Source organism: Pseudonocardia yuanmonensis (genome assembly GCF_039542425.1).
GTDB classification, from domain to species: Bacteria; Actinomycetota; Actinomycetes; order Mycobacteriales; family Pseudonocardiaceae; genus Pseudonocardia; species Pseudonocardia yuanmonensis.
In genome coordinates this window covers 1-113854 of record NZ_BAABIC010000018.1, presented here as the reverse complement: position 1 = coordinate 113854, position 113854 = coordinate 1, and the positions used below count along the sequence as shown (strand labels likewise).

The window sequence follows — 113854 nt, the reverse complement described above, 5'->3', positions numbered from 1 at the left end:
GCGCATCCTCGGCAAGGCGCTGGCGGAGACCGGCGGGACGGACGACGTGGTCGTCGCCACCAAGATCTTCCCGGTGCTGCCCACGGCGGCGGTGGTGCAGCAGCGCGGGGTGGCGAGCGCACAGCGGCTGGGCGTGCGGACCCTCGACCTCTACCAGGTGCACCAGCCGAACCCCGTGGTCGGCGACGGCACCACCATGCGTGGCATGCAGGCGCTGCGGGACGTCGGCGTGGTCCGGGACGTCGGCGTGTCGAACTACAAGCTCGCCCGCTGGAAGTCCGCGGAGGCCCGGCTCGGGTCGACGCTCCTGTCCAACCAGGTGCAGTTCAGCCTGGTGCAGCGCGCCCCGCTGGCCGAGATGCTGCCCTGGGCGCAGCGCACCGGGCACGTGGTCATCGGCTACAGCCCGCTGGCGCAGGGCCTGCTCTCCGGCCGGTACGACCGCGACCACCGCCCCACCAACGGTGTGCGCGCGGCCAACGCGATGTTCCTCCCCGAGAACCTCGACGCCGCGAAGCCGCTGCTGGACACCCTGCGGGACGTCGCCTCGGCACACGACGCCACCCCGTCGCAGATCGCCCTGGCCTGGGTGGTGCACCCGCCGAACGTCGTCGCGATCCCGGGGGCGTCGAGTGTGGAGCAGGTGGAGAGCAACGTCGCCGCCGCGGAGATCCGCCTGACGGACGACGAGTACGCGGGACTCACCGCCGCGGGCGAGGCCTACCAGCCGCTGACCGGCATCCCGGCGCTGCCGAAGCTCGTCGCGTCCCGCCGGCGCGGGTGATCGGTCCGTTTCGCCGCGCTTGTGCGCCGGTCGAGTGACGGAGTAGGCCGCGTAAGGCCCTGACGGCGGCGCGTTCCGGCGTTAGCGTGGCCGCGTGAGCACGGTCGAGCGGGTGGGGGCGGGTCCGGCGTCCGATTCGGGGGATCCGGCCGCGGGTCCGGCCGCGGGTTCGGGGGCGGCGTCGGAGGCACGGCGGCGGCACGACGCCACCGTCGACGAGCTCGTCCGCGCCTACCGCGCGGTCCCGGCCGGCACTCCCGTGCGGCTCGGCAAGCGGACGTCGAACCTCTTCCGGTTCGGTACGCCCGCCCCGGATCCGGTGCTGTTGGACACCTCCGGGCTCGCGGGCGTGATCGAGGTGGACCGGGCGGCCCGCACCGCGGACGTGCAGGGCATGTGCTCCTACGAGGACCTCGTCGCGGCGACCCTGCCGCACGGGCTGATGCCGCTGGTCGTGCCGCAGCTGAAGACGATCACCCTCGGCGGCGCGGTGACCGGGCTGGGCATCGAGTCGACCTCCTTCCGGCACGGCCTGCCGCACGAGTCGGTGCTGGAGATGGACGTCCTCACGCCCGCGGGCGAGCTGGTGACCGCCGCGCCGGACACCGAGCACGCGGACCTCTACGCCGCCTTCGCCAACTCGTACGGCACGCTCGGCTACGCACTGCGGCTGCGCATCGAGCTGCAGCCGGTGAAGCCCTACGTCCGGCTCACCCACCACCGCTTCCGTACCGCCGAGGAGGCCACGGCCGCGCTGGCGGCGTTCGCCCGGCCGGACGGACCCGCGGACTTCGTCGACGGCACCGTGTTCTCCGACCGCGAGCACTACGTGAGCGTCGGGCGGTTCGTCGACGTCCCCACGCCGGGCGCGCAGGTCTCCGACTACACCGGCATGGACGTGTTCTACCGGTCCCTGCAGCGGCGGCCGGTCGACCACCTCACCGTGCACGACTACCTGTGGCGCTGGGACACCGACTGGTTCTGGTGCTCGCGCGCCTTCGGCGTGCAGGTGCCGGCCGTCCGACGCGTGTGGCCGAAGCGGTACCGGCGGTCCGACGTGTACCGCAGGCTCGTCGCGCTCGACCAGCGGTACCAGGCGTCGAACACGGTGCGGCGCGCCCTCGGCCGGCCCGAGGAGGAGATGGTGGTCCAGGACGTCGAGATCCCGACGCCCCGCCTCCCCGAGTTCCTCGCGGCCTTCCACGAGCACGTGGGCATCGCGCCGGTGTGGCTCTGCCCGCTGCAGCTGCGCGGGGACCGCACCTGGCCGCTGTACCCGATGGAACCGCACACGCCGTACGTGAACGTCGGCTTCTGGTCGTCCGTGCCGGTCGGGGCGGACCGCGAGGAGCACAATCGCTTCGTCGAGCGGCTGGTGGCCGATCTGGACGGCCACAAGAGCCTGTACTCGACCGTCCACTACGGCGAGACGGAGTTCTGGGAGCGCTACAACGGCACGGCCTACCGGGCCGTCAAGCAGCGGTACGACCCGGCGGGGCGGGTACCGGATCTGTTCACGAAGGTCGGAGGGGGAGCATGAGCATGCGGGTCGCGGAGGTGTTCGGGCACGTCATCGGGGCGGGCGCGCCCATCCGGCTGATCGCCTACGACGGCAGCAAGTCCGGCCCGGACGACGCCGAGGTGGCGCTGCGGATCGAGTCGCCGCGGGCGCTGGCGCGGTTGGCGTCGGCGCCGGGCACGCTCGGCCTGGCCCGGGCGTACGTGACGGGCGAGATCGAGGTGGAGGGCGACCTCTACACCGCGTTGTCCGCGCTGGCGGACATCACCCTGCACGGGGTCTCCAAGGCGGACTTCGCGAAGCTGCTCGCGACCGTCGGTCCCGTGTGGCTGAAGTACCGGCCCGCGCCCCCGGAGCTGGAGGCGCGGCCCCGTGGGCGGCTGCACTCGAAGTTCCGGGACAGCCAGGCCATCTCGCACCACTACGACGTGTCCAACCGCTTCTACGAGTGGGTGCTCGGGCCGTCCATGACCTACACCTGCGCCGCCTACCCGCGCCCGGACGCGACGCTCGAGGAGGCGCAGGAGGCCAAGTACGACCTGGTGGCGCGCAAGCTCGCGCTCGAGCCCGGGATGCGGCTGCTCGACGTCGGCTGCGGGTGGGGCGGGATGGTCCGCCACGCGGCCCGGATGGGCGTGCACGCGCTGGGCGTGACGCTCTCGAGGAACCAGGCCGAGTGGGCGCAGGCGGCGATCCGGCGCGAGGGCCTCGAGGAGCTCGCCGAGGTCCGGCACCTCGACTACCGGGACGTGCCGGAGAGCGGGTTCGACGCGGTCAGCTCGATCGGGCTCACCGAGCACATCGGCAGGAAGCAGCTCGGCTCCTACTTCGGCTTCCTGTACGGGAAGCTCCGCCCGGAGGGCCGGCTGCTCAACCACTGCATCACGCAGCCGCACACGGTGAACAAGCGCAAGGTCGACCCGTTCATCGGCCGGTACGTGTTCCCGGACGGCCAGCTCGAGTCGCCCGGCCTGCTGATGACCGAGATGAACGACGCGGGCTTCGAGATCCGGCACGAGGAGAACCTGCGCGAGCACTACGCGCTCACCCTGCGGGACTGGGGCGCCAACCTCGAGGAGCACTGGGACGAGGCCGTCGCCGAGGTCGGGATCGGCCGGGCCCGCGTGTGGCGGCTGTACATGGCCGCCTGCCGGCTCGGGTTCGAGCTCGACAACATCCAGCTGCACCAGATGCTGGGCGTGAAGCTGGGCGAGCACGGCGCGTCGGGCATGCCGTTGCGGGGCTGGCGGGCCGAGGGCGTGTGGTGAGCGCGCACTAGGGTTCCTCCCGTGCCCGAGCGCCTGTCGCCCCTGGACGCCTCGTTCCTGTTCATGGAGGAACGCACGACGGCGATGACCGTCGGCGGGGTGATGACCTTCGAGACCGGGGCGGACGGCGCCTTCGACGTCGACGCCTTCGTCCGGCTGATCGGCGAGCGGCTCGCCCTGGTGCCGCGGTACCGGCAGAAGGTGCGCGAGGTGCCGGGGCGGCTCGGGCTGCCGGTCTGGGTCGACGACCCGGACTTCGACCTGAGCTACCACGTCCGGCGCTCGGCGCTGCCCGCGCCGGGCTCGGACGTGGCGCTGCGCGAGCTCGTGGGGCGGCTGCTGTCCCGCCAGCTCGACCGGTCCCGCCCGCTGTGGGAGATCTACCTGGTCGAGGGGTTCGAGGGGCACCGGCTGGCGGTCGTCACCAAGACCCACCACGCCATGGTCGACGGGCTGGCCTCGATGGACATCGGCGCCGTGCTGCTCGACACCACGCCGACGCCGCGCGCGGTCGACGCGGACGACTGGCGGCCCGCCCGCGAGCCGAGCGGCCTCGAGCTGGCCGCCTCGGCGGTCGTGGAGAACATGCTGCGCCCGCGCAGCGCGCTCGACGCCGTCGCCCGGTCGGCTGCGGACGTGCAGCAGGCGGTGTCCTCGGTCCGGCGCTCACTGGGCGGCCTGGCCGACGCCGTGCGGACGGCCCGGCACGGCCGCCCGGTCGGTGCCCTGAACGCGCCCATCGGCGAGCAGCGCCGCTTCGGGATGGCCCGGACCTCGCTGTTCGAGCACCGGGTGATCCGCCGGCGGCACGGCGCGGGCGGCGGCTCGGTCAACGACGTGATCCTCGCCGTGGTGGCGGGGGCGTTGCGGCGCTGGCTGATCAGCCGCGGCGAACCGATCTTCCCCGACTCGGTGGTGCGGGCGATGGTGCCGGTGAGCGTGCGCGGCCGCCGGGGGGCCGCCGTGTCCGGCAACCAGATCTCCGCGGTGTTCGTGGAGCTGCCGGTCGGGATCGAGGACCCGGTCGAGCGGCTGCGGACGATCGCCGCGCAGATGGAGGCGCGCAAGCGGTTCGGCCGCTCGGCGGGCACCACCGCCGTCGTCGGGCTCGCCGGGCTGACCAGCCCGACCGTGCACCAGATGGGCGCGCGGCTGTCCTCCCGGCTGTCCTCGCGGTTGTTCAACGTCGTCGTCACGCACGTGCCCGGGCCGCCGCGCCCCCTCTACGCGATGGGCGCCCGGATGCGGGACATGTACCCGGTCGTCCCGCTGGCCCACGGGCAGGCCGTCGCCATCGGCGTGACCTCCTACGACGGCACCGTCTGCTACGGACTCAACGCGGACCGTGACGCCCTCCCGGACGTCGACACCCTGGCCGCAGCGATCGACGATTCGCTCGCCGAGCTCAAGGAGGCACCGGCCGCCGAGGCGGAGCGCACGTCCGGCTGAACGGGGCACCGCACCCCTTCCCGCGGGGCAGGTACGCGTGCATCGTTCGCGCATGGGTCCACGCACGCCCCACCCGGGGGAGCCCGAGATTCGGCCGCTGGGCGAGCAGGATCTCGACGCCGCGGACCGGATCCAGCGGCGGGCCTTCGCCGCGCTCGTCGGGGGCGACGACCAGCGGGACGCCGAGCTGGTGCGCACCCGCTGGGCCGCCGGGCACGTCGCGGCGCTCGGCGCGTTCGCCGACACCGGCCTGCAGGGGTCCGTGTTCGCGACGCGGTGGGGCAGCGTCGGCTTCGTCGGGCCGCTGTCGGTGGAGCCGGAGCTGTGGGAGCGCGGCGTCGGGTCGCGGCTGTTCGCCGCGGCCGACGGGGTGCTGCGGGAGTGGGGCGTGACCCACCGCGGGCTCTTCACCTTCGCGCACAGCCCCCGCCACCACCGCCTCTACCAGCGCTTCGGGTACTGGCCGCGGTTCCTCACGGCGCTGATGTCCCGCCCGGTCCCCGCGCCGCCGGCGGCGGAATGGATCTGCGGGTCGGCGGTCGACCGGGAGGTCCTGACCGCGGGCGCCGCCCGGCTCGCCGACGCGGTGTACCCCGGCCTCGACGTCGGCGGCGAGATCGCGGGCGTGCTCGAGCAGAAGATCGGCGACGTGGTGCTGGTCGGCCCGGCCGCCGCGCCGGCCGGGCTGGCCGTGGTGCACGACGGGCCGGGGTCCGAGGCGGGGTCGGGCGTGGCGTACGTGAAGGTCGGGCTGGTCCGCCCCGGTGCGCGGGCGGACTTCGCCGCGCTCGTCGACGCCTGTCTGGCCCACGCCTCGCTGATCGGGGCGGAGCGGCTCGTGGTGGGCGTCAACACCGCCCGTCACCGCGCCTACCGGCTCCTGGTCGCGCGGGGCTTCGCCACGGACGTCCCGGGCGTCACCATGCACGCGCCCAACGAGGCCGGCTACGACCGCGAGGACGCGTTCGTGATCGACGACTGGCGGTAGGTCAGGCGCGGAGGGCGGCGTGCGCGGCCGCCATCGCCCGGCTCCCGTACCCGCCGCCGAACAGCACGGTGTGCACCAGCAGCGGGAACAGCTGGTGCAGCGGCACCCGCGCCCGCCAGCCCTCGGCGAGCGGCGCCACCTCGGCGTAGGCCGCCAGCACCCGCCCGAGGTGCGGGAGGCCGAACAGCGCCAGCATCGCGAGGTCGGTCTCGCGGTGCCCGCCGTGCGCCGCGGGGTCGATCAGCCACGCGCCGTCCGTGGACCACAGGACGTTGCCCGACCACAGGTCGCCGTGCAGCCGCGACGGCGGCTCGGGCGGCCCGGCCAGCTCCGGCAGCCGCCCGCACACCTCGTCGAACACCGCGGTGTCCGGCAGGCCGGCGCGCCGCGCGTAGGCCAGGACCCGGTGCTCGGCGTACCACTCCGGCCACGACTCGACCGGCACGTTGCGCATCCCGGTGTCGCCGATCCAGGCGTCCGCCGGGCCGCCGGGCGGGGGAGCGCCGAAGGCGGGCGCCCCGGCGTCGTGCAGCGCGGCCAGCCGCCGGCCGAACTCCTCGGCGGCGGCCGCCGACGCACCCCCGGCCGGGATCTCCCGGGTGACCAGCCACTCCGCGTCGGCGGCGTACACCTCGGGCACGGGCGGCCCGCCGGGCACGGCCAGCCACCGCAGGCCGGCCGCCTCGGCCGCCACGGACGGCCCCCGCTTGACGACGGCGGCCCGCCCGTCCGGCAGGGTCACCCGCCGGACCCCGCTCCCCGGACCGAGGACGCCCGGGTCCAGCCCGACCGCGGCCAGCGCGCCCACGGGCGCCTCAGAGCTCCTTACGGACCCGCTCCAGCAGGCCCGGCACCGCCGCCCGGATCATCCGCAGCACCTCGTCGAAGCCGTCCGGGCCGCCGTAGTACGGGTCCGGGACCTCGGCGTCGTCCGAGGCGTCGGGGTCGAAGGAGCGCAGCATGACCACGCGGTCCGGCTCGGGGACGGAGTCGCGCAGCGCGCGGCGGTGCCCGTGGTCGAGGGCGACGATGACGTCCGCGGAGAGCGTGTGCGAGTCGATCTGGCGGGCGGTGTGGGCGGTGTCGTAGCCGTGCCGCACGAGGACCTCGGCCGCCCGCGGGTCCATCGGCTCGCCGACGTGCCAGCCGCCCGTCCCCGCGCTGGTCACCTCGACACCGGCCGCCAGCCCGGCGTCGTCGAGCGCGGCGCGGAACACCTTCTCCGCCATCGGGGAGCGGCAGATGTTGCCGGTACAGACGAAACTGACATGCACCAGGCCACCGTAGGGTGCCCCGGTATGGAGGGTGTTCCGGAGCCGCCGGAGGAGATCAAGGCCACTGTGTCCGGATCGCGTGTCGTCGCCGCGCGTCCGGACCCGGACACCCTGCGTGATCCCCTGCGCCACCACGGGGACGCCGAGGCCGCGGCAGGGCTCGTCGACTTCGCCGTCAACGTGCAGGGGGACGCCCCGCCGGCCTGGCTGCGCGCCCGCCTCGCGGCCACACTCGACGACCTGGCCCGCTACCCCTCGGCCGGTCACGACCTGCGCGCCCGGGAGGCCGTCGCCCGCCGGCACGGCCGGGAGCCCGACGAGGTGCTGGTGCTCGCGGGCAGCGCGGAGGGGTTCGCGCTGCTCCCGGCCCTGCGGCCGAGCCGGCCCGTCGTCGTGCACCCCGGGTTCACCGAGCCCGAGGCCGCCCTGCGCGGCGCGGGCCTCCCGGTCGGGCACGTGTTCACCGCGGAGGCGGACGGGCACCGCCTCGACCCGGCGGCCGTGCCGGAGGAGGCCGACCTGGTCGTCGTCGGGAACCCGACGAACCCGACGGGCGTGCTGCACCCGGCCGCCGACCTGCGGGCCCTGGCCCGGCCCGGCCGGGTCCTGGTCGTCGACGAGGCGTTCGCCGACGCCGTGCCCGGGGAGCCGGAGTCGTTGGCGGGGGAGCGCCTGCCCGGGCTGCTGGTCATGCGCTCGTTGACCAAGACCTGGGCACTCGCGGGGCTACGGGCGGGGTACGCGCTCGGTGATCCCGCGCTGCTCGCCCGGCTGGCGGCCCCGCGGCCGCACTGGCCCGTCGGCACCCTCGGCCTGGAGGCGGTGATCGCCTGCTCCGAGCCCGCTGCGGTCGCCGAGGCGGCGCGGGCTGCCGGGGAGCTGGCGGAGCACCGCCGCGTGCAGGCGGCGGCCCTGGCCCGGGTCCCCGGCGTCGCGGTGCTGCCCGGCGTGGCGCCCTACCTGCTGCTGCGGCTGCCCGCCGGCCGCGGCGCGGAGGTGCGGGAGCGGCTGCGGGACGACGGGATCGCGGTGCGCCGGTGCGACACCTTCCCCGGCCTGGGGCCCGACCATCTCCGGGTCGCGGTGCGGGAGCCCGGCCGTGCGGCGCTCCTGGTCGAGGCACTGGCCGCCGCCCTGGTAGGTGTAGCGGCGTGAGCGCGCACCCCCCGCCGACGCTGGCCGACGTCACCGCCGCCCTCGAGGCCGCCTACCCGCCCGGCCTCGCGCAGGACTGGGACGCCGTCGGCCTGGTCTGCGGCGACCCGGCCGACCCGGTGCGCCGCGTGCTGGTCGCCGTCGACGCCGTGGCCGAGACGGTCGACGAGGCGCTGGAGACCGACGCGCAGCTGCTGGTCACGCACCATCCGCTGCTGCTTCGCGGGGTGCACGGTGTCGGGGCCGACACGCCCAAGGGCGCGCTGCTGCACCGGCTGATCCGCGGTGGGGTGGGGCTGTTCACCGCGCACACCAACGCCGACTCCGCCGACCCCGGCGTGTCCGACGCGCTGGCCGAGGCGCTGGGCCTGCGGGTGGTGGCCCCGCTGCAGCCGCAGCCGACGGACCCGCTGGACAAGATCGTCGCGTTCGTGCCGACGGGGCCGGCGCTGCGGAGCGTGCACGAGGCGCTGTCGGCGGCCGGCGCGGGCGAGATCGGCGACTACAGCCACTGCTCGTTCGCCACCGCCGGGACCGGCCAGTTCCTGCCGCACACCGGCGCGCACCCGGCGATCGGCGAGGTCGGGAAGCTGGAGCGGGTCGCGGAGACCCGGCTGGAGATGGTCCTGCCGCGGCACCGCCGCCGCGCGGTGGTCGAGGCGCTGCGCGCGGCCCACCCCTACGAGGAGCCCGCCTTCGACGTGTTCGAGCTGGCCGCGCTGCCCTCGGGGCGCGGGCTCGGCCGGGTGGGCGAGCTGCCGGAGGCGGAACCGTTGTCCGCCTTCACCGAGCGGGTGGCGGCGGCCCTGCCGCGCACCGCGTGGGGCGTACGCGCGGCGGGCGACCCGGACCGGCCGGTCCGCCGGGTCGCGGTGTGCGGCGGCGCGGGCGACTCGGCGCTGTCCGCGGCGGTCGCGGCCGGGGTGGACGCCTACGTCACGGCGGACCTGCGCCACCATCCCGCGTCCGAGCACCTGCTGGCGGGGTCGCTGCCCGGGAGTCCGACGCCCGCGCTGGTCGACGTCGCGCACTGGGCGTCCGAGTGGCCCTGGTGCGCGCAGGCGGCGGCCGTCGTCGAGAAGGCGCTGGGGGGTAGCGTCGAGACCCGCGTGTCCCGGCTCCGGACCGATCCCTGGACCCTCGGCGCGTGAGGACCCGACAAGGAGGACGAGGGGCGTGAAGGCCGATCCCGCCGCGCAGCGGCGGCTGCTGGACCTGGCCGAGGTCGACGCCGAGCTCACCCGGCTCGCGCACCGGCGCCGGGCGCTGCCCGAGCACGCGGAGCTGACCGAGGCCGAGACGCGGGTGCGGGCGAGCAAGGACGCCGTGGTCGAGGCCGAGACCGCGGCGGGCGACCTGGACCGCGACATCCGACGGCTGGAGCGGGACGTCGAGGGCGTGCGGGCGCGCACGGAGAAGGACAGGGCGGTGCTCGCGGGCTCGGGTGTGAGCGCCCGGCAGGCGGCCGACCTGCAGCACGAGCTGGAGACCCTCGCCCGCCGGCAGGCCGTCCTCGAGGACGAGCAGCTGGAGGTCATGGAGCAGCGCGAGGCGCTGGGCGGCAACCTCGACCACGCCCGACGGGTGCTGGCCGAGGCCGAGGAGCACCTGCAGGCCGTCACCGCCCGCCGGGACACCGCGCTCGCGGACATCGAGGCCGGCGAGGCCGGTCGCCGCCGGGACCGGGAGGCGATCCTCCCCGACCTGCCTGCCGACCTGCTCGGCGTCTACGAGAAGCGCCGCGAGCAGGGTCGGGCCGGCGCCGGCCTGCTGCGCGAGCGGCGCTGCGGCGCCTGCCGCCTCGAGCTCGACCGCACCTTCCTCGGCCGGGTCAGGGCGGCCGCGGCCGACGACGTCGTTCACTGCGAGGAGTGCGGCGCGATCCTGGTGCGGACGGGGGAGTCCGGGCTGTGAGCGCCTCCTCCGGCACGCCGTCGGGTTCGGCCGCCTGGACCGGGCAGAAGGGCGCACCCACCCGGATACTGCTGCTCCGGCACGGCCAGACGCCGCTGTCGGTGGAGAAGCGCTACTCCGGGCTGGGCGACCCCGCGCTGACCGAGCGGGGCGAGGCGCAGGCGGCGGGCGCGGCCGCGCGGATCGGCGCGCTCGGCGGGGTGGACGCGATCCTCACCTCGCCGCTGCGGCGCGCCCGGCAGACCGCCGAGGCCGTCGCCGCCGCCACCGGGCTGCCGGTGCAGGTGCGGGACGGGCTGATCGAGACGGACTTCGGCGAGTGGGAGGGCCTGACCTTCGTCGAGGCCCGCGAACGCGATCCCGCGATCTTCGCCCGCTGGCTGGGCAACACGGACGTGGCCCCGCCCGGCGGGGAGAGCTTCGACGAGGCCGGGGCCCGGGTCGCCGCCGAGCGGGCCAAGATCGTGGCCGACCACCCCGGGCAGACGGTCGTCGTGGTCAGCCACGTCACGCCGATCAAGCTGATCCTGCAGGAGGCCCTGGCCAGCGGCCGCTCGATCCTCTACCGGCTGCACCTGGACCTCGCGTCGCTCTGCATCGCGGACTTCTTCGCGGACGGCGGTGCGTCGGTCCGGCTGGTCAACGACACCTCGCACGTGCCCGGCGACCCGAGCTAACCGACCAGGCTCCACACCGCCCACAGGGCGGCCGTCGCCGCGGTCAGGGCGACGGGCACGGTCAGCAGGCCGACCGCCGTGAACGTGCGCAGGCGCGGCGTCACGGGCAGGACGCGGCGCCACAGCAACGTGGCGAGGGAGCCCACGTACGTGAGGTTGGGGCCGATGTTCACCCCGAGCAGCAGCGCGAGGACCAGTGCTGGGTGGGGCGCCGGGCCGAGCGCGGCGATCAGCACGAGCGTGGCCGGCAGGTTGTTGACGACGTTGGCCAGCAGGGCCGCCACCGCCGCGACCCCGAGGAGCCCGGGGAAGGTCGGCGCGTCGGGCAGGACCCCGGCGAGCCGGCCCGCCAGCCCGTGCCCGGCCACCGCGGCGACCACCACGCCGAGCGCCAGCACGAACAGGCAGAACAGCGGCGACGTGCCGGCGACCAGGCCGGCGACGCGGATCTCGCGGCGCACGAGCGCCCGGACCGCGAGCACCACGGCGCCCGCCGCCGCGACCCACACCGGCTCCACCCCGAGCGGCGACGACGCGGCGAACCCCGCCAGCGTGAGGGCCAGGACGACCAGGGCGAACCGGGGCGTCCGATCGCCCTCGCCCGACATCGGCACCGGGACGGCCGCGGCGAGGTCGATGCCGAAGAACCGGCGGAGCACCCCGTACTCCACGGCGAGGGTGACCAGCCACGGCAGCAGCATCAGCCCCGCGAAGCCGAGGAACGACAGCCCCGACGCCTCGAACACCAGCAGGTTCGTCAGGTTCGACACCGGCAGCAGCAGCGACCCGGCGTTGGCGAGGTGGAGGCAGGCGTAGGCGTGCGGTCGCTCCGGCAGCCGCAGCCGGGCCGTCGTCGCCAGGACCACGGGGGTCAGCAGCACGACGGTCGCGTCGAGGCTCAGCACCACGGTGACCGCCGTCGCCGCGGCGAAGACCAGCCCGAACAGCCGCGGCGCCCGGCCCCGGGCGGCCCCGGCGAGCCGCCCGCCGAGCCAGGTGAACACGCCCTCGGCGTCCGCCAGCCTGCCGAGCAGCAGGATCGCGGCCAGGAAGCCGACGGTCGGGCCGAGCTCGCCGATCTCCGCCCACGCCGCGTCCCACGGCAGGAGCCCGAACGCCACGACGAGGACCGCCGCCGGGACGGCCGCCACCGCCTCCGGGAGGCCCCGGGGCCGCAGGACGGCGACGGCCAGCACGATCGCGAGGAGCGCGACCGCGAGGGCGAGCCCCATCAGGTGACGAGGAGGTACACACCGACGGCGAGCCCGAGCGCCACCACGCACCAGCGCAGGACGTTCTCCGGCATCCGCCGCGCGATCCGGGCGCCGAGGTAGCCGCCGACCAGGGTGGTGGGCGCGAGGACCGCGACCGCCGTCCAGTCCACGGGGGCGCGGAGCCCGAAGATCACCACGGTGACCGTCGCGGCGACGAGCGAGAGCAGACCCTTGAGGGCGTTGAGCCGGACGAGGGTGTCGTTGGCCAGCAGCGACAGCACCGAGATCAGGAGGACGCCGAGCGCCCCGCCGAAGTAGCCGCCGTACGCACCGGCGAGGAACACCGCCGGGAGCAACCAGGCGGTCCGGTCGGGCGCCTCGGGGTCCGGGGTGCCGATCCACCGCTTCAGGTAGGGGCCGAGCGCCATGAGGACGCTGGCCAGGATGACCAGGGCGGGGACGACGGCGTCGAACACCGAGCCGGGCAGGACCAGCAGCAGGATGCAGCCCACGACCGAGCCGAGGGCGGCCACGAGGCAGGTCAGGACGATGCGGCGGCGCTGTTCGCGCAGCTCCCGCCGGTTGCCGACGACGATCCCGACATAGCCCGGCCACTGGGCGATGGAGTTTGTGACGTTCGCGGCCAGCGGGTTCAGGCCCACGGCCAGCAGTGCGGGGAAGACGAGCAGGGAGCCGCCGCCCGCGACCGCGTTGACCGCACCGGCCACCAGCCCCGCGGCGAGGAGGAAGACCAGCTGACCCGGCGACGCGCCCACCACGGCCGGAACAGTAGACGGGCGCTCGGCGTGCCGCTCGGCCGTCGTCCGTAACGTCCGGATGCCGGAGGTGCGACTACTGCATTGCGCAACGGTCGGGGGTCGGGCGCACCATGGGGGTCCGCGGGATCATCGGTCCCGCGCGGGGGGAGGTCGCGATGTCGCAACGATGGGGCGTGGTGCTGGCGACGGTGCTCATCCTCGCCTGGTGCGTCGTACCGATCTGGATCCTGCTGCAGCGACCCGGGGCCGCGACGCGCGCGGTGCGGGCGGCGGTGGCCGGGGTGGTCGCCGTCGTCGGGCTCGGGGCGCTGCTGGCGGCGTGGGTCGGGACGTCGGCGGGCGAGCACACGCTGCGCACCTTCCTGACCGGCCCGGCGGCGACGACGGCCCGCCCGCCGCTGGCCGCGCCCGCGCCGGGCGTTCCCTCGACGACGTCGACGGACACGACGCTCCCGTCGACCTCGTCCACGGGGAGCACGGTGGCCGCGACCGCGGCGGCTCCGCAGCCGGTCGCCGCTCCGCCGGCCCGGGGCGCGGCGCCGGACACGGAGGAGGCCGGCGACGGGGACGAGGCGGGGGACGAGGCGCAGGACGCCGGGCACGAGGGACGGGTGCTCGCCGAGGCGGCGTCGCAGCCCCGCGGGGCGGCACCGGCCGGTCGCCGCGCGGTGTCCGCGCCCGGTGCCGGCGAGCAGCACGCGCCCGCGGCCGAGGGCGCGCCGGCGTGGCACGAGGCGCTCCCGGTCGCGCCGCCCGCCGGGCAGGGCCCGACCGGTCCTCCTTCCGCAGGTCAGACGGGTCCGACGCCCACCGCGCCGGTGCTGCCGCCGAGCACCGTCCCGACCACCCCGGCGAGCTCACCCCCGACGACCCCGCCGACGACCCCGCCGACGACCCCGCCGACGACCCCCCCGACGACCCCGCCCACGACGGTGACGACGGCGCCCCTGACGCCGTCGCCGACGAAGACCCGCCCGGCCCGGCCCACGGGCACCACCGCGACCGAGGGCGCACCGGCCACGACCGCGCCCACCCGCACCTCGACCGCACGTCCGACGCCGAAGCCCACGCCTCGGCCGACACCGACCACCCTGCCGACCACGCCCGCGGCCGTCAGCCCGACCACGACGACGACCACGCCGCCGACCTCCTGACCGGGTCACACCCGCGCTCCGCCCCCGCCGGTCCCCGCGCTAGCATCGGTCCTGCGGACGAGCTGGCCGGGCGACCGCGTCGGCATCACGCCGCCGAGGAAAGTCCGGACTCCACAGGGCAGGGTGGTTGTCAACGGCAACCCGGGGCGACCCGCGGGACAGTGCCACAGAGAACAGACCGCCGTGCGCCCCCGGGCGTGCGGTAAGGGTGAAACGGTGGTGTAAGAGACCACCAGCACCCCGGGTGACCGGGGTGGCTCGGTAAACCCCACCCGGAGCAAGGCCAAGAGGCCTCCCCTCGGGGAGGCTGCGCAGGTGTTCGAGGGCGGCCCGTCCGAGCCTGCGGGTAGGCCGCTCGAGCCTGCCGGTGACGGCAGGCCTAGATGGATGGTCGCCGAACGGAGCGCCGCGAGGCGCCCGGGAACAGGATCCGGCTTACAGGCCGGCTCGTCCGCCCCGACCTCGCAGCGCGCGAGGATGCCTTTCCGAATCGCGTGGAGGGCGGGGCGGCGACCGCGGCGGGCTGACTCCGGCTTCGCACCAACCCGCCGGCGGGACCCCGAGCGCCCTGATCGCGACGTCGCGTGTCCGACGCGGCAGGGCTGCCTCGGGCCCGAGTGCGGCGTCTACTCGTCGGTGAAGGTGCCCAGGGTGCGGAAGTTGAGGTAGTCGCGGAGAGTCAGCGCGACCTCGCCGAAGTGCAGAACATCGCCCTCGGTCATCGAGAACGGCTCGGTGTTGGCCAGCTGGACGGTGCCGTCCTCGGCGGGGACGGTTTCGAAGCGGAGCTCGCGGACCCCGTCCGGGGTGAGCAGGTGCGCGGTGCACTCAGCGGGTTGCATCCCCGGGGCGTACCCCCGTCGTCCGACGTCACTCGGCTCACCGCGTGAGGTGGTGCACCACCGGGAGGACCCGGCTCGTGCTGCGTGGGGGCAGCGCGATGTCGAGGCGGTGCGGCCCGTCCGCTCGAGCAGAGTCGCTCAGGTGAGCGGCTCCGCCAACTGCCGGTTGAGCGCGAGGGACAGCTGCATCTCCACGGCCCCGGCCGGTTCCCGCCACCGTGGCCCGCCGAGCACGGCCGTGATCCGCTCCAGCCGCTGGTAGACGGTGTTGACGTGGATCCCGAGCGCCCGGGCGGTGGCGGGCGGGCTCTGACCTGCCGAGAAGTAGGCCTCGACGGTCGCCAGCAGCGTCGACCCGTTCGCGCGGTCGTAGGCCGTCAGCGGCCCCAGGGTGCGCCCGAGGAGCCGCCGGATCTGGTCGGGGTCCGCGTGCTCGAGCACGGTGCCGAGCATGCCCAGCTCGGACAGCGAGGTGCCGTGCCCCTCCCGGCCGAGGGCGAGCAGCAGCCGGTGGCACCGGGCCGCCGAGCGGTGCAGGCCGCGCACGACCCGGGCGGTCGCGCCGGGGCCGGCGGCGCCCGCCGTGACCGGCTGCCCGGCCGCGGTGGACAGCTCGTCGACGGCGAGCCGGGCGGCCTCGTCCGGGTCGAGCCCGGGCACCACCAGGACGACGGTGCCGCCGTGCGCACCGGCCAGCCCGCCGTGGCGCTCCGCGAGGTCGACGGCGGCGCAGACGAGCGGCTGGTCCGGCGCCGGTCCGCGGCCCTGCCTGCTCGCCGCACTGCTGGCCACCACGACCGTGTGCGGCCGCTCGAAGTCCGCGATGCCCGAGCGCACGGCCCGCCGCTGCAGCACCGCCCAGTTCGGCGCGCGGTCCGCAAGAAGGTCCGCCAGGAGCTCGGCCCGCACCTCCCGGGCGACGAGCGCGCTCTGCCTGCTCATCACGAGCAGCAGGGCCGCCGTCTGCGCCGCCCGTTCGAGGGTGCGCTCGTCCGCGGCGGACAGGGGAGCGGCCCGGACTAGCCGCAGGCGCCCCAGCGACTCCTCGCCCACCCGGATCTCGACCTCGTGGCCGTCCGACCGGTCGACGCCGGTGTCCTCGCCGCACTCGGCGAGCACCGTGCCGTCCGCGGCCAGCAGGAGTGCGGTGCCGCCGAGGATGCGGCGGACGGCCCGGACGAGCTCGGACACGTCCGTGCGCTCGAGGGCGAGGGGCATGAGCTGCTCGTGGGCGAAGGCGGCCCGCTCGAGCGCGTGACGCTGGGCCGCGAGCCGGGCGCCCGCCTCCCTGAGTTCCGTGGTGACGGACTGGGTGCGCTCGTAGAGGCGGGCGTTCTCGATCACGACGGACGCGTGGGCGGCGAGCGAGGACAGCAGCGCGAGCTCGGCCTGGTCGAAGTCGCGGCGGACGCGGTTCGCGGCGAAGAGCGCGCCGATCACCGTGGCGCCGGTCTTCATCGGCACGCCCGCGATGCTGACGATGCCGTCGGCCCCGACCGCGGCGGCCACCAGCGGGTCGTGCCGGATGCGCTCGTCGACGAGGTAGTCGGAGGTCGCGAGCGCCTGCGCGGTCTGGATCACGAAGCCGCCGACGCCGTAGCCGGGCCGCTGCCGCACGGCGCGGATGCCGTCCGTCCGCGTGCCGACGGTGACCCGCATGTAGGCGTCGCCGGTGGAGTCGTCGACCAGGGCGATGTACGCGGAGTCCGACCCCAGCAACCGCCGCGCCCGCTCCACGATCGCCCGGAGCACCTCGTCGCTGCTGCGCAGCGAGGTCAGGTCGCGCGCCGTCGCGTAGAGGGCGGCGCCCTCCCGCTCCCGGCGCCGACGCAGGTCGAGCAGGTCCCGCACGGCCAGCGCGTCGGCCGCCGCGCGCACCGCGGCGGGCCCCGCCCGCAGCCCCGACACCACGGCGGTGACGATCTCGGCCGGCGCGTCGTCGGCGAGGAGTTCCACGACGTGGGTGAGGGTGTCGGCGACGCTCGTCGCCGGGGCAGGTCGTTCGGGGGACTTCAGGGGGGACATCCACGGCCCTCCGGTGCTTGACGAACGATCGTTCAGTGAGTGTAGGCGGGTGTGATCGCCCGGGGCAACGGTCCGTGCGGCGTCCGTCGCTCGACCGGGCAGCTCGACGGGCGGCTCGGCCGGATCAGCCGGGGACGAGGTCGTCCAGGGGGATGTGGTCGAGGATCCGGTACAGCTGCAGCGCGACCTGCACGCTCAGCGAGCCCTCCGGTTCGCGCCAGCGCCGGTGGCCCAGCACCCGGTCGATCCGGTCCATCCGCTGGTAGACGGTGTTGGGGTGCAGCTGCAGGGACTTCGCGGCGGCGCGGGGGTTCTGGCCCGCGGCGAAGTAGCCGTCCAGCGTGCGCAGCAGGTCCGTGCCGTGCTCGGAGTCGTAGCGCTGAAGCGGCGTGACCGTCTGCGCGAGCAGGGCGCGGACCTGCGCCCGGGAGGTACCGTCGAGGATCAGCCCCAGCGCGCCGAGCTCGTCCGTGGTGGCGCCCTCGCCCTCCCGGCCCAGGGCGAGAAGCAGGCGGTGGCAGCGGTCCGCCTCCCGGTGCGCGGCCCGCAGCTCGCGCGCCGTGGTGGCGGGGCCGGCGACGCCCGCGGTCACCCGGCCGGCGGTCGCCCGGCTCAGCTGCTCGGGAAGCTGACGGGCCGCGACGGCCGGATCGACCCCGGGCAGCAGCACCACGACGTGCGCCCCGTGCTCCAGCGCGAGGCCGCCGGTGCGGCCGGCCTGCCCGGTCGCCGCCCGCAGCAGCGAACGGCGGCCGGCGTCGTCGGCCGTCACCACGGCGACCGCGTGGGGGCGCCGCAGGTCCAGGCCGCACGACCCCGCCCGGCGGGCCCGGCGCTCGAAGGCGGCCCAGTCCGGTTCGCGCTCGGCCAGCAGCTCCTCGACGAGCTCGCCGCGCAGCCGCTGCTCGGTCACTGACACCTGCCGCTCCATGAGCCGGAGCAGGGCGGCGGTCTGCGCGGCCCGCTCCAGGATGCGGACGTCCGTGCCCGGTACGGGGCCGGCGGCGTCGAGGACCAGATGACCGAACCGCTCGCCGCCGGCCCGGATCGGTGCGGCCCAGGCCGTGGGACCGAGGCGGACCGCTCCGGTCGCGTCCGGGGGGACGTCGTCCGGCGCACCGGGGGGCTCGGCGGCGGGGTCGGCGGGCCGGGCCGCCGCCGCGACGACGGTCCCGTCCGGGTCCACGGCGGCCACACCCGCGTCGAGCATCTCGGCCACGGTCTCGACGAGGTCCGCGAGGTCGGCCCCGCGCAGGGCCATCGGGATGAGCCGCTCGTGGGCGGCGCTCGCGCGCTCGAGTGCCTCGCCGTGTCGAGCGAGCTCGGCGTTCGCCTCGCGCAGGCGGCGGGCCGTGGCCTCGGCGTCGCCGAAGAGCCTCGTGTTCTCGATGACGATGGACGCGTGGTCGGCGAGCGCCGAGAGCAGTGAGATCTCCTCGCGTTCGAAGGTGCGCTCGTGCCGGTTGGCCACGAACAGCGCGCCGATCACGGACCCGCCGAGCCGCATCGGCACCCCGGCCATGCTGACGATGCCGTCCTGGACCACCGCGTCGGCGACCGCCGGATCGCGCGTGATGCGCGGATCGGTGAGGTAGTCGCGGGTCGCGAAGGGTTCGCCGGTCGCCACGATCAGGCCGCCGACCCCGCTGCCCACCGGTTGTCGCACGGACTCGATCGCCCTGGTCACGGTGCCGAGCGTGACCCGCATGTAGACGTCCTCGCGGACCGGGTCGACCAGGGCGAGGTAGGTCGCGTCCGTGCCCAGCAGCTGGCGCGACCGGGCGACGATCGCGTCCAGCGCCTCGTCGGGGTCCCGCAGCGCGGCCAGCCCGCGCGCGGTCTCGAGGAGGGCCTGGGTCTCCTTCTCGCGGCGCTTGCGCCGCTGGAGCCGGGTCCGCACGATCGCGCCCCGGCGCAGCGCGTGCAGCAGGGTCTCGCGCCCGGGCCCGGGTGCGCGGGCCTCGACGAGCTCCGCCAGCCGGTGGAAGGCCTCGTCGGGTGCCTCCGTCGCCAGCAGGCGGAGCAGTCGGGCGAGGGTCTCCTCCACGGTGAGGTCCTCGTCGGGCACGGATCACCTCCGGCTACCGGTCACTGATCGATCGTTCAGTGACCGGTAGCCTACGGAGCGGAACCGGCCGGAGGGATCCCACGAACAGCCCAATCCGGACGACCGGTGCGGCGCGCGCCCGGACCCTCGCCGTCGACCGTCGCCCGGGACCGTCGCCCCGGGACCGTCGCGGTCAGAGCGTCGCAGCCGGGAACTTGGCGGCGACCCGCTCCTGGCTCACCTTCGGGGTCCAGCGGTCCTCCTCGTCCGCCCAGATGTCGCGCAGCTTCGGGATGACCTGGGTGCCGACGAGGTGGTTGTTCTTCGCCGCCACGTCCTCGGCGAGGTTCCCCATGTGCATGCAGGTGATGAGCTGCCCGATGCGCAGGTCGGTGACCAGCTTGCGGACACGCTGCTCGACCCGCTCCGGGGTGCCGGCGATGATGTAGCCGAGCTCGTCGTACTCCCAGAAGGACAGCTCGCCGCGCTGGGCCTTGAGCCGCTCCTCGGCGGAGATCGTCTTCGCCCGGGTCAGGTTCTCCCGGATCGACGCCTGGGAGGTGTAGCCGGGCGGCGTCGCCTGCCAGATCGCCGTCGGGTTCTGCCGGTAGAAGTACTTCACCGCGTCCGCGTACTGCCGCTCCGCCTCCTCGTCGGTGTCCGCGCAGCAGATCACCTGGGTGAAGGCCATCCGGTTCGGGTTCATGTTCCCGCCGGTCGCCTCCGTGTGGTCCCAGAAGCCCTTGACGATCGGCTCGGCGGACTGGCGGCCCGAGAAGGAGAGGTAGCCGTAGCAGTAGTCGAAGGCGTTGACCACGTCCCAGGTCTCGACGCTGCCGCTGCCGGGGATCCACACGGGGATCTCGTCCTGGACGGGCCGCGGCCACGGGTTGACGTAGCGCAGTTTGGTGTACTTGCCGTTGAACGCGAACGGCTCCTCGGTCTTCCACGCCCTGATGATCAGCTCGCGGGCCTCGTGGAACCGCTCACGCAGCTCGACGGGAGGCACGCCGTAGGAGAACGCGCTGTCCATCGGGGTGCCGAACACGATGCCCGCGATGACCCGCCCGCCCGACAGCGCGTCGAGCATCGCGATCTCCTCGGCGACCCGGATCGGCGGGTTGTACAGCGCCAGCGAGTTGCCGCACAGGGCGATCGCGGCGTTCTCGGTGGTCGCGGCCAGGATCGACGCGATGAGGTTGGGCGAGGGCGTCATCGCCAGCGAGGTCTGGTGGTGCTCGTTGAGCAGCAGCGAGTCCCAGCCGAGGCCGTCCGCCTGCTGCATCAGCCGGATGTAGGTGTGGTAGTCCTCGCCGACCTGCCGGGGATCCGCGTAGGCGGCCGGCGGGGTCACCCAGGAGCTCTCGACCGTGTCGCCGTACTCCGGCGGCAGCTTGCTGTAGTACTGCTGGGCGAACCAGTGGAACTTCACTTCTGCGTCTCCAGGGTGCGGTTGGCGGGTGCGGTGGCCATGGCGCCGCCGTCGACCCGGTAGGTCTCGCCGTTGACGAAGGCGGACTCGTCCGACGCCAGGAACAGCACCATGTTGGCGATGTCCTCGGGCTCGCCGACCCGCGGCGAGGCGACCCCCTCCAGGGCCCGCACCGGCAGTTCGGGCACCGCGTCGAGCAGTTGCCGGGTGCGGATCACGCCGGGCGCGATGGCGTTGGACCGCACGCCGTCCTTGCCGTGCTGCGCGGCGACGAACCGGGTCAGGCCCACGACGGCGGCCTTGGTCGTGCCGTAGGCGGTCAGGGCGGGGCTGCCGCGCAACCCGCCGACGGACGCCATGTTGATGATCGACCCGCCGCCGTTGCGGACCATGTGCGGCAGCGCGAACTTGCACATCAGGAAGATGCTGCGGACGTTGGTCGCGAACGCCCGGTCCCACATCTCGAGGCTCGTGTCGATCACGGAGCCGTCGGTGAACCAGGCGTCCGGCCCGACGAGCGCTGCGTTGTTGTGGATGACGTCGACGCGCCCGTGCTTCTCGATCACGGTGCCGACGAGGGCCTCGATGGACCCCGCGTCCGTGGCGTCGAAGTGCACCGCCTCCGCCTCGCCGCCGATCTCGGCGGCCACCTGCTTGGCCCCGTCGAGGTTGATGTCGGCGATCACCACGGTGGCACCCTCGCGCGCGAGCGTTCGGGCCGTCGCGGCCCCGATCCCCGCGGCACCGCCCGTGACCAGCGCGATCTTGCCCTCTACCCGTCCCATGTGGACCCCTCCCTCAGCCGGCCAGGAACGCGGACACGGCGGACACGAACTCGTCCTCCTGCTCGACCATCGGGTAGTGGCCCGCGGCCTCGATGCGGTGCAGTCGCGCGTCCGGGATCAGCCGGACGAACTCCTCGGCGTAGGAGACGGGGAGCAGCCCGTCGGAGGTCCCGTGCACGACCAGTGTGGGGGCGTCGATCAGCGGGAGCCGCCGGCGCAGCCCGCGCTCGGCGATGGGCCACATGAACTTGGTGGCGCAGCCGAGGTTGCGGGCGGAGAACAGGATCGGGGCGTGCGGGTCGTCCGGGTCGGGCACGAAGTTCGTCGGCTCGACCTCGGGCGGGTCCGCGTGCCACTTGGCCGCCTTGACCTGGTCGGCGGGGCCGAAGGGGTCCAGCGTCGGCTCGTCGTCCAGCCAGAGGCCGTAGGCGTTGACCAGCACGAGGCGGCGCACCAGCTGCGGGGCGACCGCGGCGAGCTCGGCGGCGAACATCCCGCCCAGCGAGTGGCCGACGACGTCGACGGACTCCAGGCCCCAGGACTCGACCAGCTCGCGGTAGTAGAGGGCGACGTCCTGGACGTCCGTGAAGTGCTCGAAGCCGGTCGAGTTCCCGTACCCGGGCTGCTCGGGCGCGAGCACCCGGTGGTCGGCGGCGAGCCGCTTGAGGAACCCGGCGCCGCCGGGGTGGCGTTCGTAGCCGTGCAGGTAGAGCAGCGGCGCGCCGGAGCCCTCCTCCCACAGCTCGACGTCGAACGTCCCGATGTTCGGGATCTCCAGCGTGGTCATGTCGCTCCCGGTTCGTGAGCAGGGTCTGGGGTGCAGCAGGTCGGACGTGGTCAGAAGTCGTGGCCCAGGCCGCCGATCGGGGGCATCCCCGAGTGCGCCCACAGGCCGCCGTCCGCGACGAGGTGGGTGCCGGTGACGAAGGAGGCCTCGTCGGAGGCGAGGAACAGCACGGCGTTCGCGATCTCCTCGGCCCGGCCGTAGCGGCCCATCGGGATCGCCTCCCGGATGTCCTCCCAGGTCCGCGGGGCGGCGTCGTGCAGCCGGTCGATGGGCGGGGTGCCGATCGGGCCGGGGCACACCGCGTTGCACCGGATCCCCTTGCGGGCGTACTCGATCGCCGTGACCCGGGACAGGTTGACGACGCCGGCCTTCAGCACGTTGTAGGCGCCGAGCCCGTAGTCGCCCGCGAGGCCGGACACCGAGGCGGTGTTGACGATCGCACCGCGGCCCTGCGCCAGCATCGGCACGAGGGCCACCTTGATCGCGTACCAGTAGGCGACGAGGCTCGCGTCGAGCGATCGCCGGAACCCCTCCAGCGAGAGGTCGCCGACGCGGCCCGGCTCGAAGGCGACGTGGTTGTTGTGCAGCACGTCGAGCGTGCCGTGCCGGTCGAGCGCGAACCCGATCAGGGCGTCGATCTCCTCGGACCGCGAGGCGTCGCAGACCCGCAGGTCGATCGTCCCGCCCGCCTCCCGGACCTCGGCGACGATCTTCTCGCCGGCCGCCTCGTCGATGTCGGCGATCACCACGGCCGCGCCCTCCCGGGCGAAGGCCCGCGCCGTCGCGGCCCCGATCCCCGAACCGCCGCCGGTGATCACGGCGACCTTGCCGTCGAGCCGCATGCGAGGGCCTCCCGTGCTGGTGGGACGGTGTGCGGGGCCGGCCGGTCGACCGGCGCCCCGCCTCCGAGTCTGGGATCGGCGCGGGGGAGGGACAACGGACGGATGCCCACCCCCGGGGCGGGATCCGTGGGTGTTCCTCCACCCGCGCCGGGGCGGCCCGGTGGGGTGTGCCCCTCCCCACCGGGCCCGTCGGCGTCAGCCCGCGGTGACCCCGACGCCGTAGAAGGTCGGTGCGTAGGCGGGCCGGTAGCCCTCCGGGAACACCGCCTTGTCGGTCCACGCCGACGGCGGGTAGTGCGCGTGCAGCGGGAAGCTCTTGAGGATCTTCTTCTCCTCCTCGATCATCCGGTGCATCGCCGGGAGCCGGGCGTCCCGGGTCGCGCCGCTGAGGGCCTCGAGCCACGCCTTCTCGAACTCCGGGGTGGTGGTGTTCCACGGGTTGGCGTACTGGCCCGGCAGGCTCGCCTGGTACACCGTCGTCGGGTCCTGGAAGGGCGCGCCCATGCCCGGGAAGGCGTTGCCCTCCTGCCGGCCGTAGAAGGTCTGCGGCGTGGTCGGCGACTCGATCACCCGGGTCGTCGCGCGCAGCCCGGACTCCGCCAGCATCGGCACCAGCGCCTCGGCCACCGCGCGGTGGTCGTCCAGGCTGGGCACGAGCATCTCGAAGTCGACGCCGTTCGGGTAGCCGGCCTGCGCGAGCAGCTGCCGGGCCTTGGCCGGGTCGTAGCTGTAGTCGGGGTTGGCCGGCGTGACCTTCTGGTCGAAGGCCCAGTAGTCCGGCGGCATGTACTGCGCGACCGGCTTGCCCAGCCCGAAGAACACGCCGTCGACGATCGCCTGGCGGTCCACCGCGTGCTGGAAGGCCTGCCGGACCTCCAGCTTGTCGAAGGGCGGCTTACCGGTGTTCATGTACATCGACATGATCGACAGGCTCTTGGACTCGGCGGTGTTGAGCCCGGCGTTCTTGGCCTGGTCGGCCTGGGACGGGTCCAGGTAGGTGAGCTCGGCCTGGCCGGTCTGCAGCATGTTCAGCCGGGTCGGCGCGGAGGTCTGCACGTAGATCTCGTAGTGCGCGGCCTTCGCGGCCTCCGGGTCCCAGTAGCCCTCGGTGCGGTCGTAGCGGCTGACCTGGCCGGGGATGTACTCGACCAGCCGGGCCATGCCGGAACCGACCGGCTTCTGGTCGAGGTCCGGGTTCTTCATCGCGGCCGGGCTGATCATGCTGCCCGGGGTGCCGCTGAACAGCGCGGGGAGGTTGCCGCCGGGGCCGGACAGGTTGATCCGGACGGTGGTCGGGTCGACGACCTCGGCGCCCGCGACGCGGGCCATCGCGCCCTTCTGCGTGCTGCCGTCCAGGGTCTTCATCCGCTCGATGTTCGCCTTGACCGCCGCGGCGTCGAACTTCGTGCCGTCGGAGAAGGTGACGTCGTCCCGCAGCTTCATGACCAGCGCGGTCTCGTTGTCGACGAACTCCCAGGAGGTGGCGAGCTGCGGCACGAGCTCGCCGTTCTCGTTCTCCCGGATGAGCTGGTCGTAGACCAGCCGGAAGAAGATCATGTCCCACGGGTTGGCGGACTTGTGCGGGTCGAACGTCGACGGGTTCTGCACGAAGACGTAGCGGAAGGTGCCGTTCGGGTCGAGCGTCCCGCCCCCGGACCCGCCGCCCCCGCCGGATCCGCCTCCGCAGGCGGACAGCACCACGGCCAGGACGGCCAGCAGGACCGCCGCCACTCTCGAACGGGTGCGGCGCAGCGTCGTTGCTGTGGTCACACGGGTCTCCTCGTCTGAGCGACCGGGGATGGCGCGGGACACCGGACCACCCGGGTCCGCCCGCGCGCAGGGACGTCCGCCACTGTGACCGCGGGCATCCCGGGGGACAACGGGAGTCCGACCACCAGCGGGCCGCGTCGGATGGGCGGACGCACATCGGGGCGATACACGTGATCTCGCCGGCCCGCGGTCTCGTGATCGTCGTGAGCGTGACGCTGCGGTCGTGTCGACGACCATCAGGTGACGCTCGCCGCGATCTTCGCCGGAGCGCCGCGGACGTGATCAGCACGAGCGTGACGGGGCGGTCGTCGCGGCGACCATGGCGTCACGCTCGTGCTGATCATGGTGCGGCGGCACGGACGACGTCCGCGGCCGCCGCGCGCATCCGTCCGGCGAGCAGTCCGCGCTCGTCGGTCAGGTCCAGCACGCGGCGGCCGCGGAGGAGCACTACGCGGCGACCCCGACCCCGCGGAGGCTGAACATGAAGTTCACCCGGTAGCCCTCGGTCGGGAGCACCACCTTGCTCGTGTACGCCATCGGCGGGGTGTGCTGGTGGATCGGCACGCGCTTGCGGATGCCCTTCTCGCTCTCGACCATCTGCCGCACGGCGGGGGCGCGGGCCTGGGGGTCGGTCCCGAGCAGGGCGGAGCCGTACGCGGTGATGAACTGCGGGGTGCTGACGTTCCACGGGTTGTAGAACTGGTCCGGCAGCTCCGGCAGATAGGCCGTCGTCGGGTCACCGACGGGCGAGCCCATGCCGATCAGGGCGTTGCCCTCCTCGCGGGAGAAGAAGGTGTCTGCCGTGGTGGCGGCGTCGATCACCCGGGGCTTCACCCTGAAGCCGCCCGCCTCGAGCATCGGGATCAGCGCCTCGGCGGCCGACCGGTGGCTGTCGATGCCGGGGATCAGGAACTCGATCTCGACGCCGTTCGGGTACCCCGCCTCGGCGAGCAGCTGCGTGGCGCGCGCCGGGTCGTAGTTGAAGTCCGGCGCGTCCGGCGTGACGGCGGGGTCGTAGCCCCAGTGGTCCGGCGGCAGGAACTGGGCGACGGGGATGCCGTAGCCGAAGAACACGCCGTCCACGATCGCCGTGCGGTCGATGGTGTGCTCCAGGGCCTGCCGGGCCTCGAGCTTGTCGAACGGCGCCTTGCCCGGGTTCATGAAGAAGTTGAGGATCGCGGTGCTCGCCGAGGCCTCGGCGTTGAGCCCGGCCGCCTTGGCCTGGTCGGCCTGCGAGGCCTCGAGGTTGGCGATGTCCGCCTGGCCGCCGATCAGCATGTTCATCCGGGTGGTGGCCTGCGGCTGCACGTAGATCTCGTACCGGGCGGCCCTGGCCGCGTCCTTGTCCCAGTAGTTCGGGTTCCGCTCGAACCGCACGACCTGGTTCGGCACGTACTCGACCAGCGAGGCCATGCCGGAGCCGACGGGCTTCTGGTCGAGGTCCGGGTTGTCGAACGCCGCCGGGCTGATCATCACGCCCGCCGAGCTCGAGAGGAAGTTGGGCAGGTTGCCCCCCGGGCCGTTCAGGTTGATCCGGATCTGCGTCGGTGACACGACCTGCACGTCCTGGATCGCCCGGATCAGGCCCTTCACCGCGCTGGTCTCGGCGAACCGCGCCCGGTCCAGGTTCGCCTTCGCGGCGGCCGCGTCGAACCTGGTGCCGTCGACGAACGTGACGTCGTCACGGAGGTCGAGCACCAGCGCCTTCCCGTCGTCGACGAACTCCCACCTCGTCGCCAGCTGCGGCTTGAGCTCGCCGAACGTGTCCGCCCGGATGAGGTGGTCGTAGGGCAGCTGGTAGACGACGTTGTCCCACGGGTTGCCGGACTTGTGCGGGTCGAACGTCGACACCGCCTGCGACCAGGCGAAGCGCAGCGTCGCGTTCGGGTCGGCCTCGGTCGCCTGCCCCGAGCCCGACCCACCTCCGCTCCCGCCACCGCACGCGGCGGCCACCAGCGCCACCACGGCGAGCAGCACCGCCAGCACCCTGGACGACGCTCTCCTGTCACGCACCATCGCGCTCCCTCTCCTCGAGAAGTCCGCCGTGTCCCGGGCGGAACGTCAGAACCCGCCAGGTCGCCGTCCCGGGGGTCCGGCGGACCATCTCCAGGTCGGCCGGCAGCCGGTCAGCCCGCCGCGACCGCGACGCCGCGGAACACCGGGGCGTAGGCCGGCTTGTAGCCCGGCGGGAAGATCACCCTGTCCGTCCAGACGCTGGGCGGCTGGGCCGCGTAGATGCCGAACTGGCGCCGGAGGTCCTTCTCACCCTCGATCATCCGGTGCACCGCCGGCAGCCGCTCCTCCCGCGTGGCGCCGACCAGGGAGTCGTTCCAGGCCTGGGTGAACTCCGGCGAGGTCGTGTTCCAGGGGTTGGTGAACTGCCCGGCCAGGTTCGACTCGTACTGCGTGGAGGGGTCGACGAAGGGGGCGCTCGCCCCGATGTAGGCGTTGCCCTCCTGCCGGCCGAAGAAGGTGGCAGGCGTGGTCGCCGGCTCGATGACCCGGGTCCGCGGGCGCAGGCCCACCGCCTCGAGCATCGGGACGACGGCCTCGGACACGGCCCGGTGGTCGTCGAGCGCGGGGATGAGCATCTCGAACTCGGTGCCCGCCGGGTACCCGGCCTGCGCCAGCAGCTGCTTCGCCTTCTCCGGGTCGTAGCTGTACTCCGGCCCGTCCCAGGCGACCTTCTCGTCGTAGGCCCAGTGCCCCGGCGGGATCAGCTGCGAGGTCGGCGCGCCGATGCCGAACAGCACCCCGTCGACGATCGCCCTGCGGTCGATCGCGTGCTCCATCGCCTGCCGCACCTCGAGCTTGTCGAAGGGCGCCTCGGCGGTGTTCACGGTCATGCGGAAGATCGTCGTGCTCTGCGACGGCGCGACGTTCACGCCCGCGGCCACCGCCTGGTCCTGAGTGGACGGGTCCAGATAGGTCATGTCGATCTGGCCGGTGGTCAGCATGTTTAGCCGGGTCGGCGAGGAGGTCTGCACGTAGACCTCGATCCCGGCGACCTTCACCGCGTCCGGGTCCCAGTAGTTCGGGGCCTTCGCGTAGCGGGTCACCTGGCCGGGGACGTACTCCGTCATCGTGAACATGCCCGAGCCGACGGGCTTCTGGTCCAGGTCCGGGTTGTCGAACGCCGCTGGGCTGATCATGGAGCCGTGCCGCTCGGTGAACAGCGCGGGCAGGTTGCCGCCGGGGGAGCTCAGGTTCAGCCGGACCGTCGTCGGGTCCGGCGTGTCGACGGACGCGATGGCCCGCAGCGCGCCCTTGACCGCGCTGGTCTCCAGCGTCTTGGCGCGTTCGAGGTTGGCCTTCACCGCGGCGGAGTCGAACTTCGTGCCGTCGTGGAAGGTGACGTCGTCCCGGAGCGTGAGCTGGAGGACCTTGCCGTCGTCGAGGAACTCGTAGCCGGTCGCCAGCATCGGGGCGATCTCGCCGTTCTGGTCCTCCTGCAGCAGCTGGTCGTAGACCAGCCGCAGGTTGACCATGTCCCAGGCGTTGCTGGAGCGGTGCGGGTCGAAGCTGGAGACGTTCTGCACGAACGCGTACCGCAGGATCGCGTTCGGGTCCGGGGTCGCCGCGGCACCGGAGCCCGCGCCGCCACCACCGCAGGCGGTGACGAGCAGCGCGAACACGGCGACCAGACCGGCGAGCAGCCGCCGGGACGAAGGAGCCCTCACCGGGCACTCCTCTCTCGGTCTGGGGCCTCAGCCCGTGAACTGGCCACCGGCGGGGTGCAGGATCTGCCCGGTGGTGAAGGACGACTCGTCGCTCGCGAGGTAGAGGCAGGCGGCCGCCGACTCGGCCGCGGTGCCGAGCCGGTTCATCGGCGTGATGCTCATGGCCATCGCGAAGGCCGTCTCGTTGTCCTCGAGCCCCGCGATCATCGGTGTGGCCGTGTAGCCGGGGCCGACGGCGTTGACCCGCACGCCCGTCGTCGCCAGCTCCAGCGCCATGACCTTGGTGAGCATCCAGACGCCGGCCTTGGAAACGCAGTACGGCGAGGCGCCGGCCAGCGGGATCTTCGCCGCGGTCGAGGCGATGTTCACGATCGACCCGCCGTCGCCCTGGGCGAGCATCTGCCGGGCCAGGGCGCGGTCGGTGAACAGCACGCCGAGGACGTTCACGTCGAGCACCCGCCGGAAGTTGTCCGGCTCCAGGTTGACGACGTGCGTCGCGTCGCCCCGGGCCGTCCGGGTCTGGATGTTGCTGGCGCCCTGCGCGGTGGCGACGCCCGCGGCGGCCACGCCGACGTCGACGCGCCCGAAGGTCTCGACCGCGGCGGCGACGAGCGCGTCGCAGTCGGCCTCGGAGGTGGTGTCGGTGCGCACGTAGCGGGCCGAGCGGCCCGTCTTCTCCACCAGCGCGACCGTCTCGGCGCCGTCCTGGAGGTCGCCGACGACGACGTCCGCACCCTCCTCGGCGAACCGCACGGCGGTCGCCCGGCCGATGCCGCTCGCGCCTCCGGTGATCACGGCGACCTTGCCGTCGAGACTGCCCATGTGTCGATCTCCTCCTAGAACGTGAGGACGAGCCGGCCGCGGGTGCCGCCCGCCTGCAGGCGCTCGTGCGCGGCCGCGGCCCCCGCGGCCGGGTAGGTGTCCGCGACGCGCAGCGTCAGCCGCCCGTCGAGGACGAGCTGGGCGAGCTTGGCGATCTCGGCGCCGTCGGTGAGGTGGTCGCGGACCATCACCGGGTGGATGCGGATGTCCCGCTCGGTCGGGCCCGCCCAGAACCGGACCGTGGCCAGCGCCCCGCCGTCGCGCACGATCGGCAGGGCGCCCGCGTCGAGCACGGCGGCGTCGATCAGCCCGTCGACGCCCTCGGGCACCGCGGCCCGGAAGGCCGCCACCTCCTCGCCGACCTCCCGCGAGGCGCGGACCACCACGTCCGCGCCGAGGCCGCGGACGAGCTCCTCGTCCTGCGCGAAGGCGTCGGCGACGACCCGCAGGCCCGCGATCCGGCCGAGCTCGATCGCGTACCCGCCGACGGCGCCGGCCGCCCCGGTCACGCCGAGCGTCCGTCCCGCGGTGAGGCCGAGGTGCAGCAGTGCGGAGTAGACGGTCAGCCCGTTCATCGGCAGCGTGGCCGCCTCGACGTCGGTGATGCCGTCCGGGATCGGCGCGGCGGCGTTGTCCGGCACGACGACGTACTCGGCCTGTGCGCCGCCCAGCGCGCGCCGGGGCATCACGATCGCCATCACCCGCTCGCCGACGGCCCACGTGCTGTCCGGCCCGACGGCGTCGACGACACCGGCCATCTCCATCCCCGGGACCCACGGCGCGGGCAGGCCCTCCTTCGCCCGCGGGCCCCACTGCCGGAAGGCCGTGTCGGTCGGGTTGACCGCGGCCGCGGTCGTCCGGATGCGGATCTCCCGAGGCCCGGGCTCGGGGGTGGGCAGCTCCACGAGCCGCAGCACCTCGGGGCCACCGGGGTGCGGGATGCCGACGGCGTACACGTCAGGACTCCTGCGGATCGGCGGCGGGATCGGGGAGGACGAGCACCTTCACCGAACCGTCGACGGCGTGCTGGGTGTCGAAGGCCTCGGCGACCCGGCTGAGCGGGACGCGGTGCGAGACGAGCGGGGTCACGTCGACCAGTCCGTCGGCCAGCAGCCGGAAGGCCTCGGTCGCGTCCGGCCCGGTGTAGGCGAAGCTGCCCAACAGCCGGAGCTCCTTCTGCACCACGGTGTCCAGGTCGACCGGCGGTGCGGCGCCGACCAGCCCGGCGACCGACACGACCCCGCCCGCCCGGACGACCTCGGTGGCGAGCGCGATCATCGGCGGTGCGCCCGAGCACTCGAAGAAGGTGCCGACGTTCCCGGCGACCTGGTACGGCGAGGTCGAGGTGCCCCACCGGTCCAGCAGGTGGGAGCGGGCGTCCTCGGCGCGGGCGTCGAGGACGACGGCGCCGAGCCCGGAGGCGGCGGCCAGGCGGGCCGGCGAGACGTCGATCCCGACGACGTCCCGGGCGCCGTACGCGAGCAGCACCCGCAGCACGCCCTGCCCGATCGAGCCGAGCCCGGCGACGACGATCGGCCCGTCGAGATCCGGGCCGGCGCTCGCGACGGCGCGGGTCGCGACGGACAGCGGTTCGAGAAAGGCACCCTCCTCGACGCTCATGGTGTCGGGCATCCGGTGCAGCCGGGCGCCGGACTCCGCGTTCGGCACGAGGACCTTGTCGGACAGCCCGCCGCGGGCACTGGAGGCGGGCGCCGAGCACAGGTTGGTGCGGCCGAGCGAGCACTGCCGGCAGGAGCCGCACGGGCCCATCGGGTTGACCGCGACCCGGTCCCCGACCTTCAGCTCGCGGATCCCGGTCCCGACCGCGCTGACGGTGCCGGAGAACTCGTGGCCCATCGGCGCGCCCGCGGTGATCCAGACACCCTCGGCGAACGCGTGCACGTCCGAGCCGCAGATGCCGCAGGCGGCGACGCCGAGGACGACGTCGTGGGGCCCGGGGACCGGGTCGTCGACCTCGACCAGTCCGATCCGCCCGATCCCCTCCCAGACCGCGCTCCTCACGCCGGGACCTCCGAACGCGTCGCGAGCGTCCGGACCGAGGCACCGGCGAGCCGGGGACCGGCCGTGTGCAGGTGGCAGGCCACCTCGCCCGACCCCTGCGCGGGCGTGAGCAGCGGGACCTCGGTGCGGCAGACGTCCATCGCGTAGGCGCACCGGGTGTGGAACCGGCAGCCCGGCGGCACGCGCGAGGGGTCCGGCGGGTCGCCGGACAGCACGATCCGCTCCCGTGCCCGCTGCGTCCTGGGCGACGGCACGGGCACGGCCGACAGCAGCGCCTCGGTGTACGGGTGGGCCGGTGCGTCGAACACCCGGGCGGCGTCGCCGTGCTCGACGATCTGCCCGAGGTACATCACCGCCACCCGGTCCGAGATGTGCCGGACCACGGACAGGTCGTGCGCGATGAACAGGTAGGTCAGCCCGATCTGGGCGGACAGCTCCTCGAGCAGCCCGATGACCTGGTTCTGGGTGGAGACGTCGAGGGCGGAGACGGCCTCGTCGAGCACGAGGATCTTCGGGTCGGCGGCGATCGCGCGGGCGATGGTGAGCCGCTGGCGCTGCCCGCCGGAGAACTCGTGCGGGTAGCGGGTCATGTACTCCGGCGGCAGGCCGACCCGGCGCAGCAGCTCGGCGACCCGCTCCACCCGCTCCGTGCGACCGAGCTTGACGTGCACGTCGAGCGGTTCGCCGATCGAGTCGCGGACCAACATGGACGGGTCCAACGAGGAGTAGGGGTCCTGGAAGACCATCTGGATGTCCCGGCGCGCGGTGCGCAGCTCCTTGGCGGGCAGGCCGAGGAGCTCGCGCCCCTCCAGCCGCACCGAGCCGCCGGTGGGCTCGACCAGGCGCATCAGGCCGCGCGCGGTCGTCGACTTGCCGCAGCCGGACTCGCCGACCAGGCCGAGCGTCTCGCCCTCGGACAGGTCGAAGCTCACGCCGTCGACGGCCTTGAGCGCGATGCGCTCGCGGAACAGCCGCTTGCGCGGGGAGAAGGTGACCTCGAGGTCGCGGACGGTCAGCAGCGGCTCCGGGGACGGGCTCACGGGTTGCCTCGCAGGGTCAGCTCGGAGTGGCGCAGGCAGCGGGTCGTGTGGTGCGGGGCGGCGACCTCCAGCGGCGGGGTCCCTCCGCCGACGCAGGCGTCGGCCGCGTACCGGCACCGCGGGTGGAAGCGGCAGCCGTCCGGCATCGCGCCGATCCTGGGGGGATGGCCCGGGATGCTCGCCAGCGCCTCGGACGGGTTGTCCATCCGCGGCATCGCCGCGAGCAGGCCCTCCATGTAGGGGTGCCGGGGGTTCTCGAACAGCTCGTCGAGCCCGGCCCCCTCGACGATCTGGCCCGCGTACATCACCAGGACCCGGTCGCAGACGTCCGCGACGACGCCGAGGTCGTGGGTGATGAAGATGACCGACATGCCGTGCTCGTGCTGCACCTCGCGGAGCAGCTCGAGGATCTGCGCCTGGACCGTCACGTCCAGGGCGGTGGTCGGCTCGTCGGCCACGATGACGTCCGGGTTGCAGGCCAGCGCGATCGCGATCATCACGCGCTGCCGCATGCCGCCGGAGAACTCGAAGGGGTACTGGGCGGCGCGCCGGGCCGGGCTCGGCACACCCACCCGGTCGAGCAGCTCGACCGCGCGCCGCTTCGACTCCCGCCGGCTCGCGCCCTCGTGCCGGCGCAGCACCTCGGCGATCTGGTCGCCGACGGTGAAGGCCGGGTTGAGGCTGCTCATCGGCTCCTGGAAGATCATGGAGATCGTCGGCCCGCGGACGTCGGACATCTGTTTGGGCGTGAGCCGGGTGAGGTCGTGGTCGAGCAGCCGCAGCGTGTCCGCCCGGACCCGGGTCTGCCTGGGCGGCATGAGACCGGCGATGGACAGGCAGGTCACGCTCTTGCCCGAGCCGGACTCGCCCACGATGCCGAGCGTCTCCCCGCGCCGGACGGAGAAGCTCACCCCGTCGACGACGGTCGCCCAGCCGGTCTCGGTGAGCACGTCCACGACGAGGTTGTCGACCTCCAGGGTGGTGTCGGTGACGGTGCCCGCGCGGACGGCGGCGCTGCCGGTGGTGGCGGTCACGACTCGGTCCTTTCCTCGCGGCCGAGGGCGTCCCGGAGCCCGTCGCCGAGCGTCACGAAGGTGAACACCGTCAGCGCGATCAGCACGCCCGGGAAGATGCCCAGCCAGGGCGAGCGTCCGAAGTAGAGGAAACCCTCGCGGATCATGGAGCCCCAGCTCGCGTCCGGCGGCTGGACGCCGAGGCCGAGGAAGCTCAGGCCGGCCTCGGAGAGCATCGCGTAGCCGGCGGTGACCGCGACCGCGACGGTCAGCGGGGACAGGGTGTTCGGCAGGATGTGCCGGAGGATGACCATCCACGTCGGGGTGCCGATGCTGCGCGAGGCCTCGACGAAGGTCTCCTCCTTGAGCCCGAGCACCACGCCGCGCACGAGCCGGAGGAACCGCGGGGCCATCAGGATCCCCACCGCGAACATCGCGTTGCGCAGGCTCGGCCCGAGGACCCCGACCAGCGCGATCGCGAGCAGCAGCGGCGGGAAGCTCATCGCCGCGTCGTTGAGCCGCATGACGACCTGGTCGAAGCGGCCCGACAGGAAGCCGGACAGGAAGCCGAGCGGCACCCCGATCGCCATCGCCACGAGCAGCGCCAGCGCGATGGCCAGCAGGGACACCCGGGTGCCGACGATGAGCCGGCTCAGGATGTCCCGGCCCAGCTGGTCCGTGCCGAGCAGGTGGCCGGGCGAGAACGGGTCCAGCAGGACCGCGCGCAGGTTCTGCGCGTTCGGGTCGGCGGGGGTGATGAACGGGCCGATCAGGGCGACGACGATCAGCAGGGCCAGGACCCCGAGCGCGATCATCGCGCCCCGGTTGCCGCCGACACGGCGGCGGAAGTCGGCCCAGGCGCCGCCGCCGTGGGCGAGCGCCTCGGCCGAGACCGAGGCGGGGGAGCCGGCCGGCATCGCCGAGGCCGCGGGCGCCTCCGGCGCGACCTCCGCCGAGGGCGGCCGGGCCTTCGGCTTCTTCTCCACATTGGTCATCGGGGCCGCACCTTCGGGTTGAGGTAGCCGTACGTGAGGTCGACGAGGAGGTTCGAGAGCATCGCGACGAGGACGGCGACCAGCACGATCCCCTGGATGACGGGGATGTCGCGGGTGGTGACCGCGTTCAGCGCGACCTGGCCGAGGCCGGGGACGCCGAAGATCTGCTCCACGAGCACCGCGCCGCCGAGCAGCGCGGTGATCTGCAGCCCCAGCACGGTGACGAGCGGGACGCTCGCGTTCTTCATGACGTGCTTGCCGATCACCATCCGGCCGCGCAGGCCCTTGGCCCGCGCGGTGCGGACGTAGTCCTGCTGCAGGACCCCGATGATCGAGCCGCGCAGCTGCCGGGCGCTCTCCGCGGCGCCGGCGATGCCGAGGGTCAGTGCCGGCAACAGGATGTGCGAGGCCCAGGCGGCGGGGTCCTTCTCGATGGGCACGTAGCCCGTGGCCGGCAGCCACCCGAGCGTGAGGCTGAACAGCAGCACGAACATCAGGCCGAGCCAGAAGGACGGGAGGGCGATGCCGAGGGACGAGCCGATGCTCGAGATCCGGTCCAGCCACGTCCCGCGGCGCAGCGCCGAGAGGATCGCGGTCGGCACCGCGATCAGCAGGGAGATCACGAGCGCCGACCCGGCCAGGGCGAGGGTGACGGGGAGGCCGTCGCCGATCGAGGTGGCGACCGGGCGGCTGGTGAACAGCGAGGTGCCGAGGTCACCCGTCAGCGCGGAGGTGATCCAGTCCCAGTACTGCACGACCATCGGGCGGTCGAGGCCGAGCCGCTCCCGGACGGCCGCCACCTGTTCGACGGTCGCCTCCGGGCCGGCGATGGTGACTGCCGGGTCGCCCGGGATGAGCAGCACCAGGCCGAAGACGACGAAGGTCACCAGCAGGAGTACGGGAACGGTGGTCGCCACACGTGTGAGAAAGAACTTCAGCACGGATGCTCAACCTCCTCGTTGAAGTCGGCGCATCGATTCTCGAAAAAGTCCGGGCAGCGCTGTGCGCCCTTTCCGGGGATCGCCCGGAACGGGTCGCACGGGACCCGGCCGCGGGGTGTGCGGCCGGTCTCAGCAGGGGATCGACGGTCGGCGTCGAGAACGGACGCTAAGCGAGGCGACCCGTGACGGGCAACGTCCGAAGCGTCCGACTTCGAACGACGATCGGAACACCGCACTTTTCCGCCCGATTCGGGCCGCGCATCGGGACGATGCCCACGACACGGCGGGAATCGCTGTGCGGATCCCCATTGTCGGCCCCCACGGCGCCGCTCACGCTGGCCCCGGACCCCGGCGGGTGCCGGCGGTCCGGTGCGGCCGGGTGAGGGCAGGAGGCGGGAGCGTGAAGTTCCACTGGTTCGCGGAGGTCACCTACGACGGGCTGCCCCCGGACTTCCCGGCGCCCGGGCAGGGCGGCTGGGTGGACAGCCCGATCGCGATGGCCGACCCCGAGCGCGTCGGCGCGAACTACCGGATGTTCATCCGGCTCATGCAGCAGGCCGAGCGGGCCGGCTTCGACGGGCTGGCGGTCAACGAGCACCACCAGACGCCGTTCGCGATGACCCCGTCGCCGAACCTGCTGGCGGCGAGCGTCGCGAGCAGCACCGAGAGAGCCGCGATCCTCGTGATCGGGGACTCGCTGGCGCTCTACAACCCGCCGATCCGGGTGGCCGAGGAGATGGCCTACCTGGACTGCCTGTCCGAGGGGCGGCTGATCGCCGGCTTCGTGTTCGGGACCCCGATGGACTCCACCCACGCATACGGCCGGCCGCCGATCGAGCTGCGCGAGCGCTTCCACGAGGCGCGCGAGCTGATCCTGCGCGCCTGGGAGGAACCGGAGCCGTTCGCCTTCAACGGCCGCTACACCCAGCTGCGCCACGTCAACCTGTGGCCGCGGCCGATCCAGCGCCGGCCCCCGATCTGGGTTCCCGGCTCGTCGAGCCCGGAGACCTGGGAGCTCGTGACCCGGGAGAACTACTGCTACGGCCATCTGTCCTTCTCCGGGCTGAAGGCCGCTAAACCGCTGGTGGACGGCTACTGGGACTACGTCGCCGCGCACGACGGCGACCTGAACCCGCACCGGATGGCGTTCACCCAGATCGTCTGCGTGGCCGACACCGACCGGGAGGCGGAGGAGAAGTACGCCGAGGCGGTGCGCTACTTCCAGCGCGTCCGGGACCCCGCGGTGCGCTGGGCGACGCCGCCCGGCTACCACTCGTCCGCCGCCATGGCGGGGATGCTGCAGCGGACGACCACGCCGGAGGCCAAGGAGGACAAGCGGCGCGCGGTGTCCGGGGAGATGTCCTTCTGGGAGTACGACGAGAAGGGCTACATCGTGGCCGGCACCCCGGACCGGGTGGCGCAGCGGCTGCGCGAGCTGGCCACCGAGCTGCGCGTCGGGCAGCTGATCGCCTCGCTGCACATGGGCAACCTCCCGGAGGAGACCGCCGCGATGAACACGCACCTGTTCGGCACCAAGGTCATCCCGAAGCTGCGGGACCTGTGGGCCGACCAACCCGACCACTGGACGCCCGAGGTCAGCCGCGCCCGGGTCGGCGCCGCCTCCCTGGTGGCGGGCTCGTGAGCACCACGACCGTCAACGGCGTCCGGCTCCGCTACGACGTGCAGGGCGACGGCCCGCCGCTGCTGCTGATCGCCGGGCTCGGCCTGAGCTCCCTCGCGTGGGCCGCTGCCGTTCCGCGGCTCCGCGAGGGCTACACCGTGGTCACCTTCGACAACCGGGGCACCGGGCTGTCGGAGGTCCCGCCCGGCCCGTACCCGATCGACACCCTGGGCGACGACGCCGCGGCCCTCGTCGAGCATCTCGGGCTCGGCCCGGTCTCGGCCGTCGGCTGGTCGCTGGGCGGTTCGGTGCTCCAGTCGATGCTCGTCCGGCACGGCGACCTGCTCACGAAGGCGGTGCTGCTCAACGCCTTCCCGTCCTACACCGGGGTCCAGGACGCGTGGCTCGACTCGGGCCTCGCGCTTCGCCGGGCGGGCGTCGACCCGGTGGCGATCGGCATCCACGGCATGCCCTGGGCGTTCACCCCGCGGCTGCTCGCCGACCACACCGCCGCGCAGGCCCAGGCCGAGCTCGCGCGCAAGGACCCGCACCCGACGACCCTCGAGGGCTTCGAGGCCCAGGCCGCCGGCCTGCGGGTCTACGACTCCCGGGCGGACCTGCCCTCGGCGACCACCCCCACCCTGGTGCTCACGGGCGCCGAGGACGTGCTGACCCCGGTCGCGCAGTCCGTCGAGATCGCGGAGCTGCTGCCGCACGGCACGCTGCAGGTCCTGCCGCGCGGCGGACACGGGATGCTCGTGGAGTACCTCGACGACACCCTCGCGGCGATCACCGCCTACCTCGGGGCCGCCGTCGGCGGAGTGGAGGCGTGAGCGCGCCCGCCCTCGGCCCGGTCGGCCCCGTCGACCCGGTCGGCCCTGGTGGCCCGGTCGGCCCCGTCGACCCGGTCGGCCCTGGCGGCTCCGTCGAGCCGGCCGACCCGGTCGGCCCTGGCGGCTCCGTCGAGCCGGCCGACCCGGCCGATCCGGTCGGGGCCGCCGTCGCGGCGGGCGCGGCGGGACGCCCCGTCGTCCTGGCGTCGCCGGCGCCGCCCGCGCCCTCGCCCGCCGGCTCGCCGTGCCGGCTCGCCGTGTCCGAGCTCGTCGCACGGACCCAGCGGCCGGCCCGGCCGGGGCGGGCGGAGCGAGCGGTCCGCCGGGTCGCGCGGGCCGGCTGACGGGGTGGGCACGGAGATCCCCGCGGCGAGGTCCGACGCGGTACCCGGTGGTACCGCCGGTGCCGCACCCGGTGCCGCGCCGGTGGTCACCCGGCGCGGCGCGTTCCTCGCCCTGATGTGCAGCGTCCAGTTCATGATGCTGGTCGGCGGCACCGTGGTGACGGTGTCGCTGCCCGTGATCCGGCGTGAGCTCGGGCTCGGGACGGGCGAGCTGCAGTGGGTGCTGACGGCCTTCCCGCTGACCTTCGGCTGCCTGCTGCTGCTCGGCGGCCGTTGTGCCGACGTCTTCGGCCGGCGACGGCTGTTCCTGGCCGGGCTCCTCGTCTTCGGGGCGGGCTCGCTGCTGTGCGCCGTGGCGGACCGGGCATGGGTGCTGATCGGTGCCCGCGCCCTCGCCGGGCTGGGCGCGGCGATGGCCTCGCCCGCGGCCATGGCGCTGTTGACCTCGGTGTTCGTCGCCCCGCGCGCCCGCAGCACCGCCCTCGGCGCGTGGGCCGCGGTGGGGGCCGTGGGTGCCACGCTGGGCAACGTGCTCGGCGGCCTGCTCACGTCCGCGGGCGGCTGGCAGTGGATCTTCCTGGTGAACGTCCCGGTGTGCGTCGTGGCGGCGGTCGCGGTGCTGCTCCTGGTCCCGGCCGGGGTCCCGGCGGGACGCAGGCCGCGGCTGGGCCTGCTCGGCGGCGTGCTGTGCACCGCGGCGGTGGCCGCGCTGGTGCTCGGGCTGGGGGAGCTCCGCGTCCCGGGCGGGCTCCCCGCCGCGGTGGTCCTGCTGCTCGGCGCCGTCGCGCTCGCCGCCGCGTTCGTGGTGTCCCAGGTGCGCAGCCCCGAGCCGCTGCTGCCCCTCGGGCTGTTCCGCAGGCGCACGTCCGTCGGGTTCGCCCTGGTCCTGGTCACCGCGGGCACGGGGATCGGCGCCTACTTCACCACCTCGCTGTTCATGCAGGAGACGCTCGGCTGGTCCGCGCTGCGCGCGGGGCTGGCCTTCGTCCCGTGGGCCGCGCTGACGGCGGTGGTCGCGCAGGTCGCGTCCCGCACACTGCACCTGGTCGGGCCGCGGATCGTGGTGCCGGCCGCAATGCTGGTGTCGGCCTCGGGCGCCCTGCTGCTGTCCCGGGCCTACGGGCCCTCGACGGCGTTCGCCCCCGACCTGCTCGTGCCGTTCCTGCTGCTGGGCGCGGGGACCGGTGCCGCGAGCGTGAGCTGCACCGTGACGGCGATGTCCGGCGTGCCGCGGTCCCGCCACGGGGTCGGGGGCGGGGACGCTGAACAGCACGCGGGCCGTCGGCGCGGCGATCTCCATCGCCGTCGTCACCGTGCTGACGGCGACGGCGACCGCGCGGGCCCTCGTCGCGGGCGGCACCCCGCTCGGAGCCGCCGTGACCGGGCAGCGGACCGCCGTCCTCGTGCTGGCCTGCCTGGCGCTCGCCGGCGCGGTGGCGGCCGCGGTGCTCCTGCCCGGCCGCACGCCGGCACCCGACGACCGGGACCTCGACCCGGGCTCCGCGCTGCCGGGCACCGGTCCGCTGCCGTGAGACCGCCCGGTCCCGCTCCGCGTGTGCCGGGTGGCGCCCGGGGCCTAGGCTCGGGACCGTGAGCGACAATCTGGTCGAACTGCAGCTCGACGAGGCCGGCCTGTCCGGTGACCTCCCCCGGCCCGGCGGCCCCGAGGACGAGATCCAGGACGTCCCGTTCCGTCCCGTCGTGTTCCGCGACGACGATCTCCCGTCCGCGCTGTCCCGCTCCGCCGAGTGGCTGCGCGGCGCCCAGGAGTGGCTCGGCGAGCCGCTCGACGTCATCGCGATCCACCTCGACTACGACGACCGGGCCGGGGCGCCGTACTACGAGGTCAAGCTCCTGTGCAACGAGGAGGACCTCGCCGGGGCCCCGGTCGCGCGGCGGCGGGCGGAGGGCGGCTGAGGCGCCCGGGGACCGATGCCGGAGAAGATCGCACCGCCGCGGTGGCTGCGGCCGGTGAACGCCGTGCTGCTGGCGGCCCGCCGGCTCGGGCTGGGCTGGGCCCGCGAGATGCCGGTGCTCGTCCTGCCCGGCCGGCGCACCGGCAAGCTCCGGCGCACCCCGGTCTCGGTGCTGCACCACGACGGGGGCCGCTACCTGCTCGCCGGGTTCCCCGGGGCGGACTGGGCGGCCAACGCCCGGGCGGCCGGGGTCGGCATCCTGGCCGTCGGCCGCCAGGAGGAGCGCGTCCGGCTCGTCGAGCTCTCGCCGGCCGAGGCCGAACCGGTCCTGCGCGTGTGGCCGGTCCGCATCCCGCAGGGCGCGAAGATCATGCGGGACGCCGGCGTCGTGCCCGACCTCGAGCCCGAGAGTTTCGTCGCGCTGGCCGGACGCTGCGCCACGTTCCGGATCGAGACGGTGTGATCGAGACGGTGTGATCGGCGCGGGGTGAGGCCGTCCGTGGCGTTAGGCTGCCGGACGTGCCCCGCCCCAGCCGCTGGTCGGAGATCCTCGCCGCCGCCGGTGAGGAGTTCCGTGACCGCGGCTACGAGAACGCGACCCTGGAGGGCATCGGTGCCCGGGTCGGGATCCTCAAGGGCAGCATCTACAACTACGTGGGCAGCAAGGAGGAGCTGCTGCTCGCGGTCGTCGAGCAGCCCGCCAAGCAGCTGCTCGCCGAGCTCGAACGCCTGCAGGCCGACACCGGCCAGACCGTCGCGGTCCGGCTGCGCGAGCTGATCCGGATGCAGGTGCGGATCTTCGCCGACTTCTACCCGGCCGCCTTCGTGTACCTGCAGCACATCGGCCGGATGACGGCGCCGCGGTTCGCCGACTTCCGGGACATGGACGCCCGGTACATGGCGGCGGTCGAGTCCCTGGTCGCCGAGGGGGCCCGGACCGGCGAGTTCTCGCTGGCCGCCGATCCGCGGACCGTCGCGCGGGCGCTGGTCGGGATGCTCGACTGGATGCAGCACTGGTTCGTCCCGCGGGGCGAGGCGGCCGACCGCGAGCTCGCCGACCGCCTCTTCGCGTTCGCGCTCGGCGGGCTCGTCGCCGGCGGCGGGCTGGCCGGTCTGGCCCGCTCCTTCCCGGAGGAGGAGTGAGCGACCGGTTCCGGCTCGACGGCCGGGTCGCGGTCGTCACCGGCGCGTCCTCGGGGCTCGGGCTGCGGTTCGCCCGGGTGCTCGCCGAGGCCGGGGCGGACGTCGTGGTCGGGGCCCGGCGGGCCGACGGGCTGGCCGCGGCCGAGAAGGCGGTCGGGGAGGCCGGACGGCGCTGCGTCGCCGTGCCGACGGACGTCACCGACGACGCCTCGTGCGCCGCCCTGGTCGCCGCGGCCGTCGCACTCGGCGGGCCGGACGTCCTGGTCAACAACGCCGGCACGGGCTACGCGGCGCGCGCGGAGAAGGACGACCCGGAGCGCGCGGCACAGCTGCTCGACGTCAACCTCCTCGGCGCCTACCGGATGGCGATGCACGCCGGGCGCGCGATGATCGCGGCGGGCCGGGGCGGCGCGATCGTCAACATCGGGTCCGCGCTCGGGCACAGCACCGGCCACCTGCCCGAGGCCGCCTACTCGGCGTCGAAGGCCGGGCTCGCGGGCCTGACCCGCGATCTCGCCGCGCAGTGGTCCGGCCGGTACGGGATCCGGGTCAACGTGCTGGCGCCCGGCTGGTTCGCCTCCGAGATGACCGCCCCGCTGCTCGAGCGCGAGGGCGGGGTCGAGGCGCTGGCCGCCCGCACCGCGATGGGGCGCATCGGGCGGGAGGAGGAGCTCGACGGGCCGCTCCTGCTGCTGGCCTCCGACGCCGGCTCCTACCTCACCGGCATCACCCTGGCGGTCGACGGCGGCTGGAGCATGCACTAGTCGGGCACTGGTCGAGGTGCACGGGCAGCCGGACCAGGCCGCGCGAGAGCAGCACCGGGTGCCAGCGCAGCGGCTCGTCGGCGAGCCGGAGCCCGGGGAAGCGCCGCAGCACGGCCGGGATCGCGACGGAGGCCTCGAGCCGGGCGAGCGGGGCTCCGAGGCAGTAGTGCAGCCCGAGCCCGAAGCCGAGCTGGCGGCCGGGCCGGCGGGTCACGTCGAAGCGGTCGGGATCGGCGAACACCGCGGGATCGCGGTTGGCCGCCGAGGGGCACAGGAACACGCGGTCGCCACGACGCAGGACCCGTCCGCCCAGCTCGACGTCCGCCGCCATGATCCGCGCGATGGTCTTGGCCGGGCCGTCGTAGCGCAGGGCCTCCTCGACCGTCCCGGGCCCGTCCGCCGGCTCGCCCGGGTGCCGCAGGAGCGCGAGCAGCCCGTTGCCGATCAGGTTGGTGGTGGTCTCGTGCCCGGCGAACAGCAGCAGCACCCCGGTGGAGACGACCTCCTGATGGGTCAGCGCGTCGCCGGAGTCGCGGGCCCGGACCAGCGCGGTGATCAGGTCGTCGGCGGGCTCGCGCTCGTGCCGGGCGACGAGCTCGCCCAGGTAGCGGGTCAGCTCGGCCATCCCCGCGGCGCCGTCGGCGTGCCGGTCCGGATCGCCCATCCCGCCGAACACCAGCCCGGTGATCCGGTCCGACCACTCCTTGAACCGGCCCCGGTCGGCCCGGGGCACGCCGAGCAGCTCCGCCACGACGGACGCGGTGAGCGGGTACGCGTAGTCGCCGATCAGGTCGGCCGGCCCGGACAGGTCGTCCAGCAGCTCGGCGGCGAGCTCGCCGATCCGGAGCCGGACGCGTTCGACCGCGCGCGGCGTGAAGGCCCGGCTCAGCAGCTTCCGCAGCCGCGTGTGGTCCGGCGGGTCCTTGAACACCATCCAGTCCTCGAGGACCCCGAACGCCGCCCGCACGCCGGGATCGGCGTCCGGGCCGTCGAGCCGGGCGCGCCGGTACGGCGAGATCCGGTCGGAGGAGAAGCGGGGATCGCGCAACGCCGCGTCGACGTCGGCGTACCGGGTGACGAACCAGGACCGGTAGCGCTCGCTCCAGTGCACCGGGTCGTGCTCGCGCAGCTCGGCGAGCAGCGGGTACGGGTCCGCGACGGCCTCGGGGGCAAGGAGGTCGGCCCACGTCCCCGGCCCCAGCACGGTCACGGGGCCTCCAGCACGGCGACGACGCACGCGTTGCCGTCGAGCACGGACACGCCGCCGCCCATGGTCTCCACCAGGCCGATCCGCGCGCCGTCGACCTGGCGGCCGCCGGCCTCGCCGCGCAGCTGCCAGACGATCTCGGCGAGCTGCGCCAGGCCCGTCGCGCCGAGCGGATGACCGCGCGAGAGCAGCCCGCCGGAGGGGTTGACGGGCTGCTCCCCGCCGAGGGCGGTGCGGCCGGTGGCGGCCGCCTTCCCGCCCTCCCCGGGGCCCGCGAGCCCCAGCGCCTCGGTCGTGACGACCTCGCCGATGGTGAAGGCGTCGTGCACCTCGGCGACGTCGACCTCGTCGGGACCGACGCCCGCGGCCGCGAAGGCCGCCGCCGCGGTGTCGCGCACGAGGTCGTGCCCCCAGACGTGCGGGGACCGGTGGTTCCACGGCGCGCCCGAGCGCAGGGCGACCGAGCGCACCGCGACCCGCCCCGGTGCCGCGGGCCCGACGATCGCGGCGGCCGCCCCGTCCGAGGTCGGGCAGCACTGCAGGAGCGTGAGCGGGTCGGCGATCATCCGGGACGCCAGCACCTCCTCGACCGTGTACCGGCCGGCGTACTGGGCCCGCGGGTTGTGCAGGGCGTGCGCGTGGTTCTTCACCGACACCGCGGCGAGCTGCTCGGGCGTCACCCGGCCCTCGTGCAGCCACCGCGCGGCCGCCATGGCGTACAGCGCGGGCAGGGCCAGCCCGGACCGGCCCTCGGGATCGGTCGCCTCGGGCGTGATCGCGCCGTCGCCCATCCGCTCGATCCCCAGGGCCAGCACCCGCCCGTACCGCCCCGACCGGACGGCCTCGCAGGCCTCGGCGAAGGCGGTGGTGCCGCTGGCGCAGGCGTTCTCGACGGTCAGCACCGGCATCCCGGTGAGGCCCATCGCGCGCAGGACCCGCTGCGCCACCCCGGCCGGCCCGAAGACCGTGCCGGCCCAGACCGCGTCGACGGACCGGGGGCCGCCGGCCGCGCGGAAGGCCTCGTCGACGGCCGTGAACGCGAGGTCGACCAGGTCGGCGCCGGGCTGCCGGCCGAAGTGCGAGGTGCCGACGCCCTCGATCCCCACCCTCACCGGATCACCTCGACGGTCACGTCGTCCGTCCCGCCGGCGGGGACCAGCCGTACCCGGGCGCCGATCGGAACGGGACCGCCCGTGTGGGCGAGGACGCGCGGCCCGCCGTCGAGGTCGACGTAGGCGAGGCCGTACGGCGGGGTCCGCCCGGGCACCGGGATGCGGACGACGGTCGCGCTCCAGACGGTGCCCTCGGGCCCGAAGCGGGCGGGCTCGACGGGGCCGCCGCAGGCCGGGCAGGCGGGCCAGGCGAAGGCGGCGACCTCGCCGCACGCCGTGCACCGGCGGCCCTCGACCAGGCCGTCGTCCGCCGGTCCGGCGACGACCCGGGGGCGCGGATCGGGGCTCGTCACGCAGGCCATGAAACCAAACCACGGTTCGCCTATCAACGGTTGTCGAGATGTCCGAATCGGGCCGGGGGACGGCCCTTGACACCGAAGGTGGCCCGCGACACAGTGATTTCGCCTGCGATCAGCAAACCCGTGTTCGTCCTTGCTGTCGCTCCGGGCGTCGTCGTGCCTGCGTACGCCCGGTCCGACCGGACACCGAGAGGACCCGACCGATGAAGTTCGGTTTCTTCACCATGCCCGAGCACCCGCCGCGCGAGAACTGGACGCTGTCCTACGACCGCGACATCGCGGGGATCGTGGAGGCGGAGCGGCTGGGCTTCCACGAGTACTGGATCGGCGAGCACCACACCGGCGGCTACGAGAACGTCCCGGTGCCGGAGTACATGATCGCCAAGGCGTCCGCGGTGACCCACCGGATCCGGCTCGGCACCGGCGTGATCAACCTGCCGTACCAGGACCCGTTCATGGTGGCCGAGCGGATGGCGTTCCTCGACCACCTCACGCACGGCCGGCTCGAGTACGGCTTCGGCGGCGGCGGGCTGCCCACGGACAAGGCGCTCTTCGGGCTGGAGCCCTCCGAGGCCGCGCCACGCACGAACGAGGCGCTGGAGATCATCTGGCAGCTGCTGACCTCCGAGGACCCGGTCAGCTACGAGGGCGTGTACTGGAAGTACGAGAACCGGCAGCTGCAGGTCGGGCCCTACCAGGACGTGCCGCCCTTCGCGATCGCCGGCCTGACCGGCGTGCACAACTACGCCAAGTGCGGCGAGCGGGGCTGGAAGCCGCTGTCCGTCCACTTCGCCCCGATCGACAACGGCACCTACCAGGACGCGCCGGACCTCAGGGCGATGGGCGCGGCGATGCTCGACGCCGGCGCCCGGTCCGGCATCGACCCGGCCGTGACCAGGGACAACTGGCGGATCGTGCGCGAGGTCTACGTCACGGACGACAAGAACCAGGCGCTCAAGGACATCCGCGAGGGCGTGAAACTCTCCTACGACTACCTCTTCGGCCTCGGCCTGGGCGCGCTGATGAAGATCGGCGACGGCATGACGGACGCGGACCTCACCCTCGACTGGATGGTCGAGAACATCCCGTGGATCATCGGCAGCCCCGAGGACTGCGTGCGGCAGATCAAGGAGCTGGAGGAGGAGGTCGGCGGCTTCGGCACGCTGCTGATCAACGTCCGGGACTGGGTGACCACGGACAAGTGGAACCGGTCGCTGGAGATGTTCGCCCGGTACGTCATGCCGCACTTCACCGCGCGGGAGCGGCTGGCCCGCCGGCAGAAGCTGGCGAACGTCGCGCTCGGCCTCGCCTGATGGGGGCGGGGCTGTCCTCGCCCGTCCCGGAGCTCGCCGGCCGCACCGTGTTCGTCACGGGCGGCGGCAGCGGGATCGGCAAGGGGATCACCGCGGCGGTGCTGGAGAAGGGTGCGAACGTCGTCGTCCTCGAGGTCGAGCCCGCGAACATCAAGGCCGCCGCCGAGGAGCTCGGCGGCGGCGACCGGATCGCCTGGCACGAGGGCTCGGTGTGCGTGGCCGCGGACGTCGAGGCGGCGTTCGCGCTGGCCGCCGAGCGGTTCGGCGTGGTCGACCACCTGGTCAACAACGCCGGCACCGCCACGGTCTCGCTGGTCGAGGACACGACCGAGGAGGAGTGGGACCTCATCGTCGACACGCTGCTGAAGGGGACGTTCCTCTGCACGAGGGCGTTCGCGCGGCAGCTGCCGGCGGACGGCGCGCCCCGCTCGATCGTCAACATCTCCTCGCTCAACGCCATCGCGGCGACGGACGGGATGGGGCACTACTGCGCCGCGAAGGCCGGGGTCATGCAGTTCACCCAGACCTGCGCCGGGGAGCTCGGCCGCCGCGGCGTCCGGGTCAACTCGATCGGACCGGGCCTGGTGAACACCCCGCTCGGCGAAGGCTTCTCCGTCGGGCAGATCGGGCAGGAGTTCACCGACCGGACCCTGGTCGCCGACAAGCGGAACCAGGAGCCCTCGGACATAGCGGACGTGGCGTTGTTCCTGATGTCGCCCGCGGCGCAGCGGATCACGGGGCACTTCATCCCGGTCGACGGCGGCCAGCACGTCCGCGGGCTGCACTCGTACTGGGACGTCGCGTTCGCGCAGGGCCTGGTCGAGAGGCCCACCTGAGCGGTGCGCGCGACGCTGGGTGAGGAGTTCGAGGCCGCGCTGCGGCGCCACCGGGCGCGGACGGCGGTCGAGGCGGGCGGCCGGAGCTGGACGTACGGCGACCTGGACCGCTGGTCCGCGGCGGTGGCGGACCAGCTCGGGCGCGCCGGGGTGCGGCGCGGCGACGCGGTGGCCCTGTACCTGGGCAACTGCGTCGAGTTCGTGGTCGCGGACGTCGCGGTGGCCCGGCTCGGCGCGGTGAAGGTGCCGGTCAACCCGTTGCTGCCGGAGTCCACCGTCGGGCACGTCCTCGAGGCCGCCCGGGTGCGGGCCCTCGTGCTCGGCACCGGGGTCGCCGGCATCGGGGAGCGGGCGGGGGCGGGTCTGCCGATCCTGCGGGTCGACGACGGCGGCGGCCCGCCGGCGGGGGAGCGCCTGACCGGCCCCGCGGACGTCGCACCACCACGGCTCGCCGTGGGCCCGGCGGACCGCGCGGCGATCTACTTCACCGGCGGGACGACCGGGCTGCCGAAGGGGGTCGTGCACACCCAGGCGTCGGCCGTCGCGGTGCAGTACGCGCAGATCGTCGAGGCCGAGATCGCGCAGGACGAGCGGCTGCTGCTCATGACCCCGCTCGCCCACGCGGCCGGGCTGTTCGCCCAGTCCGCGCTGGTCCGCGGCGCGACGATCGTCATCGAGCCGGGGTTCGACGCCGCCCGCGCCCTCGACCTGCTGCGCACGCGCGGCGTCACGTGGACCTTCCTGGTCCCGACGATGATCTACCGGCTGCTCGACCTGACCCGGGACCGGGAGGACCTGCCGCTGCGGACGATCGTCTACGGCGCCGCCCCGATCGCCCCGTCCCGGCTGGCCCGGGCGCTGGAGGTGTTCGGGCCGGTGTTCGTGCAGCTCTTCGGCCAGACCGAGTGCCCGAACTGGGGCACCCGGCTGGCCAAGCACGACCACGACCCCGCCCGGCCGGAGCTGCTCGGGTCGTGCGGGCAGGCGTCGATCATGGCCGATGTGCGGGTCGTCGACGACGCGGGCTGGGCCCTGCCACCGGGTACGACCGGCGAGGTCTGCCTGCGGGCGCCGTACACGCTGGAGTCCTATCTGGACAATGCGGAGGCGACGGCCGCGAAGTTCCTGCCCGACGGCTGGATCCGCACCGGCGACGTCGGCCTCCTCGACGACGCCGGCTACCTGCACCTGCGGGATCGCAAGGCCGACATGGTGATCAGCGGCGGGATGAACGTCTACTGCCGCGAGGTCGAGGACGTCCTGGTGCGGCACCCGGCCGTCGCCCGCGCGGCGGTGATCGGGGTGCCGCACGAGGACTGGGGCGAGGCGGTGCACGCCGTCGTCGTCCCGGCGGGCGACCTCGATCCGGCCGCGCTGCTGGAGTGGACCCGCGGCGAGCTGGCGGCCTACGCCCGGCCCAAGTCCGTCGAGCTCGTCGCGGAGCTGCCGGAGACCCCCTTCGGCAAGATCGACAAGAAGGTCCTGCGGGCGCCCCACTGGGCGGCGCGGGACCGCGCGATCGGCTGAGGAGCCACCATGAGCGGACCCCGGTCGGTGCGGACCGACGCGCGCGGCTTCCCCCGGTTCTGGGACGAGGAGCGGGAGACCCTCGATCCGGTCAAGCGGGACGTGCTGATCCTCGAGCGGATCCAGCACCAGCTCCGGTACGCCTACGCGGAGCTGCCCTTCTACCGGCGGCACTACGACGCCCACGGCTTCCACCCCGACCACGTCCGGTCGCTCGAGGACTTCACCACGAAGGTCCCGGTGATCACGAAGACGATGCTCGTGGCGGACCAGGCCGCGCACCCGCCGTTCGGCAGCTACACCCGCGAGCTGCCGCCGGGCGGCATCGCCCGGATCCACGGCTCGTCGGGCACGTCGGGCGTGCCGACGATGTACGCGGTGTCCAGGGCGGACTGGGAGCGGGCGGGCGAGGTGCACGCGATGGCGCAGTGGTGCGCCGGCGTCCGGCCCGACGACGTCGTCCAGGTCGGGTTCCCGTTCGGCCTGTTCTTCGGCGGCTGGGGCGTGGTGCAGGGCGCCGAGCGGATCGGGGCGACGCTCTTCCCGATCGGGATCACCGACTCGCAGAAGCACCTGGAGCTGATCGGCCGGCTCGGGTCGACGGTGTTCAGCGCGACGCCGTCGTACTGCATCCACCTGCTGTCGGTGGCCGAGGCGATGGGGATCGACCTGCGGGAGTCGACGGTCCGGCACCTGCTGGTCGGCGGTGAGCCCGGCGGGGCGCTCCCGGGCACGCGGGCGATCATCGAGGAGGGCTGGGGCGCGATCGCCGCCGACGCCGGCTCGACCTCGGAGATGTACCCCTTCCAGACGAGCGTCGGGTGCGAGGCCGGCACCGGCACCCACCTGTACGTCGACGAGGTGTTCACCGAGGTGGTGTCCGCACAGGACCTGAACGCGCCGATCCCGGTCGGCGAGCGGGGCGCCGTCGTCTACACCCACCTCTGGCGCGACTCCCAGCCGATGATCCGCTTCGCGCCGGGCGACGAGACCTACCTCGCCACCGATCCCTGCCCCTGCGGGCGGACCTACCCCCGGCTGCCGGAGGGCGTGCTCGGGCGGCTCGACGACATGCTGGTGATCCGGGGTGCCAACGTCTTCCCCAGCGCCGTCGAGACCGCCCTGCGCTCCGTGCCCGGGCTGGGCCCGGAGTTCCGCATCCGCGTCCGGAAGGAGGGCGCCCTCGACGAGATGACGGTCGAGGCCGAGGGCGACCCGGGCCTGCGGCCGGCGGTCGAGGACGCGCTCACGCGGGTGCTCGGGATCCGGGTCCCCGCGACGATCCTGGCCCCCGGCACCCTCCCCGAGACCACCTTCAAGGCCTGCCGGGTGGTCGACGAGCGCTGAGCACCCGTCCCCGCCCCTCGGGGCACCGCTCGAGGACCCGCCTGCGCGCCGCCGCGGTCGCCCGGCCGGTGCGGGCGTCATGATCACCTGTCGTGGTCCGGGAGAGTCTATTTCCGACCGTCGCGCTCCACCACGGGCGATCTCGCCGCTCCTGCGGGCGGTCGGCATCACGCCGACTGCATGCCGCAGGCCGACCAGCACCTCGGCGAGCTGCTCGCCACGAGGGTCTGACGGTGCGCGCCGAGGCGAACCCCTCCCGGTATCACGCGGTAGATCACCCTGCTCCCTCTCCGGCACGGATGTCCGGTGTCGTGCCGGGCGCGGAGCGGGGGCGGTGACGCGGTGGGATCGGTCGTGGTGTGCGGGGGCGGGGTGATCGGGCTGGCCACCGCGGTGATGCTGGCCCGCGACGGGCACCGGGTGACGGTGCTGGAGGGCGACGCCGAGCCGGCGCCGGCGACGGCCGAGGAGGCCTGGGGGAGCTGGCGCCGGTCCGGGGTCGCGCAGTTCCGCCAGCCGCACAACCTGTTCGCCCGGTTCCGGAGGGTGTGCGACGAGGAGCTGCCCGAGGTGACCGGGCTGCTGGAGAAGGCCGGGTGCGTCTGGGTCGACTACCTCGCCGCCGCCCCGCCCACGCTGACGGACCGGACCCCGCGGCCCGGGGACGAGGACCTGCGGTTCGTCACCGGGCGGCGGCCGGTGTTCGAGGCCGTGTTCGCCGAGCTGGCCGAGGCCGAGCCCGGGGTGGAGGTGCGCCGCGGGACGAAGGTGGCGGCGCTGACCACCGGGCCGTCGGTGCTCGCCGGGGTCCCGCACGTCACGGGCGTGGTCACCACGGACGGCCGGACGCTCCCGGCCGGCCTCGTCGTCGACGCCACGGGCCGCCGGACGCGAGCGGCGACCTGGCTCGCCGCGGCGGGGGCGCGGCCGCCGCAGGAGATGACCGAGGACCGCGGCTACGTCTACTACACGCGCTTCTACCGTGGGCCCGAGCCGCCGCGGTTGCGCGGCCGGGCGATCATGCCGATGGGCAGCATCTCCCTGCTGACGCTGCGCAGCGACAACGACACCTGGTCCGTCACGGTGTTCGGGACCAGCGGTGACCACGCCCTGCGCGCACTGCGGGACCCGCGGGTCTTCGAGCGGGTCGTCGGGGCCTGCCCGCTGCAGGCGCACTGGCTGGACGGCGAGCCGCTGGGCGGGGTCCGCCCCATGGCGGGCGTGCTCGACTGCCTCCGCCGCTACGCCGTGGACGGCCGGCCCGTGGTGACCGGGTTCGTGCCGGTGGGCGACGCCTGGGCGTGCACGAACCCGTCGGCGGGCCGCGGCCTGTCGGTCGGCGTGCTGCACGCCCAGGTCCTCCGCCACGCGGTCCGGGAGGCCCTGGACGACCCGGCGCGCCTGGCCCGCACCGTACTGGCGCGCACGGACGAGGTCGTGGCGCCGTTCGTGCACACCCAGATCGCGGCCGACCGCGTCCGGATCGCCGAGATGGTGGCGGCCCGGGACGGCACGCCGCCGCCCGCCGGAAACCCGACGACCCAGGCGCTGCTGGCGGCCGCCGCCACCGACCCGGACGCGTTCCGGGGGGTCATCGAGATCGCGCTGTGCACGGCGCTCCCGCCGGAGGTCCTCGCCCGGCCGGCCGTCCGCGCCGCCGTCGAGCGGCACGCGGGCGCGGTCCCGCCGCCGGCGCCCGGGCCGGACCGGGCCCGGCTCGTCGACCTCCTGGTCGCCTGACCGGGCCGGTGACGTCCCGCCCCTGCTTGCGAAAACCTGCACCTGCTGGTACAAGTTTTCTCGCCGGACGAAGGTCGGTCGTGCGCCGCGCACCGGCCGGAAGGGGAGGAACGCGAGGGGCCGTGACCAACAACCTCGACAGGCTCGACGACCAGGACTACCCGGCCGTCTCGATGGGACAGGCGGCCGAGCTCCTCGGGGTGCAGCCTGCGTTCCTCCGCAGCCTGGACAACGCCGGGGTGCTCCACCCGCACCGCACCGGCGGCGGGCACCGCCGGTACTCGCGCCGCCAGCTCGCCCTCGCGAGCCGGCTGCGCGAGCTGCTGGACGACGGCCACACTCTCGCCTCCGCGCAGACCATCGCCGACCTCGAGGACCGGCTGCAGGACAGCGACCGGGCCCGCGAGCGCGCCGACGAGGCCCGCCGCGAGGCCGACGACGCCCGCGACCGGGCGGCCGAGGAGCTCGACACCGCCCGGTCGGACCTGCGGGAACGCTCCGACGAGCTGCGCCGGACCCGCGCGCAGCTCGACGACGCCCGCGGCGAGATCGAGAACCTCACCAGCAGACTGCGGGACGCGTCGACGACGCGCTCGTGAGCGTCAGGTGCGCGGGCGGCGACGGGCCGGCCGGGTGATCGCCAGGCGCTCGTGCTCGGAGAGCCCGCCCCACACCCCGTAGGGCTCGTCGACGGTCAGGGCGTGCCGCCGGCACTCCTCGAGCACCGGGCAGGTCCGGCAGATCTCCTTCGCCCGGCTCTCGCGATGCGCCCGCGCCGGGCCGCGCTCGCGTTCGGGATGGAAGAAGGCCTCGCTGTCCATGCCGCGGCACGCCGCGGACCGCTGCCAGTCCCACGTCTCGACGACGGGCAGCGGGAGCCGGCGCGTGTCAGCCACGACGGCACCCCCCACCCGCGGTGAGGGCGCGCTCGGGAGCGCCGGCACGGGGCCGACGCTCGGGGGGTCGGGACCACTGGGCGGTGGTCCCGGGGACGTCCCGGGCGCCCGCGGGGCGCCGGGATCCGGTTGTGTCGTACATCGCTCACCAGCCTGGGAGGAGCCGGTAGCGGGGCCGCTCGCAGCGTAACCGCGCGACGGCCGACGCGCCGGACGGGCGACCCGTCCGGGCCGCCCGTCCGGTGTGCGGGGATCAGCTCGTCGCGGCCTTCGCGGCGTCGACCTCGGTGTCCGCGCTCGCCGAGCGCAGGGTGCCGTCGGCGTTCTCCAGGTGGGCCCGGACGAACCACTGGTACTGCTCGAGGTCGCCGGCCTGGTCGATGAGCATGTCCTGGGTGACCGGGTCGAGCTCCTCGGTCTTCTCGATCGCGGCCCGGTGGTCCTCGATCACCCCGGCGTAGACGAGGTCGAGCGCCCCGAGGTGGGCGATCGCGTCGCTGCGGCCGATCGAGTAGTCGTCCCAGCTGCGCTGCGCGACGAGGGCGCCCGGGGTGCCGCAGGGCGAGCCGCCGAGGGTGGCGATCCGCTCCGCCACGTCGTCCACCATCTCGCGCACGCCGTCCACCTGCGGGTCCAGCATGGTGTGCACCGCGATGAAGTTCGGCCCGATCACGTTCCAGTGCACGTGCTTGAGCGTGAGCGCAAGGTCGTTGAGGGCGTTGAGCCGGTCCTGGAGCAGCGTGACGACCTGGCCGGCCTCGTCGGACTTCATCCCGGGGACGGTGTAGTTGATCTGGGGACGGTTCTCGGTGGTGGTCATGGTGTCCTTCCTGTCGTCCCGGTTCACGGGGTCCTCCTCTTGAGTAGGTCCGGAAACCGTTCGTCAAACGTGGTTGGCCGTGACGTGCGCCCTCAGGGTGGTGAGGCTGCGGGCGAGCAGCCGCGAGACGTGCATCTGCGAGACCCCGACCCGGCGGGCGATCTCCGACTGCGTGAGCTGGTCGACGAAGCGCAGGCCGACGATGGTCCGCTCGCGCTCGGGCAGCACGGCGAGCAGCGGGCGGAGGGTGGCGCGGTCCTCCGCACGGGTGAGGGCGTCGTCGAGCTCGCCGAGCCGGGCGTCGTCGGGTTCGCCGGGGTCGCGCCGCTCGTCGAGCGAGCCCGCGGTCTGGTAGCCCTGCGCGAGCAGGACCTCGAGCACCACCTCCCGGTCGACGCCCAGCGCCTCGGCGATCTCGCTGGGTCGCGGTGCCCGGCCGAGGCGCTGGTAGAGCGCCGAGCTCGCCCGGTTCACCCGGCCCGCCATCTCCTTGACCCGGCGCGGCACCCGCACGATCCACGTCTGGTCGCGGAAGTGGTGCAGGAACTCGCCGCGGATGCAGGGGACGAGGTAGCCGACGAAGTCCGTGCCGTCGCCGCGCTCGGGGTCCCACCGGTCGATCGCGGTGAGCAGGGCGAGCCGGGCGACCTGCAGCAGGTCGTCGTAGGCCGCGGGGGAGGCGCCGGCCTGTCCGCGGGCCATGCGCTCGGCGATGGGCAGGTAGGTCTCGGCGATGGAGTTGCGCAGCGCCCGGCGGCGCGGGTCGTCCGGCGCCAGCGAGTGCAGGGCGCGCAGGCGCGGGAGCTGGGCGGCGTGCCGGCTCCCGGGCCGGGTGTCCGCCGCGTCCGTCCCGGCCGGGGGCGCCATGACCGTCATGTCCGCTCCGTCTCCGTTCTCGCGAACCGCGTCACACGTTGTTCACGAGGAGCATGACCCCGGATCGGGCGGGACGCGAGTCGAACGGGTGCGTGCCGGCCGTCCGCGAGGTCAGCCGCGCAGCACGTCGTCGGCGACGAGGGTGGCGCGGTAGCCGGCGAGCAGCAGGACGTGCAGCAGGTAGAGCCAGAGCGCCAGCGCGGAGACCGCGCCGACGATCGGGAGGCCGCCGAAGGGGGCCGACCACTCGACCGGAATGGCCAGGAACAGCAGGAAACCCTGCAGGAACCCGGCGAGGACGGACCCGGTGCCGAACCCGCCGAGCAGCAGGGCGCGCCACCCGATCCGGCCGGGCCCGACGAGCCGGAACACCAGCACCAGGGCCACGGACACCGTGACCCACACGACGTGGAACGCGACGACGACGCCGAGCGCGAGCCACCAGCCGCCCCGCACGTAGAGCGGGGCGACCAGGGGCGCCGCGGCCAGCACGGCGAGCACGAGCACGGGCGCGACGACCGCCAGCGCGAGCAGGCCGAGCCGCCCCCGCCACCCGGTGAACCGGTCCCGGGCGGGGGAGAGCTGCAGGAACGCCCGGCGCAGGCCCTCGCCGTAGAGGCTGGCCGGGAACAGCGCCACCAGCGTCTGCACCCAGGACATGTCCAGCGCCGTGGCGGTCAGCGTGCGCAGCGCCTCGGGCGTGCCGTGCCCGCCGGGCAGCCCGCCGATCGCGGTGTCCATCCCGGCCCGCAGCGTCTCCGGCCCGACCAGCACGCCCGCGACCCGCAGCGAGACCAGCGCCAGCGGGACCAGCCCCAGCAGGCCGAAGAACGTGGCGCCGGCGGCCCACAGGGCGACGTCGCTGGCGGGGAAGGACCGGGCCGTCTCGCGCAGCAGGGCCCGCGGGGACCGCGGCGCGTTCACCGCGTGCCTCCGGGCGCGGCGGACGACCCGGGGTAGTGCGAGGCTGGCGCCGTGAACGAGGCGGGGGAGCGGGGAGTCGCGGGCTGGTCGGGTCTCCACTCCGGCGTGCAGCCGTCGGGGATCGTGCGGGTCTGGCTGCGGCTGGTGCAGGGGCTCGCCGCGGGCCCGCCGTCCCGTGTGCCGCCGGACGTGTTGTCGCTGGCCGGCGTGCTGGCGGTGGCCGGGGCGTGGCCCGCGGCCGCGGCGGGCGGGCGTTGGCCGCTGCTGGCCGCCGTGCTCGTGGTGGCCGCCGGCATCCTGGACGGGCTCGACGGTGCCGTGGCCCTGGGCACCGGCCGGGCGCGGCCGCTCGGGGCGGTCGTCGACGCCGCGGCGGACCGCGTGGGCGATCTCCTCCTGGCGGCGGTGCTGGTGGCGCTGGGTGCGCCGCCGGGATGGGCGGTGGTCGCGGCCGCGCTGGTGCTGCTGCACGAGTACGTCCGGGCCCGGGCGCAGTCCGTCGGCATGCCCGGGGTCGGCGCGGTGACGGTCGCGGAGCGGCCGACGCGGGTGATCGTGGTCGCGGTGGCCGCGCTGGGCGCGGGGGCGCTGCCCACGGGCACCCCGCTCACCGGGTGGGACTGGGCCACGGTGCTCGTGGTCGCGTGGACGGTCGTGGGCGTGGTGGGGCTCCTGCAGCTCGTGGCGGGGATCCTGCGCTCGATCCCCGGCGGGTTCCCTCCGGGGGACCGGGCGCCGGGCCGATGAGCCCCGCGGTGATCTCGGCGGAGCGCAGCACGAGCGGGAGCCCGCCGCCCGGGTGCGCGGAGCCCCCGACCAGGTAGAGCCCCGGGACGGGGGAGCGGTTGGCCGGGCGGCGCAGCGCGGCACGTGCGCCGTGCGACGCGGTGCCGTAGATCGCCCCGCCCGGGGCGCCGGCACGCCGCTCGAGATCGGCCGGCGTGAGGATCTCCCGGACGCGGACCCGGTCCCGGACGTCCGTGCCCCGCGCCGCGAGGGTGGCCAGGACGTGGTCGGCGTAGCGCTCCCGCAGGCCGGGGGCGTCCCAGTCGACGCCCCGGCCGGGGTCGTGGACCGGCGCATTGACCAGCACGAACCACCCCTCGCTCGCCTCGTCCGGCCGCAGGGCCGGATCGTCCGGCGCGTGCACGTAGATCGTCGGGTCGGGCACCGGGCGCGGGTGCCGGCCGAAGATCGCGTCGAACTCGGCGGCGTAGTCCCGCGGGAACCAGACCCGGTGCGCCGCGCCGGGTTCGCGGCACCCCGCCCGGTCGGCGGGCCCGAGGCCGAGCAGCAGCACGAAGCCGGCCAGCGACCGCGGCGCCCGGCGCAGGTCGCGACGGGCCCGCCGGGCCGTGCCGGCCGGGAGCAGCCGCTCGTACAGGACGGCGGCGTCGGCGTTGCACACCACGACGTCGGCGGGCACCTCGCGGCCGCCGACCCGGACGCCCCGCACCGCCCCGCCCGCGACGGTGACCGCCTGGACCTCGGACCCGAGGTGGACGGCGACGCCGAGGGAGCGGCACCGCTCGAGGAGCGCGTCGGCGATCCGGCGCAGTCCGCCGCGCACGTACCAGGCGCCGAACCGCTGCTCGACGTACGGCGTCACGGACAGCACCGCGGGCGTGCGGCGGAAGTCCGAGCCGGAGTAGGTGGCGTAGCGGGCGAACCACGTCCGCAGCCGGGGGTCGGGCAGCAGCTCGCGGCCCAGGCCCGCGAGCGTCCGCCAGGGGGCGACCGCCCGCAGGTCGCGGAGCCGCGCGGACATGCGCAGCAGTGCGCGCAGGTCGAGCGGGCGGCGCAGCACGGCCTCGCCGACGAGCTCCCACAACCGGCCGGAACGCTCGTGGAGTGCCTGCCAGGCGGCGCCGGCGCCGGGCCCGAGCGCGGCGTCGAGGGCGGCCGGGACGGCCGCGGGGTCGTGCGGCATGTCCAGCCGGGTGCCGTCGGCGAAGGTGTAGGCGCACACCGGGTCCACCGGCTCGATCACCAGCCCGGAGGGGCCGCCCGTCGCCGCGAACACCTCCTCGAGCACGCCGGGCAGGGTGAGCAGGGAGGGCCCGGTGTCGAAGACGAACCCTTCCCGCTCGACGACGCCGAGCTTGCCGCCGTGCGTGTCCGCGCGCTCGTGCAGCGCCACCTCGTGCCCCAGAGCCGCGAGCCGTGCCGCCGCGGCCAGCCCGCCGACGCCGGCCCCGATCACGACCACCCGGCTCACGGCCCCGACCTCGCTCCGGTCCGCACGGACCTCCCGGGCCTCACAGGATGCGACCCTTCCAGCTCAGCGTGCCCGCCCGCCGTCCCGCCCAGGAGGAGGCGAGCAACCCGAGCAGCGCGACGACGGAGACCGGATGGGCGGCGGCGTCCGGCCAGGTGCGGGCGCCCGTCCGCCGGGCGGCGAGCACCCGGCTCGCGACGCCGGCCGCGTAGCCGAGCGCGCCCGCCCGCGACCCGCGCAGCGCGGCGACGGCGGGCAGGACGTAGACCAGCGCGAGCAGCGCGGCCACCGCGACCGCGCCGGGGGCGGAGCCGAACGCCGCCCACAGCGACTTGCGGTAGCCCGCCGCGAGCTGGCGGCCGTCGTCGTACATCCGGCAGGCGGCGAGCGCGGACCCGTCGGCGACACCGGTCCGGCCGCCCGCCCGCCGGACCGCGCGGGCGAGCGCGATGTCGTCCAGCACCTCGCCCGCCACGGCTTCCCAGCCGCCGGCCCGGGCGAGCGCGGCCGCCTCGACCAGCAGGAACTGGCCGTTGGCGGCGACCATGGACGGCCGCCCGGACCGCTCCGCCACCCGCAGCGGCAGCGTGACCAGCCAGGACCAGGCCAGCAGCGGCTGCACGAGCCGGGCGGCGATGCCGTCGGCCACCTGCCGGGGCCAGGGACAGAGCAGGTCGAGCGGGACGGGCCCGCGCAGCACCGCCACCGCGGCGGCAACGGCGTCCGCGGCGAGGACGACGTCCGCGTCGACGAACACCAGGATCTCGCCGCGCGCGGCGGCGGCGAGCTGGGCGCAGGCGTGCGGCTTGCCGAGCCGGCCGGCGGGGGGCGGGGTGCCGGTGAGCACCCGCAGCCGGGGGTCGCCGCCCGCCGCCGCCCGCACGGCCGCCGCGGTGCCGTCCGCGGAGCCGTCGTCGAGCACGAGGATCTCGACCTCGTCCAGGCCGGCCTGTGCGAGCAGCGAGCGGATGGTCGGGCCGATGCGGTGGGCCTCGTCGCGGGCGGGGACGAGGAGGGAGACGGGCACGGTCACCGGCGGGGGCGCGGCGGGCGGGGTACGCAGGAGCCGCTGGTTGCGCAGCTGGTGCAGGGTTCCGAGCACCGCGAGGGCCGAGCCGGCGGCGGCCGCGGCCCGGAGCGGTCCGTCCGGTCCGTCGAGGCGCGCGGCGGTCACGGCGGAACCCTAGTGAGGCACCGGTCCGGCCCGCACCTCGACCCGGCCGGGCGTTTCGACTCGCGCCCGCGCGCCAGGCACGGCATCGTCGGGGCACCCCCGGGGACCCCCGTGCCCGGCCGTGTCCCAGGAAGGACGACGCGTGCTCCGAACCGCTCCCCTCGTGCGCGGGCGCGTACACGCACTCACCTGGACGCTCGTGGCCGGCGCGGTGCTGGTCCAGATCGCCTACCCGCTCACCCCGGAGGCGCTGCGCACGCAGGTGACGGTGCTGTCGGTGGTGGTGTTCGCCGCCGCCTCGCTGTGCGACGCGACCCGCCTGCACGGCGCCCGCGGCGGGCTCCTGCTGCTCGTCGTCGCGGGCGGGGGCGGGCTCGTCGCGGAGGCGGTCGGGCTGCGCACGGGCGTCCCGTTCGGCGCCTACGCCTACACCGGCACGCTCGGGCCGGAGCTGCTCGACGTGCCCCTGGTCGTGCCGCTGGCCTGGACGATGATGGCCTGGCCCGCACTGGTCGTCGGGCGGACGCTGGCCCGGTCCCGCGCGGGCGTCGTCGCCGTCGGGGCCGCTGCGCTCGCCGCCTGGGACGTGTTCCTGGACCCGCAGATGGTCGACGCGGGGCACTGGCGCTGGCTCGACCCCGGGCCCGGCCTGCCGTTGGTCCCGGGCATCCCGCTGACCAACTACGCCGGCTGGCTGCTGGTGTCCGCGCTGGTCGTCGCGGCGCTGCACGCGACCCTGCCGGCCCACGACCGGCCCCCCGCCCCCGCCACCGCGCTCTACCTCTGGGTGTACGGCTCCTCGGTGCTCGCCCATCTGGCCTTCTTCGGCCTGCCGGGCTCGGCGCTGGTCGGCGGGGTGCTGATGGGGGCGGTCGCGATTCCGTTCGCCCGCGCGGCGCGGCGGGCCGGGGTCGGCGCCGGCCTCCTCCCGGCGGGGACGCGGGCGTCGGGGGTCCGGCCGTGAGGGACGCGCTCACCAGCCGGGCCGCCCCGCTGCGGATGCGCCGGCGCCGGCTCGTGGTGCCCGACCCGACCCTGCCGCGTGCGGTGCCGTCCGGTACGAAGGCGGTGGTCGTCGGGGCGGGGGTGGCCGGGGTCAGCGCCGCGGTCGTGCTCGCCGAGCGCGGGGTCCGGGTGACGCTGCTGGAGGCCGCCGAGCACCTCGGCGGCCGGCTGGGTGCGTGGCCGGAGGTCCTGCCGGACGGGACCGAACAGGTCGTCGAGCACGGCTTCCACGCCTTCTTCCGGCACTACTACACCTGGCGCGCGGTGCTGGGCCGGATCGACCCCGAGCTGCGGTTCCTCGCCCCGGTCGACGGCTACCCGGTGATCTCGCGGAGGTGGCCGGACGAGGACCTCTCCGGCCTGCCCGCCGCCCCGCCGCTGAACCTGCTCGCCCTGCTGCTGCGCTCGAAGAGCCTCGGCTGGCGGGACATGGCCGGGGCCGACCCGGACGCCGGCCGCGCCCTGCTCGCCTACGACCGCGCGACGACGACCGCGGAGCTCGACCACCTCGACGCCGCGGCCTTCCTGGACCGCCTGGGCATGTCCGAGCGCACCCGCGGGATGCTGTTCGAGGCCTTCGCCCGCTCCTTCTTCTGCGACCAGGCGGGACTGTCGGCGGGCGAGCTGGTCGCGATGTTCCACTACTACTTCCTGGGCAACCCCGAGGGCATCGGCTTCGACGCCCCGGTCACCGACCACCGCACCGCGATCTGGGAGCCGCTGGCGCGGCACCTGCGCGCGCACGGGGCGGAGGTGCGGACCGGGTGCCGGGCCACCCGTCTCGAGCCGGACGGCCAGGGGTGGCGACTGGGCACGGCGGCCGGGGACCTCACGACGCGGCACGTCGTGCTGGCCCTGGACCCCGCGGGGTTGCGGGGGCTGCTGGAGGCGTCGCCGGGGGCGGCCGCCTCGGCCCCGCGGCTGGCCGCGCAGTGCGCGGGGCTCGGGACGGCCCCGCCGTTCGCCGTCGCGCGGCTGTGGCTCGACCGGGACGTCGCGCCGGAGCGGGCGGTGTTCAGCGCCGTCAGCGGGGAGCGCACCCTCGACTCGATCACCGTGTACTCGCGGCTGGAGGCCCCGTCGGCCGAGTGGGCCGCCCGGACCGGCGGTTCCGTCGTCGAGCTGCACTCCTACGCGTGCCCGGAACCCGACGCCAAGGCCGCGACCGGGGCCATGCACGCGGAACTGGCCGCGCTGTGGCCCGAGGTCCGCGCGGCCGAGGTCCTGCACGTGCACCAGCGGCACGAGGCCACGGCCCCGGCCTTCCCTCCCGGGACGGCCGGGACCCGCCCCGGCGTCCGCACCGACGCGCGCGGGGTGCGGGTGGCCGGGGACTTCGTGGAGCTGCCCTACCTCGCCGGGCTCATGGAGCGGGCGGCGATGTCCGGGGTCCTCGCGGCGAACGACGTGCTCGCCGAGGCGGGCGCCGCCGCCGAGCCGGTCGACGGCGTCCCGCAGCGGGGGCTGCTGGCCGGGGTGCCCCGGATCCGCGGCCGCGCCTGACCGGGCCGGCTACCGCTTCGCGCCCTGCCCGGAGTCCTTCTGCGGCTCCGGCGGGTCGGCGATCGTGTCGGCCGCCGTCGCCCCGCGCTCACCCATCGGCAGCGGCTCGCCCTTGGTGGTGTCCTGCTCGGTCTGCCGCTCGCTCTCGGCGTTGATCTCCGCACCCAGCAGCACGATGTAGCTGGTCAGGTACAGCCACAGCATCAAAACGATGACGCCCGCCAGGGCGCCGTAGGTCTTGTTGTAGCTGCCGAAGTTGTTCACGTAGAAGCTGAAGGCGAGGCTCCCGATGATCCACAGGAGCGTCGCGACCAGGGCGCCGGTGCTCACCCAGGTGAGCCGCGGCGCGTCCCGGTCCGGGGCGATCCGGTAGACCACCGCGAGCGCCACGATGACCAGCGCGACCAGCAGCGCCCACCGCACGACCTGGGCGACGACCAGACCCCACCCGCCGAGGCCCAGGGCCTCGAACACCGCGGGCACCACGGCCACGAGCGCGACCGCGAGCAGCACGAACCCCACCGCGCCGAGGGTGAGGCCCAGCGCGACGCCGCGGAGCTTGAGGAACCCGCGGGTCTCCTTCTCGTCGTAGGCCAGGTTGGTGGCCTTGATCAGGTTCATCGTGCCGCCCGAGGCGCTCCACAGGGCCGCCAGGATCGACACGACCAGCCCGATGCCCAGCGCCCGGTCGCTGCTGCCGGCGACGGCGTTGAGCTGGTCGGTGATGATCGGGCGGGCGGTCTCGGGCAGGGCGGAGGCCAGGTCGTTGACCTGGGCCGCGACCTGCGCCGGGTCGGCGACCAGGCCGTAGATCGTGAGCGCCGCGATCATCGCGGGGAAGAGCGCCAGGAAGGCGAAGAAGGCGACCCCGCCGGCCAGGATCGGGACGTTGTCGTCCTTCGCCTCGGCCCAGGCCCGCTTCACCACCTGCAACCAACCCCGGGGTGGGATCTTCACCGGGTTGTCGGCGTCACGGCCCGGGGGCCCGTCGTTCCGCCGCTGGTCGACGTCCCAGCTCCCGCGGCCCGCGCGCGTCGTGTCGGTTCGGCTCGTCATGCCCGGCGGGATGCCCGGGCGACGGCCCCGTGAATCCTCCCCGTGGACTCCCCGTGGACCCTCCGGCGTCAGCCCGCGGGCACCGGTGCCGTCGTCTCCAGCGGCACGTGCTGCCCCCGCACCACGCCGAGCGCCACGGCCTGGCGGGGGAGCACGGCGTCGAGCAACCAGTCCGCCGCGACCCGGATCCGGTTGCCGGGCATGGAGAGCAGGTGGTAGCCGCGGGTGACGGCGGTGGCCGGCAGCCCGGACAGCGGGACGCCTAGCGGGTTGGCCGCCGCGTCCGTGCCACCGAGCTCGACCACGAACCCCAGGTCGCTGTGCTTGTACGCCCGCGGGGTGCCGTGGCCGAGCGAGGCGGCCACGTTGCGCGCGGCGAGCGCGCCCTGCCGGGTGGCGTGCTGGGCGGTCATGGCGGTGGCCGAGCCGGGCCGGGTGACGTCCGGCACCGCGGCGGCGTCCCCGCACGCCACGATCTCCGGGTGCCCCGCCACGGCCAGGTCGGTCCCGACGACGAGCCGGCCGCGCTCGTTCGGCAGGCCCAGGTCCTCGACCAGGGGATCGGGCCGCACCCCGACGCACCAGATGAGGGTGTGGGTCGGGACCTCCTCGTCCGTGTCCGTGAGCCGCACGCACCTCGGCAACGCCTCGGCCACCGACTGGCCCATGCGGACGTCGACGCCCCGCTCACGCAGCACCCGGTCGGCCGTGTGCGACAGCCGCTCGTCGAGCTCCGGCAGGACCCGCTTCGCGATGTCGAGCAGCATCCAGCGGACCGGCGTGTCCCGCAGCGACGGGTGGTCCTTCGCCAGCGCGGCGGTGAACGACGCGCCCTGCGCTGCCACCTCGGTGCCGGTGTACCCGGCCCCGACCACCACGAACGTGCAGCGCGAGGCCTTCTCGGCCGGATCGGCCGCGACGGCGGCCAGCTCGATCTGCCGGGTCAGGTGGTCGCGCAGGTAGAGGGCCTCGGGCAGCCCCCGGAAGCCGTGCGCGTACTCGGCGATGCCCGGCACCGGCAACAGCTTGTTGACGCTGCCCACCGACAGCACGAGCCGGTCGTAGGACACCGACCCGGTGCCGCCCTCCTGGTCGGTCCACGACACCGTGCGGGCGTCGACGTCGATGTGGGTGACCTCGCCGACGACGATCTCGGCGCCGCGCAACGACTGGACCAGCGGCACCGCGATGCGCCGCGGCTCGAGGGTGCCGACCGCGACCTCCGGCAGCAGCGGCAGGTAGAGGAAGTGGTCGTTCTGGTCGATCACGGTGATCCGGGCGCGGCCCCGCAGCCGGCGCAGCAGTCCCTTCGCGGCGGTGTGCCCGGCGAACCCGGCGCCGACGACCACGACGTGCGGCAGGTCGCCGCCGGAGTCCGGGGGCGGCCGCCTCCGGGCCTTGCGCACCATGTCCGCGATCGCCGCCATCCCGGTACCTCCGCTCCGTCGTCTCCCCGATCACCTGGCCCCTACCCGACCATCCGCGGACCGACACGGCAAGCGGACGGCGTCAGGCCCGCCGGTTGCGGACCCCCTCGGCGAAGTGGACGTTCTCCATGATCCCGAGCACGTTGCCGAACGGGTCGACGACGGAGGCGGTGACGAAGCCCGGGCCGTGCTCGCGCACGTCCGCGTGCTTCGTGGCGCCGCGGGCGAGCAGGTCGTCGAGGGCGGCGGCGACGTCGTCGACCGCCCAGAAGGTGATCGACCCGGCCGGCGTTCCGGTGGGATGCGGGGCGTAGGCGGCGTTCACGATCCCGAACTCGTCCTCGCGCGGCCCGAGCCGCCACTCCACGTACCCGCCCTCCACGACGTAGTACGGCGGGCCCCCGAAGAGGTCCGAGTACCAGGCGCGCGCGGCGTCGAGGTCGGCGGCGAAGAAGTTGTGGGTGGCCATTCCCTGGAGCATGTCGTCCTCCTCGATCGGTCCGTGGAGGAAGCATGCGCCCCGAAAGTGCTCACCGAACGAGCACTTCTGAAGACGATACTTCCGGGCGTGCGTGCCGACCGACTCGTCGCGATCCTGCTGCTGATGCAGGCGCGCGGCCGCGTGACCGCCGGACAGGTGGCCGAGGAGCTGGAGATCTCCGTCGCGACCGCCCGGCGGGATCTCGAGGCCCTCTCCGCCGCCGGCGTGCCGGTCTACCCCCAGCCCGGCCGCGGGGGCGGCTGGTCGCTGGTGGGCGGGGCGCGCACGGACCTCACCGGGCTCACCGCCGGCGAGGCGCGGGCGTTGTTCCTGCTCGCCGGGCCGGAGGTGCGCGCCGCACCCGAGCTGCGGTCCGCGCTGCGCAAGCTCACCCGGGCCCTGCCCGAGACCTTCCGGGCCGAGGCGGAGGCGGCGGCCGGGGCCGTGCTCGTCGACCCGGCCCGGTGGGGCGAGCGGGAGGCGCCCCGGGAGGCCCGGGTGGACCTGCTGTCCGAGGCGGTGGTGCGCCGCCGGAAGGTGCGGTTCGGCTACGGGGGCCGGGAGCGGCTCGTCGACCCGTGGGCGCTGATCGACAAGTCCGCGACCTGGTACCTGCTCGCGGGCACCGCCGCGGGCCGCCGCACCTTCCGCGTCGACCGGATCAGCGACGCCGAGCTCACCGACCTCGCCGCCGACCGGCCGGACGACCTGTCGCTCACCGAGGCGTGGCGCGAGACCGTCGAGCTGCTGGAGGGCCGCCGCTCCTCGGCCGTCGCCACGGCCCTGGTCGAGCCCCGCCTGGTCCCCGTGCTGCGGGAGCGGTTCGGCCGCCACCTCGGGACGGGGACGGAAGAGGTCGGGGACGGCCGGGTGCGCGTCACCGTCACCGCGCACACGCCGTGGGCGCTGGCCGAGCAGCTGGCCGGCTGGGCGGGGTACGTCGAGGTGGAGACCGGGGGCGGGGCCGACAACGCCGAGGTCCGGGCGGGGCTCGCGCGGATCGGCCGCACGCTCGTCGAGCGCTACGGGTGATCACCGTGCAGAGTGCCGGGATGAGCGAGCGCATCGAGGTCTCCCGCACGGTCGACGCCGATCCGGCCGAGGTGTTCGCCGTGCTGCGGGACCCGCAGGGCCACGTCGACGTCGACGCGTCCGGGATGCTGATGGACGCGACCGGCGGGCCCGTGTCCGCGGTGGGCGACACCTTCGTGGTGCACATGGACCGCGAGGCGCTCGGTGACATCCCCGAGCTGGGGAGGTACGACGTGACGGTCAGGATCACCCGCTACGAGCAGTACCGCGAGATCGCCTGGACGATCGTCGGCGTGGCCCGCCCGCCGATCGGGCACGTCTACGGGTACCGGCTCGAGCCGGTCGACGGCGGCACCCGGGTGATCCAGTACTACGACTGGTCCGACATCGCCCCGGAGTGGCGCGAGAAGGACATCTTCCCGATCGTCTCCGAGGCTTCGCTCAGGGCGACGCTCGGGATCCTCGACCGGACCGTCCGCCGCCGCCGGGTGTGAGGGCGGCCACCGCGGGGCATACGGAGGTACCTCCGGTCCTTGTGCGGGACGGCAGACTTGCCGATCCTCGAGAAGGTGGAGACATGAAGGTCTGGTTCGTCACCGGTTCGTCCCGCGGCTTCGGGCGCGAGTGGACGGTCGCGGCGCTGGAGCGCGGCGACTCGGTCGCGGCCACGGCGCGCGACGCGTCCGGCCTGGACGACCTGGTCGCGAAGTACGGCGACGGGATCCTGCCGTTGACGCTCGACGTCACCGACCGGGAGGCGGGCTTCACCGCCGTGGCGAAGGCGCACGAGCACTTCGGGCGGCTCGACGTCGTCGTGAACAACGCCGGCTACGGGCAGTTCGGGATGATCGAGGAGCTCTCCGAGCAGGAGGCCCGCGCGCAGATCGAGACGAACGTGTTCGGCGCGCTCTGGGTCACCCAGGCGGCGCTGCCCCACCTGCGCGCCCAGGGCTCCGGACACATCCTGCAGGTCAGCTCGATCGGCGGGATCTCGGCGTTCCCGAACATCGGGATCTACAACGCGTCCAAGTGGGCGCTGGAGGGCTTCAGCCAGGCGCTGGCCCAGGAGGTCGCGGACTTCGGCGTCCACGTGACCCTGATCGAGCCCGGCGGCTTCGACACGGACTGGGGCGGCGCGTCGGCGAAGCACGCCACGCCGAACCCGGCCTACGACGAGTTCCGCGAGAAGGCCGCGGAGCAGCGCCGGCGGCGCACGGCCGGCTCCGGCGACCCGGCGGCGTCGAGCGCGGCCGTGCTGAAGCTGGTCGACGCCGAGAACCCGCCGCTCCGCGTGTTCCTCGGCGAGGCGCCGCTCGGGATCGCCGAGGCGGACTACGAGAGCCGCCTCGCGACCTGGCGCGAGCACCAGCCGCTCGCCGTGGAGGCCGGCGGCCGGAGCTGACCGGGCCCGGGCCTCAGGGCGGGGTGCCGTCGGCGCCCCGCCCCGGGCCCGTCCGCAGCTCGTGCAGGTTCCACCGGCCCGGTTCCCTCGCCAGCACGGCCACGGACAGGGGATCGACGTCGATGCGCCAGACCGCCGTCGCCGGGGCGCCGAGCGCGTGGGCCAGCGCCGCCCGCACCACGGCGGGATCGACGACGGCGAGCAGCCCCTGCGGGCGGTTCGGCACCGTGCGCAACCAGCCCCCGATCCGCCCGACGAAGGCGGCCATCGACTCCCCGCCGTGCGGCACGGCCTCGGGCTCGGTGAGCCAGCGGGTGAGGCCGTCCGGGTCGGCGGCGGCGACGTCGTCGAGCGCCCGGCCGGCCCAGCTGCCGTGGTCCAGGCCGGTCAGCCCGTCGTCGACGGCCGCGGGCAGGCCCAGCGCGTCCGCCGTCTGCCGGCAGCGCAGCGACGGGGCGCAGCGCACCTCCTCGTAGCGGGGGAGGGCCGGGACGGGGAGCTCGGCGGCCTCGATCGCCTCGTCGTCGGCGAACCCGGACCGCCGGGTGGCCGCGGTGGCGGCGTGGGTCAGCAGCACGAGTCGCACGACTCCAGTGTGGACCGCGATGATCGGCGCCGGGGTCCGGGGTGCCCGGGCGCTAGAGTGCCGCATCCCGAGGCGTCCGGCCGCGGGGCGGGGAGGGGCCGTGGAGCGTGCGGAGATCGTCGCCACCGTCGAGCGGGAGCGGCTGGACCTGGCCGACCTGCTCGACGAGCTGGGGCCGGAGGAGTGGACGCGGCCGTCCCTCGCCCGGGGCTGGACGGTGCAGGACGTCGTCGCCCACCTGACGCTGACGACCCGGCTGTCGCCGCTGGCGGCGATGACGGGCGTGCTCAGGGCGCGCGGGGACCTGAACAGGATGATCGGCGACTCCGCGCGGGCCCGGGCCGCCCGGTACGCGCCGGCGGAGCTGGTCGCGCAGCTGCGGGAGAACGCGGGCTCGGCGCGCCGCCCGCTCGGCACCCAGCCCCCGGACCCGCTGGTCGACATGCTGGTGCACGGGCAGGACATCGCGCGTCCGCTCGGCCGCCCGCGCGCGATGCCCGCGGCCGCGGTCGCCACCGGGCTCGACCACGTGTGGGGCAGCTCCTTCTACGGCGCCCGGAAGCGGTTCACCGGCCTGCGGCTGCGCGCCACCGACCTCGACTGGTCGGCGGGCGAGGGGGAGGAGGTCCGCGGCCCGGCCGGCGACCTGCTGCTGCTCGCCACCGGTCGCCCGGCGGGGCTCGACGCCCTCGACGGACCCGGGGTGACGCAGGCCGCTGCACGGCTCGCGTGAGGGCGCCCCGGGCGTAGCGTGATCGCGTGCTGACACGAGGCGCGGTGTTGCGCGAGGTCCCGGGCAGGTTCGAGGTCGTCGAGCTGGAGGTCGACGACCCGAGGCCCGGCGAGATCCGGGTGAAGATGGTCGCGAGCGGGCTCTGCCACTCGGACGACCACCACGCCACCGGCGACCAGAAGGTGGGGATCCTGCCGTTCGCCGGCGGGCACGAGGGGGCCGGGATCGTCGAGGCCGTCGGACCGGGGACCACCGGGTTCGCCGAGGGCGACCACGTCGTGTTCTCGTTCCTGCCTGCCTGCGGCCGGTGCCGCTGGTGCGCGCACGGTATGCAGAACCTCTGCGACCTCGGGGCGTCGCTGGCGACGAACGCCCGGTGGGAGGACCCGACGTCCTTCCGGCTCGCGCTGGACGGGAAGCCCGTCGGGCAGATGTGCGGGCTGTCGACCTTCTGCGAGTACACGACCGTCTCCACCGCCTCGGCGGTCAAGGTCGATCCGTCGGTCCCGCTGGAGATCGCCTGCCTGACCGGCTGCGGCGTGGGCACCGGCTGGGGCGCGGCGGTCAACTCCGCGGAGGTGCGGCCCGGCCAGGTCGTGATCGTGATGGGCGTCGGCGGGATCGGGATCAACGCGGTGCAGGGCGCCGCGCACGCCGGGGCCTCCGCGGTGATCGCCGTGGACCCGGTCGCGTTCAAGCGCGAGTCGGCGCTCGGCCTCGGCGCGACGCACGCGGTCGAGGACATCCGGGAGGCCGCCGACCTCGCCCGCTCGCTGACCAACGGCCAGGGCGCCGACGCGTCGATCGTCTGCGTCGGCGTGACCCGGGGCTCGCACGTGGGGCAGGCGCTGAAGGCGGTGCGCAAGGGCGGGACGTGCGTGGTCGTCGGGCTGGGCGACGTGCGCACCCGCGAGGGCGACATCCCGCTGATGGAGCTGACGCTCTACCAGAAGCGGCTGCAGGGCTCACTGTTCGGCGCCAGCGCCCCCACCGCGGACATCCCCGCGCAGCTGGAGCTGTACAGGCGGGGTGCGCTCAAGCTCGAGGAGCTGATCACGACCCGGTACACGCTCGACGAGGTCGCCACCGGTTTCGACGACATGCACGCCGGCCGCAACCTGCGCGGCGTGATCGTGTTCTGAGTACGGGGCGGGCGGTGCCGGGTCAGGCGGCGGCGGGCAGGCCCGTCGCCTCGGCCAGCTCGTCGAACACGGCGATGTTCAGCTCGAACCCCCGGACCGCCTCGTCCATGACCCGGCGCTGCTCGATCTCGTCCCAGGGGGCGGCGTCGAGCAGCGCGCGGTAGCGCGCGCGGAACCGCGACGGGCTGCCCAGCGCGGCGAAGTCGTAGAACAGGGCGCCGGGACCGGTGAGGCCGTAGGTGCGCTCCAGCATCTTCCCGACGACCTGGCCGCCGGCGAGGTCGCCGAGGTAGCGGATGTAGTGGTGGGCCACGAAGACCGGCGCGTCCGTGGCGGCCTCGCTCAGCCGGGCGACGTAGGTCTCCGTCGCGGGCAGCGTCCGGGGCGCGTCGACGGATCCGCCGAGGGCCGGGACGTCCCGGCGCAACGCGGGCACCCGGCGCAGCTCGTCGATCACGAAGGGGCCGGCGACGGGGTCCGCGGCCAGCGCGTCCCCCGCGGCCTCGAGCGCGCCGTAGATCGCGAGGTACTGCTCGGCGAGCAGGGTGTACGCCGACAACGGGAGGCGCCCGTCGAGCAGGGCGGCCATGTAGGTGGAGTGGTGGGCACGCTCGTGAACCGCGGCCGTGGCCTGGCGCAGACCGGTGGAGAGCTCGCCCATGCCGTTCCTCCCGCATCTTCCTGACACCGTGTCAGAAAAGATGCTAGAGCACCCGGCGGACTGAGGCTAGCCTAAGTCCGACGGCCGGACCATGCCCAGCACGATCCGCACGGCGGCCTCCACGGAGCCCGCCAGCTCCTCGGGCGGCACGTCGACGATCTGCCGGGCGGACAGCGCCGCGCCGATCATCGCCACCAGCACCGCCGGGTCCTCGGCCGCCATCTCGCCCGACTCGATCCCCTCCCGCACGATCCGGGCCAGCCGGTCGCCGATCGGGTCCGCGTGCGCCGCGATCCGCCGGTACGACTCGGGATCGAGGGCCCCGGCCAGCGCCTGCCCCGGCGGCAGGTGGAACTCCGCGAGCCGGTGCAGCTGCAGCCGCGCGAAGACGGCGAGCCGCTCGGTGGGCGTCGCCGCGGCCCCGAGCGCCGACTCGAGGTCGGCGACGTACCGGTCCGCCTCGTGCTCCACGAACGCGACGAGCAGGGCCTGCCGGTCGGGGAAGTGGTTGTAGATCGAGGTCCGGCCCACCCCGGCCGCGGCCGCGACGCCGGCGAGCGTGACGGCGTCGAACCCCCGCTCGTAGAGCAGCTCGCGCAGGGCGGCGAACACGCGGGCGCGCACCTCGTCCCGATGGGCGGCGAGCGACCCCCCGAGCACCTTCGGCACGCCGGCCCTCCTCCCGCCGTCGGGGTCCAGCGTAGGGCCGGTGTGCGCGGCGGGCACCGGTGTCACGTGTAGTCGGCACCGACGCCGCGCGAACGTGGTGATCGCGTCACCCACCCGCCGGTTGACCGCCCGCGGACCTGACGGGAAGGTGAGGTCCGGCGGTGACGGCACGAGGAGGCCACGGTGACCCGGGCTCTGGAACGTTCGCCCAGTTCTTTCGCGGCCGAGAGCAGGACCCTGGACCACGGGGTCGTCGCGCTCCGGCTGGTCGGCGAGCTCGACGCGGACTCCGCGGCGCGGCTGCACGACGCCCTGCACGCGGCGGCGGTCGGCGCCCGCGCGGTGGTGGTGGACCTGTCCGAGGTCACCTACCTCGGCTCGGTCGGGGTCAGCGCGCTGCTGGGCGTCTACACCCGCTCCGGCGGCCGCGTGCACCTGGCCGGGCTGCACGCGCACCCCGGCGTGAGCCGGGTCGCCGTGCTGCTCGGGCTGGACCGGCACTTCGTGGTGCACCGGGACGTCGCCGCCTTCCTCGCGGCGGTCCGCGGCTGAGCGCCGGTCCACCGGCGAACCACGGTCAGGACACGGGCTCCACCCCGGTCAGCCGGGCCTCCTGCCACGTGTCGATGTACTGCTGCCAGCGCACGACCTTCCCGGTCTCGAAGTCCCAGACGTGCGCGGCCTGCAGCTCGAGCGGCTTCCCGGTCGCCTTCGCCGCGGTCGCGTGGTAGCGCGCCTCCACGAGGACCGTGTCCCCGCACCCGAGCACCCGCCGGATCTCGATCCGGAAGTCGTCGTGGTCCTCGGGGATCCGGGCGAGCACGTTCTCGACGACGGCCTGCGGGCCGACGAACGCTCCGCCCGGCCAGTACATGGAGTGCTCGGCCTCGAACCACTGGACCTCGTCGTGGAGGATGTCGAGCAGCGGGCCGGCGTCCCCCTTGGCGAGGCCGTCGTAGGCGGCCTGGACGAGCGCCACGTTGTCGGTCATCTCCTACCTCGCTCCGTCGTCGGTGGTCGTGCGAGGGCGGCGAGAGTAGGCCCGGGTCCGCGGGAGGACCACGGCCGTCCGGCCCCGGCCGTTCGGAGCAGCCCGGGCTCCCCGCGGCGGCAGGTGCGGTGCGAAGCTGCCCCCATGGCGATGCGGATCAGCATGTTCGGGTACCTGGGCGACGGCGGCGGCCGGTCCGTCGTCGACGCCTACGTCGAGGAGCTCGCGCGGCTGCGCGACGAGGGGTTCCGCCGGTACTGGACCGCCCAGCTGCCCTACGAGCCGGACCTGCTCACCGTCCTCGCCGTGGCCCTGCGCGAGGTGCCGGGGATCGAGGTGGGCACCGGCGTGGTGCCGATCCAGCCGCAGCACCCGATGGCGCTCGCCCAGCGCGCGCTCACCGTCAACCTGATCGGCGAGGGCCGGCTGACGCTCGGACTCGGGCTCAGCCACCGGCCCGTCGTGGAGGGGGTGTGGGGGTTGCCGTTCGACCGGCCGGTCCGCCGCCTCGCCGAGTACCTCGACGGGCTGCTCCCGCTGCTGGCGGGGGAGAAGGCCGCGGCGACCGGCGAGCTCGTCACGACCCGGGGCTCGCTACGGGTGCCGGGCGCGCCGGCGCCGGAGGTGTACGTCGCCGCGCTCGGTCCACAGATGCTGCGGCTCGCCGGGCGCCGCACGGCCGGCACCGTCACCTGGATGACCGGGCCCCGGACCCTCGCCGAGCACGTCGTCCCGACGATCCGCGGCGCCGCCGAGGAGGCCGGCCGTACCGTGCGGGTGGTCGCCTCGCTGCCGGTCGCGGTGACCGACGACGTGGACGCCGCCCGCGCCGAGGCCGCCCGCCAGTTCGCGGTGTACGGGCGGCTGCCCTCGTACCGCGCGATGCTGGACCGCGAGGGGTACGCGGGCCCGGAGGACGCCGCGATCGTCGGCGGGGAGCAGGAGGTCGCCGAGCGGCTCGGCGAGCTGCGCGAGGCCGGGGTGGACGAGTACGTCGCGCTGCCCTTCTCGCCCGATCCCGACGAGCGCGCCCGCACCCGCGCCCTGCTGCGCGCACAGGACGGGGAGTAGCGCTACCGCAGGTGCCGGGCGAGGAACGCGGTGGTGTGCCCCCAGGCCTCGGTGGCGGCCTTCTCGTCGTACATCGACGGCGCGTCCCAGTTGGAGAAGGCGTGCCCGGCGTCGTAGTGCCGGACCTCCACCTGCGGCTTCCCGCTCACCGCCGCCTCGACCTTCGCGATGTCCTCGCCCGGGATGAACGGGTCGCGGTCGCCGTAGTGGAAGAGGGCGGGGCACTCGAGGGCGTCGGCGCGGTCGAGCATGCCGTGGATCCCCGAGCCGTAGTACGGGACGGCGGCGTCGATGCCGGCGCCGTCGACCCGAGCGGTGGTGGCGCAGAGCCAGGCGAGGGTGCCGCCGAGGCAGAAGCCCATGGCGCCGACCCTGCCGGTGCACTCGGGCAGCGCCCGCAGGTGGGCGAAGGCGGCGGTGATGTCGCCGGCCGCGGCGGCGAAGTCGAACCGCTGCACCATGCCCATGCACTCGGTCAGGGCGGACTCGTCCTTGCGCTCGAAGCGGCGCTCCAGCCGCCAGAACATGTCCGGCGCCAGGGCCACGTACCCCTCGCCGGCGAGCCGGTCGCAGATCCCGCGGATGTTGTCGTTGATCCCGAAGATCTCCTGGAAGACGAGCACGCCGGGGCCGCGCCCGCCCTCGGGCAGGGCGAGGTAGGCGTCGAACTCGTCGCCGTCGGGGGTCGGGACGCGCTCGTAGCGGGTCATGGGCTCCTCCTCGTCATCGGCGCCGGGCCCGACGATCCTGGCACGCCCGCCGCGGTGGCCCCGCGGTTCCCGGCCGGTGACACGCGGAGGGCGACCGCGTGAGGACTACCCGTGCGCTCTGCGGGTACCGGGTCCTCGCCCTTAGGCTTTGCCCGAGTCCGGGTCGATCCCGGTCCGCTCCGCCCCCGACCCCACGAGGTGACCCGCTTGAGCGTCGAGGCCCCCGACCTCCCCGCCCCCGATCCCGCTCCCGATCCCGCCCCCGCATCCGCTGCCGGTGGCGCCGAGCGCGGCCCGAAGCCGATCGTCGGTGAGTACCGCAGCACCTGGCAGCAGGGACTGGTCTGGGCCTTCGTGGTGCTCCCGGTGCTCGCGCTGCTGGCGACCGTCCCCGTGATGTGGGGCTGGGGCCTCGGCTGGTGGGACATCGCGATCGCGGCGGTGTTCTACACGATCGGCATCCTGGGCGTGACCGTCGGCTACCACCGGCACTTCACCCACCGCTCCTTCAAGGCGCGCCCGTGGCTGCGGGTGGTCCTGGCGATCACCGGCTCGATGGCGATCCAGGGGTCCGTGCTGGCGTGGGTCGCCGACCACCGCCGCCACCACGCCTACTCCGACAAGGAGGGCGACCCGCACTCGCCGTGGCGCTACGGCACGTCCCCCTGGGCGGTCGCCCGTGGCTTCTTCTGGGCGCACGTCGGCTGGATCTTCGAGCGGCGCAAGACGAACTGGGAGCGGTTCATCCCGGACCTGCTCGCCGACCGGGTGCTGCGCCGGGTGAGCGGGCTGTTCGGGCTGTGGGTGACGGCGAGCCTGCTGCTCCCGGCCCTGCTCGGCGGCCTGCTGACCTGGTCCTGGGCGGGCGCGCTGACCGGGTTCTTCTGGGGCGGCCTGGTGCGCATGGGGGTGTGCATGCACGTGACCTGGTCGATCAACTCGATCTGCCACATGATCGGCGCGCGGCCCTTCCGCTCGCGCGACCGCTCCCGCAACTTCTGGCCGCTGGCGATCCTGTCCATGGGCGAGAGCTGGCACAACCTGCACCACGCCGACCCGACCTGCGCGCGGCACGGCGTCCTCAAGGGGCAGATCGACATCTCGGCCCGGGTGATCTGGCTGTTCGAGCGGTTCGGCTGGGCGCACGACGTCCGGTGGCCGACCTCCCGCCGCCTCAGTCAGCTGCAGCAGGCCTGACGCGGGGCGCCGGGGTGTCTAGCCGCGGCGGCAGCGCCGGCGGCGGCCGCCGCGCCCGGTGCGCGGCAGCCGCATCATCTGGCGCCAGAGCACGAGGGCGCGGACCAGGGGATCGGTGTCGTCGGGGCCCCGGCGCCCCGTCCTGATCTCCTCGATCAGGCGGTCGTCCGCCGCGACGGGGTCCGTGCGGTCCTCGGGGGCCGGACGCTGCGCGGGCACCGGGACGGCGGCCGCCCCGTGGTCGTTGCTGATCGCGTCCATGCCCGGTCCATCGCGACGGTCGCGCCGAACGTGTCCCCTCGGTCGGGTGATCATCAGCACGTTTCGCCCCCTCGGGCCGGCCGCCGGATACCCGGTTCCACGCGACCGTAGACCCTGTCGGCCAGGGCCGCCTTCCGCTCCCGCAGCCCGGCCACGACGTCCGGCGGGAAGCCGCCCGGCCCCGGCCGGCCCGGCGTCGCGTCCAGGTCGGTGACGAGGTCCCAGCCGCTGCCGAGCGCGGTCAGGGAGCGGTGCTTGGTGGGGTAGTAGTCCCCGTTCAGGCCGACCGCGAGCCCGCCGGCGCCGACCGCCGCCGCGACGAGGTGCGGGTGGAACCGGGTGGAGATCCACGTCTGGTCCGCCGCGACCGGCAGCCCGTCGCCCCACACCCGGTCGAACGGCACGAACCGCGCACCGGGCAGCTGGTGCTCCAGCAGCGCGTACACCACGCGGTCCTGACCGGGGATCCCCTCGACGACCGCGACCTCCTGCGGGTCCACCCGCCACCGCCGCAGCGCCCCCAGCACGAAGGTCGCCAGGGCCTCGGCCGGCCGGTCGCTGAGGTCGGACTGCAGGCAGAGCACCACGCGCGGCGCGTCGTCGGTCGGAGGAACCGCGGCGGTGGGGAGGAACGCGTCGTCGAGGCCGAGGGTGTTCGGCCGGTCCAGCAGGCGGGCGGAGGCCTCGTCGCGCACCTCGACCAGGGCGAACCGCTCCAGCAGGGAGCGGAGCAACGGCCCGGCGCCGTCGGCCTCCGGCGTGAGCCCCTGCCCCGTCGCGACGGCCCGGCCGCCCGACTGGTCGGTGCCGGCGACCGCCGCGGCGAGCACCCCGGCGTGCCGCGGCCAGATCCCGTTGACGTACCCGCCGCCGATCACGTGCACGACGTCCGCCCGGCGCAGCAGCTCGACGCCCGCCACCCAGCGGGGCGCGAGGCCCGGATCGGCGACCGCGCGGCGCACCCAGGCCGCCGTCTCCCAGGGGCCGCCCTCCGGGGCCGCCCGGCACAGCCGCCAGACCGTGTCCGTGAAGCGGGCGCGCGGGTGCAGACCGTCGAGCAGCGTGGCGGCCGTGCCGGGGGAGGGGCAGTCGAGCCAGACGTCGGCCTCGGGCGCGGTGCGCGCGAGGTGCCGCAGCCAGCCGGCGGCGATCAGCTCGTCGCCGTAGTTCGGGAACCCCGCGGTCCCGACGAGGTGGTACAGGGGCCGCCGGTCGTCCGCCACCGGCCGAGTATCCCGCCCGTGCCGTCAGTAGTACGTGACCCCGGGCTGCCCGCCACCGGCCGCGACCGCGTCGCCGTTGATCGCGACGCTGCGGGGCGAGGCGAGGAAGGCGACGACGTCGGCGACCTCCTCGGCGGTGATCATCCGGCCCACCGTGGTGGTCCGGCCGAGGGCGCGCTCGGCCTCCTCCTCGGAGGTGCCGTCGGCGGCGGCCTTCGCCGCGATCATGCCGGGGGTGCGCTCGGTGACGGTGAGCCCGGGGTGCACGACGGTGACGTTCACGCCCTGCGGGCCCAGCTCGTCCGCCAGCGCGGCGGTCATGGCGGAGACGGCGACGTTGCGCACCGACCCGACCAGCGAGGACGAGCCGCGGGCGTTGAGCCCGCTGATGTTGACGATCCGCCCCCAGCCCTGCGCGGTCATCACCGGGGCGACGGCGCGGGCGCACCGCAGGTAGCCCAGCACCTTGGTCTCGAACTGTTCGCGCATCAGCTCGTCGCCGGTCGTGGAGGCGGCGTCCTGCGCCCCCGCCGACGCGGGCTTCGCGGCCGCGTTCACCAGGACGTCGACGCCGCCGAGCGTGGTCACGACCTCGTCGACCATCGCGCGGACGGACGCGTCGTCCGTGGTGTCGGCGACGAGGGGCACGATCCTCGTGCCGTGCGCGGCGAGCCGGGTCGCGGCCTCGTCGAGCGCCTCCTTGCCGCGCGAGACGATCGCGACGTCGCAGCCCTCGGCGGCCAGCGCGGCCGCCACCGCGAGCCCGATGCCGCGGCTCCCGCCGGTCACGATCGCGCGCTTGCCTGTCAACCGGAGATCCATGTCCCCACCTCACACCAGGCGCCGCCCGGCTGCCAGACCGCGATCAGCCCGGCAGGAGCCCCCGGACGTACTCGGCCTGCCCGAGGTGCCTGGCGTCGTCGTCGACCACGGAGACGAGCCGGACGCCGCGGGTGACCGGCGGGTCCCAGTCGTCGTCGATCACCTCGTCCAGCTGCTCGGGCGTGACCTTCGCGATCAGCTCGACGGTCCGCTCGGCGACGGCGGCGTGGTAGCCGGCCAGCAGGTCCGCGGGGGCGCGCACCGCGGCGACCTGGCCGGGCCCGTGCCCGTACCCGGTGTCGTCCGGCGGGAGGTCGAGCCCGAAGCGCTGCTGCCAGCCGTCGGCCAGCCAGACCTGCTCGGTGCCGAACGCGTCGGCGAGGTGGTCGTCCTGCACGCGGGTCAGGTGCCACACGAGCCACGCGATCGAGTTGCCCTCGTCGTTCGGCCGCAGCGCGAGCTGCTCCTCGGTCAGGCCCTCGACGACGGCGGGCACGCCCTCCGAGATCCGGCCGAAGGCGTCGGTGAGCAGCTCGGCGGGGGTCACGGCGTCCTCCTGGGGTCGGCGCGGGTTCCGGCTGCCGACGACGCTAGGCGATTTCCGCCCCGCTCCGCACTCCGGCGGATACGCTGCCCGCGTGGCCCGGTACATCGACGTGCACCCGGACAACCCGCAGCGGCGGGCGATCGCCCAGGCGGTGGGGATCGTCCGCGACGGCGGCCTGATCGTCTATCCCACCGACTCGGTCTTCGCCCTCGGCTGCCAGCTCGGCAACAAGGAGGGCCTCGACCGGATCCGCCAGATCCGCAGGCTGGACGACCGCCACCACTTCACGCTCGTCTGCAGCGACTTCGCGCAGCTGGGGCAGTTCGTGCAGGTCGGCAACTCGGTGTTCCGGGCGGTCAAGGCCGCGACGCCGGGGCCGTACACCTTCATCCTGCCGGCGACCAAGGAGGTGCCGCGCCGGCTGATGCACCCGAAGAAGCGGACGGTCGGCGTGCGCATCCCGGACCACCTGGTGGCCCAGGCCCTGCTCGCCGAGCTCGGCGAACCGCTGCTCTCCTCGACGCTGCTGCTGCCGGACTCGCCGGAGCCGGACGTCCCGCCGACCCAGGGCTGGGAGATCAAGGAGCGGCTCGACCACGCCGTGGACGCCGTCCTCGACTCGGGGGAGTGCGGCACCGAGCCGACCACCGTCGTCGATCTCTCCGGCCCGGAGCCCGAGATCGTCCGCAAGGGCGCCGGTGATCCCTCCCGGTTCGAGTGACGGACGCGAATCCGTGACGTCCGGACCCTGGACGGCCGGGCAGGTCCTGACCTAGCCTCTGTGACCGGGCGCACCGCCGCAGCGTCGCGGACGGGGCGCCTGTTCCGTTCTCGGGACCCCCGCCCGGGGCCGCGCCCGTGCGACGGGCGGCCGCCCCGGGAGGAATCACCTCCTCCCGTCCGGCGTGTCGGCTTGCCGATCGCCGCCGGTCCACCTCACGCCGACCGGTCATCGCACGCCGGCCCGACGGACCGCCGGGCGCCGGACCGCCGGGTAATGTCCCGTGGACCTACAGATGTCGGGTCGCAGCTCCCCCGGCGGACGCGGGCCCGAGGGCGCCCGCCTGCTTCGGCGGGCGGTCGCGGGCGGGCGGCCGGGTCCGTGCGGCGTCCCGGCCGGATCGGGGTACGGACCAGCGGAGGACAGCGTGGAGCGAGACGTCTCGTCCGCCTCCTGGCTCGGCGAGCCGGGCGGGGGTGCGGCCGACCCGTCCGGGGCCGTCGAGGAGCGGCCGGACCTGCTGCTCGCGGGGCTCGCGCGGCGGATCTGCGGTCACGCCGAGCGGCAGCTCGCGGTCGCCGAGCGGCTCGGCCCGGACTCGCCGGAGGGCGCCGAGCTGGCCGCCGGGGCGCGCCGGCTGCTGCGGGACGGCGAGAGCGTCCTCACCCTGGTGGGCGGCCGGCCCGAGCGCCGCGGCCCCCTGCCCACCGGCGTCGGCCGGATCCTCGCGGACACCGCGGCGGGTGCGGAGGACCCGCACCGCGTGTCGGTCCCGCCCGCCCCGTCGGCCTCGCTCGCCGCCGGCAGCGCCGTGGGCGCCGGGCAGGTGCTCGCCGAGCTGCTCGCCCACGCCGAGCGCACCGTCCCGCGCAGCAGCCGCATCGAGCTCGTCGGCCGCTGGGCGGGCGACGGCGGCGTCACGATCGAGCTGCAGGCCGAGGGTGTCGAGCTGCCGTGGCAGGAGGCCGCGGCCCTGGAGAACGAGATCGCCGGAGGCCCCGGCGGTCCGATCCCGCCCGAGCGGCTCGGCCTGCACCTGGCCGCCCGCCTGGCCCGCCGGTGCGGCGCCCGCCTGGAGCTGCAGGCCCCGCTCGGCGGCCCGGCCACCCCGGGCTTCGGCACGGTCGCGCTGGTCCGGTTCCCGCGGGCGCTCGTCGAGCCCGCCGCGGGCGTGCAGGTGCCGCGCGAGCCCGCGCCGTCCCCGTCCCCCGCGCCGGCCCCCCGGGAGTCGGGGGAGTCCCGCGACCCCGGCACGTCCCCGGACGTCACCTGGGAGCCGGTGCGCGCCGGCTCCGCCCCCGCGCCCGCCTCGGTCGACGAGCTCTTCGGCTCGTTCGACGCCGGGCTCTCCCGGCCGGACGAGGACCTGGTCGGCACCCCGATCTTCGCCGCCGTCGCGTCGGCATGGTTCCGCACGAACGACGACGAGCCGGCCCCGGCCACGAACGGCTGGTCCAACGGGCACGGGCCGAACGGTCACGGCACCAACGGGCACGCGAACGGCCGCAACGGCAACGGGCACGGCCTGGCGGACAGCTGGCTCGGCTCCGGCACGTCGATCGGCACCCCGATCGACGCGGCCCCGACCGGCGGGGACTGGGCCTCGGGAGACGACGAGTGGCGCGCGGCCGCCGAGCGCGCGGCCCGGGCCGACACCGAGCTGCCGACCACCGGGAGCGGGCTCCCGCGCCGCCGGCCCGGTCGCCAGATGGTCACGCCGCCGCTGCGCAGCCGCCGGGGCGCGGCGGGCGGCGCCGGCGCGGAGGTCTCCGCCGAGCGGCAGCCCGAGCGCGTGCGCAACCGGCTCTCGACCTACCAGCGCGGCCTCGAGGCGGGCCGGCACCGGGCGGCCGACCCGGAGGACGAGCCGTCGTACCAGTCCGGCGGGTCGTCGTCCGACCAGGACTCGGCGGTGCAGCGGCCGCTGCCCGGGCCCACGCTGGAACGGCGCTACGAGGAGTCGCGGGACCCGTGGACCGGCGAGGGCCTGTGGGACGACGAGCGCTGAGCCCGCCCGCGCCGCCGACCCTCCTCAGACCCGGCTCCCGGCGGCCGGATCCCGCTGTCCGTTCTGAGGACGTCTCAGGGCGGGTCGGCCTAGCGTGGGCCCCGGGCCGGGGCGAGCCCGGCCGGGGGGAGGACGCCATGACGAACGCGGAGACCCGGGCGGGCGCGGTCGAACTCGAGGGCACGTTCTTCGACGACCCGGACGCTCTCTACCGGACCCTGCGCCGCGAGGCGCCGGTCGTCCGGGTGAACACGCCGATGGGCCTGCAGGCCTGGGTGGTCACCCGCTACCAGGACGCCCGGCCGGCGCTGAACGACCCGCGGCTGTCCAAGGACGGCGCGAAGTTCGGCGAGATCCTCGAGCGGCGCTCGGTGGCGCCGGAGCGGCGCATGCAGTTCGCCGACTCCCTCGCCGGGCACATGCTCAACACCGACCCGCCGGACCACACCCGGCTGCGCAAGCTGGTCAACCGCGCCTTCACCGTGCGGGCGATCGCGCGGATGCGCCCGCGGATCGAGGAGATCGCCCACGGCCTGGCGGACCGGATGGCGGCGAAGGCCGCGCGCGAGGGCACCGTCGACCTGCTCGACGAGTTCGCCTACCCGCTGCCGATGACCGTGATCTGCGAGCTGCTCGGCGTGCCGGAGGGGGAGCGGGACGACTTCCGCGGGTGGACCACCACCCTGCTGTCCGCGGCGCCGCCGGAGGAGCGCGGCGCCGCCGTCGCCGCGATGGCCGAGTTCCTCGCGCGGCTCGTCGCCGACAAGGGCGCGAACCCGGGCGAGGACATGCTGTCGGCGATCGTCAGGGCGTCCGAGGACGGGGACACGCTCTCGGCGCGGGAGGCGACGTCGATGGCGTTCCTGCTGCTCGTCGCCGGGCACGAGACCACGGTCAACCTGATCGGCAACGGCACGCTCGCGCTGCTGCGCCACCCCGACCAGCTCGCCCTCCTGCGCGCCGACCCGTCCCTCGTGCCGAACGCGGTCGAGGAGTTCCTGCGCTTCGACGGCCCGATCAACCTGGCCACCTTCCGCTACACCACCGAACCGGTCGAGATCGGCGGCACCACGGTGCCCGAGGGGGAGGTCGTGCTGATCTCGCTGGTCTCGGCGAACCGGGACGCCGAGCGGTACGGCGACCCGGCGCGGCTCGACGTCACGCGGGACGCGGGCGGGCACGTCGCCTTCGGCTACGGCGTGCACCACTGCCTCGGCGCCCCGCTGGCGCGGCTCGAGGGCGAGATCGCCTTCCGCACCCTGCTCGAGCGCTTCCCGGCCCTCGCCCTCGCCGGGGACCCGGAGACGATCGGCTGGCGGCGGTCCACGCTGATCCACGGCCTGACCCGCCTCCCCGTCCACCTGTGAGCGGCAACTGCCCTAGCGGTTGCCACTCACGACCCGCGTCGACCTGCGGGAACGGTCAGGTGAGCCAGGCCGGCCGGGAGCTGCCGCGCGGCACCAGGATCGTGCGGTAGCGCCCGGGCGTGCCGGACATCCGGACCTGGTCGGTCACGCCCTGGTAGAGCCCGAGCGGGGTGTCGGCGGTGAAGGTCTCGGGATCGAGGTAGGCGTGCTCCTCCCCGGTCCCGGCGACGGACCGGGCGTAGCCGAGGTCGAACACCCCGAGCTCGAGGATCCACAGCGCCACCCGCATCAGGGAGACGTGGACCTCCCAGCTGCCGCCCTCCACCGCCCGACGGCGCAGCGCCGCGACGATCCCGGCCGCCGTCAGCCAGGACACGATGTAGTCGTTGACCACGAGGATCGGCGACAGCCGGGGTTCGACCTCGGGCGAGATCCCGCCCGCCTCCAGGTCGAACATGCCGGTCAGCGCGCCCGCCGTCTGGTCGAAGCCGACGCGGTCGCGCCACGGCCCGCGCTCGCCGTGCAGCGTGTTGGTGGCGTACACGATGCCGGGCCGCACTCCCGCGGCGTCCTCGGCGGACAGCCCGATCGACGGGAGGTAGCCGGGCCGGCGGTTGGCGTAGAAGACGTCGGCGCCGGCCAGCAGCTCCCGCACGACCCGCGGCCCGGCGCCGCGGGCGGGGTGCACGGTCGCCGACCGCACCCCGACGTTGGCGGTCACGTACGTCGTGTCGTGCTCGAACTCCGTCGGCCGCCAGAGGTTCAGCACGTCCGCGCCGTGCAGCGCCAGGGTCCGGCCCGTCCCGGCGCCCGCGATCACGTGCCCCATGCCCAGCGCCCGGACGCCGTCGAGCGGCTGCTCTGCGCCGCCCGGCAGCGGCTCGGGGTCGGCGTCGCCGGTGCGCGTGATCTCGATCAGCGGGGTGTCCTCGAGGACGGTGTGCTGCGCGGTGGCGAGGAACTCGGCGGGCGTGCGGACCAGCGGCATGACGACGCCGGCCTCGGCGCCCGCGCGCTCCAGCTCGGCGCCCGCCCATCGGGCGACCGCCCGCTCGACCGCCTCCGGTGTGTCGGCGCAGTCCAGCAGCCGTTGCGCCGCGACCTTGAGCCCCGGGTAGCCGTTGAGCGGCATGACCCAGCGGCCGTCGCCGGTGCGGTAGAAGCGGAACCCGAAGGCCGGCGAGGGGTTGGCCGCCGACGCGACCGGATAGCCGTTGAGCAGCTCCCAGCGCCGGTCGTAGAAGGGGCACAGCCGGTGCGGGGCGCTGCGCAGGTCGGCCGTGACGTCCTGGCCGGCGCCGCCGCGGTCGCGGTGCAGCGCCGCGACCGCGACCGACTTGGCGGCCAGCGCGAGTGCCGCCGCCCCGCCGAGCCGCAACGCGCTGGGCACGACGGGATCGGCGCCGAGGAAGCTCATTCGCCCGCCGGTGTCCGCCGCGGACAGCCCGATCCCGCCGAGCAGCGCGTCGAGCTCGCCGCGGACGTCGAACGCGGCGTCCGTCGCGGGGTTCGCGACGGTCGCCCGGATGCGCTCCCCGAGGCCGAGAACGGCCGTCACAGCAGCTCCTCCGGGATGGTCACGTGCTTCGACCGCAGGTACTCGCCGACGGACTTGCCGATCTGGTCCACCCGCAGGTTCGACGACCCGCCCGTGCCCAGCAGCCCCTTCAGCACCACGTGGACCGCCCGCAGGTGCGGGAACTCGTGCCGGACGACGTCGCACTCCTTGGCCTCGGGCAGCAGCTCCCGGATCGCCGAGGTGCTCAGCGTGGACCGCAGCCACTCCCAGTGCGCGGGGTCGGGGACCCAGATGCCGACGTTGGAGTTGCCGCCCTTGTCGCCGGCGCGGGCGTAGGTGAGCGTGCCCAGCGGCATCCGCCGGCCGGCGGTCGACGCGGTGGACGACGCGACGGGCGGCTCCGGCGAGCGGCCCTGCGCGAGCTCCTCGGGGGTCGCCCACCGCAAGGAGACCGGCGCCTCGAGCCGCGTCCCGTCGGCCAGCACGGCCGTGTTCGGGACGAGCTCGGCGGGCAGCAGCGCAGGCCAGTACTCGATCCGCGCCCACGGCTCGCGGACCGGCAGGGCGCCGCCGTCGTGGTGGAAGCCGGGGAAACCCTGCAGGTAGAGGCTGCCGACGGCGGCGGGGAAGAGCTTCAGCGGCTCCGGTGCGCGGGCCGTGGCCATGACCCGGATCGGGACCGTGGCCTCCCACTGCGAGTGCGGGTCCTCCGCGGCGGTGCCGAGCGGGGTGACGTCGAGCTGGTCGACGTGGCCCTCCAGCTGCGCGCGGAGCTGGTCGCGCAGCAGCGCCACCTTCTTGGCGACGTTCGGCGAGGTGCAGAACAGCATCTGCGAGATCTGCCAGCCGATCTGTGCGAACACCGCGACCTTCGCCGTGGGCGGCGGCGGGGAGCCGACGACCGGCCCGATCGCCACCCGGTCCTTCCCCACCTGCTCGAGCCGGATGGAGTCGAAGTGCACCGTGGCGTCGGGGTTGAGGTACCGCGGGCCCTGGATCTCGTAGAGCAGCTGCGCGGTGACCGTGTCCACGGTGACCATGCCGCCGTCCCCGGTGTGCTTGGTGATCACGCACGAGCCGTCGGCCGCGATCTCGGCGATCGGGAACCCGCACTTCACGACCCCGGGGACCTGGGTGAAGCCGGAGAAGTTGCCGCCGGTCGCGTGCGCCCCGCACTCGATCACGTGGCCGGCGGTGATCGCCCCGGCGAGCGGACCCCAGTCGTCGGGCGTCCAGCCGTGCCACCAGGCGGCCGGGCCGGCGGTCAGCGACGCGTCCGTCACCCGCCCGGTGACGACGATGTCCGCGCCGGCCTTCAGCGCCTCGGCGATGCCGAACCCGCCGAGGTAGGCGTTGGCCGCGATCGGCTCGACGCCCCAGTCCTTGAGCGGCGCGCCGGAGTCGAGGTGCTCCATCGCGTGCCCGTCGGCGTGGAACCCGGCGAGCCGGTCCAGCACGTTGTCACCCTCGACGTGCGCGACGGTGAGGTCGACCCCGGCCTCGGCGACGTCCGCACGCAGCGCCGCGGCGAGCCCGGCCGGGTCGAAGCCGCCCGCGTTCGTGACGACCTTGATCCCGCGCTCGGCGACCGTCTTCAGGTGCGGGCGCAGCTGTTTGCGGAAGTAGTCGACGTAGCCCCGGCGGTCCGCCGCGAGCGAGGCCAGGGTCACCTCGGCGAGGTAGTCGCCCATGAGGACGTCGACGGGGTCGCCCGCCAGCGCCTCGTCGATGGCCGTGAACCGGTCACCGAGGTAGCCCGAGAAGTTCCCGATCCTCACCGATCGTTCGTTCATGAGCCCCGACGATAGCCCCCGGACGCCGATTCGAGGAGGGGTCGGTGATGCATCTGCATCCCCGACCCCTCCCGGTCAGTGGCCCCCGGGGGCCGTGCTGGTGCTGTGGGCGACGTTCCCGACGGCCGGGGCGCCCGTCGTGGCGGTACCGCCGGTGCCGCCGCTCTTCGTCGTCCCGAGCGAGCCGGCGGGGACGGACGCCGGCGCGGCCGCGGGGCTCGCGCCCGGGCCGTTCGCGGCGGGGGTGCCGTTGACGCCCATGGCCTGCCACGTCCCGCCGACGCCCTCGCCCTTCGCGTCCCCCGGCTTGGTGTCGCCGGAGAAGCGGTAGAGGGGCCACCCGTTGAGCGTGAGCTGCTGGGTGCCGTCCGGCCGGCCGATGGTCCCGACCAGGCCGGACGGGATGCCCTGCAGCGCGGGCTGCCCGTCGCCCTGCACCGGCGGCCACTTCGCCGCGCACTCGCCGGTGCAGGTGGAGGCGGACGGGTCGTTGCGGTCGTTGGCGAAGCGGTAGACGGTGAAGCCGTCCGTGGTCACGACGGTGCCGACGGCGGTCACGCCGGTGCCGAGGCCGCCGGTCGGGGCGACGGTCGTGCCGCCGGTGCCGCCGGTGCTGCCGGTCGTGGCGCCGCTCGTGCCGCCGGCGGGCAGCGCCTCGCTGGCGTCGACGAACCCGGACGATCCGCAGGCGGACAGCGCCGCCGCGGCGGTGAGGGCCGCCGCGGCCGTGAGGACGGGGCGGAGACGGGCATGCCGGAGGAGACGGGGGAGCGTCATCTCGGTGGTTCCTTCGGTTCTTTCGCGGGGAGCGAGTCGTGCGGATCCCGCCCGCGGCGGCGGGGGGCGGTGCGCCGGGGCGGGAACCGCTGCGCCGGACCCTACGAAGCCGGGAGGGGCGGACGTTGCCACGCTGAGAGACGATCACGGCACGCGACGCGACCGGCGCGCCGAATGGCCGCCGTCTGCTGCCGTTGCGCACGGCCGCTGCTCCGAACGCCGCACGGCGTCCTCAGAATCGATGACGGGGCGCGCGTCCGGAGCCGCTCATCCGCCCGTCGGACCGCTCTCCGGCCAGGCCCGCAGCCGCAACCGGCTGTCGAACCGCCGCTCCTCGCCGCTCACCGGATCGGTGAACTCCAGGGTCGTCGCGAGCAGCTGCAGCGGCGAGGAGAAGTCGTCCAGCGGGGTCTCGTGCAGATCGGGGTAGAAGTCGTCGCCGACGATCGGGATGCCGAGCCCGGCCAGGTGCAGCCGGAGCTGGTGGGTGCGCCCGGTGAGCGGGTGCAGCCGGTAGCGGGCGTGGTCGCCGCGCCGCTCGACGAGCTCCACGCGCGTCTCGGCGTTCGGCTCGCCGGGCACCTCGTAGGCCCGGATCACCCCGCGCTCCTTGACGATCCGGCTGCGCACCGTGCGCGGCAGCTCCAGGTCCGGGCGGTACGGCGCCACGGCCTCGTAGGTCTTGCGGACCCGCCGGTCCCGGAACATCGTCTGGTACCGGCCGCGCAGCTCGGGCCGCACCACGAACAGCACCACCCCGGCGGTGACCCGGTCGAGCCGGTGCGCGGGGGACAGGTGCGGCAGGTCCAGCCGGTGCCGCAGCCGCACGAGCGCGGTCTCCACGACGTGCCGCCCGCGCGGGATCGTGGCGAGGAAGTGCGGCTTGTCGACGACCAGGATGTCCTCGTCCCGGTGCACGATCCCGATCTCGAAGGGGACCGGCACCTCCACGGGCAGGTCACGGTGGAACCAGACGAACGAGGCGGGCACGAAGGGCGCGTCGACGGTGAGCGCACCCTCGGTGCCGACGATCCGCTCCTCGCGCAGCATCTCCTCGATCCGGCCCGGGTCGACCCGCGGCAGCCGCTCGACCAGGTGCTCGCGCATGGTCCGCCACGGGCCCTCGTCCGGGGTGCGCAGCCGGACCGGGTCGAGCCCGTGCCGCTGCGGGAGCGGGGCCGGGCGGCGTCGTCTCACCGGCCGAGGATACGGAGGAAGGAGACGCCGGGCCGGGAGGACGCGGGGCGGGAGTCGTGACGGGCGCCGCCGGAGCGAGCGGCGGCGGCGCGGCGGCGAGATCTCGGCGGGGTCGGGGGACGTGGGCGGCGCGGCGGGCGGCCCGACCCCGGTCCGGCGCGGACGATCGCGCGGGAACGGATAATCTCGGGACGTGCCTGCACGCCGCGACCGGCACGGCCGCGATCCGGGAGGGAAGGGCATCATCCGTAGCAAGGACCCCGACGCGGGCCGCATGACGACCGGGATCGGCGGCGGCTCCGTCGACCGGCCCTCGGCGCCGGTGGCGCCCGCGCCCGCCGCTCCCGCCCCGCCGGCCGGGCCGAGCCTCGCCGACCGGCTGCTCGACGGCGCGGACTTCGGGGTCCTCGCGATCGACGAGCGCGGCCTGGTCCGCCGGGCCAACGCCGCCGCCCGCCGCCTGCTCGGCGTGCGCGAGGCGGAGCTGCTCCCCGCGCCCGTCGCGGCCGCACTCGTCGCCGGCCCGGAGCACGGCTCGGACACCGGCCCGGACACCGGCCCGGACGACGGCCCCGTGGAGCTGGACCTGGGTGGGCGAGCGCTGCGTGCCCGCCGCCAGCCGCTGCCCGGCCGCTGGGTCGCCTGGCACGTCGAGGACGTCACCGAGCACCGCCGGCGCCTGGACAACCTGCTCGCCGAGCGCGCCCGGTCGCGCTTCCTCGCCGCCGCCAGCCGCAGGCTCGGGCTGTCGCTGCACCCGGGCCGCACCGCGCGGGCGGTCGTCGAGCTGGCGTCGTCGGAGCTGGCGGACCTCGCGGTCGTCGTGCTGCCGGTCCGCGGCGGCGTGTCGGAGTGGTACGCCTGCGACGCCGACCGGGTCGCCCACAGCGGCCGCACGGACGTCGCCGACATGCCTGCGGAGCTGCGCGACGCCCTGGCCGGGATCGCGACCGGGCCCCGCCCGCTGCTCGCCGACGACCTCGCCGGGCAGCCCTGGGTCGCCGGCGCGCCGGCCGCCGCGGCGCTGATCTCGCTGCCCGGCAACGGCGTCCCGGCCGGAGCGCTGGTGCTGCTGCGGCACGAGACCGACTCGGCCGCCGCGCCCGGCGTGGACAAGGCGCTGACCGAGGAGTTCGCGCAGCGCTCCGGGCTCGCGCTCGCCGCCGCGTCGCTCTACGCCGGTCAGGCCGGCACCGCGGCCGTGCTCAAGCGGAGCCTGCAGCAGCCGGAGCTGCCGCGGGTGCCCGGGATGGCCTTCGGCGCGGCGTACCGGCCCGCCGAGGAGGGCCTGCTCATCGGCGGCGACTTCTACGACGTGCACGTCGGGCCGGAGGGGTCGGCGATGTTCGTGCTGGGCGACGTGTGCGGCAAGGGCGTGCACGCGGCCGTCAGCACGGGGCAGCTGCGCCAGACCGTCCAGGCCCTGCGCCGCCTCGACCAGGATCCGGTCAGCCTGCTGCGGCTGCTCAACGAGACCATGCTCGAGGCCGCCGATCCCGAGGCCGATCCCGGATTCGCGACCGTCGTGCTCGGTACGGCGACGCCGCTGCCGGACGGCGGCCTGGAGCTGGAGCTGGCCGGCGGCGGGCATCTGCCCCCGCTCGTCGTGCGCCGTGACGGGGTCGAGGAGGTCGAGATCGGCGGCATGCTGGTCGGCGCCGTCCCCTCCGCCCGGTTCGCCGCGCGCACGGTCCGGCTCGCGCCGGGCGAGGCCTGCGTGCTCTACACGGACGGCGTCAGCGAGGCCCGCGGGGGCGTCGACGGCCGCGAGACCCTCGGCGAGACGCGGCTGGCCGGGTTGCTGGCGGGCGCGCACGTGATGCCGGCACCTGCGATCGCGGAGCGGGTGGAGCAGCACACCACTCGCTGGCTCGCCTCCGGCGCGCACGACGACATCGCCGTGCTCGTCGTCCAGGCGCCGCTGCCGCTCCCGGCCCCGTCCGACCCGGCACCCGCCGAGGAGCGGCCGTGAGCCCGCGTCACGCTCCCGACTCCCGCGTCGTCGCCCGCCGGGCGGAGTTCATGGCCGCGCTCGGGCGGGCGGACGAGGACGCCGCCGTCGCGCTCGCCCTCGGGCTGGTCGACGCCGGTGTACCGGCCGGCGAGGTCCTCCTCGGGCTGGTCGCGGGCACGCAGGAGGAGGTCGGGCTGCGCTGGCAGCGCGGCGAGTGGAGCGTCGCCCAGGAGCACGCCGCCACCGCCGTCAACGAGCGGGTGGTCGCCGCGGTCGGCCGCCGGACCCCGCCCGGCACCCGCGGGCACGTCGTGCTCGCCTGCCTCGACGGCGAGTGGCACGCCCTGCCCGGCAGGATCGTGGCCGAGGTGCTGCGGCTCGCGGGCTGGTACGTGACCTTCCTCGGCGCGAGCGTGCCCGCCGGCGAGCTGGTGTCCTACCTGCACCAGGAGGGACCGGACGTCGTCGCGGTGAGCTGCGCGCTGCCGGTCCACCTGCCCGCGGCGCACCGCACGATCGTCGCCGCGCAGCGCACCGGCACGCCGGTGCTGGCCGGGGGACCGGGCTTCGGTACGGACGGCCGCTGGGCCCGCCGCCTCGGCGTCGACGCGTGGGCGCCCGACGCCGTCGAGGCCGTCCGGCTGCTCGACGAGCTGCCGTGGCCGGAGCCCGAGCCGGACCAGGTCGGCGACGAGGCCGGGCCCGAGTACGCGGGCCTGCGGGAGCGGCGCGGCGACCTGGTCGCCGCCGCGACCCGGGTGCTCCACGGCCGGACCGCGCTCGGCACGCCCACCGGCGTGGTCGACGCGGGACTCGAGGACGACCTGACCCACGCCGTCGACTTCCTCACCGCCGCGGTCTACCTCTCCGACCCGGACGTCTTCACCGGCTACCTGGGCTGGCTGGCCGACCTGCTCGGGGCACGGGGCGCCGGGACGGACGCCGCGCGCGCCGTCCTGGCCGAGTTCCACGCCGGACTGCACGACTTCCCGTTCGCGCAGCAGTGCCTGCGGCGCGGGGCCACGCAGCTGGAGGAGGGTGCGGCGCCCGGGCACGGGGCGGCCGCCGTCAGGGAGGCCACGGCATGAGCACCAGTTCCGGAGTGCACCGCGACCCCAGCCGGCCGCAGCCGCTGCGCGTGCAGGCGCGCGCCGAGGCGACCCACCTGACCCTCGTGCTGGTCGGGGACCTGACCTTCGGCACGGCAGCGAGCGTGGAGGAGCACGTGGGCGCGGTCGCCGCGGAGGCGGGCCCGGACCTGCCGGCGGACCTGGTGGTCGACGTCGCGGGCCTCGACTTCTGCGACTCCGCCGGTCTGGCCGCGCTGATCGGCCTGCAGCGCCGCGCCGCCCGCCGCGGCGGCACCGTCACCCTCGCCGGCGTCAGCGGGACACTACGCCGGGTGCTGCACGTGACCGGCGCCGAGATCCTCTTCACCCTCCGCCCGGCCGACCCCGCCCACGGCGCCGAGTCCGGGGGGCGGGCGGGGTAGGCACCGCCCCGATCGTGAACGCGCCGCTCCTCGTGCTCCGCGCCGAAGGCGGCGACGCTCTACGGGCAGATCGTGAGGGCGGCGATCCCGCGGTCGGTCAGGGTGAAGTGGTGGTGCAGCACCACCGGACTGCCCGGAAAGTTGCCGGCGACCTCCACCGCCACCACCGTCGCGGGGCCGATGCTGCGGACCGACCGCACGGTGCGGGTCAACGTGTACGCCGCGGCCACCCCGTTCGTCCACGCGCGGATCGCCTCGGTCCCGACGTGGTCGCGCCCCTCGTCGTGCACGACGGCGTCCGGGGCGAAGCAGCCGACGATGGTCTCGACGTCCGTGTCGGTCCTGGCGCGCAGGTAGGCGGCGACGGCCTCGGGGGCGTCGACGAGCGTCTCGGACATGGTCATCTCCCTGTCGGGTCGAGGTGGGTGAAGTCCTCCGGCCCGACGACGCGGAGCAGGCCGAGCCTGCCGGCGGTGCCGGTGCCGGGAGCGGGGGTGAACAGCAGCAGGCGCTGGTCCTCGGCGGTGGTGCGCAGGACCACGCTGTCGAGCTCGAGCAGGCCGACCGCGGGGTGGTGCACGCGCATACGGCTCTCCCGGCGCACGGCGACCTCGTGCTCCTCCCACAACGCGGCGAACTCCGGGCTGTCCCGGCGCAGCCGGACCAGGAGTGCCTCTCCCTCCGCGTCCCGACCGCCGCCCTGCCGCCGGCGGGCGAGCGCCGCCCGGAGATCGGCGACGTGGACCCGGCTGAGCCGCTCCCGCTCCTCCGGCGGGTGCGGAGCGCGTACGGCGGCGTCGGTGAACCAGCGCCACACGACGTTCCGCCGATCGTCCGTGACCGTGCAGACCTCGCCGAACAGCGTCTCGGCCATCCGGTTCTGCGCGAGGAGCGCGCCCAGCTCGTCGACGACCTGGGCGGGCGTGTCGACGAGCGTGTCCAGCAGGTGCAGGAGCCCGGGCTCGACGTGCCCGCCGCCGCGCGGACCCGCGGGAGGCCGGTGGCCGGCGAGGAGGAAGAGGTGGTCGCGCTCGTCCTTGGTCAGCCGCAGGGCGCGGGCCAGGGCGGCGAGCAGCTGCGTGCTGGGCTGCGAGCTGCGCCGCTGCTCCAACCGCATCACGTAGTCGCTGCTGACCCCGCGAGCTGCGCCACCTCCTCGCGCCGCAGCCCCGGGGTGCGCCGCCGCGTGCCGTGCGGCAGGCCCACCTCCTCCGGCGACAGGCGCTCGCGCGCCCGGCGGAGGAAGTCGGCCAGCTCGTCCCGGTTCACGCCCCCGATCATGGACCCGGCCACCGACAAGAACCACGGAGCGTCGCTCCTAGGAAACGTCCGGCGAGGTCCGTTCACGCGCGTGAACGTCTCGGCGCCGGCGGGACCCGGACCGGCCCCACCCCCGTCGAACCCGGTATGACGACCATCGACGCCCACCTCCCGTTCGACCTGCACGACCTGCCGAACCCGGACGTCTACGAGGCGCTGCTCCGCGCGGCGCCGACCACCGGCCGATGCCCGGTGTGGATCACCAACTGGACCGTCGGCAGGGTCGGGCCGCTCACCGCCGCCGAGCGCACGGCCCGGCTGCTCGACGTCGCGCGGGCCGACCCGGCGAGGCTCCTCGAGCAGGCCTGGCCCGGGCCCTGCCCTTCGACCTGCTCGTGCCCCGAGCCCCTGCCGGCATGGCCGGGCGTGCTGCCCGTGCCGGACCGCAACGCGACCGCGCTCGAGGGCGACCTCCCGGTCGTCGCGGCCGCGCGGTGGGCCCGGGAACGGGCGCGGGACTCGGCGCTCGCCGTGGTCGACGCCGCGCGTCCGGCGGACGTCCCGGCGGTGCTGGACTGGCGCGGGGCGTGCAACTACGACCAGGACGTCGTCGAGATCTCGGCCGTGCTCCGCAGCTGGGAGGAGCGCTTCGGCGCGGTGCTCACGCTGCTCGACGCGGACACGCTGATCCTCTCGGTCGCCGCGCCGCCAATGACCCGGCGCGAGTGCGAGAGCGTCGCGGCCGAGCACTTCGCCTTCTGTCCCGACCAGCAGGACCCGCAGGACGGGCGGTGGTTCACCCTGCGCGGCTACGCCGACCTCATCCGGGGGGCGCGGCAGTGGCGGTTCTGGTGGGACTGAGCACGGGAGGCGGCGCTCACGCCTCCCGGCGCCACCCCCACCGGCGGCGGGGCTCCTCCGGTTCGGGGTCGACGGGCGCGGGCCCGAGGGCCAGCTCGGACGCCTGCTGGGCCAGCACCTCCAGCTGCGCGGTGACGTCGGCGTGGGCCGGGTCGAGCGCGGCCTGCTCGGCGATGGTGGCGGCCTGGGCGACGGCGTCGGCGAAGGAGGAGCGGGCCTCGTCCAGCCGCTGCGAGATCCGCTTGGCCGGTGCCTCGCTGACCCACAGCCAGGCGGGTTCGATCGAGTCGCCCACCGTGGCCAGCCTGCGCACGGCGCCGAGCTCGGTGTCGAGCTGGGTCGCGATCCGGGCGAGCCACTCGCGCGCCGGCGAGGGCGGGATCGCCGACACGATGCGCCGGAACCGGGCGACCGCGTCCTCGCAGGCCGACACGTAGCCGTTCCAGTAGCGGGACAGCCGGGGCGGCGGCGGTTCGGGCTGCGAGCGGGGCACGCGACCAGGGTGCCCCACGGCGGCGGCCGGCCCGCACTCCGGCCGCGGACTCACCGGAAGGTGGGGCGCGCAGGGACACACCGACGACGAGCGGCGCTAGCGTGGGCACGCCCACGTTTTCCTGGCTGCGAGGAGCTCGGCGTGACCCTCTCGATCGGCGACACCGTCCCGGACGTCACCCTCACCACCGTCCGCGAGGGCGGCCCGACGCCGGTGCAGAGCGCGGAGGTCCTGGGCTCGGGCACCGTCGTCCTGTTCGGTGTGCCCGGCGCCTTCACCCCCGCCTGTTCGGACCAGCACCTGCCCGAGTACGTGCTGCGGGCCGACGAGCTGAAGGAGAAGGGCGTCGACACGATCGCCTGCGTGGCGGTCAACGACGCCTTCGTCATGGACGCCTGGGGGAAGTCCCGCGAGGTCGGGGACAAGGTCCTCATGCTCGGCGACGGCAACGGCGAGTTCGCCCGGGCGGTCGGCCTGACCCTCGACGGCACCGGCTTCGGTCTCGGCATGCGCTCGCAGCGGTACGCCGCGGTGCTGGAGAACGGCGTCGTGAAGAGCCTGTGGGTGGAGGAGAAGCCCACCGACGTGACCGTCAGCTCGGCCGACGCGGTGCTCAAGAGCCTCTGAGAGCCTCCGATCCGGGGCGTGGCCGTGGTCACGGCCGCGCGACACCGAACGGACGATCGGCCAGGGTGGACCGATGCTGCGCGTGGTCTGCACCGAGTTCGGCGATCCGGAACTGCTGACGGTGGTCGAGGAGCCCACCCCAGCCCCCGGCCCGGGTGAGGTCCTCGTCGAGGTCGGCGCCGCCGGCGTCAGCTTCGTGGACGGGCTGATCGTCCGCGGCGGCTACCAGGTGAAACCGCCGCTGCCGTTCACGCCCGGATCGGCGGTCGCGGGACGGGTCGTCGCGGTCGGCGAGGGTGTGGAGACCTGCCCGGTGGGGACGGCGGTGGCCGCCTCGGTGACCGGGTTCGGCGGCTTCACCTCGCACGTCACCGTCCCCGCCCCGCTCGCGGTCCCGCTGCCCGCGGGCGTCGACGCCGCTGTCGCGGCCAGCGCGATGGAGAGCTACGCGACGCTGGTCTTCGCCGTCACACAGCGGGTCACGATCGGGCCCGGCGAGCGGGTCGTGGTGCTCGGTGCGGGCGGCGGGATCGGCCTGGCCGCGGTCGACGTGGCGCGCAGCCTGGGCGCCCGGGTCGTGGGCGTGGCGTCCTCGGAGGAGAAGCGGGCGGCGGCGAAGGCCGCGGGTGCCGAGGTGACGATCGACTACACCGACCTCAAGGACGCCGTCCGCGCGGCGACGGACGGCGGTGCCGACGTCGTGATCGACCCCGTCGGTGGGCCCGCGGCCGAGTCGTCGTTGCGGGCACTGCGCGCGGGCGGCCGGTTCTGCGTGCTGGGCTTCGCGTCGGGTGAGATCCCGCGGCTGCCCGCGAACATCGTGCTGCTGCGGAACCGGTCGGTGATCGGGGTGGACTGGGGCGACTGGGCGCGGGAGGTCGGCGGGCCGGAGGGCAACGCCGCGCTGCTGGCGGACGTCCTCGGCCGGATCGGGCGCGACGAGCTGCACCCGCCGCGCCCCTCGGTCGCGCCGCTCGACGAGGCCGGGGCCGTGCTGCGGCTCTACGCCGAGCGCCGGGTCACCGGGAAGTACGTCCTCGTCCCCTGATCACGGGGCGTGGACGGGGCGGTCGACGTCGGCCGGTGGCCGGTGCGACGACAGGTACACGACCTCGCCCGCGACGTGCGCGGCCCGCGGGCTCACCGGCCCGAACGGGGTGTCGACGGTGAAGGCGCGCGGTAGCTCGGCCCGCTCGCCGCGCACCCCGTCGGCGGGCCGGAGCTCCCCGGCGACCACCTCGAGCACGGCCGGCAGCTGTGCCCGCAACGCGCCGAGCAGGGCGCACACGGCCCGGTCGAGCACGGCCGTCGGGTTCAGGGCCACGCAGCCGAGCAGCCCGGCCTCGTCCAGCACCCGGCACACGGTCGCGCGGGTCAGCCCGGTCCGGGCCTGCACTTCGGCGACCACCTCCGCCTCGGTGAGACCCGCAACGGGCTCCAGCGCATAGGCCGGGCCCGCCACCGAGTCCCCCGTGGCGTGGTCGGTCGTCCGCACCCGGACCAGCGGCGGCGTGATCGGCCCGGCCGCCCGCAGCTCCAGGACGGCACCGGACACCACGTCCTCGGTCGACAGCGGCAGCCGCGCCCGCAGGCCCTGCCCGACCCGAGCCCACAGCGCCGCGAACTCCGCCCCGCGCACCGCCCCGTCGGGGTCGCCCGCCCGCCGCACCACGATCTCGCGCCCGGTGTCGGCGCGGTACTCCTCCTGCAGGGTGCGCGCGAACTCGTCGTAGGCCTCGTTGGCGATCACGGTCAGCCGCGCGATCCGCGGGTCCCGCACCCGCCGGCCCGCGCCGTCGACGGGGAGGCGCAGGCCGCGGCCGATCTCCTGGCGCTTGCGGTCCGGGGAGCGGGTCTCGTTGAGCGTGCAGATCTGGAAGACGTTCGGGTTGTCCCAGCCCTCGCGCAGCGCGGAGTGGCTGAAGAGGAACCGCATCGGCTCGGCCGCCGACAGCAACCGCTCCCGGTCCCGCATGATCAGGTCGAAGGCCGACGCGTCCGTCTCGCCGCCGTCGACGTACCCGGTCCGCGGGTCGCCGGCGAAGTAGCCGCCGTGCACCGCCGCGACCGGCGGCAGGTCGAGCTCGGGGTACGCGGGCGCGAGCCGCGCGTAGGCCTCCTCGAACCAGCGCCCGGCCTCGCCGAGCCCGCCGTCCGGCGCGCGGTAGCTCGCCACCCGGTCGACGAAGAACAGCGACAGCACCTTGATCCCGCGCGGCGCGAGCTCGCGCTCCCGGTCGAGGTGCCGGCGGACGGTCTCGATCAGCTGGGCGCGGCGGACGCCGGCGTCGTAGGTCCCGGCCGGGGTCGCGGGCGTCACGACGAGGCCACCGGAGAAGCGGACCGCGGGCTCCCGGAACCCGATGTCGGCGACGACGAGGCCGTGCGCGTACTCCCGGCGCCCGCCGGACAGCGAGGCGAGGTCGTCGCCGAGCCGCACCCACAGGGTCCGTTCGCGCTGGTCGTGGTGGATCGTCAGCCGGGCGCGGGACCGGTCGGCGTCGACCGCGAGCAGCCGGACGAGGGGTGCGGACGCCCGCCCGTCCAGCACCACCGAGGCCACCTCGATGCCCTTGACCAGGCCCTGCTCCCGTGCCTCGACCGGGTCCAGCCGATAGACCAGCTCGTGCGGGTCCCGGTGGGTCGCCGAGTAGCGCAGCGTGCAGAAGGGGTTCAGCTTGGCGATGGCCGCGGCGGCGCCCTCGGACTCCATGTTCTGCGGCTCGTCGAGGATCACGACCGGCCGGGTCGAGGCGACGACCTCGATCGGCCGCCGCCCCGCCATCTGGTCCTGCGCCCGGTGGACGACGTTCCCGCCGCGCCCGGCCACGTCCCGGCGGAAGGCCTGCAGGGTCATGACCAGGAACTGCACGCTGCCGGAGGTGGCGAAGCGCCGGACGCGGCCGAGCCGGCGGGCGTCGTAGGCGACCGCGTCGAAGGGCTCGGCGTAGAGCGCGGTGAGGTGCTCGCGCAGGGCCTCGATGCTCGCGAGCACGCCCTCCCGCACGGCCACGCTCGGCACCACGACCACGAACTTCCGGAAGCCGTGGGCGCGGTGCAGCTCGAACGCCGTCCGCAGGTAGACGTAGGTCTTGCCGGTGCCGGTCTCCATCTCCACGGCGAAGTCGCGGGTGCGGCCGGCGGTCACCGGGAGCCCGTGGCGCTCCTGGACGGCCCGCAGGTTGGCCGGGAGCCGCACGTCGAAGCCCGGGCCGGGCGGATTGGCGACGCCGGTCTGGGTGAAGGCCGGGTGCGGTGCGCGGGGCAGCCCGGCGAACAGGTCGACGACGGCGGCGACGGCCGCGGCCTGGTGGGGGAGCGTCGCGTCGAAGCGGAGCACTCACACCACCTGGAGCGCGAGGTCGACGCCCCGCCGGTTGCGCTCGCGGACGGCGTGCAGGGTGTGCAGGCGCAGGGCGTCGTCGCCGCCGAAGCCCTCCTCGGTCACCGCCAGCACCGCGGGTTCGCGGGCCAGCATCGCCTCGACCGCGGCCTCGGTCAGCGGGGCGAGGCAGACCAGCAGCGCCCCGCCGGCGACCGACCAGCCCGGGACGCCGGCGAGATCGACCTCCTCGACCGGGGCCGTGAGCGGATGACCCGCCGCCAGCATCAGGCCGGTGAGGTCGGCGCCGCCCCCGGAGGTGAGCCGGTAGGCGCGGAACCCGAGGTCGGCGCCCGGCGCAGCGTCCGGCCGCAGTGCCGCGCCGGCCCGCCGCACCCGCTCCCGGGTGACCTCGGCGATCGAGGAGTAGGCGGTGCCGGGGGTGGGCTCGGGCAACTGGACGAGCAGGAAGTTCCGCTGTTCCGCGCTGGCCAGGTTCTCGGCGAACACCGCGTGCCCGAGCGTCCCGGAGCCAGCGAAGAAGTCCAGCACGAGATCCCCCGGCCCGGTCCCGATCTGCAGCATCCGCCGGACCAGCCGGGTCGGCTTGGGCGTGGTGAACGGCTCGTCGGCCCCGAACAGCGCGACGACCTCGCGCTTGGCCTCCTGGTTGTGCCCGGTCTCGTCGTGCCGCCACCAGGTGTCCGGCACGATCCCGGCCTGCACCTCGCTGCGGAAGCCCTTGACCCGCGGCGGGTGGTCGCCGTCGCGCCCGAACCAGATGCGCCCGTCGGCGCGCAGCTCCTCGTACCGGGTGCGGTCGCCGTTCCAGTGCCGGCCCGCGGGCGGCCACACCTCCCGGCCCGACGGCAGCGTGACCGGGTACCGGTACGTCCCCGCCCGCTCGACGCCCTCCGAGCGCACCGAGAACGAGACACTCTGCCACGGCCCGCGCGGGTCGTCGTCCGGGTTGCCGAAGGCCTTCTCCTGCGCCGCGCCGCGGGGCAGGAGCCGCCGGTCCCACGCCTCGACGTCCCGGGCGTAGACGAGCACGTGGTCGTGGCTGCCGGAGATCAGCGCGCGGTTCTTCTTCGCGAACACCTTCTGCCAGGCCACGGTCGCGACGAAGTTCTCCTCGCCCCAGATCTCGTCCATGATCAGCCGCAGGTGCGCGACCTCGGTGTCGTCGATCGTCACGAAGATCGCGCCGTCCGGCCGCAGCAGCTCGCGGGCCAGCACCAGCCGCGGGTACATCATCGACAGCCAGCGCGAGTGCCGGCGGCCCGCCGTCTCCACGGCCGCGTTCGCCCGCCGCCCGGACCCGTCGACCTGACCGGAGAAGCGCAGGTAGGCGGCCATGGGGTCGGCGAAGTCGTCCGGGTAGAGGAACTCCCGGCCGGTGTTGTACGGCGGGTCGATGACGATCAGCTTGACCGCGCCGTGGTAGGCGCGGGCCAGCAGCTTGAGGACCTCGAGGTTGTCCCCCTCGACGATCACGTTGCCGGTGGTGTCCCAGTCGACGGACTCCGCCGGCATCGGCTCGAGCGCACCGGTGGGCGGCTCGCCGATCACCCGCAGGCACTCGGCCCGGCCGGGCCAGGTGAGCCCGAAGCGCTCACCAGGCCCCTCCGTGAGCGTCACCAGATGCGCACGCGCGCCTCGGGGGCGGTGAACAGCGCGTCGGACTCCTGGACCGCGAACGCCTCGTGGAAGGCGTCGAGGTTGGTGACGACCGCGTTACAGCGCAGGTCCGGCGGCGAGTGCGGGTCGATCGTGAGCCGGCGGATCGCCTCCGCGTCCCGCGTGACGGCCCGCCACACCTGCGCCCAGCCGATCAGCACCCGCTGCAGCCCGGTGAAGCCGTCGATCACCGGCGGCTCCGTGCCCTCCGTGGCGATGCGGTAGGCCTTGACCGCGATGGTGAGGCCGCCGAGGTCGCCGATGTTCTCGCCGACGGTCAGCGCGCCGTTGACCTTGTGCTCGGGCAGGCCGGCGGGCGAGAGCTTGTCGTACTGCTCGATCAGCGCCCTGCTGCGCCGGTCGAACTCGGCCCGGTCGGCGCCCTCCCACCAGTCGGTCATGTTGCCGTCGCCGTCGTAGCGGGAGCCCTGGTCGTCGAAGCCGTGGCCGATCTCGTGCCCGATCACCGCGCCGATGCCGCCGTAGTTGGCCGCGTCGTCGGCGTCGGGGTCGAAGAAGGGGGGCTGCAGGATCGCGGCCGGGAAGACGATCTCGTTCATCCGCGGGTGGTAGTAGGCGTTGACCGTCTGCGGGGTCATCAGCCACTCGTCGCGGTCGACCGGGCCGCCGATGCGGTTCAGGTCGTAGTCGAAGTCCCACTCCGCGGCGCGCAGGACGTTGCCGAGCAGGTCGTCCGCCTTGACCTCGAGCGCCGAGTAGTCCTTCCACTTGTCCGGGTAGCCGATCTTCGGCGTGAACTTGCCGAGCTTCTCCAGCGCCCGCTCGCGGGTGGCCGGGCTCATCCAGTCCAGCGAGGAGATGCTCTGCCGGTACGCCTCGACGAGGTTCGCGACCAGCTCGACCATCCGCTCCTTGGACGAGGCCGGGAAGTGCCGCTCCACGTAGAGCTTGCCGACGGCCTCGCCGATCGCGCTCTCGACCACCGACACGCCGCGCTTCCAGCGCTCGCGCAGCGTCGGGGTACCGGAGAGGGTGCGGCCGTAGAAGTCGAAGTCCTCGTCGACGACGGCCTCGTGGAGGTAGTCCGCCGCCGCCGAGGCGGTACGGATCGACAGCCAGGCCTGCCACTGCTCGAGCGGCAGCTCCGCCCAGAGCTTCGCGGCGGCCAGCACGAACGAGGGCTGCCGGACGACGACCTCGTCGAACGCGCCGTCCGGCGCCCGCAGCGCCGCGTGCCAGGGCTCCCACGGGAAGTCCGGCGCGTTCGTCTGCAGCGCCGGCCAGGTCATCAGCGTGTAGGTCTTCTCCGCGTCCCGGTTGGTGACCCGGTCCCACGAGACGGCCGCGAGCGCCGTCTCCAGCTCCATGACGCTTCCCGCCAGGCCCGCCGGGTCCTCCAGCCCGACCAGGCCGGCGAGCCGCTCCAGGTGCGCCACGTACTTCGCGCGGATCTCGGCGTACGCGTCCTCGCGGTAGTACGACTCGTCCGGCAGCCCGAGGCCGGACTGGGACAGGTGCACCAGGTAGCGGTCGGAGTTCTTCGCGTCCGTCGAGACGTAGATGCCGAACAGGGCGGCGCGGCCCTGGCGCTGCCGGCGCCCCAGCACCGCGGCGAGCTCGGCCTTGTCCGCGGCGTGCGCGATCTCGGCGAGCAGCGGGCGCAGCGGCTCGACGCCCGCGGCCTCGACGGCCCCGGTGTCCATGAACGACGCGTAGAGGTCGGCGATCTGCCGGGCCTCGGGCCCCGCGAGGTCGGAAGCGCCCTCGACGATCGCCCGCACGTCCTCCTCGGCCTTGTCCCGCAGGTCGCGGAAGGCGCCGTCCTGGGCGCGGTCGTCCGGGATCACGTGGCTGGTCAGCCACTTGCCGTTGACGTGGCCGAACAGGTCGTCCTGCGGGCGGGTGCCGGGGTCGACCCACCGCAGGTCCAGACCGCTGCGGCGGGTCCCGTTCGCTGTCTCGGGGGAGGTCGTCACGCCGTCCATCCTGCCGTCCGTCGTGGCCCGGCCGCCACGGATTCGCGCACGGCGGAGACGGCCTCGGTCGCGACGGCCAGCGTCCGCAGGTGCCCGGCCAGGTCCGTGCGGGTCGGCCGGGTCTGCACCAGCAGCGCGCTCGCCCACGGCAGCGCGGGATCCGCGCGCAGCCGGGCGGCGACCTCCGCGGCGCGCTCGCCCACCCGGATCAGCCGCGACACGGCGACCCGCGGCTCGGCGGCCGCGCGGGCCCAGTAGCGCCCCAGGGCCGGCGCCGCGCCCTGCGGACGTCCGCTGATCACGCCGATGCCGCGGGCCGCGGCGGCGTCGACCCCGCGCCGACGCCCAGCTCCAGGCGCTCGCCGGACAGGGCGTCGAGCACGGCCGCGTCCTCGGCCAGGCGCAGCGGGTCCTCGAGGGCCGCGGCGACCACGCCCGTCCCCAGCCGGATCCGGCTCGTGGCCTGCGCGACGGCCGCGAGCAGCACGAAGGGGGAGGGCAGACAGCCCTGGGCCTCGCTCGCGTGGTGCTGGGCGACCCAGAAGGACGCGAACCCGGCCGCCTCGGCCGCGACGGCGAGCTCGAGGGTGTCGCGGTAGGCGTCGCGCGGGGAACCCGGGCGCCCGACGTGCGTGAGGGAGCCCAGCTCCATGCACGGACAGTACCGATCTTTTGACGCAGCGTAGTCGACCGCGGCCAGTGACGGCGGACACTCGCAGGACCGCCTTGCGCGACCGGCCGTGCGACGCGAGTATTCGATCGTGACCCCGGACCTCCGACTCGTGGCTCGGCTGTACGTCGACCTGTGTCGGACGAACGTCGACCTGTGTCCGGTGGACGTCGACCCCTTCCGGACGGGGTCGCCGACGCGCCGCTGATCCGGTCGCGCGCTGAGCCGATCACCGGGCACCCGCCCGCCCCTCACCGCACGCCCGCCCGCGCACCGTGCCGCGGACAGCCTGCCCGTCGACGACGTCGTCACCCTCCCCGATCTCCCTTGCTCGCGGCGTGTGCGCGCCGCACCGACGTCACCCGGAGCCACTCCATGTCCCCTGCGTCCCTGTCCGCCGTGCCCTCCGCCGGTTCCACACCGCTCGACCTCGAGCCGCTCGGCCCGCGCTTCGGCGCGATCGTGCACGGCGTCGATCTCGCCACCGCCTCGGACGAGGAGATCGCCGCGATCCGCGCCGAGCTCACCGCCCGCAAGGTGCTGTTCTTCCGCGGGCAGCACGGCCTCGACCCGACCGGCCAGGTCCGGCTCGGGAACCGGATCGGCGAGCTCACGGCGTCCCACCCGGTCGTCCCGGGCATCGACGAGGACCACACCGAGATCTACGCGCTCGACTCGGCCGACGACGGGTACGCCGACGTCTGGCACACGGACGTCACCTTCGTGAAGCGCCCGCCGCTGGGCTCGATCCTGCGCGCGGTCACCCTGCCGCCCGCCGGCGGCGACACGAACTGGGCGGACCTCGAGCTGGCGTTCGAGTCGCTCGCGCCGCCCGTGCAGCGGCTCGCCGAGCAGCTCGACGCGGTGCACGACGGCACCAAGGACTTCGGCTACTACCTCGCCCAGCGCCGCCAGGGCCGGGGCAGCGAGTGGGAGGGCGAGACGGTCACCAGCCTGAACCCCGTCGTCCACCCGGTCGTGCGGGTGCACCCGGAGACCGGGCGGAAGTCGCTGTTCGTCAACCCGGGCTTCACGGTGCGCATCGACGGCGTGTCGGAGGCGGAGAGCCGGTCCCTGCTCGACCTGTTCTTCGCACACCTCACCAAGCCCGAGCACCTCGTCCGGCACCGCTGGGCGGAGGGCGACGTGGCCATGTGGGACAACCGCTCCACCGCCCACTACGCCAACCGGGACTACGGCGCCGCCCGCCGCGTCATGCACCGGGTCACGCTTCGCGGCGACGCCCCGGTCGGCGTGGAGGTGCTGCGGAACGCGGTCTGACCACGCGAGTGGCGATCGCCGCCAGGGCGACCATCGCCACTCACGAGGGGCCCGACGTGTGGCGCCGCGCCGCGGATGGGAACCTCGGGGCATGCGCGCGATCGGGGTGAACCACTACGGCGGGCCGGAGGCCCTCGAGGTCGTCGAGCTGCCGGAGCCGCACGCCGGGCCCGGCGAGATCCGGATCCGGGTCCACGCCGCGGCCGTGAACCCGACGGACACCTACGTCCGGGACGGGTCGCGCGCAGAGCGGCAGCGAAAGGACCCACCGCCGTACGTGCCGGGGATGGACGCCGCCGGCGTGGTCGACGAGATCGGCGAGGGCGCCGGGGGCGGGCTCGCCCTGGGCGACCCGGTGATGGCGGTCGTGGTGCCGGACGGCGCGCACGGCGCCTACGCGGAGTACGTCGTGGTGCCGGTCGGCTCGGTCGTGCGGGCGCCCGCCGGCGCCGACCACGCTTACGCGGCCACGCTGCCGATGAACGGCCTGACCGCGCGGCGGACCCTGGACCTGCTCGATCCCGAGCCCGGGGCGACCCTCGCCGTGACCGGCGCCGCCGGCGCCTACGGCGGGTACGTGGTGCAGCTGGCGAAGGCGGCCGGGCTGCGGGTCGTCGCCGACGCCTCCGACGCGGATGTGGAGCTGGTCCGCAAGCTCGGCGCGGACGTCGTGGTCCCGCGCGGCGACGCGGTCGCCGAGCGGATCCGCGAGGCGGTCCCCGAGGGCGTCGACGTGCTGGCCGACGGCTCCGTCCAGGGCGAGCTGCTGCTGCCGGCCGTCCGGGACGGCGGCCGGATCGCCACCGTCCGCGGGTACAGCGGGCCGGAGGAGCGTGGCATCACCTGGCACCCCGTGTGGGTGCGGGACATCGCACAGGACCGGGAGCGGCTCGACGCCCTCCGCGTGCTCGCCGAGTCCGGCGCGGTCACCCTGCGGGTCGCCGAGACCTACCCGGGCGAGCGCGCCCCCGAGGCCCACACCCGGCTGGAGCAGGGCGGGACCCGGGGGCGGCTGGTGCTGCTGTTCTGACCCCAGAAGGCCGTTCCGGCCCCAGGAGACCGTGCTAGCCCCAGGAGGCGAACAGGTCCGCGCGCCGCGCGCGGTCGAGCACGGTGGGCGCGGCACCGGAACGGCGGTTCTCCTGCAGCAGGGCGAGATCGAGCCGGGCGGTGATCACGTCGGGCACGTTCTCCTTCGCCTCGGCGAGTATCCCGTCGGGCGGGAAGCCGGCGTCGCACGGACCGAGCACGGACGAGCGAGCCCAGGTCTGCACGAGCGGCTCGAGCCCGGTCGAGAAGGTCGAGGCGTGGACCGCGTACACCTGGTTCTCGATGCAGCGGGCCGCCGCGCAGTGCCGCACCCGGTGGAACCCGGCCTCGGTGAAAGTTGCGCTGGGAACCAGCAGGACCTCGGCCCCGCGACGGGCCAGCGCCGTGGTGACCTCGGGGATCTCGGCCTCGTAGCAGGTCGCGAACCCGACCGTCACGCCGTCGACCTCGGCCGTCGTCAGCCGCTCGCCCTCGATCGAGCGCCACTGCCGCTCCGCCGGGAACAGCAGGGTCTTCTCGTGCCGCACCACCCGGCCGTCGGGATGGAAGAGGTGGGCGACGTTGAGGAACCCGCCGGGTGCGGCCACCAGGTGGCTGCCCGCCAGGACGACCTGGTCGCGGGCCCGGGCTGCCGCGCCGAACACCTCGAGGTAGAGGTCGGTGTGCTCCGCGACCTCCGCGAAGTACGCCGCGAGGTCGCGCCCCCGCCAGCCCGCGGCGAGGGTGCCGAAGCCGGTCGTCATGAGCTCGGGGAACACCACCAGGCGCGCGCCCGCGGCCGCGTCGAGCGCCGCGTCGACCTGGGCGGCGAAATCTTCCGGGCCGCTGAGCGCGCGCGCCTCGAACTGCACGGCCGCCACGTCGAGCGTGTCCGTCACCGGGCCCCCCTCACTGCTTCAGCAGCGGCATGACGTCCCGGCCGCGGTCGATGTCCGCCACGTGATCCTGCCCTGGTTCCCCTGACGCGGGCCGACGGCCTGGAGCACAGCGCCCCCGGGACCCGGTTCGGCCCGAGGGCGCTGTGTCGCGTCAGCGCGTGACCGGCACGCCCGTCACGACGCCTTCGTCGCGGCCTCCTCCACGATCTCGGTGTACTTGCGGCGGGCGGCCCCCGTGAACTGCCCGGTCGTGATCGTCCCGCCCGAGCCGAGGCCGAAGCCGTCGTAGCCCCGGGCCGCGATCTCGTCGCAGATCAGCCGGTAGGTGCCGACCCCGCCCACGTACGGGTAGAGGTTGCGCGGCTTGCCCGGGATGTTCGCGCCCACCCACCAGGAGTTGGCCCGCGGCAGCAGGGTCAGCTGGGTGACCTCGTTGTGGTGACCCACCCAGTCGTCCTCGGCGTCGGGGAGGGCCTCGATCGTGTCGTACCCCTGCTCGCGCAGGAAGCGCAGGCAGTCGGTGATCCAGTCCACGTGCTGCTCGATCGAGACCGGCATGTTGCTCAGCACGGACGGGCTCTGCGGACCGGTGATCATGAACAGGTTCGGGAACCCGTGGGTGGCGATGCCGAGGTAGGAGTGCGGCCCCTCCGCCCACTTCTCCTCCAGGGCGACGCCGTCCCGGCCGCGGATCCCGAGCCGGAACAGGGTCCCGGTCATGGCGTCGAACCCGGTGGCGTAGACGATGACGTCCGCCTCGTACTCCGCGTCGGCGGTCCGCACCCCGGTCGGCGTGATCTCCTGGATCGGTGCCTCCCGCACGTCGACCAGCGTCACGTTCTCCCGGTTGAACGTCTCGTAGTACCCGTTCTCCAGGGGCGGGCGCTTGGTGAAGAAGGGATGGTCCCGCGGCGAGAGCAGCTCGGCGACCTTCGGGTCGCGCACCCGCTCGCGGATGCGGGCCCGCAGGAACTCCGCGGCCGTCTCGTTCGCCTTCTCGTCGAGGAGCAGGTCGTTGAAGGTGGTGCCCAGCCGGAACCCGCCGCGTTCCCAGGCCTCGGCGAAGATCCGCTGCCGTTCCTCGTCCGACACCGACAGCGCGGTGCGGTCGGCCACCTCGTAGGGGAAGCCGAAGGCCGTCTCCCGCGTCGTCTTCCAGATCTCCCGGTAGTTGTCCTTGATCTTCCGCCCGTCCTCGGCGTCCATCGGCCGGTTGCCGCCGGCGATGTCGTAGTTCGCCGTGCGCTGCAGCACGTAGACGTGGGCGGCGTCCTGGGCGATCTCCGGCACGGCCTGCACCGCCGTCGCCCCGGTGCCGATGACGATGACCCGCTTCCCGGTGAAGTCGACGCCCTCGTGCGGCCAGACGCCGGTGTGGTACGACTCGCCGCGGAAGCTGTCCCGGCCCGGGAAGTCGGGCAGGTTCGTCGTCGACAGGCAGCCCACCGCGGTGATCAGGTAGGTCGCGGTGACCTGCCCGCCGTCGTCGGTGCGGACGGTCCACCGGCCGGTGGCCGCGTCGTAGTCCGCGCCGACGACCTTGGTGCGGAACCGGATGTCCTTCCGCAGGTCGTACCGGTCGGCGACGTGTTGCAGGTACCGGAGGATCTCGGGCTGGGCGGCGAAGCGCTCGCTCCAGGTCCACTCCTCCAGCAGGTCCTCCGACAGCCGGTCGGAGAAGCTGTAGAAGTAGCTCTCCGAGTCGCAGCGGGCACCCGGGTACCGGTTCCAGTACCAGGTGCCGCCCACGTCGTCGGCGGCCTCGAACACCCGTGCGGTCATACCGAGCGTGTCGCGAAGGCGGTGCAGCATGTACAGCCCCGAGAAGCCGGCGCCGACGACCACCGCGTCGAGCTCGGCCTGCTCCGGGGGCGTGCCCGGCTGCTCCGTGTGCGCACTGGACATTGTTCTCCTCGTCCGGTCGGTCTCCGTTGACCCGACATGGCGCCGTCGCCGATCATGACGTCGGCGTCACATACCGGACTAACGATCGTAAGGTGGCGCGCAAGGGGTGGCGACCGCCGATCAGCGGTCATCCGTGCGGCGCGCGGTCACCTCCGGTCCAGCGCCCCCTCCGCCGGGGGGAACCCGACCTTGCCCTGGTCCCAGCCCCCGGCCAGTGGGGTCCAGTAGAAGAACGTGACGACCCGCTCCGCGAAACGCCAGGTGCCGTCGGCTCCGCGGGCCATCCGGTCCCGGTAGCGGCCGGCGGCGATCTGGGCCTCGCCGTCGACCACGCACGGCTGCCAGAGCCAGGTCTCGCCGGTCGCGGTGTCGCCGTCGATCTCGACGGTCTCGTTGGCGCTGTAGTGCCACCACGCGGTCAGCGGGCCCTCCTGCAGCCCGCCGAAGAAGGTCTCCAGCTCCGCGGTGCCGCGCGCGGTGGCGAGGCCGGTGAACACGCCGTCGGGGGTGAAGAGCGCGGCGAGCTCGGTCCAGCGGCCGTCGTCGAGGTACTGGCAGTAGCGGGCGCGCAGCTGGGCGATCTCGTGCGCGTCCTCCAGGCGCTGCAGACGGGCCTCGAGGGCGCTGGTGTCGGGCACGGCGGACCTCCACGGTGAGGGTACGAACGATCGTTCGTACCCTAGGCGGGTCTGCGCCCGGGGTCCACGGGCGGCAGGATCAGGAGCGACCACGAGCCGGGGAGGAACCAGATGAGCCGTCCGTTGGAGGGCCTGCAGGTCGTCGAGTGCGCGAGCTTCGTGGCGGGCCCGACGGGCGGGATGACGCTGGCCCAGCTGGGCGCGAGCGTGATCCGGATCGACCCGGTCGGCGGCAACACCGACTTCCGGCGCTGGCCGGTGGTCGGCAGCGGGACCGGCCCGGCCGACGCCGAGTCGTACTACTGGGCCTCGCTGAACAAGGGCAAGCGGTCCGTCACCGTGGACATGCGCTCCGACGAGGGCCGCGAGCTGGTCACGGCGCTGATCACCGCACCGGGCACGGACCGCGGAGTGCTGGTGGACAACGTCGTCGGGCGCCGCTGGATGGCCAACGACGTGCTGGTCGCGCGCCGCCCGGACCTGATCCACCTGCGGGTGCAGGGCTACCCGGACGGGCGCCCGGCGGTGGACTACACGGTCAACGCCGAGGTGGGGATCCCGCAGATCACCGGCTCGGAGGAGGGCGGCGCGCCGGTGAACCACGTGCTGCCGGCGTGGGACCTGGTCACCGGGCTGAGCGTGTCGACCGGGGTGCTCGCGGCGCTGTACGACCGCTCGCGCACCGGCCGGGGCACCTACGTCGAGCTGGCGCTGGCCGATGTCGCGCTGGCCGGCGTGGCCAACCTGGGCTGGTTGTCGGAGGCCGCGGAGCGAGGCCGGGAGCGGCCGCGGCACGGCAACCACGTCTACGGCTCGTTCGGCGTCGACTTCGCCTGCTCGGACGGAGCGCGGGTGATGGTGGTCGCGCTGACCGAGGGGCAGTGGGCCGCGCTGCGGAAGGTGACCGGCACGGAGCAGGTGTTCGCGGCGCTGGAGCAGGCGCTCGACGCCGACCTGACCAAGGAGTCGGAGCGCTACCGGCTGCGCGAGACCATCGCCGCGGTGCTGCGGCCCTGGTTCGAGGCCCGCGACCTCAAGACCGTGTCCGACGAGCTCGACGCGGCCCGTGTGCTCTGGGGCCGCTACCGCGGGATGACCGAGGTGGTGGGCGCGCACCGCGAGGGGCGCCACCCGGTGCTGGCCGACCTGACCCTGCCGGACGGCACGGCGTCGATCACGGCGCGGTCGCCGTTGCGCTGGGGCGGGGAGCACGGGCCGGCCGGGGAGGCGCCGGTGCTGGGCCGCGACACGGACGAGGTGCTGGCCGAGGTCCTGGGCCTGAGCGCCGCGGAGATCGGCGGGCTGCACGATCGAGGCGTGGTCGGCTGAGCGACCGACGAAACGGGGTGCCGGTCGCAGACTGAGACACCGAGGTGTGACGGTCGCCACTAGCGTCCTCCCGCGGCGGTATCGACCGAGGGAGGGCACGGATGAAGGCGCTCGTCTACCACGGACCGGGGTCGAAGTCCTGGGAGGAGGTCCCCGACGCGGCCGTCCAGGAACCGACGGACGTCGTGGTCAGAGTGGACACCACCACCATCTGCGGCACGGACCTGCACATCCTCAAGGGCGACGTGCCCGCGGTGACGGACGGCCGCATCCTCGGCCACGAGGCCGTCGGCACCGTCACCGAGGTGGGGTCGGCCGTGACCGGGTTCCGCGAGGGCGACCGGGTCCTGGTCCCCGCGATCACCCGCTGCGGCCGGTGTGCGTACTGCCAGCGCGGCATGCCGTCGCACTGTCAGACCGTCGGCGGCATCGGCTGGATCTTCGGGCACCTGGTCGACGGCACCCAGGCCGAGTCGGTGCGCGTGCCCTACGCGGACACGTCGCTCTACGCCGTCCCGAACGACGTGACGGACGAGCAGGCGATCTTCCTCGCCGACTCGCTGCCGACCGGGTACGAGGTGGGCGTGCTGGCCGGGCAGGTCCGGCCCGGGGACACGGTCGCGGTGGTGGGTGCCGGTGCGGTGGGGCTCGCCGCCATCCTGACCACGGGTCTCTGGGGCGCCTCGCGGGTCATCGCGGTGGACACCAACAAGTTCCGGCTGGGCAAGGCCGTCGAGTTCGGCGCGACCGACACCGTCGAGGCGGGGCCGGACGTCGTCGAGGCCGTGACGGCGATGACCGACGGCCTGGGCGTCGACGTCTCGATCGAGGCGGTCGGCTACCCGGAGACGCTGCGCACGGCGGCGGCGCTGGTGCGGCCCGGCGGGCACATCGCCAACATCGGCGTGCACGGCGTGCCCGTGGAGCTGCCCCTCGAGCAGCTGTGGATCCAGAACGTCACGCTGACCATGGGCCTGGTCGACACCGTCTCCATCCCGACGCTGCTGACGATGGTCGCGAGCGGCAAGATCCCGGCCGAGAAGATGGGCACCCACACCTTCGGCCTCGACGAGATCGACCGCGCCTACGAGGTGTTCGCCGACGCGGCCGCCAACGAGGCACTCAAGGTGGTCATCAAGCGCGCCTGATCCCGATGAGCGAACGGCACTCTCGCTCACATCTAGTGAACGAGAGTGCCGTTCGCCCGTCTTCCGGTGGTCAGGCGCGGGCGGGCCAGGGGCGTTGGGGCGGGCGGAGCTCCTCGTAGGCCAGCGCGAGGCCCAGCACGGCCGCGTCGTCGAACCGGTGGCCGACGATCTGCAGCCCGATCGGCAGGCCGCCGGCGGTGTAGCCGCAGTTCACCGAGACGGCGGGCTGACCGGACATGTTGAACGGCAGGCTGGTCGCGATGTGCTCGAAGGGGCGGGCCGGGTCGTCGAAGGCCGACGCGTACTCGACCGGGAAGGGCGGGATCGGCGCGGTCGGGAGCAGCAGGAAGTCCAGGCCGGCGAGGGCGCCGTGGGCGGCGACGGCCATCGCGTCCATCTGGCTGTAGCCGTGGAACACCTCGGCCCCGGTCAGGTCCGCGCCCGTCGCGGCCCACTCGAGGATCGCCGGCAGGACCTTCGCCCGGCGCTCCTCGGGCAGCGCCCGGAGGTCGGTCCAGGCGCGGGCCCGCCAGAAGCGGTCCATGCCGTCGAGCATCTCGCGGGTCAGGAAGGGCGCCACCGGTTCGACGACGGCGCCCGCGGCCTCCAGCGTGCGCGCGGCCTCCTCGACGGCCTCGCGCACGGCCCGTTCGGTCGCGAGCCCCACGCCGACGTCCGGGAGCAGCCCGATCCGCCGCCCGCGCACCGGGCCCGGCGCGTCGGGCCAGGCGATGTCCGCGCCGGGCAGCGCGGTGTGGTCGCGCTCGTCCGGGACCGCGATCACGGACATGAGCAGCGCGACGTCGGCGACCGCGCGGCACATCGGCCCGATCACGCGCCCCGCGTACGGCGGCACCACCGGCACCCGGCCGAAGGTCGGCTTGAGCCCCGCGATGCCGTTCCAGCCGGCGGGCTGGCGCACCGAGCCGCCGATGTCCGTGCCCAGGTGCAGCGGCCCGTAGCCCGCCGCGGCGGCCGCGGCCGCGCCGGAGCTGGACCCGCCGGGCGTGCGCGTGGGGTCCCAGGGGTTGCGGGTCACCGGGTGGAAGCTGGACTGCGAGGAGCCGAGCATCCCCAGGTCCGGCATGGTCGTCTTGCCGAGGACCACTGCCCCGGCCTCGCGGACCCGGGCCGCCGCCGGGGCGTCCCGCCCGGCCGGGACCAGCTCGGTCGCGGCCGTCCCGACGGGGGTGGGCACGCCGCGGGTCGCGATGTTCTCCTTCAGCGTGATCGGCACCCCGTCGAGCGGCCGCGCCTCCCCGGCCCGCCACCGCAGGGCCGACTCCGCGGCGGCGGCCCGGGCCCCGTCGGCGTCCAGGGCGTAGGTCGCGTGCAGCCGGGGCTCGTCCGCCTCGATCCGGGCCAGGACGTCGTCGACGACCTCGACGGGGGAGACGGTGCCGGCGCGGTAGCCCGCGCGCAGCTCGCGGGCGGTCAGGTCGGCGAGCCGGGTGGCGGTACGGGTCAACGAGCCCTCCTGGCGTCGGGGTGCACGGCCGCGTCGGCGGCGCTGCCAGCACGCTCCGTCGCGGACGTGTCCCCGCGCAACCGTCGGGCGCGGCGATCACCCGTCTGCCCGCTCAGCACTCGACGACGGTGAGGGCCAGGCCGCCCCGGCTCGTCTCCTTGTACTCGGTCTTCATGTCCGCGCCGGTCGTACTCGGCGCTGAGCAGCGCCGAGCCGGTCGCACCGTGCGCGGTGAAGCGCATCCCGTCGGGGTGGAAGGGCAACGACCGCCGCCGGTGCAGCACGACGTCCTCGGCCCGAAGCCGATCTCGTGCCGGTCGAGCAGGCGCAGCCGCCCGGTGGCCCACACGTCGTCGACCGTCGGGCTGCGCGGGTCGACCGTCTCGGGCGCCTCGCCGGCCAGCCGCGGACCACCGCGCCGACGCTGCCGTGGCCCCTGCCGGTCGCGCCGAGCGAGCCGAACAGCTCCGCCTTCACGTGCGCGACGCGGGGGAGCAGCCCCTCGCGCTCGCCGACCGGCGAACCGCAGGGCCGCCCGCATCGGCCCGACCGTGTGCGAGCTGGACGGGCCGATACCGATGCCGAACAGGTCGAACGCGGAGACCGTCACGGCAGACTCCTCAGGTCATCGCCACTCGGTCGCGGCGTCGAGCAGCCACTCGGCGAGGTAGGCGGCGAAGGAGGATCGCGCCAGGATCCGGTAGTCGGACGGCCCGAGGCCGAGCAGCACGATCCCGGCCTGGCCCAGCAGCGTCACCGCCGCCGAGCCGACGCCGAACGAGCGCGGGTGCAGATCGATCGCGCACCCGGTCTCCAGGACGTCGCGGGCGTGGGCGCCGCGCAGCCGGATCGTGGTGCGCTGCGCGGAGACGTCGACCACGGTCGCGCCGGTGGCGCGGGCCGCCGCCTCCAGCTCTACCGGCGCGAGGAAGGGGCTGGTCAGCAGCCACTCGTCCGGGCCGAGCCAGATCGCCGTGACGCGCTCGCCGCCGCTCCACGCGTTCGGGCCCGGCAGCGGGGCACCGACCAGGCCCTCCAGCGCGGCCGGGTCCGCGGTGCGGACGTCGACCATCGCGTGGAAGGGCTCGGCCAGCAGCGTCACCGAGTCGGGCAGCTCGGCGAACCGGCCGGCCCAGCCGTCCAGCGCCCCGGCCGGGCGCAGGGTCGTCTCACTCACCGGGCTCACCATCCCGTCGGGACCCCTCGGGGTCGAACAGCACGGAACCGGTCACCTCGACGGGCACCAGGGCCCCGCCGACCGGCACGGTCAGGCGCTCGCCGATCCGCGCGTGCCCGCCCTTCACGAGGGCGAGCGCGAAGGTGCGGCCGAGCGCGGCACTGCGGTAGCTCGACGTGACGTGGCCGAGCATCGGGACCGGGGGCGGCGGCAGCTCGTCGGTCAGCTCGACGATCTGCGAGCCCTCCGGCAGCTTCAGGTCGCGATCGACCGGCAGCAGGCCGACGAGCTGCTTGCGCAGCGGGTCGCGGTTGGACGGGCGGGCGAAGGACCGCTTGCCCACGAAGTCCGGCTTCTTCTTCGACACCACCCAGTCCATGCCGAGGTCCTGGGGCGTGACGGTGCCGTCCGTGTCCTGCCCGATGATCGGGTAGCCCTTCTCCGCGCGCAGGACGTGCATGGTCTCGGTGCCGTAGGGCGTGATCCCGTACGGGGCACCGAGATCCAGCAGGCGCCGCCAGACGGCGGCCGCGTGCCAGCCGTCGACGCTCACCTCCCAGGCCAGCTCGCCGGAGAAGCTGATCCGCGCCAGCCGCACCGCGACCCCGTCGACCTCGGTGTCGAGCCAGGTCATGAACGGGAACGCCGCGTTCGAGACGTCGACGTGCGGGGCGAGGGCGCCGACCACGTCCCGCGACCGCGGCCCGACGACCGGGAAGGTCGCCCACTGCTCGGTCACCGAGGTCAGCGTGACGCGCAGCTCCGGCCACTCCGTCTGCAGCCACTCCTCGAGGTGGTCCAGGATCGGCGCGGCGCCGCCCGTGGTGGTGTAGACGAGGAAGCGGTCGTCGGCGATGCGCAGGACGGTGCCGTCGTCGATCACCATGCCGTCGAGGCCGCACATCACGCCGTAGCGGACCCGGCCGGGCTTCAGCGTGGACATCAGGTTGGTGTAGATCCGGTCCAGGAAGACGCCGGCGTCCGGCCCCTGGACGTCGATCTTGCCGAGGGTGGAGCCGTCGAGGATCCCGACGCCGGTGCGGGTCGCGGCGCACTCGCGCAGCACGGCGGCGTCCATGTCCTCGCCCGGCCGCGGGTAGTAGCGGGCGCGCTTCCACTGCCCGACGTCCTCGAACACCGCGCCGGCCTCGACGTGCCAGGAGTGCAGCGCGGTGGTCCGCTCCGGGTCGAACAGCGTCCCGCGCTCGCGCCCGGCCAGGGCGGCGAACGCGACGGGCGTGTAGGGCGGGCGGAAGGTGGTCGTGCCGAGGTCCTCGACCGGACGGCCGAGCAGCTCGGCGGCGATGCCGGAGGCGATCACGCCGGACGTCTTGCCCTGGTCGTGCGCGGTGCCGATGGTCGTGTAGCGCTTGACGTGCTCCACGCTCCGCATGCCCGCCCCGACGGCCCGCGCGATGTCGGCGACGGTCGCGTCGCGCTGCAGGTCCACGAACTGCTTCGCCGGGTCGCCCTCGGTGCGCCAGAGGACCTGGGTGGTACGGGGCTGCTCGCCGGTGCTGTCCCCGCGGCCCTCGGCGAGACAGCCCGCGAGGTCGAAGGTCCCGTTCGCCGCGCCGACGACCGTGACCCCGTCGAGGGGCTCGCCCGGCCGGAAGGCCCCCAGCTCCGGGTCGTACCGGAGCGCTCCGCGGACGTGCGAGAACAGGTGCGCGGTCGGGTTCCAGCCGCCGGAGAGCAGCAGGGCGTCGCAGGGGAGCACGGTGCCGTCGTCGAGCGTGACGGCGGTGATCGCGCCGTCCGCCGAGCCGTCCGCGCTCGTCCCCACCACCCGTGCGCGGTGAGTGGACCTTCCACTCACGGGCTCGGGGCGCGGATCGACGACGGTGACGCGTGCGCCGGCGGCCTCGAGGTCGGCGGCGGCCGCATGGGCGGCGTCGTCGGTGGTGAAGACGACGATCTCGCGGCCGACCAGCACGCCGTACCGGTGCAGCAGGTCGCGGGCAGAGGCCGCGAGCATGATCCCGGGGCGGTCGTTGTCCTCGACGACGATGGGTCGCTCGTGCGCGCCGGTCGCGACGACGACCTGGCCGGCGCGGATTCGCCAGACCCGCTGCCGGGACACGTTCCGCGAGGCGTCCGCCCCGAGGTGGTCGGTGCGCCGCTCGAGGGCCAGGACGAAGCCGTCGTCGTACTGCCCGAAGGCGGTGGTGCGCGGGAGGATCCGCACGTCCGGGTTCGCCCGCAGCTCCGCCACGGTGTCGGCGACGAACTCGTACGCGCTCCGCCCGCAGATCCGCTCGGTGCCGAGCAGCGCCCCGCCGGCCGCGGGCCGGTCGTCGACGAGCACGACGCGATCGCCCCGGCGCGCGGCGGTCCGCGCGGCGAGCAGGCCCGCCGGCCCCGCGCCGATCACGAGCGTCTCGCAGTGCGCGTGCCGGCGGTCGTAGCGCGCGGTGTCGGGGACGTCCGCGAGCCGGCCGCGGCCGCCGAGCCCCCGTGCGACCAGGCCGTCGGTCAGCTCGATCGTGCTGGCGAGGAGCATCGGCTCGGGGAAGGGTTCCTCGATCTGGACCAGCCCGGTGGGGTCCTCGGTCCAGGCGGCGGTGATCCCGCGCGGGCGGCCGAGTGTGATGC

General features: G+C 74.9%; 109 protein-coding genes, 1 other RNA gene and 2 pseudogenes (1 of these 112 cut by a window edge). 49 read left to right on the top strand and 63 right to left on the bottom strand.

Annotated elements, in window-relative coordinates; genetic code table 11:
* The 5 genes from ABD990_RS24320 to ABD990_RS24300 form a co-directional block, all read left to right on the top strand.
* Positions 1–784, top strand: the 3' portion of a protein-coding gene (locus ABD990_RS24320) for an aldo/keto reductase (protein ID WP_345383050.1). Its footprint begins 197 nt before the window's first position; only the last 784 of its 981 coding nucleotides appear in the window; the start codon falls outside the window, past its left edge; it ends in the stop codon at positions 782–784.
* Between the two features lie 94 nt (positions 785–878).
* On the top strand, positions 879–2324 hold the full coding sequence (locus ABD990_RS24315) for an FAD-binding oxidoreductase (RefSeq protein WP_345383049.1): 1446 nt from the start codon (positions 879–881) through the stop codon (positions 2322–2324).
* Between the two features lie 2 nt (positions 2325–2326).
* Positions 2327–3571, top strand: coding sequence for a class I SAM-dependent methyltransferase (locus ABD990_RS24310; protein WP_345383075.1), 1245 nt, complete (start codon positions 2327–2329; stop codon positions 3569–3571).
* Positions 3572–3592: 21 nt separating this feature from the next.
* A complete protein-coding gene (locus ABD990_RS24305; RefSeq protein ID WP_345383048.1) occupies positions 3593–5020 on the top strand; it encodes a WS/DGAT/MGAT family O-acyltransferase in 1428 nt (475 codons plus the stop codon).
* A gap of 52 nt (positions 5021–5072) precedes the next feature.
* Complete coding sequence (locus ABD990_RS24300) at positions 5073–6008, top strand: GNAT family N-acetyltransferase (RefSeq protein WP_345383047.1); 936 nt, start codon at positions 5073–5075, stop codon at positions 6006–6008.
* A 1-nt stretch (position 6009) separates the two neighbouring features.
* Here the strand turns inward: ABD990_RS24300 and ABD990_RS24295 are convergent, their stop codons facing one another.
* Positions 6010–6807 carry a fructosamine kinase family protein gene (locus ABD990_RS24295; protein ID WP_425569653.1) on the bottom strand — a complete coding sequence of 266 codons (798 nt, stop codon included), beginning with the start codon at positions 6805–6807 and terminating at the stop codon, positions 6010–6012.
* A gap of 16 nt (positions 6808–6823) precedes the next feature.
* Positions 6824–7285, bottom strand: coding sequence for a low molecular weight protein-tyrosine-phosphatase (locus ABD990_RS24290; RefSeq protein ID WP_345383073.1), 462 nt, complete (start codon positions 7283–7285; stop codon positions 6824–6826).
* A 21-nt stretch (positions 7286–7306) separates the two neighbouring features.
* On the opposite strand from ABD990_RS24290, the gene cobC reads away from it, so the two are divergent.
* From cobC to ABD990_RS24270, 4 genes are read left to right on the top strand one after another with little or no spacing between them, the layout of a single operon-like run.
* Entirely contained in the window at positions 7307–8437 is a 1131-nt protein-coding gene (gene cobC / locus ABD990_RS24285; protein ID WP_345383046.1) for an Rv2231c family histidinol phosphate aminotransferase CobC, read from the top strand.
* Complete coding sequence (locus tag ABD990_RS24280) at positions 8434–9588, top strand: Nif3-like dinuclear metal center hexameric protein (RefSeq protein WP_345383045.1); 1155 nt, start codon at positions 8434–8436, stop codon at positions 9586–9588. The genes cobC and ABD990_RS24280 overlap by 4 nt, the downstream gene beginning before the upstream one ends.
* Before the next feature lie 25 nt (positions 9589–9613).
* A complete protein-coding gene (locus ABD990_RS24275) occupies positions 9614–10351 on the top strand; it encodes a zinc ribbon domain-containing protein (protein WP_345383044.1) in 738 nt (245 codons plus the stop codon).
* A complete protein-coding gene (locus tag ABD990_RS24270; protein WP_345383043.1) occupies positions 10348–11028 on the top strand; it encodes a histidine phosphatase family protein in 681 nt (226 codons plus the stop codon). The genes ABD990_RS24275 and ABD990_RS24270 overlap by 4 nt, the downstream gene beginning before the upstream one ends.
* On the opposite strand, the gene ABD990_RS24265 is transcribed toward ABD990_RS24270, so the two are convergent.
* Both ABD990_RS24265 and ABD990_RS24260 read right to left on the bottom strand, forming a co-directional pair.
* The gene (locus tag ABD990_RS24265; RefSeq protein WP_345383042.1) at positions 11025–12260 is read right to left on the bottom strand and encodes an ArsB/NhaD family transporter; all 1236 of its coding nucleotides are present in this window, start codon (positions 12258–12260) and stop codon (positions 11025–11027) included. The genes ABD990_RS24270 and ABD990_RS24265 overlap by 4 nt on opposite strands.
* The gene (locus tag ABD990_RS24260) at positions 12260–13021 is read right to left on the bottom strand and encodes a sulfite exporter TauE/SafE family protein (RefSeq protein WP_345383041.1); all 762 of its coding nucleotides are present in this window, start codon (positions 13019–13021) and stop codon (positions 12260–12262) included. The genes ABD990_RS24265 and ABD990_RS24260 overlap by 1 nt, the downstream gene beginning before the upstream one ends.
* Before the next feature lie 155 nt (positions 13022–13176).
* On the opposite strand from ABD990_RS24260, the gene ABD990_RS24255 reads away from it, so the two are divergent.
* Together ABD990_RS24255 and rnpB are read left to right on the top strand one after the other, a co-directional pair.
* Positions 13177–14175, top strand: a complete 999-nt coding sequence (locus ABD990_RS24255) for a hypothetical protein (RefSeq protein ID WP_345383040.1) — start codon at positions 13177–13179, stop codon at positions 14173–14175.
* A gap of 58 nt (positions 14176–14233) precedes the next feature.
* Positions 14234–14629, top strand: an RNA gene (rnpB, locus tag ABD990_RS24250) — RNase P RNA component class A.
* 172 nt (positions 14630–14801) lie between these two features.
* Here the strand turns inward: rnpB and ABD990_RS24245 are convergent.
* The 17 genes from ABD990_RS24245 to ABD990_RS24165 form a co-directional block, all read right to left on the bottom strand.
* The gene (locus ABD990_RS24245; RefSeq protein ID WP_345383039.1) at positions 14802–15017 is read right to left on the bottom strand and encodes a hypothetical protein; all 216 of its coding nucleotides are present in this window, start codon (positions 15015–15017) and stop codon (positions 14802–14804) included.
* 138 nt (positions 15018–15155) lie between these two features.
* Positions 15156–17042: a helix-turn-helix domain-containing protein gene (locus ABD990_RS24240; protein WP_345383038.1), complete on the bottom strand. Its 1887-nt coding sequence runs from the start codon at positions 17040–17042 to the stop codon at positions 15156–15158.
* 124 nt (positions 17043–17166) lie between these two features.
* Positions 17167–19110 carry a helix-turn-helix domain-containing protein gene (locus tag ABD990_RS24235; RefSeq protein ID WP_345383037.1) on the bottom strand — a complete coding sequence of 648 codons (1944 nt, stop codon included), beginning with the start codon at positions 19108–19110 and terminating at the stop codon, positions 17167–17169.
* Between the two features lie 172 nt (positions 19111–19282).
* Positions 19283–20521, bottom strand: coding sequence for an LLM class flavin-dependent oxidoreductase (locus tag ABD990_RS24230; protein ID WP_345383036.1), 1239 nt, complete (start codon positions 20519–20521; stop codon positions 19283–19285).
* The gene (locus ABD990_RS24225) at positions 20518–21306 is read right to left on the bottom strand and encodes an SDR family NAD(P)-dependent oxidoreductase (RefSeq protein ID WP_345383035.1); all 789 of its coding nucleotides are present in this window, start codon (positions 21304–21306) and stop codon (positions 20518–20520) included. The genes ABD990_RS24230 and ABD990_RS24225 overlap by 4 nt, the downstream gene beginning before the upstream one ends.
* A gap of 13 nt (positions 21307–21319) precedes the next feature.
* On the bottom strand, positions 21320–22093 hold the full coding sequence (locus ABD990_RS24220; protein ID WP_345383034.1) for an alpha/beta fold hydrolase: 774 nt from the start codon (positions 22091–22093) through the stop codon (positions 21320–21322).
* A gap of 50 nt (positions 22094–22143) precedes the next feature.
* A complete protein-coding gene (locus tag ABD990_RS24215; protein ID WP_345383033.1) occupies positions 22144–22935 on the bottom strand; it encodes an SDR family NAD(P)-dependent oxidoreductase in 792 nt (263 codons plus the stop codon).
* 195 nt (positions 22936–23130) lie between these two features.
* Positions 23131–24705 (bottom strand): ABC transporter substrate-binding protein, encoded by a 1575-nt coding sequence (locus ABD990_RS24210; protein ID WP_345383032.1) that lies wholly within the window; start codon positions 24703–24705, stop codon positions 23131–23133.
* 447 nt (positions 24706–25152) lie between these two features.
* On the bottom strand, positions 25153–26721 hold the full coding sequence (locus ABD990_RS24205; protein ID WP_345383031.1) for an ABC transporter substrate-binding protein: 1569 nt from the start codon (positions 26719–26721) through the stop codon (positions 25153–25155).
* 110 nt (positions 26722–26831) lie between these two features.
* Positions 26832–28385: an ABC transporter substrate-binding protein gene (locus ABD990_RS24200; protein ID WP_345383030.1), complete on the bottom strand. Its 1554-nt coding sequence runs from the start codon at positions 28383–28385 to the stop codon at positions 26832–26834.
* 27 nt (positions 28386–28412) lie between these two features.
* Positions 28413–29207, bottom strand: a complete 795-nt coding sequence (locus ABD990_RS24195; RefSeq protein WP_345383029.1) for an SDR family NAD(P)-dependent oxidoreductase — start codon at positions 29205–29207, stop codon at positions 28413–28415.
* Positions 29208–29221: 14 nt separating this feature from the next.
* A complete protein-coding gene (locus tag ABD990_RS24190) occupies positions 29222–30163 on the bottom strand; it encodes an NADP-dependent oxidoreductase (RefSeq protein WP_345383028.1) in 942 nt (313 codons plus the stop codon).
* 1 nt (position 30164) lies between these two features.
* Positions 30165–31229 carry a zinc-dependent alcohol dehydrogenase gene (locus ABD990_RS24185; RefSeq protein WP_345383027.1) on the bottom strand — a complete coding sequence of 355 codons (1065 nt, stop codon included), beginning with the start codon at positions 31227–31229 and terminating at the stop codon, positions 30165–30167.
* Positions 31226–32269 carry an ABC transporter ATP-binding protein gene (locus ABD990_RS24180; protein ID WP_345383026.1) on the bottom strand — a complete coding sequence of 348 codons (1044 nt, stop codon included), beginning with the start codon at positions 32267–32269 and terminating at the stop codon, positions 31226–31228. Before ABD990_RS24180 ends, ABD990_RS24185 begins: the two co-directional genes overlap by 4 nt.
* Positions 32266–33303, bottom strand: a complete 1038-nt coding sequence (locus tag ABD990_RS24175) for an ABC transporter ATP-binding protein (RefSeq protein WP_345383025.1) — start codon at positions 33301–33303, stop codon at positions 32266–32268. The genes ABD990_RS24180 and ABD990_RS24175 overlap by 4 nt, the downstream gene beginning before the upstream one ends.
* Positions 33300–34277 carry an ABC transporter permease gene (locus tag ABD990_RS24170; RefSeq protein ID WP_345383024.1) on the bottom strand — a complete coding sequence of 326 codons (978 nt, stop codon included), beginning with the start codon at positions 34275–34277 and terminating at the stop codon, positions 33300–33302. Before ABD990_RS24170 ends, ABD990_RS24175 begins: the two co-directional genes overlap by 4 nt.
* Complete coding sequence (locus tag ABD990_RS24165; RefSeq protein ID WP_345383023.1) at positions 34274–35218, bottom strand: ABC transporter permease; 945 nt, start codon at positions 35216–35218, stop codon at positions 34274–34276. Before ABD990_RS24165 ends, ABD990_RS24170 begins: the two co-directional genes overlap by 4 nt.
* 400 nt (positions 35219–35618) lie before the next feature.
* On the opposite strand from ABD990_RS24165, the gene ABD990_RS24160 reads away from it, so the two are divergent.
* The 8 genes from ABD990_RS24160 to ABD990_RS24125 are packed head-to-tail and all read left to right on the top strand — an operon-like array spanning position 35619 to position 41839.
* Complete coding sequence (locus ABD990_RS24160; RefSeq protein WP_345383022.1) at positions 35619–36860, top strand: LLM class flavin-dependent oxidoreductase; 1242 nt, start codon at positions 35619–35621, stop codon at positions 36858–36860.
* Positions 36857–37672 carry an alpha/beta fold hydrolase gene (locus ABD990_RS24155; protein ID WP_345383021.1) on the top strand — a complete coding sequence of 272 codons (816 nt, stop codon included), beginning with the start codon at positions 36857–36859 and terminating at the stop codon, positions 37670–37672. Before ABD990_RS24160 ends, ABD990_RS24155 begins: the two co-directional genes overlap by 4 nt.
* Positions 37669–38016, top strand: coding sequence for a hypothetical protein (locus tag ABD990_RS24150; RefSeq protein WP_345383020.1), 348 nt, complete (start codon positions 37669–37671; stop codon positions 38014–38016). The genes ABD990_RS24155 and ABD990_RS24150 overlap by 4 nt, the downstream gene beginning before the upstream one ends.
* A 4-nt stretch (positions 38017–38020) precedes the next feature.
* On the top strand, positions 38021–39610 hold the full coding sequence (locus tag ABD990_RS24145; protein WP_345383019.1) for an MFS transporter: 1590 nt from the start codon (positions 38021–38023) through the stop codon (positions 39608–39610).
* Positions 39607–39933, top strand: coding sequence for a hypothetical protein (locus ABD990_RS24140; RefSeq protein WP_345383018.1), 327 nt, complete (start codon positions 39607–39609; stop codon positions 39931–39933). The genes ABD990_RS24145 and ABD990_RS24140 overlap by 4 nt, the downstream gene beginning before the upstream one ends.
* A gap of 15 nt (positions 39934–39948) precedes the next feature.
* On the top strand, positions 39949–40395 hold the full coding sequence (locus tag ABD990_RS24135) for a PNPOx family protein (RefSeq protein ID WP_345383017.1): 447 nt from the start codon (positions 39949–39951) through the stop codon (positions 40393–40395).
* A 56-nt stretch (positions 40396–40451) separates the two neighbouring features.
* The gene (locus ABD990_RS24130; RefSeq protein ID WP_345383016.1) at positions 40452–41075 is read left to right on the top strand and encodes a TetR/AcrR family transcriptional regulator; all 624 of its coding nucleotides are present in this window, start codon (positions 40452–40454) and stop codon (positions 41073–41075) included.
* Complete coding sequence (locus ABD990_RS24125; RefSeq protein WP_345383015.1) at positions 41072–41839, top strand: SDR family NAD(P)-dependent oxidoreductase; 768 nt, start codon at positions 41072–41074, stop codon at positions 41837–41839. The genes ABD990_RS24130 and ABD990_RS24125 overlap by 4 nt, the downstream gene beginning before the upstream one ends.
* On the opposite strand, the gene ABD990_RS24120 is transcribed toward ABD990_RS24125, so the two are convergent.
* From ABD990_RS24120 to ABD990_RS24110, 3 genes are read right to left on the bottom strand one after another with little or no spacing between them, the layout of a single operon-like run.
* Complete coding sequence (locus tag ABD990_RS24120; protein ID WP_345383014.1) at positions 41802–43049, bottom strand: cytochrome P450; 1248 nt, start codon at positions 43047–43049, stop codon at positions 41802–41804. The two genes, ABD990_RS24125 and ABD990_RS24120, sit on opposite strands and share 38 nt — an antisense overlap.
* The gene (locus ABD990_RS24115; RefSeq protein WP_345383013.1) at positions 43046–44158 is read right to left on the bottom strand and encodes a thiolase family protein; all 1113 of its coding nucleotides are present in this window, start codon (positions 44156–44158) and stop codon (positions 43046–43048) included. Before ABD990_RS24115 ends, ABD990_RS24120 begins: the two co-directional genes overlap by 4 nt.
* Positions 44155–44511, bottom strand: coding sequence for a Zn-ribbon domain-containing OB-fold protein (locus tag ABD990_RS24110; RefSeq protein WP_345383012.1), 357 nt, complete (start codon positions 44509–44511; stop codon positions 44155–44157). The genes ABD990_RS24115 and ABD990_RS24110 overlap by 4 nt, the downstream gene beginning before the upstream one ends.
* A 209-nt stretch (positions 44512–44720) precedes the next feature.
* Here ABD990_RS24110 and ABD990_RS24105 point away from each other — a divergent pair, with 209 nt between their 5' ends.
* The 6 genes from ABD990_RS24105 to ABD990_RS34530 all read left to right on the top strand — a co-directional run bounded on the left by ABD990_RS24105 (position 44721) and on the right by ABD990_RS34530 (position 51879).
* Positions 44721–45830, top strand: a complete 1110-nt coding sequence (locus tag ABD990_RS24105) for an LLM class flavin-dependent oxidoreductase (protein WP_345383011.1) — start codon at positions 44721–44723, stop codon at positions 45828–45830.
* Entirely contained in the window at positions 45830–46666 is an 837-nt protein-coding gene (locus tag ABD990_RS24100) for an SDR family NAD(P)-dependent oxidoreductase (RefSeq protein ID WP_345383010.1), read from the top strand. Before ABD990_RS24105 ends, ABD990_RS24100 begins: the two co-directional genes overlap by 1 nt.
* Positions 46667–46669: 3 nt before the next feature.
* Positions 46670–48193, top strand: a complete 1524-nt coding sequence (locus ABD990_RS24095; protein WP_345383009.1) for an AMP-binding protein — start codon at positions 46670–46672, stop codon at positions 48191–48193.
* A 9-nt stretch (positions 48194–48202) separates the two neighbouring features.
* The gene (locus ABD990_RS24090) at positions 48203–49540 is read left to right on the top strand and encodes a phenylacetate--CoA ligase family protein (RefSeq protein ID WP_345383008.1); all 1338 of its coding nucleotides are present in this window, start codon (positions 48203–48205) and stop codon (positions 49538–49540) included.
* A gap of 342 nt (positions 49541–49882) precedes the next feature.
* Positions 49883–51280 carry an NAD(P)/FAD-dependent oxidoreductase gene (locus ABD990_RS24085; RefSeq protein ID WP_345383007.1) on the top strand — a complete coding sequence of 466 codons (1398 nt, stop codon included), beginning with the start codon at positions 49883–49885 and terminating at the stop codon, positions 51278–51280.
* A gap of 122 nt (positions 51281–51402) precedes the next feature.
* Positions 51403–51879 carry a helix-turn-helix domain-containing protein gene (locus ABD990_RS34530; protein ID WP_425569651.1) on the top strand — a complete coding sequence of 159 codons (477 nt, stop codon included), beginning with the start codon at positions 51403–51405 and terminating at the stop codon, positions 51877–51879.
* Between the two features lie 3 nt (positions 51880–51882).
* On the opposite strand, the gene ABD990_RS24075 is transcribed toward ABD990_RS34530, so the two are convergent.
* From ABD990_RS24075 to ABD990_RS24060, 4 genes are all read right to left on the bottom strand, one after another.
* Positions 51883–52176, bottom strand: coding sequence for a WhiB family transcriptional regulator (locus ABD990_RS24075; protein ID WP_345383006.1), 294 nt, complete (start codon positions 52174–52176; stop codon positions 51883–51885).
* Positions 52177–52429: 253 nt separating this feature from the next.
* On the bottom strand, positions 52430–53023 hold the full coding sequence (locus ABD990_RS24070; RefSeq protein ID WP_345383005.1) for a Dps family protein: 594 nt from the start codon (positions 53021–53023) through the stop codon (positions 52430–52432).
* Between the two features lie 36 nt (positions 53024–53059).
* Positions 53060–53872, bottom strand: coding sequence for a sigma-70 family RNA polymerase sigma factor (locus tag ABD990_RS24065; RefSeq protein ID WP_345383004.1), 813 nt, complete (start codon positions 53870–53872; stop codon positions 53060–53062).
* A 111-nt stretch (positions 53873–53983) separates the two neighbouring features.
* Positions 53984–54796: a YhjD/YihY/BrkB family envelope integrity protein gene (locus ABD990_RS24060; protein ID WP_345383003.1), complete on the bottom strand. Its 813-nt coding sequence runs from the start codon at positions 54794–54796 to the stop codon at positions 53984–53986.
* Positions 54797–54847: 51 nt separating this feature from the next.
* Here ABD990_RS24060 and ABD990_RS24055 point away from each other — a divergent pair.
* Positions 54848–55360 (top strand): annotated as a pseudogene (locus ABD990_RS24055) (CDP-alcohol phosphatidyltransferase family protein); the annotation flags it as partial.
* 43 nt (positions 55361–55403) lie between these two features.
* Here ABD990_RS24055 and ABD990_RS24050 read toward each other — a convergent pair.
* Entirely contained in the window at positions 55404–57014 is a 1611-nt protein-coding gene (locus ABD990_RS24050) for a phytoene desaturase family protein (RefSeq protein ID WP_345383002.1), read from the bottom strand.
* A gap of 40 nt (positions 57015–57054) precedes the next feature.
* On the bottom strand, positions 57055–58188 hold the full coding sequence (locus tag ABD990_RS24045) for a glycosyltransferase family 2 protein (protein WP_345383001.1): 1134 nt from the start codon (positions 58186–58188) through the stop codon (positions 57055–57057).
* A 142-nt stretch (positions 58189–58330) separates the two neighbouring features.
* Here ABD990_RS24045 and ABD990_RS24040 point away from each other — a divergent pair, with 142 nt between their 5' ends.
* Together ABD990_RS24040 and ABD990_RS24035 are read left to right on the top strand one after the other, a co-directional pair.
* Positions 58331–59152, top strand: a complete 822-nt coding sequence (locus ABD990_RS24040) for a carotenoid biosynthesis protein (RefSeq protein WP_345383000.1) — start codon at positions 58331–58333, stop codon at positions 59150–59152.
* Positions 59149–60696: an FAD-dependent oxidoreductase gene (locus ABD990_RS24035; protein ID WP_345382999.1), complete on the top strand. Its 1548-nt coding sequence runs from the start codon at positions 59149–59151 to the stop codon at positions 60694–60696. Before ABD990_RS24040 ends, ABD990_RS24035 begins: the two co-directional genes overlap by 4 nt.
* A gap of 9 nt (positions 60697–60705) precedes the next feature.
* Here ABD990_RS24035 and ABD990_RS24030 read toward each other — a convergent pair whose 3' ends face one another.
* The 3 genes from ABD990_RS24030 to ABD990_RS24020 form a co-directional block, all read right to left on the bottom strand.
* Complete coding sequence (locus ABD990_RS24030; RefSeq protein WP_345382998.1) at positions 60706–61752, bottom strand: YihY/virulence factor BrkB family protein; 1047 nt, start codon at positions 61750–61752, stop codon at positions 60706–60708.
* Between the two features lie 68 nt (positions 61753–61820).
* Positions 61821–63161: an NAD(P)/FAD-dependent oxidoreductase gene (locus ABD990_RS24025; RefSeq protein WP_345383072.1), complete on the bottom strand. Its 1341-nt coding sequence runs from the start codon at positions 63159–63161 to the stop codon at positions 61821–61823.
* A gap of 100 nt (positions 63162–63261) precedes the next feature.
* Positions 63262–63660, bottom strand: coding sequence for a VOC family protein (locus ABD990_RS24020; protein WP_345382997.1), 399 nt, complete (start codon positions 63658–63660; stop codon positions 63262–63264).
* Positions 63661–63747: 87 nt separating this feature from the next.
* Between ABD990_RS24020 and ABD990_RS24015 the strand changes: the two genes are divergently transcribed.
* The 3 genes from ABD990_RS24015 (at position 63748) to ABD990_RS24005 (ending at position 66094) form a co-directional block, all read left to right on the top strand.
* Positions 63748–64692 (top strand): helix-turn-helix transcriptional regulator, encoded by a 945-nt coding sequence (locus tag ABD990_RS24015; RefSeq protein ID WP_345382996.1) that lies wholly within the window; start codon positions 63748–63750, stop codon positions 64690–64692.
* Positions 64693–64712: 20 nt separating this feature from the next.
* Positions 64713–65186, top strand: coding sequence for an SRPBCC family protein (locus ABD990_RS24010; protein ID WP_345382995.1), 474 nt, complete (start codon positions 64713–64715; stop codon positions 65184–65186).
* 83 nt (positions 65187–65269) lie between these two features.
* A complete protein-coding gene (locus ABD990_RS24005) occupies positions 65270–66094 on the top strand; it encodes an SDR family oxidoreductase (protein WP_345382994.1) in 825 nt (274 codons plus the stop codon).
* Between the two features lie 13 nt (positions 66095–66107).
* Here ABD990_RS24005 and ABD990_RS24000 read toward each other — a convergent pair whose 3' ends face one another.
* Positions 66108–66680 (bottom strand): histidine phosphatase family protein, encoded by a 573-nt coding sequence (locus ABD990_RS24000; RefSeq protein ID WP_345382993.1) that lies wholly within the window; start codon positions 66678–66680, stop codon positions 66108–66110.
* Positions 66681–66780: 100 nt separating this feature from the next.
* Between ABD990_RS24000 and ABD990_RS23995 the strand changes: the two genes are divergently transcribed.
* Together ABD990_RS23995 and ABD990_RS23990 are read left to right on the top strand one after the other, a co-directional pair.
* A complete protein-coding gene (locus ABD990_RS23995; protein WP_345382992.1) occupies positions 66781–67413 on the top strand; it encodes a maleylpyruvate isomerase family mycothiol-dependent enzyme in 633 nt (210 codons plus the stop codon).
* A 26-nt stretch (positions 67414–67439) separates the two neighbouring features.
* Positions 67440–68555, top strand: a complete 1116-nt coding sequence (locus tag ABD990_RS23990) for an NDMA-dependent alcohol dehydrogenase (protein WP_345382991.1) — start codon at positions 67440–67442, stop codon at positions 68553–68555.
* Positions 68556–68577: 22 nt separating this feature from the next.
* On the opposite strand, the gene ABD990_RS23985 is transcribed toward ABD990_RS23990, so the two are convergent.
* Positions 68578–69216: a biliverdin-producing heme oxygenase gene (locus ABD990_RS23985; protein ID WP_345382990.1), complete on the bottom strand. Its 639-nt coding sequence runs from the start codon at positions 69214–69216 to the stop codon at positions 68578–68580.
* Positions 69217–69282: 66 nt separating this feature from the next.
* The gene (locus ABD990_RS23980; RefSeq protein ID WP_345382989.1) at positions 69283–69885 is read right to left on the bottom strand and encodes a TetR/AcrR family transcriptional regulator; all 603 of its coding nucleotides are present in this window, start codon (positions 69883–69885) and stop codon (positions 69283–69285) included.
* Between the two features lie 183 nt (positions 69886–70068).
* Between ABD990_RS23980 and ABD990_RS23975 the strand changes: the two genes are divergently transcribed.
* Positions 70069–70437 carry an STAS domain-containing protein gene (locus ABD990_RS23975; protein ID WP_345382988.1) on the top strand — a complete coding sequence of 123 codons (369 nt, stop codon included), beginning with the start codon at positions 70069–70071 and terminating at the stop codon, positions 70435–70437.
* A gap of 25 nt (positions 70438–70462) precedes the next feature.
* On the opposite strand, the gene ABD990_RS23970 is transcribed toward ABD990_RS23975, so the two are convergent.
* Complete coding sequence (locus ABD990_RS23970; protein WP_345382987.1) at positions 70463–70876, bottom strand: nuclear transport factor 2 family protein; 414 nt, start codon at positions 70874–70876, stop codon at positions 70463–70465.
* Between the two features lie 144 nt (positions 70877–71020).
* On the opposite strand from ABD990_RS23970, the gene ABD990_RS23965 reads away from it, so the two are divergent.
* Positions 71021–71947: a TIGR03564 family F420-dependent LLM class oxidoreductase gene (locus ABD990_RS23965; RefSeq protein ID WP_345382986.1), complete on the top strand. Its 927-nt coding sequence runs from the start codon at positions 71021–71023 to the stop codon at positions 71945–71947.
* Positions 71948–71949: 2 nt separating this feature from the next.
* Here ABD990_RS23965 and ABD990_RS23960 read toward each other — a convergent pair whose 3' ends face one another.
* Entirely contained in the window at positions 71950–72657 is a 708-nt protein-coding gene (locus ABD990_RS23960) for a dienelactone hydrolase family protein (RefSeq protein ID WP_345382985.1), read from the bottom strand.
* Between the two features lie 303 nt (positions 72658–72960).
* On the opposite strand from ABD990_RS23960, the gene ABD990_RS23955 reads away from it, so the two are divergent.
* Positions 72961–73854 carry an acyl-CoA desaturase gene (locus tag ABD990_RS23955; protein WP_345383071.1) on the top strand — a complete coding sequence of 298 codons (894 nt, stop codon included), beginning with the start codon at positions 72961–72963 and terminating at the stop codon, positions 73852–73854.
* 18 nt (positions 73855–73872) lie between these two features.
* Here ABD990_RS23955 and ABD990_RS23950 read toward each other — a convergent pair whose 3' ends face one another.
* Genes ABD990_RS23950 through ABD990_RS23935 form a run of 4 tightly spaced genes read right to left on the bottom strand, consistent with a single transcriptional unit; the run spans position 73873 to position 76707 of the window.
* The gene (locus tag ABD990_RS23950) at positions 73873–74115 is read right to left on the bottom strand and encodes a hypothetical protein (RefSeq protein ID WP_345382984.1); all 243 of its coding nucleotides are present in this window, start codon (positions 74113–74115) and stop codon (positions 73873–73875) included.
* 53 nt (positions 74116–74168) lie between these two features.
* A complete protein-coding gene (locus ABD990_RS23945) occupies positions 74169–75338 on the bottom strand; it encodes a polysaccharide pyruvyl transferase family protein (protein WP_345382983.1) in 1170 nt (389 codons plus the stop codon).
* Between the two features lie 24 nt (positions 75339–75362).
* Positions 75363–76160: an SDR family NAD(P)-dependent oxidoreductase gene (locus tag ABD990_RS23940; RefSeq protein ID WP_345382982.1), complete on the bottom strand. Its 798-nt coding sequence runs from the start codon at positions 76158–76160 to the stop codon at positions 75363–75365.
* Positions 76161–76203: 43 nt separating this feature from the next.
* The gene (locus ABD990_RS23935) at positions 76204–76707 is read right to left on the bottom strand and encodes a mycothiol transferase (protein WP_345382981.1); all 504 of its coding nucleotides are present in this window, start codon (positions 76705–76707) and stop codon (positions 76204–76206) included.
* 91 nt (positions 76708–76798) lie between these two features.
* Between ABD990_RS23935 and ABD990_RS23930 the strand changes: the two genes are divergently transcribed.
* From ABD990_RS23930 to ABD990_RS23920, 3 genes are all read left to right on the top strand, one after another.
* Entirely contained in the window at positions 76799–77428 is a 630-nt protein-coding gene (locus ABD990_RS23930; protein WP_345382980.1) for an L-threonylcarbamoyladenylate synthase, read from the top strand.
* Between the two features lie 427 nt (positions 77429–77855).
* Positions 77856–79436 carry an ATP-binding protein gene (locus ABD990_RS23925; protein ID WP_345382979.1) on the top strand — a complete coding sequence of 527 codons (1581 nt, stop codon included), beginning with the start codon at positions 77856–77858 and terminating at the stop codon, positions 79434–79436.
* Positions 79437–79573: 137 nt separating this feature from the next.
* Positions 79574–80803, top strand: coding sequence for a cytochrome P450 family protein (locus ABD990_RS23920; protein ID WP_345382978.1), 1230 nt, complete (start codon positions 79574–79576; stop codon positions 80801–80803).
* A 55-nt stretch (positions 80804–80858) separates the two neighbouring features.
* Here the strand turns inward: ABD990_RS23920 and ABD990_RS23915 are convergent, their stop codons facing one another.
* The 4 genes from ABD990_RS23915 to ABD990_RS23900 all read right to left on the bottom strand — a co-directional run bounded on the left by ABD990_RS23915 (position 80859) and on the right by ABD990_RS23900 (position 86089).
* Positions 80859–82361, bottom strand: coding sequence for a CoA transferase (locus ABD990_RS23915; RefSeq protein ID WP_345382977.1), 1503 nt, complete (start codon positions 82359–82361; stop codon positions 80859–80861).
* Entirely contained in the window at positions 82358–84115 is a 1758-nt protein-coding gene (locus ABD990_RS23910; protein ID WP_345382976.1) for an acyclic terpene utilization AtuA family protein, read from the bottom strand. The genes ABD990_RS23915 and ABD990_RS23910 overlap by 4 nt, the downstream gene beginning before the upstream one ends.
* A gap of 75 nt (positions 84116–84190) precedes the next feature.
* Entirely contained in the window at positions 84191–84892 is a 702-nt protein-coding gene (locus tag ABD990_RS23905) for a COG4315 family predicted lipoprotein (RefSeq protein WP_345382975.1), read from the bottom strand.
* A 267-nt stretch (positions 84893–85159) separates the two neighbouring features.
* Entirely contained in the window at positions 85160–86089 is a 930-nt protein-coding gene (locus ABD990_RS23900) for a pseudouridine synthase (RefSeq protein ID WP_345382974.1), read from the bottom strand.
* A gap of 193 nt (positions 86090–86282) precedes the next feature.
* On the opposite strand from ABD990_RS23900, the gene ABD990_RS23895 reads away from it, so the two are divergent.
* Genes ABD990_RS23895 through ABD990_RS23885 form a run of 3 tightly spaced genes read left to right on the top strand, consistent with a single transcriptional unit; the run spans position 86283 to position 89535 of the window.
* On the top strand, positions 86283–88061 hold the full coding sequence (locus tag ABD990_RS23895) for a PP2C family protein-serine/threonine phosphatase (protein WP_345382973.1): 1779 nt from the start codon (positions 86283–86285) through the stop codon (positions 88059–88061).
* Positions 88058–89131, top strand: coding sequence for a cobalamin B12-binding domain-containing protein (locus tag ABD990_RS23890; RefSeq protein WP_345382972.1), 1074 nt, complete (start codon positions 88058–88060; stop codon positions 89129–89131). The genes ABD990_RS23895 and ABD990_RS23890 overlap by 4 nt, the downstream gene beginning before the upstream one ends.
* The gene (locus ABD990_RS23885) at positions 89128–89535 is read left to right on the top strand and encodes an STAS domain-containing protein (RefSeq protein ID WP_345382971.1); all 408 of its coding nucleotides are present in this window, start codon (positions 89128–89130) and stop codon (positions 89533–89535) included. Before ABD990_RS23890 ends, ABD990_RS23885 begins: the two co-directional genes overlap by 4 nt.
* 59 nt (positions 89536–89594) lie before the next feature.
* Here ABD990_RS23885 and ABD990_RS23880 read toward each other — a convergent pair whose 3' ends face one another.
* The 3 genes from ABD990_RS23880 to ABD990_RS23870 are packed head-to-tail and all read right to left on the bottom strand — an operon-like array spanning position 89595 to position 90804.
* Positions 89595–89933: a nuclear transport factor 2 family protein gene (locus ABD990_RS23880; RefSeq protein ID WP_345382970.1), complete on the bottom strand. Its 339-nt coding sequence runs from the start codon at positions 89931–89933 to the stop codon at positions 89595–89597.
* Positions 89934–89935: 2 nt separating this feature from the next.
* Entirely contained in the window at positions 89936–90652 is a 717-nt protein-coding gene (locus tag ABD990_RS23875) for an MmyB family transcriptional regulator (RefSeq protein ID WP_345382969.1), read from the bottom strand.
* The gene (locus tag ABD990_RS23870) at positions 90652–90804 is read right to left on the bottom strand and encodes a hypothetical protein (protein ID WP_345382968.1); all 153 of its coding nucleotides are present in this window, start codon (positions 90802–90804) and stop codon (positions 90652–90654) included. Before ABD990_RS23870 ends, ABD990_RS23875 begins: the two co-directional genes overlap by 1 nt.
* 138 nt (positions 90805–90942) lie before the next feature.
* On the opposite strand from ABD990_RS23870, the gene ABD990_RS23865 reads away from it, so the two are divergent.
* Positions 90943–91656, top strand: coding sequence for a DUF4253 domain-containing protein (locus ABD990_RS23865; protein WP_345382967.1), 714 nt, complete (start codon positions 90943–90945; stop codon positions 91654–91656).
* Between the two features lie 16 nt (positions 91657–91672).
* On the opposite strand, the gene ABD990_RS23860 is transcribed toward ABD990_RS23865, so the two are convergent.
* Complete coding sequence (locus tag ABD990_RS23860) at positions 91673–92149, bottom strand: hypothetical protein (RefSeq protein WP_345382966.1); 477 nt, start codon at positions 92147–92149, stop codon at positions 91673–91675.
* A gap of 141 nt (positions 92150–92290) precedes the next feature.
* On the opposite strand from ABD990_RS23860, the gene ABD990_RS23855 reads away from it, so the two are divergent.
* Positions 92291–92776 (top strand): peroxiredoxin, encoded by a 486-nt coding sequence (locus ABD990_RS23855; RefSeq protein WP_345382965.1) that lies wholly within the window; start codon positions 92291–92293, stop codon positions 92774–92776.
* Positions 92777–92849: 73 nt separating this feature from the next.
* Positions 92850–93824: an NADPH:quinone oxidoreductase family protein gene (locus ABD990_RS23850; protein ID WP_345382964.1), complete on the top strand. Its 975-nt coding sequence runs from the start codon at positions 92850–92852 to the stop codon at positions 93822–93824.
* Here the strand turns inward: ABD990_RS23850 and ABD990_RS23845 are convergent, their stop codons facing one another.
* The 5 genes from ABD990_RS23845 to ABD990_RS23825 are packed head-to-tail and all read right to left on the bottom strand — an operon-like array spanning position 93825 to position 100367.
* A complete protein-coding gene (locus tag ABD990_RS23845; protein WP_345382963.1) occupies positions 93825–96116 on the bottom strand; it encodes a DEAD/DEAH box helicase family protein in 2292 nt (763 codons plus the stop codon).
* Positions 96117–97739, bottom strand: a complete 1623-nt coding sequence (locus ABD990_RS23840) for a site-specific DNA-methyltransferase (protein WP_345382962.1) — start codon at positions 97737–97739, stop codon at positions 96117–96119. It abuts the gene before it with no gap.
* On the bottom strand, positions 97736–99715 hold the full coding sequence (locus ABD990_RS23835) for a M13 family metallopeptidase (protein WP_345382961.1): 1980 nt from the start codon (positions 99713–99715) through the stop codon (positions 97736–97738). The genes ABD990_RS23840 and ABD990_RS23835 overlap by 4 nt, the downstream gene beginning before the upstream one ends.
* Entirely contained in the window at positions 99712–100017 is a 306-nt protein-coding gene (locus ABD990_RS23830; protein WP_345382960.1) for a hypothetical protein, read from the bottom strand. Before ABD990_RS23830 ends, ABD990_RS23835 begins: the two co-directional genes overlap by 4 nt.
* Complete coding sequence (locus ABD990_RS23825) at positions 100014–100367, bottom strand: LLM class flavin-dependent oxidoreductase (protein ID WP_345382959.1); 354 nt, start codon at positions 100365–100367, stop codon at positions 100014–100016. Before ABD990_RS23825 ends, ABD990_RS23830 begins: the two co-directional genes overlap by 4 nt.
* A 393-nt stretch (positions 100368–100760) precedes the next feature.
* On the opposite strand from ABD990_RS23825, the gene ABD990_RS23820 reads away from it, so the two are divergent.
* On the top strand, positions 100761–101666 hold the full coding sequence (locus tag ABD990_RS23820; RefSeq protein WP_345382958.1) for a TauD/TfdA dioxygenase family protein: 906 nt from the start codon (positions 100761–100763) through the stop codon (positions 101664–101666).
* Positions 101667–101757: 91 nt separating this feature from the next.
* Positions 101758–102696, top strand: a complete 939-nt coding sequence (locus ABD990_RS23815) for an NADP-dependent oxidoreductase (RefSeq protein WP_345382957.1) — start codon at positions 101758–101760, stop codon at positions 102694–102696.
* Between the two features lie 34 nt (positions 102697–102730).
* On the opposite strand, the gene ABD990_RS23810 is transcribed toward ABD990_RS23815, so the two are convergent.
* From ABD990_RS23810 to ABD990_RS23800, 3 genes are all read right to left on the bottom strand, one after another.
* Entirely contained in the window at positions 102731–103594 is an 864-nt protein-coding gene (locus ABD990_RS23810) for a nitrilase-related carbon-nitrogen hydrolase (protein ID WP_345382956.1), read from the bottom strand.
* Between the two features lie 174 nt (positions 103595–103768).
* The gene (locus ABD990_RS23805) at positions 103769–105499 is read right to left on the bottom strand and encodes a flavin-containing monooxygenase (RefSeq protein WP_345382955.1); all 1731 of its coding nucleotides are present in this window, start codon (positions 105497–105499) and stop codon (positions 103769–103771) included.
* Positions 105500–105645: 146 nt separating this feature from the next.
* Positions 105646–106137, bottom strand: coding sequence for a nuclear transport factor 2 family protein (locus ABD990_RS23800; protein ID WP_345382954.1), 492 nt, complete (start codon positions 106135–106137; stop codon positions 105646–105648).
* 111 nt (positions 106138–106248) lie between these two features.
* On the opposite strand from ABD990_RS23800, the gene ABD990_RS23795 reads away from it, so the two are divergent.
* Both ABD990_RS23795 and ABD990_RS23790 read left to right on the top strand, forming a co-directional pair.
* Positions 106249–107466 (top strand): CoA transferase, encoded by a 1218-nt coding sequence (locus ABD990_RS23795; RefSeq protein ID WP_345382953.1) that lies wholly within the window; start codon positions 106249–106251, stop codon positions 107464–107466.
* Between the two features lie 101 nt (positions 107467–107567).
* Positions 107568–108614: an alcohol dehydrogenase catalytic domain-containing protein gene (locus ABD990_RS23790; RefSeq protein ID WP_345382952.1), complete on the top strand. Its 1047-nt coding sequence runs from the start codon at positions 107568–107570 to the stop codon at positions 108612–108614.
* A gap of 70 nt (positions 108615–108684) precedes the next feature.
* Here ABD990_RS23790 and ABD990_RS23785 read toward each other — a convergent pair whose 3' ends face one another.
* The 5 genes and pseudogenes from ABD990_RS23785 to ABD990_RS23770 form a co-directional block, all read right to left on the bottom strand.
* Entirely contained in the window at positions 108685–110082 is a 1398-nt protein-coding gene (locus ABD990_RS23785; protein WP_345382951.1) for an amidase, read from the bottom strand.
* Between the two features lie 171 nt (positions 110083–110253).
* Entirely contained in the window at positions 110254–110559 is a 306-nt protein-coding gene (locus tag ABD990_RS23780; protein ID WP_425569652.1) for a hypothetical protein, read from the bottom strand.
* A gap of 73 nt (positions 110560–110632) precedes the next feature.
* Positions 110633–110692, bottom strand: a pseudogene (locus tag ABD990_RS34525) (serine dehydratase beta chain); the annotation flags it as partial.
* 15 nt (positions 110693–110707) lie between these two features.
* The gene (locus ABD990_RS23775; protein ID WP_345382950.1) at positions 110708–111259 is read right to left on the bottom strand and encodes a sarcosine oxidase subunit gamma; all 552 of its coding nucleotides are present in this window, start codon (positions 111257–111259) and stop codon (positions 110708–110710) included.
* Positions 111252–113852, bottom strand: coding sequence for a glycine cleavage T C-terminal barrel domain-containing protein (locus ABD990_RS23770; protein ID WP_345382949.1), 2601 nt, complete (start codon positions 113850–113852; stop codon positions 111252–111254). Before ABD990_RS23770 ends, ABD990_RS23775 begins: the two co-directional genes overlap by 8 nt.
* Positions 113853–113854: the final 2 nt, after the last annotated feature.

Coding starts and splice junctions, on each gene's coding strand:
- ABD990_RS24310 (WP_345383075.1), top strand. CDS start 2,327: ATGCGGGTCGCGGAGGTGTTCGGGCACGTCATCGGGGCGGGCGCGCCC.
- ABD990_RS24300 (WP_345383047.1), top strand. CDS start 5,073: ATGGGTCCACGCACGCCCCACCCGGGGGAGCCCGAGATTCGGCCGCTG.
- cobC (WP_345383046.1), top strand. CDS start 7,307: ATGGAGGGTGTTCCGGAGCCGCCGGAGGAGATCAAGGCCACTGTGTCC.
- ABD990_RS24265 (WP_345383042.1), bottom strand. CDS start 12,260: ATGGGGCTCGCCCTCGCGGTCGCGCTCCTCGCGATCGTGCTGGCCGTC.
- ABD990_RS24255 (WP_345383040.1), top strand. CDS start 13,177: ATGTCGCAACGATGGGGCGTGGTGCTGGCGACGGTGCTCATCCTCGCC.
- ABD990_RS24245 (WP_345383039.1), bottom strand. CDS start 15,017: ATGCAACCCGCTGAGTGCACCGCGCACCTGCTCACCCCGGACGGGGTC.
- ABD990_RS24240 (WP_345383038.1), bottom strand. CDS start 17,042: ATGTCCCCCCTGAAGTCCCCCGAACGACCTGCCCCGGCGACGAGCGTC.
- ABD990_RS24225 (WP_345383035.1), bottom strand. CDS start 21,306: ATGGGACGGGTAGAGGGCAAGATCGCGCTGGTCACGGGCGGTGCCGCG.
- ABD990_RS24220 (WP_345383034.1), bottom strand. CDS start 22,093: ATGACCACGCTGGAGATCCCGAACATCGGGACGTTCGACGTCGAGCTG.
- ABD990_RS24215 (WP_345383033.1), bottom strand. CDS start 22,935: ATGCGGCTCGACGGCAAGGTCGCCGTGATCACCGGCGGCGGTTCGGGG.
- ABD990_RS24205 (WP_345383031.1), bottom strand. CDS start 26,721: ATGGTGCGTGACAGGAGAGCGTCGTCCAGGGTGCTGGCGGTGCTGCTC.
- ABD990_RS24195 (WP_345383029.1), bottom strand. CDS start 29,207: ATGGGCAGTCTCGACGGCAAGGTCGCCGTGATCACCGGAGGCGCGAGC.
- ABD990_RS24170 (WP_345383024.1), bottom strand. CDS start 34,277: ATGACCAATGTGGAGAAGAAGCCGAAGGCCCGGCCGCCCTCGGCGGAG.
- ABD990_RS24135 (WP_345383017.1), top strand. CDS start 39,949: ATGCCGGAGAAGATCGCACCGCCGCGGTGGCTGCGGCCGGTGAACGCC.
- ABD990_RS24105 (WP_345383011.1), top strand. CDS start 44,721: ATGAAGTTCGGTTTCTTCACCATGCCCGAGCACCCGCCGCGCGAGAAC.
- ABD990_RS24100 (WP_345383010.1), top strand. CDS start 45,830: ATGGGGGCGGGGCTGTCCTCGCCCGTCCCGGAGCTCGCCGGCCGCACC.
- ABD990_RS24090 (WP_345383008.1), top strand. CDS start 48,203: ATGAGCGGACCCCGGTCGGTGCGGACCGACGCGCGCGGCTTCCCCCGG.
- ABD990_RS24065 (WP_345383004.1), bottom strand. CDS start 53,872: ATGACGGTCATGGCGCCCCCGGCCGGGACGGACGCGGCGGACACCCGG.
- ABD990_RS24030 (WP_345382998.1), bottom strand. CDS start 61,752: ATGACGAGCCGAACCGACACGACGCGCGCGGGCCGCGGGAGCTGGGAC.
- ABD990_RS24025 (WP_345383072.1), bottom strand. CDS start 63,161: ATGGTGCGCAAGGCCCGGAGGCGGCCGCCCCCGGACTCCGGCGGCGAC.
- ABD990_RS24020 (WP_345382997.1), bottom strand. CDS start 63,660: ATGCTCCAGGGAATGGCCACCCACAACTTCTTCGCCGCCGACCTCGAC.
- ABD990_RS24010 (WP_345382995.1), top strand. CDS start 64,713: ATGAGCGAGCGCATCGAGGTCTCCCGCACGGTCGACGCCGATCCGGCC.
- ABD990_RS24005 (WP_345382994.1), top strand. CDS start 65,270: ATGAAGGTCTGGTTCGTCACCGGTTCGTCCCGCGGCTTCGGGCGCGAG.
- ABD990_RS23985 (WP_345382990.1), bottom strand. CDS start 69,216: ATGGGCGAGCTCTCCACCGGTCTGCGCCAGGCCACGGCCGCGGTTCAC.
- ABD990_RS23970 (WP_345382987.1), bottom strand. CDS start 70,876: ATGACCGACAACGTGGCGCTCGTCCAGGCCGCCTACGACGGCCTCGCC.
- ABD990_RS23965 (WP_345382986.1), top strand. CDS start 71,021: ATGGCGATGCGGATCAGCATGTTCGGGTACCTGGGCGACGGCGGCGGC.
- ABD990_RS23960 (WP_345382985.1), bottom strand. CDS start 72,657: ATGACCCGCTACGAGCGCGTCCCGACCCCCGACGGCGACGAGTTCGAC.
- ABD990_RS23950 (WP_345382984.1), bottom strand. CDS start 74,115: ATGGACGCGATCAGCAACGACCACGGGGCGGCCGCCGTCCCGGTGCCC.
- ABD990_RS23940 (WP_345382982.1), bottom strand. CDS start 76,160: ATGGATCTCCGGTTGACAGGCAAGCGCGCGATCGTGACCGGCGGGAGC.
- ABD990_RS23920 (WP_345382978.1), top strand. CDS start 79,574: ATGACGAACGCGGAGACCCGGGCGGGCGCGGTCGAACTCGAGGGCACG.
- ABD990_RS23910 (WP_345382976.1), bottom strand. CDS start 84,115: ATGAACGAACGATCGGTGAGGATCGGGAACTTCTCGGGCTACCTCGGT.
- ABD990_RS23905 (WP_345382975.1), bottom strand. CDS start 84,892: ATGACGCTCCCCCGTCTCCTCCGGCATGCCCGTCTCCGCCCCGTCCTC.
- ABD990_RS23885 (WP_345382971.1), top strand. CDS start 89,128: ATGAGCACCAGTTCCGGAGTGCACCGCGACCCCAGCCGGCCGCAGCCG.
- ABD990_RS23880 (WP_345382970.1), bottom strand. CDS start 89,933: ATGTCCGAGACGCTCGTCGACGCCCCCGAGGCCGTCGCCGCCTACCTG.
- ABD990_RS23875 (WP_345382969.1), bottom strand. CDS start 90,652: ATGCGGTTGGAGCAGCGGCGCAGCTCGCAGCCCAGCACGCAGCTGCTC.
- ABD990_RS23865 (WP_345382967.1), top strand. CDS start 90,943: ATGACGACCATCGACGCCCACCTCCCGTTCGACCTGCACGACCTGCCG.
- ABD990_RS23850 (WP_345382964.1), top strand. CDS start 92,850: ATGCTGCGCGTGGTCTGCACCGAGTTCGGCGATCCGGAACTGCTGACG.
- ABD990_RS23825 (WP_345382959.1), bottom strand. CDS start 100,367: ATGGAGCTGGGCTCCCTCACGCACGTCGGGCGCCCGGGTTCCCCGCGC.
- ABD990_RS23820 (WP_345382958.1), top strand. CDS start 100,761: ATGTCCCCTGCGTCCCTGTCCGCCGTGCCCTCCGCCGGTTCCACACCG.
- ABD990_RS23815 (WP_345382957.1), top strand. CDS start 101,758: ATGCGCGCGATCGGGGTGAACCACTACGGCGGGCCGGAGGCCCTCGAG.
- ABD990_RS23805 (WP_345382955.1), bottom strand. CDS start 105,499: ATGTCCAGTGCGCACACGGAGCAGCCGGGCACGCCCCCGGAGCAGGCC.
- ABD990_RS23795 (WP_345382953.1), top strand. CDS start 106,249: ATGAGCCGTCCGTTGGAGGGCCTGCAGGTCGTCGAGTGCGCGAGCTTC.
- ABD990_RS23790 (WP_345382952.1), top strand. CDS start 107,568: ATGAAGGCGCTCGTCTACCACGGACCGGGGTCGAAGTCCTGGGAGGAG.